95 protein-coding genes, 1 pseudogene and 1 riboswitch (2 of these 97 cut by a window edge) are annotated in these 115343 nt (G+C 69.9%); of the genes and pseudogenes, 59 read left to right on the top strand and 37 right to left on the bottom strand.

The features are described 5' to 3' along the window. Positions 1-43: part of an urease accessory protein UreH domain-containing protein coding region (locus JIG36_RS36860; protein ID WP_203381063.1), annotated on the top strand (this coding region is incomplete at its 5' end). Its footprint begins 555 nt before the window's first position; the window shows 43 of its 598 annotated nt. A 530-nt stretch (positions 44-573) separates the two neighbouring features. Here JIG36_RS36860 and JIG36_RS36855 read toward each other — a convergent pair. Further along, the gene (locus tag JIG36_RS36855) at positions 574-1452 is read right to left on the bottom strand and encodes an alpha/beta fold hydrolase (protein WP_203381062.1); all 879 of its coding nucleotides are present in this window, start codon (positions 1450-1452) and stop codon (positions 574-576) included. A gap of 146 nt (positions 1453-1598) precedes the next feature. On the opposite strand from JIG36_RS36855, the gene JIG36_RS36850 reads away from it, so the two are divergent. Further along, positions 1599-2201, top strand: a complete 603-nt coding sequence (locus JIG36_RS36850) for a TetR/AcrR family transcriptional regulator (RefSeq protein ID WP_203381061.1) — start codon at positions 1599-1601, stop codon at positions 2199-2201. Between the two features lie 296 nt (positions 2202-2497). Here JIG36_RS36850 and JIG36_RS36845 read toward each other — a convergent pair whose 3' ends face one another. Then, positions 2498-3361: a sulfotransferase domain-containing protein gene (locus JIG36_RS36845; protein WP_203381060.1), complete on the bottom strand. Its 864-nt coding sequence runs from the start codon at positions 3359-3361 to the stop codon at positions 2498-2500. A 173-nt stretch (positions 3362-3534) separates the two neighbouring features. After that, complete coding sequence (gene pepN / locus JIG36_RS36840; protein WP_203381059.1) at positions 3535-5946, bottom strand: aminopeptidase N; 2412 nt, start codon at positions 5944-5946, stop codon at positions 3535-3537. A 55-nt stretch (positions 5947-6001) separates the two neighbouring features. Between pepN and JIG36_RS36835 the strand changes: the two genes are divergently transcribed. Next, complete coding sequence (locus tag JIG36_RS36835; protein ID WP_203381058.1) at positions 6002-6598, top strand: hypothetical protein; 597 nt, start codon at positions 6002-6004, stop codon at positions 6596-6598. On the opposite strand, the gene JIG36_RS36830 is transcribed toward JIG36_RS36835, so the two are convergent. Continuing rightward, positions 6543-7874, bottom strand: a complete 1332-nt coding sequence (locus tag JIG36_RS36830) for a radical SAM/SPASM domain-containing protein (protein ID WP_203381057.1) — start codon at positions 7872-7874, stop codon at positions 6543-6545. The two genes, JIG36_RS36835 and JIG36_RS36830, sit on opposite strands and share 56 nt — an antisense overlap. Next, on the bottom strand, positions 7871-8284 hold the full coding sequence (locus tag JIG36_RS36825) for a hypothetical protein (RefSeq protein ID WP_203381056.1): 414 nt from the start codon (positions 8282-8284) through the stop codon (positions 7871-7873). Before JIG36_RS36825 ends, JIG36_RS36830 begins: the two co-directional genes overlap by 4 nt. Before the next feature lie 170 nt (positions 8285-8454). Between JIG36_RS36825 and JIG36_RS36820 the strand changes: the two genes are divergently transcribed. Both JIG36_RS36820 and JIG36_RS36815 read left to right on the top strand, forming a co-directional pair. Beyond that, positions 8455-11271, top strand: coding sequence for an ATP-binding protein (locus JIG36_RS36820; RefSeq protein ID WP_203381055.1), 2817 nt, complete (start codon positions 8455-8457; stop codon positions 11269-11271). Between the two features lie 36 nt (positions 11272-11307). Further along, positions 11308-11997 carry a LuxR C-terminal-related transcriptional regulator gene (locus tag JIG36_RS36815; RefSeq protein ID WP_203381054.1) on the top strand — a complete coding sequence of 230 codons (690 nt, stop codon included), beginning with the start codon at positions 11308-11310 and terminating at the stop codon, positions 11995-11997. Here JIG36_RS36815 and JIG36_RS36810 read toward each other — a convergent pair. Next, positions 11988-13862 (bottom strand): hypothetical protein, encoded by a 1875-nt coding sequence (locus tag JIG36_RS36810; protein ID WP_203381053.1) that lies wholly within the window; start codon positions 13860-13862, stop codon positions 11988-11990. The genes JIG36_RS36815 and JIG36_RS36810 overlap by 10 nt on opposite strands. 618 nt (positions 13863-14480) lie before the next feature. Here JIG36_RS36810 and JIG36_RS36805 point away from each other — a divergent pair. Beyond that, positions 14481-14681 carry a hypothetical protein gene (locus JIG36_RS36805; RefSeq protein ID WP_203381052.1) on the top strand — a complete coding sequence of 67 codons (201 nt, stop codon included), beginning with the start codon at positions 14481-14483 and terminating at the stop codon, positions 14679-14681. 76 nt (positions 14682-14757) lie between these two features. Here the strand turns inward: JIG36_RS36805 and JIG36_RS36800 are convergent, their stop codons facing one another. Next, positions 14758-15228 (bottom strand): hypothetical protein, encoded by a 471-nt coding sequence (locus JIG36_RS36800; RefSeq protein ID WP_203381051.1) that lies wholly within the window; start codon positions 15226-15228, stop codon positions 14758-14760. Between the two features lie 176 nt (positions 15229-15404). Between JIG36_RS36800 and JIG36_RS36795 the strand changes: the two genes are divergently transcribed. The 4 genes from JIG36_RS36795 (at position 15405) to JIG36_RS36780 (ending at position 20284) form a co-directional block, all read left to right on the top strand. Then, on the top strand, positions 15405-16118 hold the full coding sequence (locus JIG36_RS36795; RefSeq protein ID WP_203381050.1) for a FadR/GntR family transcriptional regulator: 714 nt from the start codon (positions 15405-15407) through the stop codon (positions 16116-16118). A 379-nt stretch (positions 16119-16497) separates the two neighbouring features. Beyond that, on the top strand, positions 16498-17325 hold the full coding sequence (locus JIG36_RS36790) for a sterol desaturase family protein (RefSeq protein WP_203381049.1): 828 nt from the start codon (positions 16498-16500) through the stop codon (positions 17323-17325). Beyond that, positions 17322-17948 (top strand): lysoplasmalogenase, encoded by a 627-nt coding sequence (locus JIG36_RS36785; RefSeq protein ID WP_203381048.1) that lies wholly within the window; start codon positions 17322-17324, stop codon positions 17946-17948. The genes JIG36_RS36790 and JIG36_RS36785 overlap by 4 nt, the downstream gene beginning before the upstream one ends. Before the next feature lie 425 nt (positions 17949-18373). After that, positions 18374-20284 carry a cellulase family glycosylhydrolase gene (locus tag JIG36_RS36780; RefSeq protein WP_203381047.1) on the top strand — a complete coding sequence of 637 codons (1911 nt, stop codon included), beginning with the start codon at positions 18374-18376 and terminating at the stop codon, positions 20282-20284. 221 nt (positions 20285-20505) lie between these two features. Here the strand turns inward: JIG36_RS36780 and JIG36_RS36775 are convergent, their stop codons facing one another. Both JIG36_RS36775 and JIG36_RS36770 read right to left on the bottom strand, forming a co-directional pair. After that, the gene (locus JIG36_RS36775) at positions 20506-20889 is read right to left on the bottom strand and encodes a hypothetical protein (RefSeq protein WP_203381046.1); all 384 of its coding nucleotides are present in this window, start codon (positions 20887-20889) and stop codon (positions 20506-20508) included. A gap of 509 nt (positions 20890-21398) precedes the next feature. Further along, a complete protein-coding gene (locus JIG36_RS36770; RefSeq protein ID WP_203381045.1) occupies positions 21399-23219 on the bottom strand; it encodes a sensor histidine kinase in 1821 nt (606 codons plus the stop codon). Between the two features lie 110 nt (positions 23220-23329). Between JIG36_RS36770 and ku the strand changes: the two genes are divergently transcribed. The 3 genes from ku to JIG36_RS36755 all read left to right on the top strand — a co-directional run bounded on the left by ku (position 23330) and on the right by JIG36_RS36755 (position 28854). After that, positions 23330-24175, top strand: coding sequence for a non-homologous end joining protein Ku (gene ku / locus JIG36_RS36765; RefSeq protein WP_203381044.1), 846 nt, complete (start codon positions 23330-23332; stop codon positions 24173-24175). 79 nt (positions 24176-24254) lie between these two features. After that, positions 24255-27425: a variable surface family protein gene (locus JIG36_RS36760; RefSeq protein WP_203381043.1), complete on the top strand. Its 3171-nt coding sequence runs from the start codon at positions 24255-24257 to the stop codon at positions 27423-27425. 172 nt (positions 27426-27597) lie between these two features. Continuing rightward, positions 27598-28854, top strand: a complete 1257-nt coding sequence (locus JIG36_RS36755) for a hypothetical protein (RefSeq protein ID WP_203381042.1) — start codon at positions 27598-27600, stop codon at positions 28852-28854. Between the two features lies 1 nt (position 28855). Here JIG36_RS36755 and JIG36_RS36750 read toward each other — a convergent pair whose 3' ends face one another. Continuing rightward, positions 28856-29632: a hypothetical protein gene (locus JIG36_RS36750; protein ID WP_203381041.1), complete on the bottom strand. Its 777-nt coding sequence runs from the start codon at positions 29630-29632 to the stop codon at positions 28856-28858. A 203-nt stretch (positions 29633-29835) separates the two neighbouring features. Between JIG36_RS36750 and JIG36_RS36745 the strand changes: the two are divergent. Together JIG36_RS36745 and JIG36_RS36740 are read left to right on the top strand one after the other, a co-directional pair. Continuing rightward, positions 29836-32139 (top strand): annotated as a pseudogene (locus tag JIG36_RS36745) (ATP-dependent Clp protease ATP-binding subunit); the annotation flags it as partial. Positions 32140-32275: 136 nt separating this feature from the next. Then, positions 32276-33148: a patatin-like phospholipase family protein gene (locus JIG36_RS36740; protein WP_236048960.1), complete on the top strand. Its 873-nt coding sequence runs from the start codon at positions 32276-32278 to the stop codon at positions 33146-33148. On the opposite strand, the gene JIG36_RS36735 is transcribed toward JIG36_RS36740, so the two are convergent. From JIG36_RS36735 to JIG36_RS36725, 3 genes are read right to left on the bottom strand one after another with little or no spacing between them, the layout of a single operon-like run. After that, positions 33142-33543 carry a hypothetical protein gene (locus tag JIG36_RS36735; RefSeq protein ID WP_203381040.1) on the bottom strand — a complete coding sequence of 134 codons (402 nt, stop codon included), beginning with the start codon at positions 33541-33543 and terminating at the stop codon, positions 33142-33144. The two genes, JIG36_RS36740 and JIG36_RS36735, sit on opposite strands and share 7 nt — an antisense overlap. 17 nt (positions 33544-33560) lie before the next feature. Beyond that, a complete protein-coding gene (locus JIG36_RS36730; protein WP_203381039.1) occupies positions 33561-34184 on the bottom strand; it encodes a hypothetical protein in 624 nt (207 codons plus the stop codon). Then, a complete protein-coding gene (locus JIG36_RS36725) occupies positions 34181-34825 on the bottom strand; it encodes a DUF4352 domain-containing protein (protein ID WP_203381038.1) in 645 nt (214 codons plus the stop codon). Before JIG36_RS36725 ends, JIG36_RS36730 begins: the two co-directional genes overlap by 4 nt. Before the next feature lie 125 nt (positions 34826-34950). On the opposite strand from JIG36_RS36725, the gene JIG36_RS36720 reads away from it, so the two are divergent. From JIG36_RS36720 to JIG36_RS36700, 5 genes are read left to right on the top strand one after another with little or no spacing between them, the layout of a single operon-like run. Next, a complete protein-coding gene (locus tag JIG36_RS36720) occupies positions 34951-36843 on the top strand; it encodes an N-6 DNA methylase (protein ID WP_203381037.1) in 1893 nt (630 codons plus the stop codon). Between the two features lie 14 nt (positions 36844-36857). Next, entirely contained in the window at positions 36858-38819 is a 1962-nt protein-coding gene (locus JIG36_RS36715) for a type I restriction-modification system subunit M (RefSeq protein WP_203381036.1), read from the top strand. After that, the gene (locus JIG36_RS36710) at positions 38816-40114 is read left to right on the top strand and encodes a restriction endonuclease subunit S (protein WP_203381035.1); all 1299 of its coding nucleotides are present in this window, start codon (positions 38816-38818) and stop codon (positions 40112-40114) included. Before JIG36_RS36715 ends, JIG36_RS36710 begins: the two co-directional genes overlap by 4 nt. 1 nt (position 40115) lies before the next feature. Then, the gene (locus JIG36_RS36705) at positions 40116-43151 is read left to right on the top strand and encodes a type I restriction endonuclease subunit R (protein ID WP_203381034.1); all 3036 of its coding nucleotides are present in this window, start codon (positions 40116-40118) and stop codon (positions 43149-43151) included. Between the two features lie 25 nt (positions 43152-43176). Then, the gene (locus tag JIG36_RS36700; protein WP_236048959.1) at positions 43177-44715 is read left to right on the top strand and encodes a serine/threonine-protein kinase; all 1539 of its coding nucleotides are present in this window, start codon (positions 43177-43179) and stop codon (positions 44713-44715) included. Positions 44716-44720: 5 nt separating this feature from the next. Here JIG36_RS36700 and JIG36_RS36695 read toward each other — a convergent pair whose 3' ends face one another. From JIG36_RS36695 to JIG36_RS36680, 4 genes are read right to left on the bottom strand one after another with little or no spacing between them, the layout of a single operon-like run. Next, positions 44721-46022, bottom strand: coding sequence for an AAA domain-containing protein (locus JIG36_RS36695; RefSeq protein ID WP_203381033.1), 1302 nt, complete (start codon positions 46020-46022; stop codon positions 44721-44723). Continuing rightward, positions 46019-47452 carry a hypothetical protein gene (locus JIG36_RS36690; RefSeq protein WP_203381032.1) on the bottom strand — a complete coding sequence of 478 codons (1434 nt, stop codon included), beginning with the start codon at positions 47450-47452 and terminating at the stop codon, positions 46019-46021. Before JIG36_RS36690 ends, JIG36_RS36695 begins: the two co-directional genes overlap by 4 nt. Next, on the bottom strand, positions 47449-48534 hold the full coding sequence (locus JIG36_RS36685; RefSeq protein WP_203381031.1) for a hypothetical protein: 1086 nt from the start codon (positions 48532-48534) through the stop codon (positions 47449-47451). Before JIG36_RS36685 ends, JIG36_RS36690 begins: the two co-directional genes overlap by 4 nt. A 37-nt stretch (positions 48535-48571) precedes the next feature. Continuing rightward, a complete protein-coding gene (locus JIG36_RS36680; protein WP_203381030.1) occupies positions 48572-49366 on the bottom strand; it encodes a hypothetical protein in 795 nt (264 codons plus the stop codon). 101 nt (positions 49367-49467) lie between these two features. On the opposite strand from JIG36_RS36680, the gene JIG36_RS36675 reads away from it, so the two are divergent. From JIG36_RS36675 to JIG36_RS36645, 7 genes are all read left to right on the top strand, one after another. After that, on the top strand, positions 49468-51891 hold the full coding sequence (locus JIG36_RS36675) for an AAA family ATPase (RefSeq protein ID WP_203381029.1): 2424 nt from the start codon (positions 49468-49470) through the stop codon (positions 51889-51891). Then, positions 51888-52268 (top strand): hypothetical protein, encoded by a 381-nt coding sequence (locus JIG36_RS36670; protein WP_307873053.1) that lies wholly within the window; start codon positions 51888-51890, stop codon positions 52266-52268. The genes JIG36_RS36675 and JIG36_RS36670 overlap by 4 nt, the downstream gene beginning before the upstream one ends. A 78-nt stretch (positions 52269-52346) precedes the next feature. Beyond that, a complete protein-coding gene (locus JIG36_RS36665; RefSeq protein WP_203381028.1) occupies positions 52347-53297 on the top strand; it encodes an HIRAN domain-containing protein in 951 nt (316 codons plus the stop codon). Between the two features lie 45 nt (positions 53298-53342). Continuing rightward, positions 53343-55007, top strand: coding sequence for a SulP family inorganic anion transporter (locus JIG36_RS36660; protein WP_203381027.1), 1665 nt, complete (start codon positions 53343-53345; stop codon positions 55005-55007). Continuing rightward, on the top strand, positions 55004-56404 hold the full coding sequence (locus JIG36_RS36655) for an alpha-amylase family glycosyl hydrolase (RefSeq protein ID WP_203381026.1): 1401 nt from the start codon (positions 55004-55006) through the stop codon (positions 56402-56404). The genes JIG36_RS36660 and JIG36_RS36655 overlap by 4 nt, the downstream gene beginning before the upstream one ends. Beyond that, complete coding sequence (locus JIG36_RS36650) at positions 56404-57450, top strand: aminopeptidase P family protein (protein WP_203381079.1); 1047 nt, start codon at positions 56404-56406, stop codon at positions 57448-57450. The genes JIG36_RS36655 and JIG36_RS36650 overlap by 1 nt, the downstream gene beginning before the upstream one ends. Before the next feature lie 84 nt (positions 57451-57534). Further along, a complete protein-coding gene (locus JIG36_RS36645; protein ID WP_203381025.1) occupies positions 57535-58236 on the top strand; it encodes an alpha/beta fold hydrolase in 702 nt (233 codons plus the stop codon). Between the two features lie 112 nt (positions 58237-58348). Here the strand turns inward: JIG36_RS36645 and JIG36_RS36640 are convergent, their stop codons facing one another. Next, positions 58349-58600: a hypothetical protein gene (locus JIG36_RS36640; RefSeq protein WP_236048958.1), complete on the bottom strand. Its 252-nt coding sequence runs from the start codon at positions 58598-58600 to the stop codon at positions 58349-58351. A gap of 66 nt (positions 58601-58666) precedes the next feature. Between JIG36_RS36640 and JIG36_RS36635 the strand changes: the two genes are divergently transcribed. The 4 genes from JIG36_RS36635 (at position 58667) to JIG36_RS36620 (ending at position 63394) form a co-directional block, all read left to right on the top strand. After that, positions 58667-59725: a winged helix DNA-binding domain-containing protein gene (locus JIG36_RS36635; protein WP_203381024.1), complete on the top strand. Its 1059-nt coding sequence runs from the start codon at positions 58667-58669 to the stop codon at positions 59723-59725. A 15-nt stretch (positions 59726-59740) separates the two neighbouring features. Continuing rightward, complete coding sequence (locus tag JIG36_RS36630) at positions 59741-60925, top strand: cytochrome P450 family protein (RefSeq protein WP_203381023.1); 1185 nt, start codon at positions 59741-59743, stop codon at positions 60923-60925. 24 nt (positions 60926-60949) lie between these two features. Continuing rightward, complete coding sequence (locus JIG36_RS36625; protein WP_203381022.1) at positions 60950-61297, top strand: hypothetical protein; 348 nt, start codon at positions 60950-60952, stop codon at positions 61295-61297. Positions 61298-62446: 1149 nt separating this feature from the next. Then, positions 62447-63394, top strand: a complete 948-nt coding sequence (locus JIG36_RS36620; RefSeq protein ID WP_203381021.1) for a glycosyltransferase family 2 protein — start codon at positions 62447-62449, stop codon at positions 63392-63394. 54 nt (positions 63395-63448) lie between these two features. Here JIG36_RS36620 and JIG36_RS53635 read toward each other — a convergent pair whose 3' ends face one another. Then, a complete protein-coding gene (locus JIG36_RS53635; RefSeq protein WP_203381020.1) occupies positions 63449-64516 on the bottom strand; it encodes a helix-turn-helix domain-containing protein in 1068 nt (355 codons plus the stop codon). A 110-nt stretch (positions 64517-64626) separates the two neighbouring features. On the opposite strand from JIG36_RS53635, the gene JIG36_RS36610 reads away from it, so the two are divergent. From JIG36_RS36610 to JIG36_RS36585, 6 genes are all read left to right on the top strand, one after another. Then, complete coding sequence (locus JIG36_RS36610; protein ID WP_203381019.1) at positions 64627-65142, top strand: hypothetical protein; 516 nt, start codon at positions 64627-64629, stop codon at positions 65140-65142. A 164-nt stretch (positions 65143-65306) separates the two neighbouring features. Then, positions 65307-66494, top strand: coding sequence for an esterase-like activity of phytase family protein (locus JIG36_RS36605; protein WP_203381018.1), 1188 nt, complete (start codon positions 65307-65309; stop codon positions 66492-66494). A gap of 1197 nt (positions 66495-67691) precedes the next feature. After that, positions 67692-68252 carry a TetR/AcrR family transcriptional regulator gene (locus tag JIG36_RS36600; protein WP_203381017.1) on the top strand — a complete coding sequence of 187 codons (561 nt, stop codon included), beginning with the start codon at positions 67692-67694 and terminating at the stop codon, positions 68250-68252. A gap of 60 nt (positions 68253-68312) precedes the next feature. Next, positions 68313-68891, top strand: coding sequence for a hypothetical protein (locus JIG36_RS36595; RefSeq protein ID WP_203381016.1), 579 nt, complete (start codon positions 68313-68315; stop codon positions 68889-68891). After that, complete coding sequence (locus tag JIG36_RS36590; RefSeq protein WP_203381015.1) at positions 68888-70225, top strand: acyl-CoA synthetase; 1338 nt, start codon at positions 68888-68890, stop codon at positions 70223-70225. The genes JIG36_RS36595 and JIG36_RS36590 overlap by 4 nt, the downstream gene beginning before the upstream one ends. A gap of 4 nt (positions 70226-70229) precedes the next feature. After that, positions 70230-70946, top strand: a complete 717-nt coding sequence (locus JIG36_RS36585; RefSeq protein ID WP_203381014.1) for a Pr6Pr family membrane protein — start codon at positions 70230-70232, stop codon at positions 70944-70946. Between the two features lie 8 nt (positions 70947-70954). Here the strand turns inward: JIG36_RS36585 and JIG36_RS36580 are convergent, their stop codons facing one another. After that, positions 70955-71440 (bottom strand): C40 family peptidase, encoded by a 486-nt coding sequence (locus tag JIG36_RS36580; RefSeq protein ID WP_236048957.1) that lies wholly within the window; start codon positions 71438-71440, stop codon positions 70955-70957. 17 nt (positions 71441-71457) lie between these two features. After that, positions 71458-71607: riboswitch (cyclic di-AMP (ydaO/yuaA leader) on the bottom strand. Between the two features lie 390 nt (positions 71608-71997). On the opposite strand from JIG36_RS36580, the gene JIG36_RS36575 reads away from it, so the two are divergent. Genes JIG36_RS36575 through JIG36_RS36535 form a run of 9 tightly spaced genes read left to right on the top strand, consistent with a single transcriptional unit; the run spans position 71998 to position 81081 of the window. Then, on the top strand, positions 71998-72873 hold the full coding sequence (locus JIG36_RS36575) for an FAD binding domain-containing protein (RefSeq protein WP_203381012.1): 876 nt from the start codon (positions 71998-72000) through the stop codon (positions 72871-72873). Positions 72874-72877: 4 nt separating this feature from the next. Further along, positions 72878-73357 carry a (2Fe-2S)-binding protein gene (locus JIG36_RS36570; RefSeq protein ID WP_203381011.1) on the top strand — a complete coding sequence of 160 codons (480 nt, stop codon included), beginning with the start codon at positions 72878-72880 and terminating at the stop codon, positions 73355-73357. After that, on the top strand, positions 73354-75747 hold the full coding sequence (locus JIG36_RS36565) for an aerobic carbon-monoxide dehydrogenase large subunit (RefSeq protein WP_203381010.1): 2394 nt from the start codon (positions 73354-73356) through the stop codon (positions 75745-75747). The genes JIG36_RS36570 and JIG36_RS36565 overlap by 4 nt, the downstream gene beginning before the upstream one ends. Positions 75748-75754: 7 nt before the next feature. Further along, the gene (locus JIG36_RS36560; RefSeq protein WP_203381009.1) at positions 75755-76759 is read left to right on the top strand and encodes an XdhC family protein; all 1005 of its coding nucleotides are present in this window, start codon (positions 75755-75757) and stop codon (positions 76757-76759) included. A gap of 3 nt (positions 76760-76762) precedes the next feature. Continuing rightward, entirely contained in the window at positions 76763-77329 is a 567-nt protein-coding gene (locus JIG36_RS36555; RefSeq protein ID WP_203381008.1) for a nucleotidyltransferase family protein, read from the top strand. After that, entirely contained in the window at positions 77326-78231 is a 906-nt protein-coding gene (locus JIG36_RS36550) for an AAA family ATPase (RefSeq protein ID WP_307873052.1), read from the top strand. The genes JIG36_RS36555 and JIG36_RS36550 overlap by 4 nt, the downstream gene beginning before the upstream one ends. Continuing rightward, the gene (locus JIG36_RS52665) at positions 78228-79445 is read left to right on the top strand and encodes an SRPBCC family protein (RefSeq protein WP_236048956.1); all 1218 of its coding nucleotides are present in this window, start codon (positions 78228-78230) and stop codon (positions 79443-79445) included. Before JIG36_RS36550 ends, JIG36_RS52665 begins: the two co-directional genes overlap by 4 nt. After that, on the top strand, positions 79432-80673 hold the full coding sequence (locus JIG36_RS36540) for a vWA domain-containing protein (RefSeq protein WP_236048955.1): 1242 nt from the start codon (positions 79432-79434) through the stop codon (positions 80671-80673). Before JIG36_RS52665 ends, JIG36_RS36540 begins: the two co-directional genes overlap by 14 nt. A gap of 60 nt (positions 80674-80733) precedes the next feature. Continuing rightward, entirely contained in the window at positions 80734-81081 is a 348-nt protein-coding gene (locus tag JIG36_RS36535) for a hypothetical protein (RefSeq protein WP_203381007.1), read from the top strand. Between the two features lie 144 nt (positions 81082-81225). On the opposite strand, the gene JIG36_RS36530 is transcribed toward JIG36_RS36535, so the two are convergent. Further along, positions 81226-82185 carry a LysR family transcriptional regulator gene (locus JIG36_RS36530; protein ID WP_236048954.1) on the bottom strand — a complete coding sequence of 320 codons (960 nt, stop codon included), beginning with the start codon at positions 82183-82185 and terminating at the stop codon, positions 81226-81228. Positions 82186-82513: 328 nt separating this feature from the next. Between JIG36_RS36530 and JIG36_RS36525 the strand changes: the two genes are divergently transcribed. Beyond that, positions 82514-84022, top strand: coding sequence for a hypothetical protein (locus JIG36_RS36525; protein WP_236048953.1), 1509 nt, complete (start codon positions 82514-82516; stop codon positions 84020-84022). A 358-nt stretch (positions 84023-84380) separates the two neighbouring features. Here JIG36_RS36525 and JIG36_RS36520 read toward each other — a convergent pair whose 3' ends face one another. Then, on the bottom strand, positions 84381-84731 hold the full coding sequence (locus tag JIG36_RS36520) for a hypothetical protein (RefSeq protein ID WP_203381005.1): 351 nt from the start codon (positions 84729-84731) through the stop codon (positions 84381-84383). Between the two features lie 439 nt (positions 84732-85170). Beyond that, complete coding sequence (locus JIG36_RS36515) at positions 85171-85917, bottom strand: DUF899 family protein (RefSeq protein ID WP_203381004.1); 747 nt, start codon at positions 85915-85917, stop codon at positions 85171-85173. 135 nt (positions 85918-86052) lie between these two features. Between JIG36_RS36515 and JIG36_RS36510 the strand changes: the two genes are divergently transcribed. Together JIG36_RS36510 and JIG36_RS36505 are read left to right on the top strand one after the other, a co-directional pair. Continuing rightward, positions 86053-86685: a GntR family transcriptional regulator gene (locus JIG36_RS36510; protein WP_203381003.1), complete on the top strand. Its 633-nt coding sequence runs from the start codon at positions 86053-86055 to the stop codon at positions 86683-86685. Further along, positions 86682-87695: a 1-aminocyclopropane-1-carboxylate deaminase gene (locus JIG36_RS36505; RefSeq protein WP_203381002.1), complete on the top strand. Its 1014-nt coding sequence runs from the start codon at positions 86682-86684 to the stop codon at positions 87693-87695. Before JIG36_RS36510 ends, JIG36_RS36505 begins: the two co-directional genes overlap by 4 nt. A gap of 3 nt (positions 87696-87698) precedes the next feature. On the opposite strand, the gene JIG36_RS36500 is transcribed toward JIG36_RS36505, so the two are convergent. Then, positions 87699-91802: an NACHT domain-containing protein gene (locus JIG36_RS36500; RefSeq protein ID WP_203381001.1), complete on the bottom strand. Its 4104-nt coding sequence runs from the start codon at positions 91800-91802 to the stop codon at positions 87699-87701. Between the two features lie 453 nt (positions 91803-92255). Further along, positions 92256-93077, bottom strand: a complete 822-nt coding sequence (locus JIG36_RS36495) for a COG4315 family predicted lipoprotein (RefSeq protein ID WP_203381000.1) — start codon at positions 93075-93077, stop codon at positions 92256-92258. A gap of 237 nt (positions 93078-93314) precedes the next feature. On the opposite strand from JIG36_RS36495, the gene JIG36_RS36490 reads away from it, so the two are divergent. Both JIG36_RS36490 and JIG36_RS36485 read left to right on the top strand, forming a co-directional pair. Next, complete coding sequence (locus tag JIG36_RS36490; protein ID WP_203380999.1) at positions 93315-93851, top strand: sigma-70 family RNA polymerase sigma factor; 537 nt, start codon at positions 93315-93317, stop codon at positions 93849-93851. Continuing rightward, positions 93848-94570 (top strand): anti-sigma factor family protein, encoded by a 723-nt coding sequence (locus JIG36_RS36485; protein ID WP_203380998.1) that lies wholly within the window; start codon positions 93848-93850, stop codon positions 94568-94570. Before JIG36_RS36490 ends, JIG36_RS36485 begins: the two co-directional genes overlap by 4 nt. Here JIG36_RS36485 and JIG36_RS36480 read toward each other — a convergent pair. Continuing rightward, positions 94567-95181, bottom strand: a complete 615-nt coding sequence (locus JIG36_RS36480) for an NADPH-dependent F420 reductase (protein WP_203380997.1) — start codon at positions 95179-95181, stop codon at positions 94567-94569. The genes JIG36_RS36485 and JIG36_RS36480 overlap by 4 nt on opposite strands. A 64-nt stretch (positions 95182-95245) precedes the next feature. Beyond that, positions 95246-96007 carry an SDR family NAD(P)-dependent oxidoreductase gene (locus tag JIG36_RS36475; RefSeq protein ID WP_203380996.1) on the bottom strand — a complete coding sequence of 254 codons (762 nt, stop codon included), beginning with the start codon at positions 96005-96007 and terminating at the stop codon, positions 95246-95248. An 86-nt stretch (positions 96008-96093) separates the two neighbouring features. On the opposite strand from JIG36_RS36475, the gene JIG36_RS36470 reads away from it, so the two are divergent. Together JIG36_RS36470 and JIG36_RS36465 are read left to right on the top strand one after the other, a co-directional pair. Beyond that, positions 96094-96942 (top strand): helix-turn-helix transcriptional regulator, encoded by an 849-nt coding sequence (locus JIG36_RS36470; protein WP_203380995.1) that lies wholly within the window; start codon positions 96094-96096, stop codon positions 96940-96942. Continuing rightward, a complete protein-coding gene (locus JIG36_RS36465; RefSeq protein ID WP_203380994.1) occupies positions 96939-98246 on the top strand; it encodes a serine hydrolase domain-containing protein in 1308 nt (435 codons plus the stop codon). Before JIG36_RS36470 ends, JIG36_RS36465 begins: the two co-directional genes overlap by 4 nt. Here the strand turns inward: JIG36_RS36465 and JIG36_RS36460 are convergent. Continuing rightward, positions 98236-98988 (bottom strand): methyltransferase domain-containing protein, encoded by a 753-nt coding sequence (locus tag JIG36_RS36460; protein ID WP_203380993.1) that lies wholly within the window; start codon positions 98986-98988, stop codon positions 98236-98238. The two genes, JIG36_RS36465 and JIG36_RS36460, sit on opposite strands and share 11 nt — an antisense overlap. A 57-nt stretch (positions 98989-99045) precedes the next feature. Between JIG36_RS36460 and JIG36_RS36455 the strand changes: the two genes are divergently transcribed. Together JIG36_RS36455 and JIG36_RS36450 are read left to right on the top strand one after the other, a co-directional pair. Continuing rightward, entirely contained in the window at positions 99046-99432 is a 387-nt protein-coding gene (locus JIG36_RS36455; RefSeq protein WP_203380992.1) for a MerR family transcriptional regulator, read from the top strand. A 9-nt stretch (positions 99433-99441) separates the two neighbouring features. Then, positions 99442-100737, top strand: a complete 1296-nt coding sequence (locus tag JIG36_RS36450) for a GH1 family beta-glucosidase (protein ID WP_203380991.1) — start codon at positions 99442-99444, stop codon at positions 100735-100737. A gap of 170 nt (positions 100738-100907) precedes the next feature. Here the strand turns inward: JIG36_RS36450 and JIG36_RS36445 are convergent, their stop codons facing one another. Further along, positions 100908-102206, bottom strand: coding sequence for a pectate lyase family protein (locus JIG36_RS36445; RefSeq protein WP_236048951.1), 1299 nt, complete (start codon positions 102204-102206; stop codon positions 100908-100910). 328 nt (positions 102207-102534) lie between these two features. After that, complete coding sequence (locus tag JIG36_RS36440; RefSeq protein WP_203380989.1) at positions 102535-103611, bottom strand: pectinesterase family protein; 1077 nt, start codon at positions 103609-103611, stop codon at positions 102535-102537. Between the two features lie 255 nt (positions 103612-103866). On the opposite strand from JIG36_RS36440, the gene JIG36_RS36435 reads away from it, so the two are divergent. Further along, positions 103867-104484 carry a hypothetical protein gene (locus JIG36_RS36435; RefSeq protein ID WP_203380988.1) on the top strand — a complete coding sequence of 206 codons (618 nt, stop codon included), beginning with the start codon at positions 103867-103869 and terminating at the stop codon, positions 104482-104484. Positions 104485-104796: 312 nt separating this feature from the next. Here JIG36_RS36435 and JIG36_RS36430 read toward each other — a convergent pair whose 3' ends face one another. From JIG36_RS36430 to JIG36_RS36415, 4 genes are read right to left on the bottom strand one after another with little or no spacing between them, the layout of a single operon-like run. Then, on the bottom strand, positions 104797-105540 hold the full coding sequence (locus tag JIG36_RS36430; RefSeq protein ID WP_203380987.1) for a DUF6807 domain-containing protein: 744 nt from the start codon (positions 105538-105540) through the stop codon (positions 104797-104799). Then, positions 105537-106340 (bottom strand): sugar phosphate isomerase/epimerase family protein, encoded by an 804-nt coding sequence (locus tag JIG36_RS36425; RefSeq protein WP_203380986.1) that lies wholly within the window; start codon positions 106338-106340, stop codon positions 105537-105539. The genes JIG36_RS36430 and JIG36_RS36425 overlap by 4 nt, the downstream gene beginning before the upstream one ends. Then, positions 106337-107434, bottom strand: a complete 1098-nt coding sequence (locus JIG36_RS36420) for a DUF993 family protein (protein WP_203380985.1) — start codon at positions 107432-107434, stop codon at positions 106337-106339. The genes JIG36_RS36425 and JIG36_RS36420 overlap by 4 nt, the downstream gene beginning before the upstream one ends. After that, positions 107431-108582 carry a Gfo/Idh/MocA family protein gene (locus JIG36_RS36415; RefSeq protein WP_203380984.1) on the bottom strand — a complete coding sequence of 384 codons (1152 nt, stop codon included), beginning with the start codon at positions 108580-108582 and terminating at the stop codon, positions 107431-107433. The genes JIG36_RS36420 and JIG36_RS36415 overlap by 4 nt, the downstream gene beginning before the upstream one ends. 129 nt (positions 108583-108711) lie before the next feature. On the opposite strand from JIG36_RS36415, the gene JIG36_RS36410 reads away from it, so the two are divergent. Then, entirely contained in the window at positions 108712-109719 is a 1008-nt protein-coding gene (locus tag JIG36_RS36410) for a LacI family DNA-binding transcriptional regulator (RefSeq protein ID WP_203380983.1), read from the top strand. A gap of 62 nt (positions 109720-109781) precedes the next feature. On the opposite strand, the gene JIG36_RS36405 is transcribed toward JIG36_RS36410, so the two are convergent. Next, entirely contained in the window at positions 109782-110096 is a 315-nt protein-coding gene (locus JIG36_RS36405; protein ID WP_203380982.1) for a hypothetical protein, read from the bottom strand. A gap of 408 nt (positions 110097-110504) precedes the next feature. On the opposite strand from JIG36_RS36405, the gene JIG36_RS36400 reads away from it, so the two are divergent. Beyond that, positions 110505-112391, top strand: a complete 1887-nt coding sequence (locus JIG36_RS36400) for a S41 family peptidase (protein WP_203380981.1) — start codon at positions 110505-110507, stop codon at positions 112389-112391. Here JIG36_RS36400 and JIG36_RS36395 read toward each other — a convergent pair. Together JIG36_RS36395 and JIG36_RS36390 are read right to left on the bottom strand one after the other, a co-directional pair. Next, entirely contained in the window at positions 112388-112906 is a 519-nt protein-coding gene (locus tag JIG36_RS36395; RefSeq protein WP_203380980.1) for a hypothetical protein, read from the bottom strand. The two genes, JIG36_RS36400 and JIG36_RS36395, sit on opposite strands and share 4 nt — an antisense overlap. A gap of 51 nt (positions 112907-112957) precedes the next feature. Next, positions 112958-114274, bottom strand: a complete 1317-nt coding sequence (locus tag JIG36_RS36390; protein ID WP_203380979.1) for an nSTAND3 domain-containing NTPase — start codon at positions 114272-114274, stop codon at positions 112958-112960. 222 nt (positions 114275-114496) lie between these two features. Between JIG36_RS36390 and JIG36_RS36385 the strand changes: the two genes are divergently transcribed. Continuing rightward, positions 114497-115343, top strand: the 5' portion of a protein-coding gene (locus JIG36_RS36385) for an MFS transporter (RefSeq protein ID WP_307873054.1). Its footprint extends 476 nt past the window's final position; the window shows 847 of its 1323 coding nt (coding positions 1-847); its start codon is at positions 114497-114499; its stop codon lies beyond the right edge, outside the window.

Genomic DNA, 115343 nt, shown 5'->3' with positions numbered 1-115343 from the left:
CGGCCTCGGCCTGGCCGGACGGGCCCTGGCCGGCATTGCCTGAGCCACCGTTCCCGGATCGCCCCGCGTGCACCTTCCGGCTGCGCGCGGGGGCGAACCACGCGAAGAGGACGCGCGAAGTGGCATGCGAAGGCGGCGTGTGAGAGCGACGCGCGTGGGTGGCGTGCGAAGGCGACGCGTGAGGGTGACGCGCTCGGGTGGCATGCGAAGGCGGCGTGTGAGAGCGACGCGCGTGGGTGGCATGCGAAGGCGACGCGTGAGGGTGACGCGCTCGGGTGGCATGCGAAGGCGACGGGCGAAGGCGATGTTCGAGGGCGGCGTGTGAGGGCGACGTGCGAGGTGGCGGTGCGCATACGCGTGAGGGCGACGTTCGTGGGTGGCGCGACGCGCGAAGGCGACGTTCGAGGGGTGGCGAATGAGGGCGACGCGCGAAGGCGGCGTCGAAGGTGGCGTGCGAAGGCGGCGTGAGGGCGACCCGCGAAGTGGCGTGCGCATACGCGTGAGGGCGACGTTCGGGGGCGATGCGCGTGCGTGGCGGGGAGGCGCAGAGCGGTGGTGGCGGGGCAGGGGGTGTCAGGTTCGGCTGGGAGTGTTGGCGGCGAACGTGACTATGCGCTGGGCCAGCTCTTCGGGGCGCCACAGGACCACGTCGTGGGCGGCTTCGGGGATGATTTCGGCGGTGGCGTGTGGCATGTGGGTGGTTACGGTGGCTGCCACTTCGCGGGCGTTGTAGAGCTGGCTGTGACCGCCTAGCAGGAGCAGCGTGGGAGCCGTGATTCGGTTCAGCTCCTGGTCGGTCAATGGGGTGGGCATGATGTGGCGGCGGCGGAAGCCGAACGTGGCCTTGACCAGGGGCATCGCGTTGTCGTCGCGGAGGGTCACGTTGCGTAGCGGGCGGGCCAGGGCGTGCCGGACCGGGCGGGGGGTGAAGCTGGCCAGGCCGCCGGCGATGATCCAGGCCAGGAACTTCGGGCTGACCTGGCCGAAACCGCCGGGATCGAGCAGGGCGAGGCTGGCTACCGACTGCGGGGCGCGCAGTGCGTGACACAGGGCGATCCAGCCGCCGTACGACGTCGCGACCAGGTGGGCCTGGTCGACGCCCAGCGCCGTCAGGGTTTCGCGCAGCCACTGGGACCACTCGTCGCCGCTTGTGAGGGGTCGGGTCTGGACGGACGGGCCGGGCTCGCCGATGGTGTCGATCGCGATCACGGGGCGGGAGGCGGCGAGGGTGCCGACATATGCGTGCCACATCAGCGCGGGGCCGCCCGAGCCGGGGAGCAGGACGAAGGGGCTTCCGTCGCCGGAGCCGAGCCGGTGGACCCGGGTCGTGCCGAAGCTGGTGTCCACGTCGGACGGGACCGAGGACGACGGCCAGAGCCGGTCGACGAGGTCGTCGTAGACGCTGAGGAAACGGTCGCGGGCCTGATCGTTGCGGAACTCGCCGACGGGCATCTGGGCCTCCGGTGCACGTGCTCTCGGATGCGTACGTGCCGGTCACCGACGCCGCGGGAGAGGTGGCCGAAGGTGACCGACAGGGTGGCCGTGCTTTTCTGATACGACCGTACCACGAAATGTGATACATGCGTATCATCATTGATGTGCCGAAACGGGTGGACCATGAGCAGCGGCGGCGGCAGATCGGTGAGGCGCTGCTGCGGATCGCGAGCACGCGTGGCCTGCAGTCGGCGACCATGCGGGAGGTGGCGGCCGAGGCCGGGGTCTCGCTGCGGCTCGTGCAGTACTACTTCCACACCAAGGAGGCATTGCTGCTGGCCGCCCTCGCCTACCTCGGCGAGCAGCTCACCGAGCGGGTCTCGGCGAGCATCCGCGCGCTCGGTCCGGTGACTCCGCGCACGGTCGTCTACGGCACGCTCACGGCTGTGCTGCCGACGGACGACGAGAGTGTGCGGCTGACGCGGGCGTACACCGGCTTCTACACGCTGGTTTTCAGCGAGCCGGAGATGGGCGAGCGTCACGGTGCCACCTACCCCGACAAGCTGGAGTCGCTGCTGGCCCGGCACATCGCCGCAGCTCAGGACGCGGGCGAAGTCGCGGCCGACGTCGACCCGCCGCTGACCGCGGCCGCGTTGGTCGCGCTGACCAACGGGCTGGGTTCGAGCGTGCTGGGCGGTCAGCGGAACGGCGCAGCGGCGCTCCGTATCCTCGAGGACCAGCTGGGCCGCCTGTTCCGAGCCCCATAGGCAGCGAAGAGAGCGGCCGCCACACGCCGGAAGAGGGTGGTGGCCGCGCGCCGGAAGGGGTCAGCCCGGGACAGGCTGGTGACCGCGCGCCGGAAAGGTCAGCCCGGGACAGGCTGGTGACCGCGCGCCAGAGAAGGCCGGCACAGGAACGGCTGGCGGCAGCGCGCCGGAAAGGGTCGGAACGGGAGGGGCTGGCCGCGCGCAGAGAAAGCCGGCACGGGGAGGGCTCGCGGCCGTGCGCCGGAAGGGCCGGCACGAGAAGACTGGCGGCCGCGCGTCGGAGGAGGTCGGCGGGACTACTTTTGCTGGTAGGACGGGTAGCCCAACCGCTCGACGAGATCTCCCGTGACCTTGTTGAAGGCCTCGTAGATGTCGTCGTCGAAGTGGTTGGCCCAGTCTCCGGGCTGACCCTTGCGGTAGTGGGAGACCGTCGACGTCCCCTTGCGTTCGTTCATCTTCGCGAAGCTGTAGCGCGACAACACCGTCTCGAGGGCGTCCGGCGGCAGATTGATGCCGCAGTGGCTGAGCAGGGCCGCCATCTCGTCGGACTGGTTGTCGCCGGTCAGGTCCTCGTATTTGACCAGCTTGACCTCGGGCGACTGGGGCGCGTCGACCCACGAGCGGATCGCGCCGAAGCGGTTCTTCTTGGCCATGTCGCCGATCAGCCAGAGCATGCCCTCCTTGCGGGGCAGCTCCATCAGCACCTTGCGCTGTTCGAGCACGTCGCCCATGGGGCCGTGGGAGTTGCGCGTGGAGAAGTAGCTGGAGACGACCATGTCGCGCGGGTCGCGCATGACGAAGAAGGCGCGGTATTTCTCCGGCTTCGGCATCTTGTCGAAACGCGCGCGGGGGAAGAACAGCGACAAACCGATGCGGTTCGGCGGCACGACGCGCGGGTGCTTCCAGCCGTAGAAGCGCGGGTCGTACGTCAGCAGGCCGGAGTGTTTGTAGACGAGCGAGTCGCTGAACACCTCTTTGATCCACTGGCTGGCGGTCTTGCGGACCGCGCAGTGGTAGATGTTTTCGACGTCGGCCCGGGTCGCCACCGGCACGGTCATGCGCAGCCGGGCGTTGTACGCCTCGAGCTGCCCCCGGCGCGCGAGGACGCGCACCGGCTCCGGCAGGTGTTGCTTGGCGTACATGACTGCGCTGTTGAACATCGTCGGAGCCCGAGTCCTTTGCGTACGAAATCGCGGGGTCGCCGGCGGAAATGATCTTGACTGGCGTGGCGTCCAGGGACTTTACAACAAAATTGATCAAAATAGTGAGGACGTCGGCTGGGAGCTTCCTGTGATGTGACAACTCTCTAATCAGGCAACGAGCGAGACCCTGGTCAGGCTCGGGCGCGGATCATCCGGCGTAGCAGGTCGGCATACTCGAGCACGCCCTGGCGGACCACCGGCGTGGCGTCGGCGGCGGCTTTGTCGGCCCGGTCGGGGAAGTCGGCCCCGACACCGAAGCGCGGAATCAGCCGGCCAGGATAGACGACCGAGGGCACCAGGCCACTGCGCCCCAGATCGGGTAGAAGGGTCAAATACTTTTCCCCGTACGGGGCCAGGATCGTCTCCTGCCCGGGCCGCCAGAACGCGTTCGCGACGGCGCCGGTCGACCCGATCGGCACCGCCCGGTCGACCGCCAGCACCTGCCAGACCGCCGCTTTCTCACCGGCGTCGGGGCGGGCCGCCCGCACCGCGAGGGCCCGATAGGTGGCGTCGGGGTCGGGGTCACGCGCGAGCAGATCCCGTACGGCGGAATCGGTCTCACCACCCAGCTGAGCCGCGCGGATCAGGGCACGCCAGTGCAGGTCGACGTCGTTGCCGGCCCGCTCGCGCAGCCGGTCGATCGTGTCGAGATCGGGTGCCGACCGGATCATGCCGCGCAGACCCACCTGCTCGCGGCCCGGCTGCCCGGCCAGCCTCGTGCACAGCGCGTGGAAGTCGCCCATCAGGCGGTCGTCGCCGGCCCAGAACTCGGCCGCGTCGCCGGCCAGATGCAGGTAGGGCTCGATCACCGCGTCCGAGGTCTCGCGGTCGAGCACGGAGATCAGGCAGCTCAGCGCCTCGTCCGGGGTCGCGTCGCCGGTGGTCAGCATATCCCAGACCGTCGACACGGCGACACCACGTGACACCGCGGTCGGCAACGCGCCGGCGGAGTTCACCAGCGTCGCGCGGTCGCGGGCCGACGGGCGGACCGTGGCGAACGTCAGATCCTCGTCGTTGACCAGATAGAAGTCGGCCTCCGGGGGCAGGTCGACGGCGGTCGAGGCGCCCTGCACGTCGAGCGGGGCCAGCGCCGTACGTCGCAGGTCGTCGCCGTCGAAAACGTAGGAGCCGACGGCGAGCACCTGGGGTCGCGGCGGGCCGGCCGGACCCCGCCCGGTCAGCGTGCCCGGCTCGAACGTGAACCGGTCGACCCCGGCCGTCTCCAGCCAGCCGGCCCGCCACGTGTCCAGGTCGCGGCCCGACGTCGCGGCCAAGGCGTCGATCAGATCCTGCAAAGTCGTGCTGCCCCACGCGTGGCGGGCGAAGTATGCGCGCATGCCGGTGACGAAGTTCTCCTCACCGACGTACGTCATCAGTTGCCGCAGCACCGCCGCGCCCTTGGGATAGGTGATCGCGTCGAAGATGGAGGAGGCCTGAGCGACGTCGCGCACCGGCTGGCGGATCGGATGCGAGACCGGGCCCTGGTCGACCACGTAGGCCACCAGCTTGCCGGTCGCGAGCAGCTCGACCCAGGCGTCGGTGTGCCGGGTCGCGCCGACCGCCGCCCAGTAGCAGGCGAACTCGGCGAACGCCTCGTTCAGCCACAGGTCGTCCCACCAGCGCATCGTCACCAGGTTGCCGAACCACATGTGCGCCATCTCGTGCAGCAGCACCACGGCCAGCGCCTGCCGCTCGGCCGGGGTCGGCTCGGAACGCCGCAGGAAAGAGTCTTCCCAGGTGACGCAGCCCCAGTTCTCCATCGCGCCGCCGAAGTCGGGCATGAACATCTGGTCGTACTTGTGCTGCGGGAACGGCATGGCGAAGACGTCGCCGTAGAACTTCAGGCCCTGCGCGGTGACCGTGAAGATCTCGTCGGCGTCACGGTCGAGCATCGGGGCCAGCGATCGGCGGCAGAACAGGCCGAGGTCGTAACCGCCGGCCTCGCGGCGCACCTCGTGCAGCGGGCCGGCGTTGACGACACAGTTGTAGGTGGCGAGCACCGGGGTGTCCGGGAAGCTCCACCGGCGTACACCCGCAAGCCTTTCGATCTGGGGAGAACCGGTGTTGGAGGCCACCTTCCACGCCTCGGGCGCGGTCACGACGAACGCGTGCGGCGCCTTGAGGTCGGGCTGGTCGAAACAGGCGAACAGGTAGCGGGCCTCGTCGGGCGCGAACGTCGTCCAGACGTAGACCTCGCCGTCGGCCGGGTCGACCGCCTTGTGCACCCCCGGCCCGTCGGTGGTGTCGGCCTGCACACTCTCGACCCGCAGCACGTTGTGCTCGGCGAGCCGGGGAAGCGGGATGCGGCCGTCGACCGCCGGCGGCAGCGGCTCGCCGTTGAGGGTCGCCGAGATGACCGGCGCCACGCAGTCGGCGAACGTCGCGGCGCCCGGCTCGCGGCAGGTGAAGGTCACCGTCGACACGCAGACCACGGTCGAGCCGGTCGGCAGGTCGGTGAGGTCGATGGCGATGTCGTAGCGGTCGACGTCGACGAGGGCCGCGCGCTCCTCGGCCTCGACCTGGGTCAGGCTCCGTGGACTCATGCGCCCGATCGTAAATCGGTGTTTCACGATGCGCGCCCCGGTTAAACCCGGACGCATGGTTCCACTGATCATCACCACCGGTTTCCTGCTCGGCGTCGCTCTTCTGGCCCTCCTGGCCTGGCTCGCCCGGCGCCAGCACGCTCAGGCCGCCGATTCGGCGCCGGTGGTGAATCTGCCGCTGGAGGACATGGCGGCCGAGGCCGAGGCGGTCGGTTCGGCGGCGCAGCGGGCCCGGGCGGAGGCCGACGACGCGCGGCGGCGGGTGGATTCGGCCGAGCGCGTACGGGACCAGGCCGAGTACCGCTACCGCGAAGCGCAGTACGGCCCGCGCCCCGACGAGGACGAGCCGTGGCGGCTGGTGGAACGGGCGGCCCTGGACGCGTACGGGCGCGGTGATCTCTCGGCCGCCCAGCTGGACGCCATCTGGCAGCAGGTGCCCGGCACCGGCCTGGACGTGCGTGAGGACGCCGTGCAGCACGCCCGCCGCCAGTACGAGACCGCCGCCGCCGAGGCCGTGCGGCTGCGGCAGCAGGCACACGTCGCCGGCGTGGCGGCCGAGGTGCTGGCCGAGGAACAACGCGTCGCGGCCGGTCAGCTCACGATGGCCCGGCAGTCGGCGAGCGGAGGGCTGACGGGCCTCTTCGCCCCGTGACCACCCGGCGGATCTGCTGCTCGGTGCGGAGCCGGAAGGTCGAGCAGCGGGTGTCGGGGGCGGCCGAGGTCATCGCATGGTACGCACAACCGCCCATGCAGACCGGCAGGGCGACGCACGTCCGGCATTCCGGATCGCCGAACGGGTCGTACGTCAGCCATTTCGACAATCGATCACCCGCCTGCGGCCAGTTCCGCAGATTGCCGATCACTTCGGCCGGATCGCCGATCGTCTCCGTGCACTTGTAGATCTCGCCCCGCGACCCGATCACCAGTTCGTTGTCGCGGACCGCCGTGCACGGCGCGCCGGTCGGCTCGGGCAGGCCGGCGGTGACAAAGCCGAGTCGGGCTGCGGCTTCGGTGAATTGCTCCTCGGCCTCCGCGAACCCGGTCCTCGACAGGCAGGCGGTCGCATAGCGGGCGCTCGGCGCGAGCGGGTTGGCCGTCGTCGCGACCACCTGCGCCGCGTAGACGCCGATGCGCCCGGCCAGCCCGGCCGCGGCCAGGATCTCGAGCAGCCGCGGCGCCTCGCCGACGTTGGCGGTGTCCAGGTTGACCCGCACGGTCACGTCGAGGATGCCGGCGACGGCGGTGACGTTGGCGAGCAGTTGCTCGAAGGTGCCGCGGCCACCGGCGAGCGGGCGGCGGCGGTCGTGCACCTCGGGCGGGCCGTCGATGGTGACCTGCGCGGCCTCCACCCGCCGTTCACGCAGGAGCCGGGCGGTCGGCGCGGTCAGCAGATGACCGTTCGTGACGATCTCGGCGGCGTAGGCCACACCGGCCGCCGAGCAGCGCGCGATGAAGTTGTCCGAGAGGCTGAGCAGCGATTTCAGGCCCACCAGGGGCTCGCCGCCATACCAGAGCACGCCCAGGGAGCGTACGGCGGAAAGCTTCTGATCGACGAGGCGCAGCAGACTGGTCTCGACGTCGTCGTCCAGCAGTGACGGATGCTTGGCCTCGAAGCAGTAGGGGCAGTCGAGGTCGCAGCCGAGACTCGGCACGATGGTCAGGTGGAACCGGCCGCGATTGCGCCGCGTCCGCTCGTAGCGCTGCCGCAGCAGGTCGAGTTCGTCGGCGTGGTCGGCCACGATCGCGCGGGCGTCGACCAGGGTGTCGATGAGCGCCGGGTCGATCGTGACGGTGTCGTCGCCCGCGATGAAACGGCGGGTCGGTTCACGCTGCGACAACGGCATCGACACCGTACGGCCGGAGAAGCCGTTGTGGACGTACGTCGTGGGACCGTCGTCGAGCCAGGTGTTGTACCGCGACTCCTTCATTTCTTCTTCTTCGGCTTCAGCGCCAGCTCGAGCCACTCGGCGGCGCCGGGACCCCAGAGCAGGACGACGTCCATGCCGCTGCGGACCAGCCGCCCGGTCACGATGGTGCACGGCCGGCCCCCGGCGGACGAGCCCAGATCATCGGTCATGGCCGCCAGGCCCGCCTCCACCTTGGCCCGTGTCTCCTTGGCGCTCCTGCCCGCAGGTGCCGGCAGGCCCTGGGGCGCCGGCGCATCGTCGTCGATCGGCTTGGTTTGCAGCTCGCTCGCCTTGCGGGCGCCGTCGGTGAACCCGTTGAGATAGGCCACGATGATGTCGACGGCCCAGCCGATCTCGTCGGGGACCGGTTGGGCGTGGGGGCCGCGTACCGCCAGCCGGCCGAAGGGGGACGTGTCCGTGCCATCAGACATGGCGATCACTCCATTGGATCAATAAATGATCTGACATCAATGATCGGAATGGCGGTTCTTCCCTTTTCTGAGCTTCCGCCGAAAAAAGCGGATGTCAATAAGGTGAGCGGCCGATTCCGGTGCCCGTAAACGAGATGCGGCGACGCGGCGGGTCCGCCTAGCATCGCGGCATGGCTGGACGGCCGCGGGTCGTCACCGCAGTCGTGACGCAACCCGCCACGATGGTCGAACGCGTGCGGGAGCTCGCCGCCCTGCGCGCGTGCCTGCACGACGTCCGCGACGGCCAGGCCCGCGTGGTCGTGCTCGAGGGCGCGGCCGGCGTCGGCAAGACCGCCCTCTTGCGCGAAGCCCGCGACCACGCCGAGGCGGAAGGCTTCCGCGTTCTCGGGGCCCGCATGCCCCATCTGGCCGCCACCGCGCCCCACGAGCTGCTGCGCCGGCTGTTCGGCCCCGAAGTGGATCGGCTCGGCGGGCCGCAGGCTCTCACCGGCGCCGCGGCCTTCGCGGCACCCCTGTTCACGCCGGGCGCGACCGCGGGCTCCGGAGTGGACTACGGCTGCCAGTGGCTCCTCGCCGCGATCGCCGATGCCGGCCCGCTGCTGCTCGCGGTCGACGACGTGCACTGGGCCGACGTCGACTCGCTCCGGATCCTGGTCGACGCGCTGGAAGACCTGCGCGGCGCCCCGCTGGGCATCGTGGCCACCTCGCGGCCGATGGCGGCCGACCCGGCCGTCGAGGCGATGCTGGCCCGGCTCGCCACGCTGCCCGGCGCGAGCGTGGTGCGGCCGGGCCCGCTGACCGAGGCCGGCGTCGCCGCCGTGCTGTGCGCCGCGTTCGGCGAGGATCCCCACCCGCACTTCACGCTGGCCTGCGCCCAGGCGAGCGGTGGCAACGTCTTCTATCTGCGTGAGCTGGTGCGCCCGCTGGTGGCGGCGGGCCTGTCCCCGACCGCGGCCGCGGCGGCCGAACTGGCGGCGAGCGGTCCCCACGCGCTGGCGGCCACCGTGCGGTGGCGCCTCGACCAGCTCGGCCCGCTCGCCACCGCGCTGGCCCAGGCCGCCGCCGTGCTCGGCGACGACTCCCCGCTGCGGGTGGTCGCCGCGCTGGCCGAGACCGGCGGCGATCCGGCCGGACGGGCGGCGGCCGCGCTCGAGGCGGCTTCCATCCTGGGCCGGGCCGACCCGGTGGTCTTCCCACACCCGCTCGTGCGGGCGGCGGTCGAACGCACCGTCCCACCCGGACAGCTCGGACGGCTGCACGCCCGGGCTGCGCGGGTCCTGCTCGACGCGGCGGCCTCCACCGCGAAGGTCGCCCGTCACCTGCTGCGGGCGCCGCCCGAGGGTTCGGCCCGCGTGGCCGGTCTGCTCACCGAGGAGGCCCGGCGCAGCCTCGATTCCGGCTCGCCGGAGACCGCGCAGCGGTTGCTGACCCGGGCCCTGGCCGAACCGCCGGCGCCCTCGGCCCGGCCGTCCGTGCTGCTCGCGCTGGCCCAGGCCGACCGGGCGACCGGCGCGCCCGCCCGGGCCCAGGAACACCTGGTCGAGGTGATGGAGACCGGGCCGCGCGACCTCTCGATCACGGCCATGGCCGAGCTCTTCGATCTGCTGTACGAGCTCGACGACCAGACCGGCGTGGACCGGTTGCGCCGCCGGGCCTTCGAGGCGGAGCCTTACGGAATCAGCCCGGCCGAGGTCCGCCTCCGCGCCGAACTGCTGCTGGACGTGGCCGCCGGTCGTGCCGATCAGGCGCCCGAGCGACTGACCCGGATCGACCTGAGCAGCATCGACATCCAGACCGGAGAGCAGCGCTACCTGCTTCTCTGCGTCGCCATCCACCACCGGGCGACCGGAGAGTGCCCGCCCGAGGAGTTCCTGGGGCATCTGCGGCGCGTGGTCCAGGACCTGCCCGAGGGCCGCCCGCTCACCGGCTGGGAGGTGACCGCGGCGCTCGAATCGGCGGCGTTCCTCGCCTCGGCCGAGGCCATGGCCGACGCCGACGAGGTGCTCGAACGGCTGCGTCCCGACGTGGCCCGGCTGCGCCGCGTGTCGCCCGGGCTGCAGGCCGAGTGGTCGCATCGCAGCGTGCTGAACTGGCTGCGGTGCGGGCGGTTCGAGGAGGCCCTGGTGGCGCTCGCCGAGGCCGAGACGTTCGCCGACCGGCACGGGCTGACCCTCTATCAGAGCGTGGCCAACTACGCCCGGGGCTGCATCGCGCTGGAACGCGGCGACTACGCCGGGGCGGCCCGCCACCTCAAGTCGGGGCCGGCCGAGACGGTCTTCGCGACCGCGCTGGGCGAGCTGGTGGCCGGACGCCCGGAACAGGCTCTGCTGCTTCTCGACCCGCCCGAGGGCGACGGCGGGGCCGTCACCGAGCGCGAGATCGAGGACGAGGTTCACCTGCTGGCCAGCCACGCCCACCAGATGCTCGGCCACCGCGATCTCGCGTTGCGCGAGGCGGAGCACGAACTCGCCGTACGACTGCGGCACGGCCCCTCCTTCCGGCTCGCCCTCGCCCTGCGGCGGCGGGCCTCGTTCGCCCCGGCCCGCGAGGCGGTCGAACTGCTCGAACGGGCGATGGGGGAGTGCGCGGGCACCCCGCGGTTGCCGATCCGGGCCCGGGTCCAGGCCAGCTACGGCGCCGCGTTGCGCCGGGCCGGTCGGCTGCGCGAGGCCCGCACCGAACTGGCCTCGGCCCTCGATCTGGCCGAACGGCTCGGGATGAACCGCCTGTCGCGCCGCGTGACGGCCGACATCCGGGCCGCCGGCGGTCGCCCCCGGCGCACCCGGGTCACCGGATGGGCGTCGCTGACCGGCAGCCAGGCCGCGGTGGCCCGGCTCGCGGCCGACGGACACACCAACCGGGAGATCGCCGAAAGCCTCTACGTGACCATCAAGACGGTCGAGACGCACCTCGCCGCGGTCTACCGCAAACTGGCCGTACCCGGCCGCGACCACCTCCGAGCGCAAATCTCAGGGTGGGCACCCTGACGCCCGCGCACCCTCGCAGAAAAGACGATTGCTCCCATGCTTGGTCACGAAACCCCGCTCGGCCTCGCCGCGCCGACGACCATCCGGGTCGTGGTCGCGGACGACGAGCCGCTGATCCGCGCCGGCCTGGCCGCCCTGCTCTCGGCGGACACCGGCATCGACGTGGTGGCCGAGGCCCGTACGGGGTTCGACGCCGTCACCGCCGCCTCCGTGCTGGAGCCGGACGTGCTGGTGCTGGGCCTCCCGTCCGGCGACGAACCGGATGTGATCGCCGACGCGGCCCGGTCCGTGCGGGTCCTCGCCACCACCGCCGACTACTCGGCGCCGCGCGTCTGGGCCGCCCTGCGCGCGGGCGCGGCCGGATTCCTGCTCAAGTCGCGGCCCCCCGAGGTGCTGCAGGCCGCCGTCCGCGCGGTCGCGCTGGCCGGGGTCTGGCTCGACGACGTGTTCGTCACCGACATGCTGGGCGAGATGGCGGGCCGCGCGCCCGACCGCGCCACCTCGTCGGTGCTGATCCGCCGGCTGACCCCGCGTGAGCGGGAGGTGCTGGTGCTGCTGGCCAACGGCCTCGGCAACGAGGAGATCGCCGAGCACCTGTTCCTCAGCGAGGGCACCGTCCGCACGCACATCGGGCACATCCTGATGAAGCTGGAGTGCCGCGACCGGACCCGCGCGGTCGTGACCGCCTATCGCACGGGCCTGGTCGGCGCGCTGCCTCACTGGTGAAGCACCCGCTCGGCCAGTTCCCGGGTCTCCCGGGCCGTGACCTCGTCGAAGTTGAGCATGGCCACCGGGTCGCCGGTGAGACGGCTCAGCAGCCGGCCGGCGCGGGCGTTGTCGGCCCGCCCCGGGGCGAAGCGCTTTCCCCCGTACGTCAGGTAGGCCCGTGAGTAATGGATTCCGAGCGTCCGGGTGAGGGACGCCGCCAGCGGATCGCTCATGCCGAACCGCGACACCCGCTCCTCCTGGATGGCCTGTACGGTGTCGGCCGCGCTGCCGCACGCGTTCCCGCCGCCGAGCGCCTGGAACGCGCCGACGTCCGGTTCCAGCAACTGGACCCCGTGCCGCTCGTCGTCGCGGGTCTTCGGGTATTCGATCCAGACCTTCAGCGGCGCGCCCACCACCACGAGCGGGCTCTCGTCCGGGCTGGGGTCCGGGGAGGACAGGGACAGCACCGGGGTCAACTCGTAGCCGCCTGGTTCGGCCATGGGGAAGCCGCCGGCGCCGAACCAGAGGGAGACGTTGCTCTCCACCATCCGGTTCGTCTCGAGCGTCGTCTGACCCGCCGACTGGTTCAGGCACCGCTGCACCATGGGGACGAAGGACTGCGGCGGCGGCGCGTTTCTCGTTGTCCGCCGCACCGAGATGCCCAGATAGCCGGCCTTGATGTCGAGGGCGCCCGCGGGCAGCACTATCGTCTGGCCGCTCCGGTTGAGCAGGGCGATCTTCAGCTGCACCTGCTGGCCGAAGGCGAAGAACGGGTCGCCCGACTTCGGTACGAGCTTCAACTGCAGCTTGGAATCGGGAAGAGTGGGCGTGAAAGCGGGTTTGCCGCCGGGCGCCAGGCTCCAGTAGTCGAACGAGTGGAACTCCGCGCCCCCGGGAATCACCGAGGAACGGTTGCCGTGCCGCAGGAAGGCAAGTTCGTCCGGGTCGAATTGCTGCTTCGAATCCAGCCAGTACTGCTCCTCCTCCTTGCCGCCGAGGTATTCCCAGGGGTAGTTCATGAAGGAGGTCGATGCGTTGCGACCGATGGCCGGTTCGAATCGGTGGGTCAGATTGAGGGCGTGCCCGACCTCGTGGACCATCGTCCAGAGGATCTGACGCTCGGGCTGGTTGTTCGCGAAGCTCCGCCGGATCTCGTCGACGAAGATCGCGCAACCCTGCCGGGGGTTGTCTCCCCGCAGATCGAACATGACACCGTACAACTCCGGCCGGGTGGGTTCCGAGAGCATCAGCATGTGCACCTGCCACGCCGGCACATCGAGATCCAGCTCGGTGTAGCGGCTCATCGCCAGGTTGAACTGGTCGATGCCGCTGATCACGCCGAGAACGTTGGCCTCGTTCCAGTCCCAGCCGCCGTTGTGCGCGGGGATCAGTGATTTGTCGCCGGCCGGGACGACCTCGACGCCGGCGTACGCCATCCACTTCTTGAAGGTGACGGGAATGCCGCTGCCGTCGACCGGCTTGGGCAGCGCGACACCTTCCTCGATCTCCGTCTCGACGCCCAGCTGCCGGTACGCCTCGCCCTGGCGTTTCAGGGCGGCCTTCACCACTGTGCCGAACGGCAGACCGTTCAGCGGCCCGTCGAGCTTGAACTCGACGGCGACCGCGTCGGCGCCGTCCGGCCTGACCTGCACCGTTCCCCGGGTCACGTCGCCGTTCTGCGCGTCGCACACCACTGCCCACGGCCCGCCCGGCGTCGCCGCGAGGGCGGTGCTGGTGCGGAAGGACGCCAGATAGGCCGGCCCGGCCGCCCTCGACAGGGCGACGTCGCCGCTGATCACGCCGCGGCCGTCGTCGCCGGTCTGGTCGATCCGCAGCTCCACGAGGAACCGGCCGTTCGCGCCGTCGTACCGTCCGTCAATCATGAGAACCTCGATTCTCTGTCCGCGTCCGACTCGATTCTGGTGCGGCCGCGGGCGGTGCGCGTCAGCCTTTTCTCCGGTCCGCGGTGTCGGATCTGGGACGTAGAAAAACGATCATCCCGGCCGATCCGCGTATGCCTTGCGACGTATTCCGAGGGCGCGGCAAGCGCGGATAAACCGATGCCCGGGGCCTTTACCGGAATGACGATGGAATGGTATTTGCCGGCTCTTTCCGAAGGCTGCCATGGCGATCACGACCATCACCCCGGCCCCGCGCGTTCCCGAATCCGACCCCAGTCTCGGCGTCGACGTGCCGGTCACGGGAAACGGCGATCCTCCTCATCGGCTGGTCACCATCGGCGACCCTGTGCCTTTACCCGACCGAGCCGTCCGCCGGACGGAGCCGGACCGTCTTCGACCTTGCCGCCGAGCTCGGTGCGGGCTCGAACAACGTGCTGCCCGCGGTCACCAAGCTGAGGGTGGTGTGGAGCGAGCGGGGCTACGACACCCTGGCCGGCAAGAAGGACTTCACGGTCTGGCGCCCCGAAGACTTCCGCGAGGAACCGGCCCAGGTCGACCAGCGGGTCGACCGACCAGTACAACGCGGACATCACCGAAGTCGTGCGCAAAGCCCGTACGGGGGGTGCGGACTGGTATCTGCTCGAGCTGGCCGGCGTTCTCGACCGGCTGGCCGACCGCCGCTACATCGAGGACCCGACGGCCCGGCCGGACTGGTGGCGGCCATATCCATTGCCGCCCGCGTTGGCCGAGGTCGATCCGCCGATCACGTCGAAGTTCCTGGTCCGCGGACGGCTGCTTTGAGCCGGGTCCGGTTGCTGCTTTGTGCCGGGCCCGGCTTGCGGTGGTGGTGGTGGCCCTGCGGGTTTCGCCGCGTGGATCAGGTGCAGTGGCGCTGGACGGGGGAGAGCCATTCGGTCAGGGTCGGGCCGAGTGTCTTGTCGACGTCCTTCGTGGTCTTGATGGCGCCGAAGAACTGGGCGTCGGTCGACTTGGCGTGCATGCGGTCCGCGGCCTGCTTGCCGTCGGCCTTCAGCTGGGCGTCGGTGCTGGCGGCGGTCGCGTCCTGCACGGCCGTGGCGAAGGCGGCCAGCGACTGCTGGGCGGTGGCGATGGTCTTGCGGTCCGTCACGAACCGGGTCAGTGCCTCGGCGAAGGGGGCCATGTTCTTCCCGTACGCCTGACCCAGCGCCTCGCAGGTCGTCCGGATCGCGGCCGGGGCCGTGGAGGCGGGCGCCGCGGCCGCGCCCGGAGTGCCTACCGCCGGGTTGCCCGAATTGGTGGCGGTGCCGCAGGAGGCGACGGCCCCCAGCAGGCCGGCGGCGAGCAGGACGTGTGCGGTGCGGCGCATGAGCACCCCTAGGTTTCGGGAGTCGGGTGGGTGGGAGCGCTCCCACTGGTCCTGCACGATACGACGCGAAACGAAGCTTGTCGATTGCTGGTTCGCGTTCCACCCTCGCGCTCCGCCGAACATCTACTGGTCCAACCAGTTGACGGGTTGATGTGAGGGCGGGCACACTGCGGGGCATGACGTTCGATCCGATCCCGCGGCACTCCGTCTCCGACCAGGTGTTCGGCCGGCTGCGCGACGCCGTGGTCAGCGGGCGGTATGCGGCCGACGAGCCACTGCCGAGCGAACGCGAGCTCGCCACGCTGTTCGGGGTCAACCGTCACGCCGTACGGGAGGCCCTGCGCCGCCTGCAGCAACTCGGCCTGGTCAAAGTCAGTCAGGGTGGCGCGACCCGGGTGCTCGACTGGCGCTCGACCGCGGGGCTCGACCTGGCGATGGTGCTCGCCGGCGCCGAAGACGTGCTGCCGGTCGCGACCCTGGGACGCGACGTGCTCGAGATGCGGGCGTGCATCGGTGCCGACGCCGCACGGTTGTGCGCGGAACGGTCCGATCCGTCCGCGCGGGCCGCCATCGCCGCGGCCGTCGAGGCGTACGCGCAAGCCGTTCCCGACCTGGAACAGATGGGCGCGGCCGACCGTGCACTGTGGCGCCGCATCGTCGAGGGGTCCGGCAACATCGCGTATCTGCTGGCCTTCAACAGCCTTACCGCGGGGACGCTCGCCATCGGCTCGGTTCCGGCCCCCCGCCGCACGGCCGAACTGCTCGATGTCACCGCCCACCGCCGTCTCTCCGAGCTCATCACCGCGGGCGACGCTCCCGGCGCCGAGTCCGCCGCCCGGTCCCTGCTGGCCGTCCCCGCCGGTCGCGAATCCGAGTCAACGCACTCCTGACCCGCCGCCGATCCACCTCCGGCGCGCCTCCCACGCCACCTTCGGCCCGCCTCCCACCGCACCTTCGGCCCGGCTCTCTACCGCACCTCCGGCCCGGCTCCCTACCGCACCTCCGGCCCGGCTCCCTACCGCACCTTCGGCGCGGCCTCGACGCGTCTTCGACCCCGCTTTCGTTACGACGCCCGACGCTCGTTCGGCTCGCCCCCGACATCACCTTCGGCCCGCCCCCGACATCAGCTTCGGCCCCGTCGTCCACTGGCGGCTCGGCTCTGACCCGCTTGGGCTGGAGCTGCCGGGCCCGGCTGACGCGGCCGGGTCTTGCCGCATCCGCTGTGTGCCGGTGCTTCCGGCGTACCCGAAAGATCGGAGTCCACCGCCGATGATTCCCGCCGTCCTCTATGCGGTTCCCGCGTTTCTGCTGCTCATCGTGATGGAGGTGCTGTCGTTCCGGTTCCTGCCGGACGACGAGGAGCGCGGCTACGAGGCCCGCGACACCGCCACCAGCCTCTCCATGGGCCTGGGTAGTCAGATCATCGGCGTGCCGTGGAAGCTGTTCACCGCCGTCGCGTTCGCCGGGCTCTACGTGATCAGCCCGTTCCGGCTCGACCCGGGCGACTGGTGGGTGTGGGTGCTGCTGTTCTTCGCCGACGACTTCGCCTACTACTGGTTCCACCGGCTCCACCACGAGGTGCGCGTGCTCTGGGCCGGGCACGTCGTGCACCACTCGAGCCAGTTCTTCAATTTGTCGACCGCGCTGCGGCAGAGCTGGACCCCGATGACCGCGCTGCCGTTCTGGCTGGGCCTGGCGCTGCTCGGCATGCCGCCGTGGATGATCTTCCTGCAGCAGTCGATCAGCCTGGCGTACCAGTTCTTCCTGCACACCGAGCGCATCAACAAGCTTCCGCGGCCGGTGGAGTGGTTCTTCAACACGCCGTCGCACCACCGCGTGCACCACGGGTCCAACGATCCGTACCTCGATCGCAACTACGGCGGCATCCTGATCATCTGGGACCGCCTGTTCCGCAGCTTCGAGCCCGAGGGCGAAAAGGTGCGCTATGGCCTGACCAGCAACATCACCACGTTCAACCCGCTGAAAGTCGCCACCCACGAGTACGCGGCGATCTGGGCCGACTTCCGCTCCGCCCCCACGTGGCGCGCCCGGGCCGGCTACGTCTTCGGCCGCCCCGGCTGGAGGCCCGCCGCATGACCCCGGCGCCCCTGCTCTGGTTCGGCGTCGTCGCCGTCGTGGAGCTGATCGCGGTCGCGGCGGACTGGGCGGCCCTCCAGTGGATCGCCAAGCCCCTGCTGGCGCCGCTGCTGATCGCGTATCTCGTCCAGCGCGGCGCGGCTTCCCGGGCCGTGGTCGTAGCGCTGGTCTTCGCCACGGCCGGCGACATCGCGCTGCTGGTCCCCGGCCGGCCCGCGTTCCTGATCGGCATGGTCTTCTTCCTGGGTACGCAGATCAGCCTGATCGTCGCCTTCGCGCGGCGGCCGGTGGCCGGGGCGGCGTTCGCCGTTTACGGGTTGCTCTGGCTGGGGGTGAACGCCCTGCTCTGGGGCCAGTTGGGTGCCCTGCGTATCCCGGTGCTTTTTTACAGCCTCGCCCTGACCGTGATGGCGGCCACCGCGGCCGGAGTCTCCCGGACGGTGGCCGTCGGGGGCGCGTTCTTCCTCGTCTCCGACCTGCTGATCGGCGTCGGCGCGGCCGGGACGCGGGCGCCCGCTCACGACATCCTGGTCATGAGCACCTACTGCGCGGCGCTGGCCCTGATCGCGACGGGGTGGTCGCGCCTCCGAGCCCGTACGGGCGTGTTGTCCGCCCGGCCGTGAGTCGATGAGCCGTTGGCGGTGACGTGCCCTGACAGTCAGACGGGCGCTGACAGTCAGGGCGGGCGCTGTCGGGCGGTCGGGCGCGGTCAGGCGGGCGCGGTCGTGCAGGCGCCGTCGGGCGGTCGGGCGTGGTCGGGCGAGCGCTGTCGGGCGGTCGGGCGTGCTCGGGCGGGCGCTGTCGGGCGGTCGGGCGTGCTCGGGCGGGCCCTGCCGGGCAGTCGCGCGTCGGGCGGTGGGGCGGTCGGGTGGTCGGGTGGTCGGGCAAGGAGTTTCGAAAAGGTTGTTCCGTTTGTCGAACACATTAAATACTGTCGATGGGAGCGCTCCCACCCGTCACCCCGATCCCCGTCCTCGATCCGGGAGTACATGTGTTTCTGAAGAGAGCAACCAAGGCCGTAGCCGTCGCAATCGGCCTTACGCTGGCCATGCCCGGCGTAGCCGCGTCGGCCGCGAGCACCACCGAGAAGGCCGCCATCGTGCAGCAGCAGGCAGCAGCCGCCCCGGGCTCGGACTGGCTGCACGTCCAGGGCAATCAGATCGTTGACGCCGCGGGCAACCCGGTCTGGCTCACCGGCGTCAACTGGTTCGGGTTCAACGCGTCCGAACGCGTCTTCCACGGGCTCTGGTCGGCCAACATCACCCAGGTCACCAAGTCGATGGCCGACCGCGGCATCAACATCGTGCGGGTGCCGATCTCGACGCAGCTGCTGCTCGAGTGGAAGAACGGCCAGGCCACCGCGCCCAACGTCAACACCTACGCCAACCCGGAACTCGAGGGTAAGAACAGTCTGCAGATCTTCGAGTTTTGGCTGGGCCTCTGCGAGACGTACGGAATCAAGGTCCTTCTCGACGTGCACTCGGCCGAGGCCGACAACTCGGGGCACGTCCACCCGGTCTGGTACAAGGGCTCGATCACGCCGGAGCTGTACTACCAGGCCTGGGAGTGGGCGGCGACGCGCTGGAAGAACAACGACACGGTGGTCGCGTTCGACCTCAAGAACGAGCCCCACGGCACGCCCAACGACACCACCCGCGCCAAGTGGGACAACTCGACCGACGTCGACAACTGGAAGTACACGGCCGAGACCGCGGCCAAGCGCATCCTCGCGATCAACCCCGAGGTGCTGATCCTGGTCGAGGGTCAGGAGGTCTACCCGCGCGAGGGCAAGACCTGGAGCTCCCCGAACACCAACCCCGACCTGTCGCCGAACTACTACTACAACTGGTGGGGCGGCAACCTGCGCGGCGTCAAGGACTACCCGATCAACCTGGGCACGAACCAGGACCAGCTCGTCTACTCCCCGCACGACTACGGGCCGCTGGTCTACAACCAGCCGTGGTTCGACAAGCCGTTCGACAAGACCACGCTGACCAATGACGTGTGGCGCCCGAACTGGCTCTACCTGCACGAGAACGGCACCGCGCCGCTGCTGATCGGCGAGTGGGGCGGCCGGCTCGGACAGGACGCGCGCCAGGACAAGTGGATGACCGCGCTGCGTGACCTCATCGTCGAGCACAAGCTGCACCAGACGTTCTGGGTGCTCAACCCGAACTCGGGCGACACCGGCGGCCTGCTGCTCGACGACTGGAAGACGTGGGACGAGCAGAAGTACGCGCTGCTCAAGCCGGCCCTGTGGCAGTACGGCGGCAAGTTCGTCAGCCTCGACCACCAGGTGCCGCTGGGTGGCACCGGCAGCACGACCGGCATCAGCCTCGGCCAGCGTTACAGCAGCGGCGGGGGAACGGGCGACACCACCGCGCCGACCACGCCCGGCCAGCCCGCGGCGAGCGACATTTCCGGTACGGGGGTGACCCTGACCTGGGCCGCCTCGACCGACAACGTGGGCGTGACCTCGTACGACGTCCTCCGCGGAAGCGCAGTCATCGCCACCGTGTCCGGAACGACGTACGCGGTGACCGGCCTGACCCCGTCCACGGCCTACTCGTTCACTGTCCGAGCCCGTGATGCGGCCGGCAACGTCTCCGCCGCGTCGGCCGCCCGTTCGGTGACGACGACCGCGGGCGGAGGCGGCGGCACCAGCCAGGGCTGTGAGGCCGTCTACAAGACGACCAGTTCATGGACCGGCGGTTTCCAGGGCGAGGTCACCGTACGCAACACCGGCACCTCCGCCGGCACGCGCTGGACCGTTTCCTGGACGTACCCCAGCGGCACCACGGTCGCGTCGCTGTGGAACGGCGTGCTCACAACCCCGGCCGTAACGGTCCGCAACGCCGACCACAACGGCGCCCTGGCCGCCGGCGCAAGCACCACGTTCGGCTTCATCGGCAGCGGCCCGGCCACCACGCCGGCCCCCATCACCTGCACCTTGAGCTGACTACGGGACCCGGTCAGCTACGTCGTGAGCTGACCGGGTTCCCTCAGCACAACTAACTGCGACGCCGACGACCTGCACGTCAAGCCGATTCATCGGCCGCAGCCTCGTGCCGACCGTCCAGCTCGCCGTAGCACAATCCGACCGCTCGCGGGGCGCTATCCACAGCCGCGCACTTGTCCACAGGAGCCCGCTCTCACCACCCCGAAGATCGGCCCACCTCACTAAAATGGGGCTGGGCGGGGGTCCCCCGGTAGGGCGGGCCCTGTTTTGATCACGATCATGACCACGGCCACGACGACCGCGATCACGTGTGCCACGGCCACGACGACCGCGATCACGTGTGCCACGGCCACGAGGGCCACGGCAACCAGGGCCACGGCCACGACGACGGCCATGACCACGACCCGGACGACGGCTTCGACGACGACCGCGATCACGACAATGGCCCCGACCGCGATCACGACGACGGCCACAGCCCCGACCGCGATCACGACGACGGCCACAGCCCCGGCCGCGATCACGACGACAGCCACGGCCACAGCCACAGCCACGGCCACGGCCACGGTCGCGATCACGACGACGGCCGGCGGGGCGGCGGCAGCCACGAACTCTCGGCAGCCTAGCCCGGGGAGCCGTTCGATCACGGTCCAGGATCGTCGGGCTGGTACGTGCACGGACGCGTGCCTGAACCACGCGGCCGCGGCGCACGCCGGTGCCATCACGGCGGACTCACCATGCCTGATCACGGCCATGACGGTCCTGGGGTTGGGCGCCACCACTTACTCACGTCGCCGTGGTGGGGTTCGCGTTCTGGACGCGCAGCGGCCAGCGAAGCCCGCCGCGGTCCCCGCGGGAGCGACGGTCCGTCACCCACCGCCCGGCTGGGACATCCGGCTCTTGACCTTGGGTTCTGGGATTCGAGCGTGGCCGGCGGCTATTCACGAACCCGCAGCGAACGCCGGCTCTTGACCTTGGGTTTCCGGGATTTCGAGCGTGGCCGGCGGCTGTCCATCAACCCGCTACGAATGCGGCTCTGGAATCTCGAACGGGCGCGGGATATCCAGGAATCCGCAACGAACGCCAGCTCTTGATCTGATCCTTGAACCTGGCCCGGCTATGACATCTGCTTCTGGGCGGGCGGGGCGTGGGACACCGGGATGCGCGAATCCTCGGGCACGGTGAACCAGAAGACGCTTCCCCCCTCGGGGTTGGAGTCGACGCCGACCCGGCCGTGGTGACGCTCGACGATGCGGTGCACGATGGCGAGCCCGAGGCCGGTTCCGGGGAAGTTCTCGCTGCCGCCGACGCGACGGAAAGCGTCGAACACCGCGGACCGGTCGTTCTCGGGGATGCCGATGCCGTTGTCGCTCACCTCGCAGCGCCAGCGGCCCTCGGCTATCGGGTGGCAACCGATCCGGACGTGGGGTTCGCGTTCGGCGGGCGTGTATTTGATCGCGTTGCCGATCAGGTTGTCGAGCACCTGCCGCAGCAGGGTCGGGTCGCCGTAGACCGTGGGCAGGTCGCCCACCACCACCTCGGCCGGGCGGTCGGCGGCGCGTTCGCGGGCGATCTCCTCGGCCAGGCGGTGCAGGTCGACCGGCACGTTGGCCATGGGCCGGTTCTCGGCGGTGGCGTAGTCGAGCAGGTCGTCGATGAGCACCCGCATGTGGTCGGCGCCCTTGCGCAGCCGGGCCAGGAAGTCGCGTTGCATGGGGTCGAGCCGGTCGAACGCCTCCTCCTGCAGGAAGTCGGCGTAGCCCATGATCCGGGCGAGCGGGCTGCGCAGGTCGTGCGCGACAACACCGGCGAACCCGACCAGTTCGGTCTCCCGCTGCCGCAGCCGGTGTTCGACCTCCTCGCGGCGGGCGATGTCGGTGCGCAGGGCGGCCGTGGCCTCGTCGACCCGGCGCAGGGCCCGGTTGCGCGACGTCACGATGGTGCCGGTGAGCGCGACCAGCAGGGCCGTGAGCACGAGTCCGACCGCCCCGGCCACCTTGTCGAGGCCCTGGTCGGTGCCGGTGAGCAGCCGCTTGGTGGCTTCGACGCGCAGGGTCCAGGAGCGCTGGGCGACGGGGAGCGGCTCGTCGCGGGCGCCGATGCTGGTGTCCAGCGGCACGCCGGGCGCCCAGGTGGCCATCGGCAGCGGGTCGCCGGACGCGTCGTCGAGCAGCGTGACCGCCACCCGGTCGCCGGCCGAACCGGCCACCACCTCGCTCAGGAAGTCGCCGCCCCGCACGCCGAGCATCAGCCAGCCCCGGAACCGCCCGTTGTCGGCGGCGCCGGGCGAGGTCGCATAGACCGGGGCGACGAAGACGAACGACAGCTGGCGGCGTTCGAGCGGCAGGTCGGAGTCTTTGAGCAGCCGGTACGTGCGGCTGACGGCGACCCGGTGCCCCTGCTCGGCGATGTCCATGGCCTCGACCGCCTGGGCCGAGGTCGACATGTCGGTCCCGATGGACGAGCCCATGTCGTCCATCGACTTGCTGAGCACGGCGAAACGATGGGCCGAGGCGCCGTTCGGGCGCAGCGTCAGGCCGGTGGCCCCGAGTTTGCGCCAGCGTTCCTGCAGGGTGGCCACGTCGCCGTCGGCGGCGGGGACGACGAACGAGAGGCCGGTGCCGCCCGGGAACCGCCGCCGGTCGACCGCCGCCGTGATCGCGGTGAACTCGGCCGCCTCCAGCTCCGACTGCGCCCCGACGGCCGCGGCCAGGTCGAGCAGCGAGGCCGAGTAGCGGCTGACCTCGGCCGAGATCGCCTGCGAGATGATCGTGCTGCGCTGGCCGAGGGATCGGGCCAGCCGGTCCCGTTCGGCGTTGTGCAGGGCCAGGGCCGCCATGCCGGTGCCGGCCAGCCCCACTACGGCGACCAGCACGAGCACCACCACCGACCGGCGTAGCCCGGCGGGCCGGGCGGACGGGTCGGCGCTGGGGGTCACATTTGCGAAAATACGCCCGTTGCGCGGGCCTTCGTGCCGGTTCCCAGCGTTGATCAGCTAGTTCTCAGACCATTACGTTTTCCGGCGGGCGCCGAGGGTAACTCCGCGTCATGGCGCGACCTCTCTGGACCGGTGCGATCACTTTCGGCCTGGTGTCGGTTCCCGTGGCGATGTACTCGGCCACGCACGACCACGAGGTGAGCTTCCACCAGTTCGAGAAGGGCACCGAGGACCGCATCCGGTATCGGCGGGTGAACGAGCGTACGGGCAAAGAAGTCGACTTCGACGACATCGTCAAGGGCGCCGACGGCGTGATGCTCGACCAGGAGGAACTCGACTCGGTGGCGCCCGGCCGCTCCCGGAGCCTCGACATCCACCGGTTCGTCGAGCTGGCCGAGATCGACCCGCTCTACTACCAGAAGACGTACTGGCTGGGCCCGGGCAGTGATGAGACGGCCAAGGTGTACGGGCTGTTGCGCGACGCGATGGCCGACAGCGGGCGGGCGGCGATCGGCACGCTGGTCATGCGGGGCAAGGAATACCTCACGGCCATCCGCGCCGACGGCAAGCTGCTGGTGCTGCAGACCATGTACTTCGCCGACGAGGTGCGTGACCCGGCCGAGCAGATCGACTCGCTGCCGCAGCGCAACAAAGCCAAGCCGGCCGAGATGCACATGGCCCAGCAGCTGATCGACTCGATGTCGGGGCCGTGGAAGCCGGCCGACTACCGCGACACCTACACCGACCGGGTCAAGAAACTCATCAAGGCCAAGTCGAAGGGCAAGAAGGTGAAGGCGGCCGAGCCGGCGCCCGACCCGACCGCGGCTTCGGACCTGTTCGAGATCCTGCGCAAGAGCGTGGAGGCGGCCTCCAAGAGCCGGGCGACGAGCAAGCCGAAGAAGACCGCGAAGCCGGCGAAGGCCACGAAGCCGAAGAAGAGCAGAAAGGCCGCTTGACCAGGCGTCGGGTGCTCGCGAACGGCCGCGTACGACCGGAGACGTCGTCACGAAGATGATGTTGTGCGACGATGCGCATGTGGTCGACGCGTCCGCCGCTCACACCTGCGCCGTCTGCGCCGGTGAATGGTGCGACGCCTGCGGGCCGGAGCGCGAGCCCGAGCTGGACACCGACGCCGAGCTGGCCTGGCGTCTCGGCGACGGTGCCATCCTGCTGGTCGGCGCCCGGCACGCCGTCCACGTGACGACCGCCGGCGACCGCCGCACGCTCGTTCCCGACGAGCAGGTTCAAGATCCTTCCCACGTACGCCGGAGGGCCGTGGCCGCCGCCCTCGGTCTGACGCCGTCGGCCGGTCTGGTGCTGACCGCTGCCGTGCCCGGCGTGGCCGCGCTGACCGGGGACGCGTTGTGGGCCGACGTCGAGCAGTCGGCGTGGTGGTCGACGCGACCCGCCACGGACGGAACGGTCGATCCGGCCGCGGCCGCGTTGCTGCCCGGACTGGCCGGCGAACCGGTCGACGGCGAGGAGTCGCTGGCCGAGCTGATCGCCGAACTCCGCCACCGCGAAACGGCCCCGATCCCGCCGGCCGTCGCCGCCGTTCCGTTCGCCGTCGTCCGGCGGGTCGACGTCGAATCGGGCCGCTTCCACTACCGGGAGCTCTGGCACGAGGGCGACGACGATCCGATGCTCGCCGACGAGTCGACCGGCGCGTTGGTGCCGAGCCGTCACACGCCGGTGCCGGGCGGACGGGCGATCGCGGTCGCGCAGGCCGGGCCGGTCGCGGTCGAGGTCGACGGGCTGCACCGCTCCTTCGTGTGCCGGCTGACGGCTCATTCCCGTACGGAAACCGTGTTTGTCCCCGGTCTGCCCGGCGCCACCCTGCGGGCCGAGGACCAGCTCGCCCACCTGGTGAGGGACAACGGCCTCGTCGTCGTGCGGAATCCGTGGCACGCGAGCGACAACGGGCTGGACTTCAGCACGCCCGCGCCCGGCACCGAGGTCACCCGCCGCAGCACCGCCCGGCCGCCCGCGTTGCTGGCCGACGCCTCGGGTGAGCCGATGGTGTCTCTGCTCTCCGACGAGCCGCTGCCGGAACGGCTCGCGGATGTCTCCGTGGTCCTCGACGACGAGCCGCTGCGCTCGGCGCTGACCGCCCTCGACCGCAAACTCGAACCGTTCGTGATCGGGGAAAGCCTCGAGGTCGAGGAGGTCTGGACGTCGCCGCACGCCACCGCGTCCCGGACCTACCTGGTCTTCCCGGGGGCGCCGCTGGGTGACCCCGGCGGGCCGCTGCCGGTGCTGCTCGCCGACGGTTCCCAGGCCCACCGCGACGTGTCGGTGGACAGCCTCGGGCACCTGTTCGACGTGCGCCGGGCCACCGGTTGCCCCGGCTGCGGCAACATCTACGGCCCCTGCTGCGGCGACGTGGCCAAGCTCTTCCGCTGTACGGCCTGTCGCCGCCCCGCCTGCGGAACCTGTCTGGAAGGCGCCGAGGTCGCCGAGACCCGGTGCGCCCGGTGCGGCGACACTTCCTGCCGGGCCTGCTCGCGCGAGCTGGCGGTCGAGACCTGCCGGATGTGCGAGCGCGACATGTGCCGCTCCTGCCGCGACGACTCGATCTGCCGCACCTGCCAGGCTCTGGCCCCCGCCACGGCCGACGGCCTGCCCCCGGAACTGGCCGCGAACGGGCTCACTGTGGTCGCGGCCGAGGACAAGGGCGGCCGGATCGTCCGGCTGACCGGAACCCACCGGCGCGAGCTCGTCGTGCTGAACGGCCCCGAGATCGTACGGTGGAAGACCGCAACCGAAGACGACCTGCTCCCGTTGCGGATCGCGGCTGCCCGCGCGGCCGGCACGGGTGATGTGGACGTGCACGCCCTGCCCGAGCAGCACTGCCCACCGGCGCCCCGCGACTGGCTGGCGCTCGACCGCGAGTCCGGAACAGAGCTGCACTGGGCGGTCATGGCCGGCGACACCCGGCGGGCCGGCACGTTCGACCCGCCACCGGTGACCGACGGCGCTTCCCCCGACCCGTCATTGCGCGACGAGCTGACCGCGCTGGTGGGCGCCCCGACGCGCGTGCCGTCAAGAGCGGTCTTGGACGCCGTCGAGGTGACGCCCTCCCCGTCGACCGCGCGGGTGGTGGCCTGCCGGATGCGCACTGACGACCTGCTCGCGGTGGACGGCCGGGGCCTCGTACGCCGCAAAGCCACCGGCCCCGCCGTGTCCGAGACAGTCGCCGAGTGGCAGCCTTCCGGTGAGCCGGTGGCCTGGGCCGAGGCCGGTTGGAGCCCGCAGCCGTCGGTTGTCGCCCACGCCCAGCTCGAGGACTGGGAGGCGGCCCTCGTACGGGTCGGTGGTCACGCCCTGCTCGGCGTCCTCGCCCCCGGACAGCACCAACCCGTCTGGCACACCATCACCGACGACCCGGCCGAGTTGGACCGCGGCCTGGTCGGCGCCACCGTGGTCGGGCCGCACACCACCGTACGGGTCACCGCGCTCACCCGCGCCGACCAGCTCACCGGCCTCACCCTCGCCGGCGCCACTCTTCTCGGCCGCAGTTTGTGGTACCGCGGCGTCGTGGTGCCGCCCCAGCCCGACGAGGTCGCACCCGACCTCGCGCGCTCGACGGTCGCTCCCACCGGGGTTCCCGCCGCCCCGACATCCCAGGCCGACCTGCCCGCCGCCCTGATCGACCACCTGTCCCGCCGGCTCCCGCCCATCACTCCTTCCTGCCTGGCGATCGGCTTGGACGTCGAGGAGGTCTGGTCCTTGCCCGACGGCTCCCAGATGCAGGTGGCGTACGAGGTACCCGCGGGCCAGACGCAGGGCCGGGTCCCCGACGCCGTGACCGGCATACCGTTGGCCGAGCCGCAGGCGTGCCGAAGCCACCACCTGGTAGCCGCCGTACGCCCGTGCGCCACGTGCCTGACCTCCACATGCGGCGCCTGCACCGACGGCGTCACTCCGTGCCGCTTGTGCGCCGGCCTGGTATGCCGCCGCTGCGTGGCCACCGAGGACGGCCGCTGCCCCGCATGCGCAGCCCTGACCAAGGTCGGCGCGCTGTCCCGCTCCCGTTACGGAGCAGCCCGAGGCGACGCGGTCTGGCACGGCACAGCCCCCAACACCGAGGTGACGGTCCGCCGCCTCCACAACGAGTGGACCCTGGAGAGAACAGACCACCAGGGCACGGTGACGCTGCCTTTGACCGAGCCGTTCCTGACCCACATCCAGACCTTGCTGCCCTGACCGCGGCGACGCTGATCGCTGTTCTGGCGACGGTCCGGCCGTGGCAGGGGTGGTTCACGGTTCTCTTTGCGGCGGTGGCGGTAGAAGTTGCCCTGTTCGCTGTGAGCCAAGCGGTGGCCCCTAAGGTGTGACGTCGCGTTTCGGTGGTGATGGGGTGGCCTAGGCTCGCCGGGTGCCTGTGTCACGGAAGCGCAAGTCGAAGAAGACCGCCAACCAGCACCAGCTCCTCGCGAAGAAAGCGCGCGAAGCCAGAGCCGAGCGTGACGCCCTCGCGGAGGCGCAGCGGAGCCGGGTCCGCCGGGCCGCGCTGGCCGGTCCCTCGGCGGCCGAGCTGGTCGCGGGGCTGACGATGTATGCGGCCGACCACCAGGGCCCCGAGCTGGAGGACGAGTTGTGCGCCCGGCTCGGGCCGCTGCTGCACGAGTGGGGTCAGCGCGAGTACCCGCAGTACGTGGGTCCGGACGACTTCGCCGTGGCGCTTGTGCGGGCGGCCCGCGCCGGGGTTGAGCAGGTTCTTGCGGACGGTGCGGATCCGGCGGCGGCCTGGCGTGCGCTGGATGCGGCGCTCGACATTCTGCCCGGCGTGCAGCTGGCCGAGGTCGACGAACTGCTTCCGCAGCTGCGCGAGCTTCCCGGTGGGGCCGAACCGCCGGCCCAGCCGGAGGCGACCGCCCTGGCCGGTGAGGTGCAGTGGGCGCGGGATGTCTATGGCAGCCGGTTCGCGGTGACCGCCCCGTTCGCGGCGCCGGGCAACCCGCCTCGGTCCTATCTGTGGGACATCGACGCCTGCACTCTGAGTCCCATCACCGTACGCAGCGGCTATTTCGACTCGCCGGAGGAAGCGCTGGCCGCCTGGCGGGCCGACGTCGGCGAACTGGCCGCGGGCGACGCCCGATGGTCCGAAGTCGACGACGCCTCGCTGCTGGAGGAGATCCTGCCCCGGGCGGATTCCCTGCCGGTGCTGGGTGGCGAGACGGCCGACCAGCTCGCCGAGTACTACCGCTGCCGCCTGCTCGCCGAGGAACTGCTCGACGCGTCCCCGGCCTCCGGTCGCCGCCCCGAAAGCATCGAGCCGTCGGTCTTCGCGCAGTGGTATCGCGAGTCCGCGAGCGGGCCGGTGCCGGAGGACCTCGACGAGCTGGCCGACGCGCTGGCGGAATCCTGGGGCTGCGCGGTCCCCGCCCTCGACCACTGCTGCTCACCCCATCGGGTGGCATGCTTCGCGCTCATTGCCGAGCTCGAGTTCGGTGCCGAGTACGGGCGGCGGGTGCTCGCCCTGCTCCCGAGCTGGGTCACGTGGCTCGCCGGACGTACGGGCCTCTCCGCGGAGCTGACCGCCCGCGCCCTGGCCTACGCCTCCGGCGAGCCGCACCCGGACCTGGGATCCGACGCCCGCCACCTGGACTATCAGGCGATCGTGGCCGAATAGGTCAGACTCCGAGCGGTTCCCGGCCGGTCGGCACCAGCTGCGTGGGGGCGTCGCCGCCGCGGCGGGTCTCGTAGGCGCTGGGCGGGCCCGACCGGGGCCAGCGCACGCCGACCACCGTGGCCGAGCCGAGGCGGGCGCCGGGGGCGTGACCCTGGTACGGCTCGACCAGTAACGCGTCCAGGGTCTGTCTCGTGCCGGGCAGCGAACCTCGTAGGCTCACCGTCCGTAGTTCCCGGTTCAGGGTGATCGCTACGTCGCGTACGCGGCGGTCGGCGCCGGACTCACCGGCGGTCAGGGCCGACTCGATGCGGGTCCACAGGCGCCACGGGTCTTCGTCGAGCAGCAGCCGGGCCGCACGGTCGAGGGCCCCGCACGTGATGTCGACGGCGGCCTCCTCGCCCAGTTCGGCCACCCATTGCAATTCCTCGGTCTCGGGGCGCAGCGACGGGGATTCGTGCAGCAGCGTCGCATAGAGCATGGCCAGAATCGTCGACCGGTGGGGGCCGTCGTAGAGGACGCCGACGGTGGTCAGCAAACGGGGAAAACGCGCGGAAATGTGGGCGGCCCGGCCCAGAGGCAGCTCTACCGCCTCGTGGGTGTCGCGCACCCGGGCGTGGAACGGGCGCTGTTCGCGCTGGGCGAACACCAGGGCCCGATGTTCATTGGCGAGCAGCCGCGCGGCGACCGAATAGGCCACTCCCAGCTGGGCGGCGAGCGTGCGGATGGCGCGGCGGCGGGCGCGGTCGGGGACGGGGTGGCGTCGTTGTGTTCCGGTCATCGCTGTCCTCCCTTCGCGCCATCGTAGGACGGCCGTTGTATGTTGAGGGGGCAGCAGCGCCTGCACGAGCGTAGCGAGGCCACCCACGCGGGCCACGCGTTCACGCCAAGAGGCCAGGACTCAGCGCAATCCACCCGATCGCGACGACGCACGCGTCTATCCGGGTGGGGTGCGTGGGGCCTCACCGCGAGGACGTGAGTGTCGTGTTCGAACGGTTCACCGATCGTGCCCGCCGGGTCGTTGTGCTGGCTCAGGAAGAAGCCCGCACGCTCAACCACAACTACATCGGCACGGAACACCTTCTGCTCGGCCTCATCCGTGAGGGTGACGGCATCGCCGGTCAGGCCCTGCACAGCGCCGGAGTGACGCTCGACGGGGTTCGCGCGCAACTCGAGGAAAGGGCCGAAACCTCGCCCGCCGGGCACATCCCGTTCACACCCCGCGCCAAGAAGGTGCTCGAACTGGCGTTGCGGGAAGCGCTGCAGCTCGGCCACAACTACATCGGCACCGAACACATCCTTCTGGGGTTGATGCGCGAGGGCGAAGGAACCGCCATGCGCGTTCTCCAAGCCGACCCTTCCGCCGTACGGCACATCGTGCTCACCATGCTGCGAGGCGAACCGGAATCGGAGCCGGGAAAGGCCCCCGAGCCCGTCCACTCCACGCTTCTCGACCAGTTCGGCGAGAACCTGACGCAGCGGGCCCGCGACGGGAAACTCGACCCGGTCATCGGCCGCGAACGCGAGATCGAACGCGTCATGGTGATCCTGTCGTGCCGCATGAAGAACAACCCGATCCTGCTCGGCGAACCCGGAGTCGGTAAGACGTCGGTCGTCGACGGCCTCTGCCACCGGATCGTGAGCGGCCGGGCGCCGGAATCGCTGGCCTCGAAACAGGTCTACACGCTCGACATGAGCCTGCTGGTGGCCGGTTCACGCTACCGCGGCGACTTCGAGGAACGGCTCAAGAAGGTCGTCAAGGAGTGCCGCACCCGCGGCGACATCATCCTGTTCATCGACGAGATTCACACGCTGGTCGGGGCCGGCGCGGCCGAGGGCGCGATCGACGCGGCCAGCATTCTCAAACCGATGTTGGCCCGGGGCGAACTGCAGACGATCGGCGCCACGACCACGGCCGAATACCGCAAGTACTTCGAGAAGGATGCGGCGCTGGCCCGGCGCTTCCAGTCGGTGGAGATCGGCGAACCCACGTACGCGCAAGCCATTGAGATTTTGAAAGGACTGCGCGACCGGTACGAGGCGCATCACCGCGTCACCTACACCGATGCCGCCCTGACCGCGGCGGTGACCCTGGCCGACCGTTACGTCGCCGACCGCTTCCTGCCCGACAAGGCGATCGACCTCATCGACGAATCGGGCGCCCGGGCCCGGATGCGGCAGCTGAACGAGCCGGAGCACAATGCCGCGCTGACCCGGTTACGGCGCGAGAAGGAAGCGGCGATCGACGCCCAGGATTTCGAACGGGCGGCGCGGATCCGGGACGACGAGAAACGGGCCAAGGCCGAGAACCGGGTCGAGGTCGACCACGAACAGATCGCCGAGGTGCTGGCGAACTGGACCGGGATCCCGGTCTACAAGATGACCGAGGAGGAGACGACCCGGCTGCTGGGCATGGAGGACGAACTGCACCGCCAGATCGTCGGCCAGGACGAGGCGGTGGCCGCGGTGTCGCGCGCGATACGGCGTACGCGGGCCGGGTTGAAAGATCCTCGGCGGCCCTCGGGATCGTTCATCTTCGCCGGGCCGTCCGGGGTGGGAAAGACGTCTTTGGCGCGGGCGCTGGCCGAATTCCTGTTCGGCTCGGAAGATGCGCTCCTGCAACTGGACATGTCGGAATTCCACGACCACTCGACGGTTTCCCGGCTGGTCGGCGCCCCGCCCGGATACGTCGGCTTCGACGAGGGCGGCCAGCTGACCGAGAAGGTGCGCCGCAAGCCGTTCTCGGTGGTGCTGTTCGACGAGATCGAGAAGGCGCATCCGGACGTGTTCAACACGCTGCTGCAGATTCTCGAGGACGGCCGGCTGACCGACGGCCAGGGCCGGGTCGTCGACTTCAAGAACACGGTCATCATCATGACGACCAATTTGGGAACACGGTCGTTCTCCGGTGTCCCGCTCGGTTTCAACTCGGCCGCGGAGGCTCCCGGACGGCAGGCGCGGGAGGCGCTGAAACAGCATTTCCGGCCCGAGTTCCTCAACCGCATCGACGACACGATCGTGTTTCCGCCGCTGGGCCAGGAGGAGGTGCTGCGGATCGTCGACGTGATGATGGCGCGGATCGAGAAGCAACTGCGCAACAAGGACATCGGGCTGGAACTCACCGATGGCGCCCGCGCCTATCTGGCCCGTAAGGGATTCGACCCGGCCATGGGCGCGCGCCCCTTGCGACGCACCATTCAGCGCGAGATCGAGGACGCCCTGGCCGAGAAGATCCTCTTCAACGAACTGCGACCGGGGCAACACGTAGTAGTCGACGCTGATGACGATGGGTTGGTGTTCGCCGAACGGATGCCGGTGTGACCACTCGCCCGGTGTGACTCTTCGCCCGGTGTGACTCTTCGCCCGGTGTGACCGGGGCCGCTGACGGGGCCGGGCCGCCACCCGGCTCCGTTAGCATCGGGGCATGTCACAGCGGGTCGCGCTGGCGCTGGGGTCGGGAGGCGCCCGGGGTTACGCGCACATCGGCGTGATCCAGGTGCTCGAGGAACGCGGGTTCGAGGTCTGCGCGGTGGCCGGCTCGTCGATGGGCGCGCTGGTCGGCGGCGTCATGGCCGCGGGCCGCCTGAAGGCGTTCACCGACTGGGCGGTCGCCCTCAAACGGCAGGACGTGCTGCGCCTGATCGACCCCAAGTGGTCGGCCGCCGGCGCCATGGCCGCCGACCGCCTGATCAACCACCTCAACGACTTCCTGACCGACGTCGAGATCGAGAACCTGCCGATCCCGTACACGGCGGTCGCGACCGACCTGACCGCCCGCCGCGAGGTCTGGTTCCAGAAGGGCCAGCTCCGCTCGGCGATCCGCGCGTCCATCGCGATCCCCGGCGTGATCACTCCAGTCGTGGTCAACGGCCGCCTGCTGGCCGACGGCGGCCTGCTCAACCCCGTCCCGATCGAGCCGACCGCCGCTTCCGGCGCCGACCTGACGGTCGCGGTGTCGTTGCAGGCGCCGCGGCCGGCGCAGGAGCCCGCCAGCCCCGTACGCGCGGCCGCGGCCCCCTCGTGGGCACGACTGCGGCAAGTGTTCAGCAGCAGAAGCGCCCAGGCCACGCCGGCCTCACCCCTCCCCGACGACCTCAGAATCGGAGACGTGCTCGGCCTCTCCCTCGACGCGATGCAAGATTTGATCGCCCGTTACCGGATGGCCGGCCTGCCACCCGACATCCACATCACGGTCCCGGTGAGCGCGAGCGGCATCATGGACTTCCACAAGGCCGCCGACCTGATAGCCATCGGCCGCGACCTGGCCGCCAAGGCCCTGGACGACGCGGGTTACTGAAGCCGCTTGCGCGCGATCTCGAGGCAGGCCTGAAGAGTTTCCAGCGGTACGCGCATGGCCAGTGCCATGAGCTTTTCCGGGTCCTCGATGCCGCGGGCCGCGAGATCGTCACGAATGTCGAGAAGTCCCCGGTGATACGCGTTCCCACCGCTCGGCAGCGAGGCGAACTGGTCCTCGGTGTACCGCATGACCATGACCTGCCGCGCACCCACCGCCAACGTGCCGGCGAACTCGTTCGACATGTCGCCGAGGTGCCGGGCCGCCCGCCGCAGCGTGTCCCGGGTGACTTTCGGAGCCTCGATCACGAGTCGCTGCGGCCCTTCGTCGCTACGGGTCCATTCGGCAAATACGCGCAGTCCGGGTTCGTGCCGTTCGAGTTGGGTGGTGTCGCTCATTGTTCCCCGTTTCGTCTTCACAGGACCTGGATGGAGGCCACGTAGAACTGTGGTGCCGTGGTGCTGCCACCGATCTGCGTGTCATAGCTGTATGAGCCGGCGACGGTCACCTTGGCCACAAACTGGTCGTCCTCCACGAGGTCAGCCAGCAGAGCGGCATCCCCCAGAAAGAGGCTGTTCGTGTCGTAGTCGTACTCGTCCCGGTGCCGCACCCCGTCGGCATCGGCGCGGAAACCGTCCGGGCCGGTAGCCGCGTCGAACTGCGTCACGACGCCGTAGACCACGTACGTCTTGCCGATGTAGTCGTCCGGAGTCTTCGCGATCTTCTTCCACTCCCGGGCGCTCAGCCGCTTGAAAGTGATCGGTTTCGGCTTCGGCGCTTTTGTTGTCGGCGCTGCCGTGGCGGCCGCCTTCGTGGTGGGCGGGGGAGTGGTCGGCGTGGTTGTCGCAGGTGTCGTCGGCGTCGAACTCGGTTCCGCGAACGACGCGCTCGGTTCCGCGGCGGCCGTTGAGTCGGGAGATGCGATGACCGCGCCGACCGCTACCCCGCCTAGACAGAGCACCAGCCCGCCGACGACACCACCGAGAACGTACGGGAGCCTGATGCGCTTCTTCGCCGGCGCCGGGAAGGGGTAGCTCATTTGAGGGCCACCTTCACACCGCCGGAGAAGAGCGAGTCATGCAGTTCGACGGTGGTCAGCTTGGTGCCCTTCGGAACATCGAAGACAAGCTTTCCCCGTACGGTGTTGCCCGGGTTGACGTCCTCGAAGAAGACCTGCTGGTCCCCGTTGGCATAGATCGCGGCCCCGGAATCCACGGAGTATTCGGTGCCCTGCGCGTCAAAGGCCTTCTGCACCGAGTCGATGAGCGTCTGCGCCTCTTTCCCGATGTTCTTGACCTGAACGCTCACGAGGCAGAACTGGCCCTGGGCCTTCTCCCCGAAGTACTGATTGCCGACCTTGGCGACCCCGCACTTCACGCCGGTGACCGTGAACTGAAAGTCCCCGTCCTTGGCCGGCACGCCGATTCCAGGAGTCTTGGGCGCAGTCTTCTTCGGCGCGGTCGTCCCGGCAGCTTTCGGCGCAACGCTCGTCTCGGCCGCGGCGATCGTCTCGTTCGGAGATTCCGTTCCACCACCGCTGGCCGCGCTGATGGCCCCGATACCACACAGGAGTAGCACAAAGACTCCGGCGCCGCCGGCGATCCAGGGCCACTTGCGGCGCTTGGCCGGGGCAGGCGCAGGCGGATAGAAGGCGGGCTGCGGCGGCTGCGGATAAGTCATGGGAGCACTCCACAAAGCGAAGGGTCGTGTACACGGGAACGGCATCCCGCAACGACGTCTATGAGAGCACCGCTTGTGAACGCTGTCAACAAGCGGATTTCTTGAAGGATGTGTACACTGCTGGCGTGACAGGAAAAGCGAGAGTCACCGCGGCCGACATCGCCCGCTTCGCCGGGGTCGGCCGGGCCGCGGTGAGCAACTGGCGCAAGCGCTACGAGTCGTTCCCCGCACCCGTGGGTGGCACTGCCGCGAGCCCGCAGTTCGATCTCGTCGAGGTCGACCGATGGCTGGCGGAGAACGGCAAGGCGCTCGCCATACCCGACGAGCAGCGTTTCTGGCGCGACCATCTCGAGTCCGTCTCCGATCCGGCCGAGGCCATCACGATGGTTGCCGAGCACCTGAGCGGTGCCCGGCCGTTGTCCGACGCCGCCCGACGCGACGAACTCGACCAGTTGGTCTCGCGGACCGACCGGGGCGGCGCCCGGGAGACCCTGCGTCAGCTCTGGCTTCTCTTTGCCGATACCCCCGCACGCCGCGCGGCTGGCACACCCGACCTGCTGGCGTCGCTGATGGTCGATCTCGCTGGCGTACGGGGAGGCGTTGTCCTCGACCCGGCTTGCGGCAATGGCCAGTTGCTCCGGATGGCCGCGACGGCGGGTGCCAACCGCGTCTACGGCCAGGACGTCGACGACTTGACGGTCCGGCTGGCCGCGGCGTGGCTCGCTCTGGGCGACGTCGTCGGCGAGGTCCGGGGAGGCGATTCCCTTCGCGCCGACGCCTTTCCTGGACTGACGGTCGATGCGGTTCTCGGACACCTGCCTTTCGGGCAGACGAACTGGTGGCAGGACGAACTCAGTTATGACGCGCGGTGGGAGTTCGGCGTACCGCCGCGCACCGAGCCTGAACTGGCGTGGGTGCAGCACGCCTTCTCCCACCTCGCTCCCAGCGGCACGGCTGTCCTGCTGATGCCGCCCTCGGCGGCCGCGCGCCGTGCGGGCCGGCGTATTCGTGCGGAGATGCTGCGTCGGGGGGCGCTCAGGGCAGTGGTCGCGCTGCCGCAGGGCGTCTCCACGCCGCAGGCCGGTGCCCTGCACCTGTGGATCCTGCAGCGCAATACGGACGCACCCCGTCCGACTGTGCTGCTCGTCGACGGGCGTGCGCTCACCACCGCTGACCCGCTGGACGTGCCGGAGGCCTTCGACCAGATCAGGACGGCCATCGCGCGTTTCCTCGACGCGGGTGAATCGTCCGACCCCACTTTCGCGTATGTGGTCCCGGCCATCGACGTGCTCGACGACGAGGTCGACCTGTCCCCGTCGCGGCGCGCTCCGATCGGGAGCGAGCAGGGAAACCTCGTCCGGGAGATCCAGGCCGTACACCGCGTCCTACGTGCGCAGACAAAGGGCCTCGACAAACGTGTCCCCGAACTGATGGCCGCTGCAGAAGGACCGTCGCTGCCAACGTTGTCGGTGGCCGAGCTGGCTCGTGCCGGCGCGCTGGAGATCCTTGGCCCTATCCGTGGGGTCGATGGAGACCTGATCGATGCACCTGTTCTCACGGCCGAGGATGTCCTGCGCGGCCGCGCGCCCTCCGGCGCCGACGAGCGGCTCAACCAGCGCATTGTTCTGGAGGAGGGCGATGTCGTCGTTCCTCTGGTGGCCCGGCATCTGGCCACCAGGGTCATCACCGAGCCGGGCCGGACGCTGGCCGGGCGCAACCTGTACGTCCTGCGCCCGAACCCGGAGGTGCTGAACGCATGGTTCCTCGCCGGCTATGTCGGTACGGCCTCGAACGAGCGCAACATGAGCAGCCTTTCCGGGACCCTGCGCCTCGACCTCAAGAGAGTGCAGATACCAAGGATCCCGATCGCGGAGCAACGCCGACACGGCGAAGCGTTTGCGCAACTCCACCAGTTGAACCAAATGGCCAGGCAGGTCACGGACCTTTCGGCGGAGCTGACTCGGCTGACCGTCGAGGGCCTGGCATTTGGCAAGCTTCGTCCCACTGAGAAGAACTGAGGAAGGACCCACAGGTGAGCACCGATCACCAGAAACTGGCGAACTTCATCTGGTCGGTCGCCGACCTTCTGCGCGGCGATTACAAGCAGTCCGAGTACGGGCGGGTCATCCTGCCGCTGACCGTGCTGCGGCGCCTCGACTGGGTCCTCGAGCCGACCAAGGACGAGGTGCTGGCCCGGAACGAGTCGCTGACCGCGGCCGGCGTCAAGAATGTGGATCCGGTGCTCCGCAAGGTGGCCGGGCTGGGCTTCTACAACATCAGCCCGCTCAACTTCCGGGCCCTGACGGCCGATCAAGATCATGTGGCCACAAACCTGCGGTCCTACATCGGTGGCTTCTCACCCGGTGCAGTCGACGTGCTCGAGAAGTACGGCTTCGACGCGCAGATCACCCGGCTGGACGAGGCCGGACTGCTCTATCAGGTGGTCAGCAAATTCGTCGAGATCGACCTGCGGCCGGAGACGGTCAGCAACCACCAGATGGGCTACCTCTTCGAAGAACTCGTCCGGAAGTTCTCCGAAATCAGCAACGAGACCGCCGGTGAACACTTCACGCCGCGCGAGGTCATCAAGCTGATGGTCAACCTGCTGCTGGCGCCTGACGAGGAAGACCTGGTCACTCCCGGCATCGTGCGCAAGATCTACGACCCGGCGTGCGGGACCGGCGGCATGCTGAGTGAGGCCCAGGACCACATCGAGGCCCACAACTCACACGCGACGGTCGAGGTCTACGGCCAGGAACTCAACGGTGAGACGTACGCGATCTGCCGCTCCGACATGATGATGAAGGGCGGCGACCCGAATAAGATCGTCTTCGGCAACTCGTTCAGCCAGGACGGCCACGAGGCCGAGAAGTTCGACTACATGCTGGCCAACCCGCCGTTCGGCGTGGAGTGGAAAAAGGTCGAGAAGTTCATCAAGGACGAAGCCGCCCGCGGCCATGCCGGCCGTTTCGGGTTCGGCCTACCTCGCATCAACGACGGCTCGTTGCTCTTCCTTCAGCACATGATCTCCAAAATGAAGCGTCCCGAAGACGGCGGCAGTCGCCTAGCCATCGTCTTCAACGGCTCGCCGCTCTTCACCGGTGCCGCCGGCTCCGGCGAGTCGGAGATCCGCCGCTGGATTCTGGACAGAGACCTGCTCGAAGGCATCGTGGCTCTGCCTGACCAGCTCTTCTACAACACGGGCATCTCCACCTACTTCTGGATTCTCAGCAACCGCAAGTCGCCCGCCCGCGAGAAGAAGGTCGTACTGCTCGACGGCCGCGACTACTGGGTCAAGATGCGCAAGAGTCTGGGCGACAAGCGCAAGATGCTCAACGACGACCACATTGCCACACTGACGAAGGCATATGTGGATGCGCTGGCCATCGCGGACGACCCGTCCCACGAGCAGCACAGCAAGGTGAAGCTCTTCCGGACCACCGACTTCGGCTACCAGCGAATCACCGTCGAGCGTCCGCTGCGGCTGCGCTTCGAGATCACCGAGGAGACGCTCGCCCTGCTCGCCGAGGCCAAGCCCGTTCTTCGGTACGCCGAGAGCGAGGCCCTGCTGACCACGGCGAAGTCCCTGATGGGTACGACAGCGAGCACTCGCTCGGAGTTCGCGATGAGTTTGGCCGCGCTGGGCAAACTGCCCGCCCCCGTGGAGAAGGCCGTCTGGGACGCGTTTTCGATCAGCGACCCGGAGGGCGAGGTCCAGACCGACCGTAAGGGCCACCCGCTCCCGGACGCCGACCTGCGCGACAACGAGAACGTCCCCCTCAACGAGGACATGCACGACTACGTCAAGCGCGAAGTCCTCCCACACGTCCCCGACGCCTGGATCGACGAGCCGAAGACGAAGATCGGCTACGAGATCCCCTTCACTCGCTACTTCTACGTCTACCAGCCACCACGCCCGCTGTCCGAAATCGACGCCGAGATCAAGGCTCTCGAAGCCCAGATCCAGGACCTGCTCGGCGAGGTGACGAAATGAGTCAGGTTGCACCATGGCTGGTCGACTCCCGTTGGCCAACTGTCCCCATCAGGTATCTCGCCAAGCTCGGAACGGGCCACACACCCAGTCGCCAGCATCCTGAGTATTGGCAGGACTGTGACATTCCGTGGATGACTCTGGCTGATGTATGGCAGTTGCGGGATGGCACGGTCGACTATGTGCAACAGACTAACGACATGATCAGCAAAGTCGGCTTGGCTAACTCGGCGGCTGTGCTTCATCCGGAGGGAACGGTGATCCTCTCCCGGACCGCTTCCGTAGGGTTCTCGGGGATCATGGGACGCGATATGGCGACCAGCCAAGACTTCGCGACTTGGACGTGTGGGCCTAGGCTTCATCCGAAGTACCTGCTCTATGTCTTGCGAGCCATGGCGCCGGACTTGAGGAGGATTGCAGCGGGTTCAACCCACAAGACGATCTACATGCCAGATATCGAAGAGTTGCGGAGCCCTGTTCCGCGGATGGAGGAGCAGCGGCGCATTGCTGACTTCCTCGAGGCTGAGACTTGCAGGCTCACACACCTCACGGAGATGCGGCGCGCGCAGGTGTCACTTCTGCGTCAACGTGAGTTCGCGGCCATTTCGGAGACACTAACCGGCGCGGCGACTGCGGGGTCGCGGCGTTCGACTGGTTGGCGATGGCTCCCTGATGTACCTTCCGACTGGCTCATCGGGCCCGTGCACGCCTACTTCGACGTGATGCTTGGAAAGATGCTCAATCCTGAGCGGGCTTCCGGTCGTCATCCACGGCCCTATCTGCGGAATGCAAACGTGCACTGGTACCGAATTGGTACTGATGATCTCGCAGAGATGAGTTTCGAGCCTAGCGAACGCGGCCGCTTTCGGATCGAGCCGGGCGACCTTCTCGTCTGTGAGGGCGGCGCAGGAGTAGCTGAGTCTGCTGTCTGGGATGGGCGAGTTGCGGAGTGTTATTACCAAAAATCTCTGCACCGAGTGCGCGCCCGCCAGAACGTTCCTGTCGAATGGCTGATGTATTGGCTTAGGCTGGCGAAGGAAGTTGGCTTGTTCGCCTCGGAAGGAAATGTGGCGACAATCCCACACCTCACCGGGGAGCAACTGCGGGCATGCAGGATCCCAATCCCGCCGGACGGCCTACGGCGAGTCGCGGAACTGGGCCTCGAGATTGCAGAAATCAACCGGTTGGTAGGCGCTATTAATTCGGCTGAAACGCTTATGGCTGAGCGGCGACAGGCGTTGATTACGGCGGCGGTTACCGGGCAGATTGATGTGACTACGGCGCGGGGAGTGGATTGATGTGAAGGTGCACGGGGAGGGTGCGTTCGAGGCGGCGATCGAGCAGACGCCGCTCGATCAGGGGTGGCTGCGCGGGATTCCGGGGAACTACGACCGACAGTTGGGGCTCGACACTTCAGAGCTGTTCGCGTTCATCGGGGCAACTCAGAATGACGCTTGGCTGAAGCTGGTCGCCTACCACGGGAACGACGTTGCCGAGACGCAGCGGCACTTCAAGGAGTATCTGGCGAAGCAGATCGACGAGCGGGGGCCGCTTGATGTGCTTCGACGTGGGATCAAGGACAAGGGGATCCAGTTCCGGCTGGCGTACTTCAAGCCGGCTCACTCGATCACCGACGACGCGCTGAACCTCTACCGGGCCAACCGGCTTTCCGTCACCCGGCAACTGCACTTCTCTGCGCACGATGAGAAGAGCCTCGACCTTGCCCTCTTCGTGAACGGCATCCCGCTGGCCACCGCTGAGCTCAAGAACCCGCTGACCAACCAGACCGTCGAGGACGCCAAGAAGCAGTACCGCGAGAAGCGCGACCCGAAGGAACTGCTGTTCTCCCGCCGTACCCTCGTGCACTTTGCCGTTGATCCTGACCTGGTTTTTGTGACCACGAAGCTGGCGGGGGAGAAGACCCGGTTCCTGCCGTTCAACACGGGGTCGGAGGGGCCCGGCGTGTCCGGCGGCGCGGGCAACCCGCCGGCCGAGGGCTACCGGTCCGCCTACCTGTGGGAGCAGATCTGGCATCCGGACACCTGGATGGACCTGATGCGGCGGTTCCTGCACACCGAGAAGGCGTCGCAGGCGCTGATCTTCCCGCGCTACCACCAGTGGCATGCGGTCACCGCGCTGACCAGCCACGCGGCGGCGCACGGCTCGGGTGACAACTACCTGGTCATGCACTCGGCCGGCTCCGGCAAGTCGAACACCATCGCCTGGCTGGCGCATCGGCTCTCCAGCCTGCACACCACGCAGGCGATCCCGGAGAAGAGCATCAAGGCGAACGAGCCGGTGTTCGACAAGGTCATCATCATCACCGACCGGGTCGTGCTGGATCGGCAGCTGCAGGACACCGTGTTCCAGTTCGAGCATGTGCCGGGCGTGGTGCAGCGCATCGACAAGGACTCCAACCAGCTCGCCGCGGCGCTGCAAGGGGAGACCGCCAAGGTCATCATCAGCACGATGCAGAAGTTCGGCTTCATCCTCGAGAAGGTCGACGGCCTGCGGGGCAAGCGGTTCGCGGTCATCGTCGACGAGGCGCACTCATCCCAGTCCGGTGACAACGCCGCCTCGCTCAAGAAAGTGTTGCTGCGTAAGGGAAGCGACGACATCGACGAGGACGGCGACCTGCTGACCGCCTCGGCGTTGGCGCGCGGCCGGCACGAGACGCTTTCGTACTTTGCCTTCACCGCCACGCCGAAGCCGAAGACCCTCGAACTGTTCGGCACGCGTGGGGCCGACGGGAACATGCACCCGTTCCACACGTACTCGATGCGGCAGGCGATCGAGGAGGGCTTCATCCTCGACGTGCTCCGGCAGTACGTGACCTACAAGTCGTACTGGAAGCTGGCCAACCAGAACCCGGACGACCCCGAGGTCGATCCGAAGAAGGCGGCGTCGCAGCTGGCCCGCTTCGCCGTGCTGCACCCGACGATGATGGCGCAGAAGGCCGAAATCATCGTCGAGCATTTCAAGAAACACACGGCGCGGCGGATGGGCGGCCGGGCCAAGGCGATGGTGGTCACGGGGTCGCGTGAAGCCGCAGCGAAGCTCTACACGGCCATCAACAAGTACATCGAGACCAACGGCTACCGCGGCCTTGGAACTCTGGTGGCCTTCTCCGGCGAGCTGAACCTCGACGGCATCGACGTCACCGAGGCCCGGATCAACGGGTTCGGCGAGAGCGAACTGCCGGAGAGGTTCGCTTACACGGCCGCCGACGACAAGCATGCCGGCACGCCCAAGGCCAAGCAGCCCGTCGAGTTCAAGATTCTCGTGGTGGCGGAGAAGTACCAGACCGGTTTCGACCAGCCGCTGCTTACCACGATGTACGTCGACAAGCCGCTCAAGGGCGTCGCTGCGGTGCAGACGCTGTCACGGCTCAACCGCACGCACCCGCTCAAGGCGCAAGGCGACGTGTTCGTGCTCGACTTCGTCAACGAGGCCGCCGACATCACCGAGCAGTTCAAGCCCTACTTCGAGACCGCCGCGACGGTTCCGACCGATCCGAATCTGCTCTACACGGCCGAGAACGCGGTGATGTCGTACGCGCTGCTCGTTGACTCGGAGATGCAGGCGTACGTGGAAGCTCTACTCGCCGCCGAAGGCAAGGCGAAGACCGACGCCGCCCTGCAGAAGGCTCACGCCGCGCTCTACCGCTTTACCGACCCGGCCCGGGACCGCTACATCGCTCTCGCCGCCGACGATCCGGAGGCGGCCGACACCTTCCGGGCCGCGCTGCGCGACTACACCCGGATGTACGCGTTCCTGAGTCAGGTGGTGCCCTACCACGACGAGGGCCTGGAGCGTCTGTACCTCTACGGGCGGGCCCTGCTCAACCGGCTTCCGCGGCGGCAGGACCCGTCGGTCGACATCGGCGAGGTTCAGCTCACGCACCTGCGGGTCAGTAAGACCGGGGAATCGGACGCGTCGCTGGAGGCGGAGGGCGAGCAGATGCTGCCCGGTTTCACCGGCGGTGGTGCCGGCCCGCAGAACGACCCGGACAAGGTTGCGCTCTCGGAGCTGATCGAGGACCTCAACGACCGGTTCGGGCTCGGGCTCGGCGACGCCGACAAGGTCTGGTACGAGCAGCAGATCGTCGCGATGAGCGAAGACCCGACGATGGAGGCCGCGGCCCTCGTCAACGACGAGGACAACTTCGGTGTCGTCTTCGACCGGCGGATCGAGTCGGTCATCTTGAACCGCCATGACGACAACGGCAAACTGATGCAGCGCTATCTGGACGATGACTTGTTGCGTCAGCGCATGAACCAGCTGGGCCGGAGTCAGGCGTACAAGCTGATCCGTCGCAAGCACGGCCTGACCTGACGTCGTCACTAGGTGCGGGGGAGAGTTGCTTCAGGCGGGAACGCGCATCGCCGACCGGTACGAGCTGACACAGCCGATCGGCAGCGGCGGCATGGGACACGTGTGGGCCGGCTACGACGAGCGGCTCGACCGCCCGGTCGCGGTCAAATTCCTCAAGCCGGGCCTGGCCAACGACGCCGACCGGCAGGCGATCGCCGACCGCTTCCGGCGCGAGGCCCGCATCACGGCCCGGCTCGACCACCCCGGGGTCCCCACCGTCCACGATGCCGGGGTGGTCGGCGAAGACCTGTTCATCGTGATGCAGCTCGTCCCCGGCACGCTTTTCAGCTATCTGATCGACGAGACCGGCCCGATGCCGGTGCCCTGGGTCGCGGCCATCGGAGCGCAGATCTGCTCGGTGCTGGCCGCCGCCCACGCCGCCTCGCTGGTGCACCGCGACCTCAAGCCCAGCAACCTGATCCTCGGCCCGAACGGCTTGGTCAAGGTGCTGGATTTCGGTGTCGCCGCCGTCCTCGATGCCGACCTGCCCCGCCTCACCGTTACCGGCGAGACGATCGGCACTCCCACATACATGGCGCCGGAGCAGGCCCTCGGCACGTCCTCGGTCGGCCCGCGCGTCGATCTCTACGCTCTCGGATGCGTCCTCTACGAACTGCTCACAGGCAATCCTCCTTACGTGGCGGACAACCCTCTCGGCATGCTGCACCAGCATCTCGAGGCGTCCATCCCGCGTGTGGCAGACACCCGCGACGACGTCCCACAGGACCTGAGCGACCTGATCGCCACCCTGCTCGCAAAGGATCCACAAGACCGCCCGGAATCCGCGGCGAGCGTCTACTCGCAGCTCCTGCGATGGGCTGGTGACGATGTGCCGGCCGGCCGGAAGACCTCGCTGGGCGGTGCCGACCCGACATCGCCGTATCGGTTCCCCTTCGGCCCACTGCCTCGCGACACAGCTGCTCCTCCACGCCCGCAGAATGCTGCCTCCGACCCGTCGAGTATTCCGAGCCTCGACGAACTGGAGGATGTTCGCGCTCAGGCGTTGGCGCTCGCTGACGATGAGCGGTTCGGCCAGGCCGCGGACGCTCTGGCGACCATGTTGCGTTACGTCGCACCGATATACGGACAGCGCTCGCCTGAGATTCTGGAAGCTCGTCTTGACTACGCTGGCATGCTCATGCTGGCCGGCGACTACCGCACCGCTCTCCCGACCTTTGAACAGCTCGTAGCTGACTTGTCTGCCCGCTACGGCACCGGCCACGAGCTCGTCCGTGAATGCCGCCACCAGATCGCGACCTGTCAGGCCGAGCTGGGCGAGGCGACCGAAGCACTTCGTGGGCTCAGATCCCTGGCCGCGGCCGAACCAGGACCGGCCAGCTACCCGCTGCGTCACCAAGTCGCCCTGATCGAGGGCGGGCTTGGCAACTTTTCCGAGGCGTTGGAAGCGCTCGACGAGTTGCTCGGTGACATGCGGGCAAACCCCGGACCTGATCCCTCCGAAATCGAGGATGTCGCGGCGCTCCGCCAGCATCTCTCCAGAATCGCCGTGGCGGGTGGCCGTTAAGGTCCTCAGGCCGGGACGCGGTGCTGTTCCAAATGGGTCATGACTGTCTGGTTGGCGGCCCACCCGTCCGGGAACTTGACCGGCTCGTGCAGGTGGACCGGCTCGACCGAGGGGTGCGCGTCGAGCAGTTCGTGGATGCCGGCGCGGCCCACGACCACGCACGCCTGGCGGTGGCGGGAAGTCAGGACGCACAAGCGGCCCGCCTCCAGGTGGAACGCGGTGGCGTCGCGGCGGCCTGAGAGCGGGTGCAGGACCACCGTCACGTCGTATTCGCGGCCCTGCAAGCGGTTGGCTGTGTCGACCGTGATGCCGGGGGCGTCCGCGAGGGCCGCTTGCAGGGCGGCCACCTGGTCGCGGTGGGCGGCTCCGACCGCGATGCGGTCCGCGGTCACCGGCTCGACCTTGTCGCCGGAGCGGGCCATCGTGCCGCGGTGCAGGAAGCGCCGGGCCACGTCGGCCACCGCCTCGACGGCCTCGCCGTCGGTGCGCATCGTGTGGCGGGCCGGGAGTTCCAGGTAGCCCCACCCACTGGACGCCGCGGTGGCCAGTACCCGGTCTACCGGCGTACGGCCGAAGCCGGTTGTGGTGTAGGTCAGCTCGCGTTCGCCGGGGCCGGTGCCGGTGCGGAAGCCGGTGAACGGATAGAAGGCGGGCGCGATGACCGGCTGGGCGGTGGACGGCAGACGCCAGGAAACCGGCAGGCGGTGCACGGGCAGGCCGGGGTTGTTGCGCAGCAGGCCGGCCACCGCGCTCTGCATCGGGTCCCAGGTGAGGCCGCGCCAGCGGTCGTTCTCGACGACCGAGAACGGGTCGAGCTGGCCGGGGTCGCCGACGAACAGTGCGCGTTCGAAGCGGGGCGCGACGGCGAGCAGGGCGTCCGAGCGCATCTGGTACGCCTCGTCGACGATCGCCCACTCCCACGAGTGGTCCTTCACGTACGCCCATTTGGCCGCGGTCGCGATGGTGACCGCGCATCCGGTGAGCGCCGCCACGGCGGTGTCGCAGGCGACGTTGGCCAGCCGGGCCAGGCGCTCCGAGCGGACGTAGCTGCCGCCGCTCAACCGGCCGATCAGCGCACCGGGCAGGCGTCCGGCCAGGTTGACGGTGAGGTCGTCGACCTGCTCGTTGGTCTGGGCGACGATCATCAGGCGCTGACCGTCCTCGACCAGCTCGGCCGCGGCCCGCACGACCAGGGTCGACTTGCCGGCGCCGGGTGGCGAGTCCACGACGACGCCGCGGTGCTGCCCGGACCGGAAGTCGTCGAGAATGGCCAGCGTGGCCTGCTCAGAAAGAAAAGCAGGGGTCATTCCCACACCTCACGCGCGTCGTCGTCGGAGGCCACGTACGGCTGGGGTGGCCCGCCGTGCGTCCACGGAGTGTCTTCGGCGGTGGGCAGCTTCGGCGACTGCATGCCCTCGGGGAAGACGCTGGTGTAGGTGATCTCCTCACCGACCGCGGGGGTGGGCGCGACGGTCATGCCCTTCTCGATCTGCAGGGTCACCCGGTCGCCGTCGATCTCGAGGATCTTCGCGACCTGTTTGCGGCGGCCCGGCGACACCACGTCGGTGCCCACGGTCAGCCGCAGCGGGTCGTCGCTGCGCACCACCAGCAGCGGCCGCAGGACGCGGCGGCCCTTGTCGCCGGGCACCTTGCGGTCGGGTTCGGACTCGACGACCGTGCCGGCGAACGCCTCGCCGGTGACCCGGTAGTTCGCCATCACCAGCGGGTCGTCGAGGGCCAGGGTCGCGTCGAACGCGGTCTGTTCGCGTTCCAGCCGCTGCAGCCGCCGGGCCGCCGCCACGGCCTGGTCGCGCCGCGGTTGCGGGTAGCCGCCGCTGTTGACGTACATGTAGTAGCTGGTGAACTCGTTGCGGTCCTCGGTCCAGCGGGCGTCGACGCTGTCACCGGCCGGCAGCGCGCGCAGCAGGTCGATGGCCTGCCACATGAGACGCCAGGTCGGTTCGAGCTGCGTACGCAGGTCGCGGTCGAGCAGCGCGCGGGCCCGCTCATGCCGGCCCTCGTCCCATTGGCGCAGGGCCGGGGCGAGGATCTCGTTGTCGAACGTGGGGTCGGTGCTCGGGCCGGCCGGCGGCCACACGGTCGGGTCTTCAGCCTCGCGGGCGGCGTCGGGTCCCGAGGTGATCCAGCCCAGCGTGGCGGCGAGGTTCGTGTCTTCCAGCGAGCTCTGCCCGGTCGCCCAGTGCAGGTTGAGCGCGCTGGTCATCGGCAGCAGCGCCGACGATCCCGGATGTTCGGCCCGCTCGGCCAGGAAGCTCAGCCACCGCCCCAGCAGCGGCACGTCGGGCGAGACCGCGTATTCGCCGGTTGTGCGCCGGAACCGGGTCGAGCGCCCGAAAAGACGCACGAAACCCACGCCACCGGGGTTCGGCACCAGCAGCTGCGGCGCGTCCAGATAGCGGGGGTCCTGGTTTTTCCCGTACGTCTCGATGCCCTGTCGCGTGCGATCCTCCACGTAGCGCAGCACCACCGCCGCGAGTTCGTCGGCGAACGCGAACCGCAGGTCCCGGTTGCGCGGCTGCGGAACGATCAGCAGCGCCGGGTCGTCGCGACGGGTGCCCACCATCGCGGCCAGCGGCGCGTTCGCCTCGCCGGCCATCGTCAGCGGGATGAGCACCAGCGGCTCGCCGGCGATGTGCACATGCCGGCGGGTGGCGATCGGGAAGGCGCGGCCGCCGTCCACGGCCAGGGCGCGGGCGTACGAGGAGATCGCGCTCATGCCGGGGCCACCGAACCGTAGATGCGGGCCGTGTTCCGCAGCATCGCCGCGGCGTCGTTCTCCTCGACTGAGGGCACGGCCCGGCCGGCCGCCAGTTCGAGGGCCCGCGCCACGGTCTCGACGCCCCCCAGTTCCTCGCGGACCGTCGCACCCAGCGCCGACGTGCACCCGGCCGCCTCGTGCCGGCACAGGTACGCCATCTCGCAGCTGTTCAGGCATGACGGCTCGTACCGGGCCTCCATCGTGGCCAGCGTGGTCAGCAGCTCCTCGCGGGTGTGGGTGGCGAGGTCGAGGCTGACACCCGGGGGCAGCAGCTCGACCAGCGACTCGATGCGCGCCAGCCGGGTCAGCTGGTGGTCGAGGATGATGAGCTGCTTGCGTACGTCGATCTTGACGGCGGTCGGCTGGTTGGAGAAGTCCTTGGGGCAGACCAGCACCACGTCGTGCGAGACCCGGTCGTCGCCGAGCAGGCGGCGCAGCGCGAGCACGTAGACCGCGGACTGGCGCGCGGCCGCGGCGACCTTGCTGCCGTCGGCCTGGTCGTCGATGATCGCGAACGACTTGATCTCGACGACGTGCAGGACGCCGTCGTGGTGGAAGGCGACCAGGTCGGGCTCGAGATAGACGTTGTTGCCGCCGACGTCGAGCCGCAGCAGCGGGTGGTCGAGGAACGTCAGCGGCTCGCGCCCCTCGACGGCCGCCTGCAGCGCCTGCCGGGCCCGGATGTGGCGCAGTTCCTGGCTTTCGTTGCCGCCGACGGTTTCGAGATCCTTGCTGCCGACCTCTTCGATGTCGAGGCCGAGGGTTTCCCGCAGCATGCGCACCAGTTGGGCGTATCCGTTGGCCTTGACCTGGGCCTCGAAGGAGTTGCCGCGGGTGATGGCGAACTGGGACTGGCCGAACTTGGCCGGGAAACCGACCTGGGCGGCGAGGGCGTTCTTGTCGATGCCGGCCGCGTCGAGCACGGCCCGGCGGGCGCAGCCGGGGTTGCCGGTGAGCGCGGCGACCGTGCGCGCGTTGTGGCGCTTGGCGGGGGCGTTGCCGCGCAACTGGCTTAATCGGGCCTGGGTGGCAGGTTCCATCGGGCGTTCCTTCGCGGCGAAACGGTGGTGACAGGGGTCAGGTGCCGGTGGCGGCGGCCACGCCGCCCAGCCGGGTGCCGAACAGCTGCTGTGCGGGACTGAGCTGTTCGACCGCACGCTTCGCGGCCGCTTCGCGGTGCGACCGGTCGTCGTCGATGTGGATGGCGAGCTCGGCCCGGGCCGCGTCGGCGACCTCGGCCGGGCTCATGGAACTGGCGCTGGTGGCCGCGCCCGGGATGGTCGCGGCGAACCGCCACAGCAGCCGCCGGGTGTTCGGGCCGGTCTCGGCGAGCCGGTCGAGATGGTCGGCCAGGTTGATGGCGGCGGTCAGGAAGTCGACCCGCTGGCTCAGCGGGCCGATGACGCGGGTTGCCATCGGCCAGGTCGAGACCGCGATCAGGCCCCGCGCGGGCGCGAGCAGGTCGGCGGTCAGCGCGGCGCACAGATAGTACGGCCGGGAGTAGGGCGCGGACTGGAACGAGCGCTCCTCGTCACGTCGCAGGCTGGTGAGCTTGGTCGGGGTCAGCTCGCCGGTGGAGAACGCGTCGTGGACCGCGACCACCAGTTTCGGGGCGGCCGGGGCGCCGAGCAGGGTCAGCGCCTGGTGCACCTGTTCCCGTACGGGAAGAAGCGGCCCGGTCGCCGGCCGTGGCGCGGGAACCCGGGGCGCCGTCTCCAGCTCGTCGTCCAGCAGAGCGTCCCACTCGCGCTGAGCCTCCCGCAGCTCCCGGCGCAGGCCGGCGACGCGCTCGCGGTCGCCGGCGGTCAGCGCCTGCCGCACCTGGGTGCGCAGAGATTCGATCCGCCGATCGAGGGCCTCGACTTGTTCCATGGCGATACCGTACAGTCTTCCAGCAAGTTCCAGCAATCCCCAGTCTTCGCACGCGGCCACCCCCCAGGCTGCCCACCGTAACGTCGGCATAGGAGCAGACGGTGAGCACGGAACACGCACTTCTGGAGCATCTTTTCGACCGGTTGGCCGACCAGCACACCCCCGACCGGGTCGCCGAGACCGTTCTCGGCGCCTTCGCCGGGGAGGAGCAGCTGCGCGCCGTGCTCGACGGCGCGCCCGCTGACCTGCCCGAACGTGAGGACACCACGGCCGAGCAGCGGCACGTCTATCTCGAGCGCATCACCGTGGCCGGGTTCCGGGGCATCGGACCGGCGGCCATGCTGCACCTGCCGGCGCGACCCGGCCTGACCCTCGTCATCGGCCGCAACGGCTCCGGCAAGTCCAGCTTCGCCGAGGCGGTCGAGCTGGCGCTGACCGGCGACAGCAAGCGCTGGGCCGACCACAACCGGATCTTCCGGGAGGGGTGGCGCAACCTGCACCATCCCTCACCGGCGGCGATCGAGGTCACCGCCCGCTTCGACGGCGATCCCGATCCCGTACGGCTCAAGCGCCGCTGGCGTGACGAGGACACCGAGCCCGGCCAGGCCGTGGCCGAGGTGCGCCACGGCAACCGGCAGTACGCCGACGTCGACGAGCTCGGCTGGCGCCAGCCGCTCGAGGCCTACCGTCCGCTGCTGTCGGCCAACGATCTCGGCCGGCTCATCTCGTCGCGGCCCAGCGACCTGTTCGACGCCCTGGCCCCACTGCTCGCGATCGAACCGGTCACCGAGGCCGAGGCCCGGCTCAAGCGGATCAAGCGCGAGCTCGACGCCCACGTCAAGGCCGTCTCGGACCGGCGCAAGGCGCTGCGGCCGATCCTGGGCGGCATCGACGACGACCGGGCCCGCAAAGCCGCCCGGCTGTTCGCCTCGACCCGGCCCGACCTCGAGGCCCTCGACGCGCTGCTGGCCGACACCGACGACGCCGATCCGCAGGTTGCCGCGTACCGGCGCATCGCCGACCTGGCCGCGATGCCGTCGCCGGCCGAGATCACCGCGGTCGCCGACGGCCTGATCGAGGCGGCCCGGCTCGCGCGGGAGACCCCGGCCGGTGGTGCGGCCGAGACGCTGATCCGGCTGCTCGAAACGGCCACCGAGCACTACGACCGGCACGGCGGCGGCGCCTGCCCGCTCTGCCTCTCGGGTGAGCTCGACGCGGACTGGCGCGCCCGGGCGGCCGAACACCTCGAACGGGTCCACGACGACGCCCAGGCCCGGCGCGAGGCGGCGCAGGCTCTGACGGCGGCCCGCCGGGCGGTGTCGTCGCTGCGGATCGACCGGCCCGTGCTGCCCGACGGCTTCCCGGCCGCGGTGGGCGAACAGCTGCGGGTGGCACGCGAGGCGTGGGACGCGGTCACCTCCGACGCCGACCCCGACGCCCTCGCGGGACACCTCATCAGCACCTACCCGGCGCTGTCGGGCGCGCTCACCGCCGTACGGGAAACCGCTCTGGCTTTTCTGCAGTCGCGGCATGACCAGTGGCGTGCGTCCGCCGCGGAACTCCAGCAGTGGCTGGCCCAGGCGCGCGAGGCCCGTGTGCACGAGGAGCCGCTGACCCGGGTCAAGGAGGCGATCGACTGGTACCGGCCGGTCATCGAGAACCTGCGGGCCGAGCAGCTCGCGCCGTTCGCCGAGCAGTCCCAGCGGATCTGGCAGGAGCTGCGGCAGGAGAGCAACGTCGAACTGGCCGGCATGAAACTCGACGGCTCCAGCACCCGGCGCCGGGTCGCCTTCCCGGCCACGGTCGACGGCACCGCCACCTCGGCCATGTCGGTGATGAGCCAGGGCGAGATGCAGGCGCTCGGGCTCGCCGTCTTCCTCCCGCGGGCCGGCGCCGAAGCCAGCCCGTTCCGGTTCCTCGTCATCGACGACCCGGTGCAGAGCATGGACCCGGCCAAGGTCGACGGCCTGGCCCGCGTGCTCGCCTCGCTGTCGGGCACCCGGCAGGTGGTCGTCTTCACCCACGACGACCGGCTGGCCGAGGCCGTGCGGCGGCTCGAGATCGACGCCACCATCTGGGAGGTCACGCGTCGCGAGAACTCCACCGTGGACATCCGCAAGAACACCGATCCGGTCGACCGCTACCTCTCCGACGCGAAGGCGCTCGCCAAGACCGACGACATGCCGATCGAGGTCCGTACGCCCGTGGTCCTCACCTGCTGCCGCTCGGCGCTCGAAGCCCGCTGCCACCAGATCGTGCGGGCCCGCCGCATCGGCCGCGGCGAGAAGCACCGCGACGTCGACACCGCGCTGGCCGGCGCCCGCACCACCATGCAGGTCGCCGCGCTGGCCCTGTTCGACGACGCCGACGCCGGCGGCAAGGTCTTCGCCCGCCTCAACAGCGCCCACGGGCCCTGGGCGGCCGACGCCGTGCGCGCCTGCAAGGAAGGCGCCCACGGCCACTACCGCTCCGACCCCTCCGAACTCGTGGCCGACATCAGCCGACTCGTAGCGAGGCTCAAGTGATCACCGCCGAGAACTATCTGCTCAACGCCGGCTCCCTCATGACCAAAAGCGCCACCGGTACGCGCGGACTCTGGCCCCGGGCCAGCGCGTGGCTCCTGCGGCTGGCCCTGGAAGCGGCGATCGACCGCTACTGGCTGCGGGTGGCGCCGGCCGTGGCCGACTGCCGCAGCCGCCGCGCCCAGCTCGTCCTGCTGCGTGACCACCTCGGTCCCGACACGGCCAGCCGGATCGCCTATCTGTGGTGGGCGCTGTCGCGAGCCGGCCACCACCGCGGCTACGAACTCGCCCCCAGCGCCGTCGAGCTGCGCCACCTGCACTCCGAGGTGGCCGGCATGGTCGGCGCCCTCACCGCGGAGGACATTGATGTCACCCGTTGAGTATTCTCGGATGATCGGCGTGCCGGTGCCGTCCGAAGGCCTCACGCCGGATCCCTCCGCAAGCCCTACGGTCTGCTGATGGCCATCGCCTTTGAGCTGTGGGGCCAGCGCGGCTATCCACACGCGGACATCGTCGGGGAATCGCACTACTACGCGGCGATCCGAGCCGTCCTCGGCCGGAACGTGAACGAGGACGGCACCGAGGTGTTCGAAACGGCCGTCCTGACGCCCGAACCGGGCAATCGCTACGACCGGAACGCGGTCGGGGTGTGGATCCGCGGAAACCAGGTCGGCTACCTGCCACGCGAGGAAGCGGCCCGGTACGCGCCGACCCTCACCCGCCTGACCGAGCGCGGCTGGGAGCCGCAGGTGAACGCGCGGGTGTGGGGCGCCGACTGGGACGGCTTCCGCGGCTCGGTCCGCCTCGACCTGGCCGAGCCGCACCTGATCGTGCCGGCCAACCTGCCGCCCGCCGACCAGCACCGGGAACTGCCGTACGGCAACGCCATCCAGGTCACCGGCGAAGAGAAACACCTCGCCGACCTGACGCCCTATCTGCGGCCCGAGGGGGAGTGCTGGGTCCACGCCACCCTGCACGAGATCACCGAGCAGACCGCCCGTACGACGAAGGCCCTGGTCGAGGTCCGCCTCGACGGCGCCCGGGTCGGCCAGCTGAGCCCGAAAATGAGCGGCGACCTGCTGCCCGCCATCCACCACCTGGCCGAACAGGGCGTGACGACGCTCGTGCGGGCCATCGTCAAGGGCAACCGCATCAAGGCCGAGGTGGTCCTCTACTGCGCCCGCGCCCACGAGCTTCCCGAAAGCTGGCTGGGCGCCCGCGCCGAGGTCGTGGTGGTCCCGAGCGCCCACAGCCCGATCCCGCCCCCACCGACCGGCGTCCGTTTCACGGTCCCGCCGGAGTGGCCGTCCCCACCGGACGGCTGGACACCCCCACCCGGCTGGCAACCCGACCCGGCGTGGAAACCGGCCCCCGACGGCTGGCAGTGGTGGGTGCCGGTCTGGGCCTGACGATCTCGCCTTTTAAGGTGGCCTCACGGCGGGTGAGGGGGCTGGATGGGCGTCACGGAGTGGGTTCCGGGGATCGGGGCGGCTCGGGGATATCGGGCCCCGTGGTTTCCGAAAGACCTGATGGCGGGGATTGTGCTCACCACCCTGCTCGTGCCGCAGGGGATGGCCTATGCCGAGCTGGCCGGGCTACCGCCGATCACTGGGCTCTATACCTCGATCCTCTGCCTTCTTGCCTACGCCGTTTTCGGGCCCTCCCGTGTGCTTGTTCTGGGGCCCGACTCGGCGCTCGGGCCGATGATTGCGGCCGTTGTCGTGCCCATGGTGGTTTCCGGTGGGGACCCGGCCCAAGCCGTCGCCATGGCCTCCGTTCTGGCCCTGTTGGTGGGGCTGTTCATGACTGTGGCGGCCGTCGCCAAGCTGGGGTTTGTCGCCGATCTGCTGTCTCATCCGACTCAGCTCGGCTATGTGAACGGGCTGGCCGTCACCATCTTTTTCGGGCAGCTGCCCAAACTGTTCGGGTTCTCCGTCGAAGGGGACGGGCTCTTCGCCGACATCTCGGGGTTCGTCACCGGCCTTGGCGAGACTGTTCCGGCGGCCGTTGCCATCGGGGGTGGTGGGCTTCTCGTCATTCTGCTGCTGCAGAGGCTGCTGCCCAAAGTGCCGGCCATTCTCGTCGCCGTGGTGGGGGCCATCGGGGCGGTCACCGTTCTCGACCTCGACGTTGACGTGGTCGGGCCGCTTCCCCGGGGGTTTCCGCCGTTCACCATTCCTACCGTCTCCTGGGACGAGCTCGGCATCCTCGCCGCGGCGGCGGTCGGCATCACGCTGGTTTCGGTCACCGACACCATCTCCACGGCCACGACCTTCGCCGCCCGTACGGGACAGGAAGTGCGCGGCAATCAGGAGATGGCGGGAATCGGGGCGGCCAACCTCGCCGCGGGGCTGTTTCAAGGGTTTCCGGTCAGCACGAGCGGATCCCGTACGGCGGTGGCCTTCGCGGCGGGGGCCAAGTCTCAAGTCACGGGGCTGGTGGGGGCCGTCGCCATTACGCTCATGCTCGTTCTGGTGCCGGGGCTGCTCAAGGACATGCCGCAACCGATGCTGGCGGCCGTGGTCATCGCGGCCAGTATCGGGCTGGCCGACATCAAAGGCATGGTCCGGCTCTATCGGCAGCGTCGCATCGAGTTCGCGCTGGCCGTGGCCGCCTTTGTCGGGGTCGCCGTGGTGGGCGTGCTGCCGGGCATCGCGGTGGCGGTCGGGCTGTCGGTTCTCAACGTCTTCCGGCGGGCCTGGTGGCCTTATCGAGCGGTGCTCGGAAAACCGGCCGACGTCGACGGCTACCACGATCTGCGGCAATATCCGGACGCGGCCGAGATCCCCGCGCTCGCCATTTTCCGGTTCGACGCACCGCTCATCTTCGCCAATGCCCGGACCTTCCGGGAGGAGATCCGCCACCTGGCCATCACCGGACCCCGGTGGATTCTCGTGGCGGCCGAGCCGATCACCGACGTCGACACCACGGCCGCCGACATGCTGGAAGAACTCGACCAGGAACTCAACGCGAAGGGGATCTCGCTCGTGTTCGCCGAGATGAAGAACCCGGTGAAGAGGAAAATCGACCGGTACGGGCTGACCGGCACCATCGACCCCGCGCATTTCTACCCGACGCTGGATGATGCAGTAGCAGCCTTCCGAAGGAGCAACGCATGACGGCGGTCTACGAGCTCGACACCTGGCCCTGGCTGACCGGCCTGAGCCGCCGCTACGGGCGGACGGTGACGCTCGGCGACGTGCCCGGCGAGGTGTGGGACGAGCTGCGCGGCCTCGACGCGGTCTGGCTCATGGGCGTCTGGGAACGCAGCCCGGCCGGCCTGGCCATCGCGAGCGCGAACGAAGGCTTGCAGCGGGAATTCCGGAATGCGCTGCCCGATTTGTCGGAGAAAGACGACATCGTGGGCTCGCCCTATTGCGTACGGCGTTATGAAGTCGACGAGCGCCTCGGCGGACAAAGTGGCCTCCGGACGGCGCGCGAAGAACTGCGGAACCGCGGCCTGAAGCTGATCCTCGACTACGTCCCCAACCACGTGGCCCCTGATCACCCGGCCATCACCGAATATCCGGACTGGTTCATCAACGGCACTCCGGACGACCTGAAGTCGGATCCCACCGGTTGGTTCGAAGCGGGTGACCGCGTCATCGCCCACGGCCGCGACCCGTATTTCCCGCCGTGGCCCGACGTGGCCCAGCTCAACGCCTTCCACCCCGGCCTGCGCAAGGCCACCGTCGAGACGCTCAAATCCATCGCCGAGCAATGTGACGGTGTCCGCGTCGACATGGCCATGCTGTTCTTCAACGACATTTTCGTCCGTACGTGGGGCGACCGCGCGGGCCCCAAGCCGGCGCAGGAATTCTGGCCCGAGGTCATCAAGGCCCTCCCCGACGGTTTCCTGCTGATCGCCGAGGCCTATTGGGACACCGAATGGACGCTGCAGCAGCAGGGCTTCCACTACTGCTACGACAAGCGCCTCTACGACCGCCTGGCCCACGAGAGCGCCGACGCCGTGCGCGCCCATCTGCGGGCCGATCGGGGCTATCAGGACAGGCTGATCCGGTTCACCGAGAACCACGACGAGCCCCGCGCCGCCACCGCGTTCGGGCCCCGGAACCGGGCCGCCGCGGTCGCCGTCGCCACTCTGCCCGGCGCCACCCTCTGGCACGACGGCCAGTTCGAGGGGCGCCGGGTGAAACTGCCTGTCTTCCTGGGCCGCTATCCCGACGAACAGCCCGACAACGAGCTGAAAGCCTTCTGCGAAAAGCTTTCCCGGTTGAAGGTGAACACGGGGGAGTGGCAGCTGCTCGACACCCACGACGTGCTCGCGTGGACGTGGCAGAACGACGGGAAACGCCACCTCGTCGTCGTCAATTACGCGGACGGTCCGGCGCGGACCCGCGTACGGGCGCCCTGGTGGTCGGACGAGAAACCGCAATGGCGTCTGACCGACCTGCTCGACGGCCGCGTTTTCGACCGGGACGGCAGGGAACTGGCCGACGCCGGGCTCTTCGTCGACCTGCCCGCGTGGGGATTCCACGTCCTGGAGGTGGAGTAGTGCGCATCGAGAAGGCCCTGAGAAGCGCGGCGGAGGCCGGGCTCGACGGCCTGCTTCTCACACCCGGCCCCGACCTCACCTATTTCACCGGTCTGCGCCCGCCGATCACCGAACGGCTCACTCTGCTCGTTCTGCGGAACGGCCACGACCCGTTCCTCATTGTTCCGGCGCTCGAGGAACCGCACGGTCTCGACCTGGAAGTGCGGACCTGGCCCGACGGCGAAGACCCCTATGACGTGTCGTTGACGGGGCGGTTCGCCATCTCGGACTCGGCCTGGGCCCTGCACGTCCTCAATCTGCAACGGAAATGCCCGGAGCTGAGTCTGGTCGGCATGACCGAGGTGTTGCCCATGCTGCGGGCGGTCAAGGACGCCGAGGAAATCGAACTGCTCGCCGAGGCGGGCGCGGCCGCCGACCGAGCCTTCGAAGACATCAGGACCGTCCGTTTCTCCGGTCGCACCGAACGGGAAGTGGCGGTCATTCTGGCCGGGATGCTGCGGGAGTACGGTCACGAACAGGTCGACTTCACCATCGTCGGTTCCGGTCCCAACGGCGCGAATCCGCACCACGAGATCGGCGACCGCGTCATCGAGACCGGCGACATGGTGGTGCTCGATTTCGGCGGACTCAAGAACGGTTACGGCTCCGACACCACCCGCACGGTTCACGTCGGACCGCCGACGAGCGAGGAACAGGAAGTCCACGACGTCGTGCGCCTCGCGCAGCAGGCCGCTTTCGAAGCCGTACGGCCGGGGGTGGAATGTCAGGAGATCGACCGGGTGGCCCGCCGGGTCATCGAGGACGCGGGATATGGCGAGTTCTTCATTCACCGCACCGGTCACGGCATCGGGCTGGAAACCCATGAACCCCCTTATCTCGTACGGGGTGAGACGCGGCCTCTGGTGCCCGGCATGTGCTTCTCGATCGAGCCGGGGATCTATCTGCCGGGCCGCTTCGGCGTGCGCATCGAGGACATCGTCACCGTGACCCCCGACGGAGGGAGGAGGTTCAACAACACGGACCGGTACTTAAGTTCCGTGTTGTGACCCTCCGATCGATCCTTTCCGGATCCGGGCGCCGAGGAGCAAGCTTGCGGGGCATCTGAACCGCGAGACCTTGGGGGAGTTGCCATGAAACCGACGATCGTCCTCGTGCACGGCGCGTTCGCCGAGTCGGCCAGCTGGAACGGCGTGATCGAGCTGCTCCGGGCGGAGGGCTATCCGGCGATCGCCGTGGCCAATCCGCTGCGTGGCGTCAAGTACGACTCCGACTACCTGCGCGCGACCCTGGCCTCGGTCGAGGGCGACGTGGTGCTGGTCGGGCACTCATATGGCGGAATGCTGATCACCAACGCGGCCACCGGCAACCCGGCCGTGAAGGCGTTGGTCTACGTCGGAGCGTTTGCGCCCGACCAGGGGGAGAGCGCGGGCGACCTGGCCGGCAAGTTCCCGGGCAGCTCGCTCGGTGAGACCCTCCGGCCGGTCAAGCTGCCCGACGGCAGCACCGACCTCTACATCCAGCAGGAGCTCTACCACCACCAGTTCGCCGCCGACTCGTCCGCCGAGGCCGCCGCGGTCCTGGCCGTCACCCAGCGCCCGATCACCGAGGCCGCCCTTGGTGAGGCGTCCCCGGGTGAGCCGGCGTGGAAGTCGATCCCGTCCTGGTTCCTGTTCGGCAGCGACGATCTGAACATCCCGGTCGCCGCGCTGCGGTTCATGGCCGAGCGGGCCGGCTCACGGCGCACGGTCGAGCTGGCCGGCGGCTCCCACACGGTGGCGATCCCCGAGGCGGCCAAGCTGGTCGAGCTGATCGGCGAGGCGTCAGGCGCCTGAACGGCGCCCGCCGGCGGGCCGTGCGAGCGGCGCCCACCGGCGAGCGGCGCCCACCGGCGAGCGGCGCCCACCGGCGAGCGGCGCCCACCGGCGAGCCGGCCGCCCTCCGTCGTCAGACGCCTGAGCGGCGCTTGTCCTCCTCGACGTCGTCCGCGCCGACCGGCACCCCGTCGGAGTCGCGGGTGACGTCGACGGCGAGTTGCTCGTCGCGGGCGCCGGAGTGGACGGCGTCCTCCTCGGCGTCCGAGGCGCCGACGATCGGGCCGCCCGGATAGACGCCGCCCTCCTCGCGCACCTTCCGGCCGAAGTCCTCGGTGATCGTGGCGACGAACGGTATCGCCTGCGGTCCCGACATGCTGGTCATGACTGACTCCCCCCGTTGAGAAGAGGTGAATACCCGGCCCGGATCGTTCTGAACTACCGTCGGCGCATGACGGTGCTGGACAACCGCGCTCTCAACCGGGCGTTGCTCGCCCGGCAGATGCTCGACCGGCGGCACGACCGGACGGCCTTCGACGCCATCGCGCACCTGTGCGGGTTGCAGGCCCAGGAGCCGCACGAGCCGTACGTCGGTCTGTGGAGCCGTCTCGACGGTTTCCGGCCGGCCGAGCTGGTCGAGCTGCTCGAGACGCGCCGGGTGGTGCGCACGTTGCTGATGCGGCGCACGATCCACCTGGTGACCGCCGAGGACTGCCTCGCGCTGCGCGGGCTGCACCAGCCGATGCTCGAGGCGCGTGTGCGGGCCGTCTATCGTCGCGAGCTCGAAGGGGTCGACCTGCGGGAGCTGGCCGCCGCCGGGCTGCCGGTCTTCACCCGCGCGCCCAGCATCCTGGCCGAAGCCGGGCGGGCCGTGGGGGAGCGGTGGCCCGAGGTGGCGCCGCGCGTTCTGGGCGACATGCTCAGCTCGCTCGTGCCGCTGGTGCAGGTGCCCCCGCGTGGCGTGTGGGGGCAGAAGGCGCCGGCCCGCAACACCACGATCGGGGCGTGGCTCGGGAAAGAGCCCGAACCCGCCGGTACGGCCGACGAGCTCGTCCTGCGGTATCTGCGCGCGTTCGGGCCGGCGGCGTCGGCCGACATCCGCGCGTGGTCGGGGCTGAGCGGCCTCCGCGAGTCGATCAAGCGGCTCCGGCCTCAGTTGCGCACCTTCCGCGACGTACGGGGGAGGGAACTTCTTGACGTTCTCGACGCGCCGCTCCCGGCACCCGAGCAGAACGTCGAACCCCGCTTCCTGCCCGCGTTCGACAACGTCGTGCTCGGCTTCGACGACCGCAGCCGCGTCATCGACGACGCCTATCGCGGGCTCAGCGTCGAGGGCGCGCGTTTTGTCCTGGTTGACGGGCGTGTCGCCGGCATGTGGAAGGTCGCCGGCCCGGATCTGCAGGTCAGGCTGTTCGCGCCGGAGGGCGCCGAGGCCGTGGAAGAAGAGGGCGAGCGCCTGCGAACCTGGCACGGGCTCGAAGGGCGTACGGTGATGGATATCCGCCGATAACGGGGAGGCGCGTGGATGCCGGACAATCTCGCTGATCCCGCTTTCCATGCCAACCCCCATCCCGCGTACGCATCGTGGCGGCGCGAAGGCCCGACCCGGAAAGTGCGACTGGCCAGCGGGCTCGAGGCGTGGCTGATCACCCGGTACGACGAGGCGCGGCAGGCCCTGACCGACCCGCGGTTCTCCAAGAACGGCGGCGACGACAACCACCCGTCCAGCGCCATCGACCGCGCCCTGTCCCGCCACATGCTCGCCGTCGACCCGCCCGATCACACCCGCCTGCGCCGCCTGGTGTCGGCCGCCTTCACCGCCCGCCGCATCGAGGCCATGCGTCCCCGCATCGAGGCGATCACCGCCGAGCTGCTCGACGCGTTCCCCAGCGGCGGTGCCCCGTTCGACCTGATCGACGCGTTCGCGTTCCCGCTGCCCATCCAGGTCATCTGCGAACTGCTCGGCATCCCGGCCGACGACCGCGACGCCTTCCGGGCCTGGTCCAACATCATCGTCGGCGGCGTGGCCTACCGCGACCAGTTCCCCGGCGCCGCGGCCGCGATGGTCGGCTACATCCAGGGCCTGCTCGCCGCCCGCCGCGCCGAGCCCGGCGACGACCTGCTCTCCGGCCTGATCCAGGTGCGTGACAGCGGCGACAGCCTCACCGAGGACGAACTCGTCTCGATGGTGTTCCTGCTGCTGATCGCCGGCCACGAGACCACGGTCAACCTGATCGGCAACGGCGTCTATCTGCTGCTCTCCCGCCGGGAACGCTGGGAGCGACTGTGCGCCGAGCCGGCCCTGATCCCGGCCGCGATCGAGGAGTTCCTGCGGTACGAATCCCCGGTCGAGACCGCCACCTTCCGCATCACCAGCGAGCCCGTCACGATCGGCGACCGGACCATCCCGGCCCACGCCCCCGTGCTGATCGGCCTGCTCTCGGCCAACCACGACGAGGCGCGCTTCCCCGACGCGGCCGAGGTCGTGCTCGACCGCCCGCAGAACCCGCACCTGGCCTTCGGGCACGGCATCCACTACTGCCTGGGCGCGCCGCTGGCCCGGCTCGAGGCGCAGATCGCGTTCACCGGTCTCACGTCGCGTTACCCGGGTCTGGCGCTGGCCGCCGCCGAGTCCGATCTGGCGTGGCGGCCCGGGTTGCTGCTGCGCGGCCTGTTCACGCTGCCCGTGACCCCGGGTCAGCCGGCCTGACCGGGATTTGGCAAGCTTCCGGGCGTGGAAGCACTCCGGCTGATCCTGCTGTTCGTTCACCTGATCGGTTTCGCGCTGCTGCTCGGCGGGGCGGTCGCTCAGTTCGTGTCGGGCAAGTTCCGCATCAACCCGGCCGTCCTCTGGGGCTCGATCATCCAGCTCGTGTCGGGCATCGGCCTGGCGGCCCCGTTGCGCGGCGGCGGCGACGCCGAACCCGACCCGATCAAGCTCGGCGTGAAGCTCGTGCTGGCCGTCCTGATCTTCATCATGGTGTTCATCCCGCGTAGGCGTGAGGCTGTGAACAAGGGCCACTTCATCGGCATCATCACGCTGACCTTGGTCAACGCTGCGGTCGCCGTCTTCTGGCGCTGACCCTCGCGTCCGGGCGGCGCTCTGCCGATCGTTCGTGTTCGGGCGGCGCCCTCCCGATCGCTCGCGTTCGAGCGGCGTTCTCCCGATCGCTCGTGTCTGAGCGGCGTTCTCCTGGTTGTTTGCGGCGCTGTCCCGATCGCTCGTGTCTGAGCGGCGTTCTCCTGGTTGTTTGCGGCGCTGTCCCGATCGCTCGTGTCTGAGCGGCGTTCTCCTGGTTGTTTGCGGCGCTGTCCCGATCGCTCGCGTCCGAGCGGCGCTCTCCCGATCGTTTATGGCGTTCCCCCGGTCGCTCGCGGCGTTCTCCCGGTTGTCTGCGGCGCTCTTCCGCTCGCTTGCGGACACGACGGCGCACGGCCGGTCGCTGGATGACGCGGCGGCTTCGACCCGGGCTTGCGCTTGTTCGTCGGCCAAGACCGCAGATCCCGTACGCCACGTCGGGTCCCGAGGAGCACCACGGCCGAACTCCGCCTTCGGCGGCTGCCGCACGCGGCCTGAGCGGAACAACGGGCCGTAGCGCGGGCGCCGGGACGTTACCCGGTGGTCCGGCTCCTAACTCTCAGTGGCGACCACCTGTGACCCAGCGTGTGATCCACGCGTGGCCGCGCACCGGCTTCGGGTCGTCCCGGAACCGGAGTGGGAATGGTTTTCCGGCACGTGATCCGCGCAACAGCGAATCGTAAGTCGTTCGTATTGCTAAATGGTTTTGCGCGGCCGTCCCGGCTCGGGCCGTCATCGGGTGAACGGGTGATCACCGGCAAGCCGAAAGAATGGCAGATCCCTGCTGGATCCGCTTTCAGCGCTTGGCCGGCCGTCAGTCCGGACCGGTCCCCGGCCGGGCCTGTGACCACCGATGACATGTGGTTTCCGGTGCAACTGCCGCCATCGGCGCTGATGCGTCCAAAAGCGGCATCTCCCGACTTGCCCTAATCGTTTGCGTGGCCGAAACAATAGCGTCCGGAACTGTAAATGGGGGTCGGCCAACCTCTTATGCAATTCATAGATTCCCTGTGTATGGTCTCGCCCGCGGGTTGATCAACTAGCCCGTGAACGCCCTGAACAACCGAAGGTGGCCCGTGCCACCAGGCATGACGTCGCGGCCTCACCCCGTACGTGATGCTCGGCCCTTCACACCCCCTGGAGCGGCTCGTCATGACCGAGAGCATCGACGTCAGCGTCGTCATCCCCACGCACAGCGAACGCCGCTGGGCCTCCCTGCAACGCACCGTCGCCTCGGCCCAGCAGCAGAAGCTGACCCCGGCCGAGATCATCGTGGTTGTCGATCACAACCCCGAGCTGTTCAAGCGGTGCCAGGACGAGTTCCCGGGCGTGACCGTGCTCGAGAACACCTCGGTGCGGGGCGCCTCCGGCAACCGCAACACCGGCGCATTCCACTCCCGGTCCGAGCTGATCGCGTTCCTCGACGACGACACCGTCGCCCACCCCACCTGGCTCGGCCACCTGGCCCGCCCGTTCGACAACCCGGCCGTGGTCGGCGCCGGCGGCAGCATCGTCCCGGCCTGGGAGCGGACCCGCCCGAGCTGGATGCCCGACGAACTTCTGTGGACCGTTGGTGTCTCGTACGCCGGCATGCCCACCTCGGTCGCCGAGATCCGCAACGTGTGGTCGGCCAGCATGATGGTCCGCCGCGAGGCCTTCCTCCAGGTCGGCGGCTTCCGGGTCGGCTTCGGCAAGCTGGGCGACCAGAACCGCCCCGAGGACACCGAGCTCTGCCTGCGCATCAGCGCCGAAACCGGCGGCCACTGGATGTACGTCCCCGACTCGGTCATCGAGCACGACGTCCCCCTGGACCGTTCCACGTTCCGCTTCTTCCTGCGCCGCTGCTACGCCGAGGGCCGCGGCAAGGTCCAGATGGCCGGCCTGCTGCCCAAGGACCAGAAGCTGGGCGCCGAACAGAACTACATCCGCCGCACCCTCCCGCGCGCGGTGGCCAGCAACCTGAAGGCCGCCACCCTGGGCCGGGGCGGCTACCACGCCCTGCGCGCGGCCACCGTAATTGCCGCCGTGGCCGCGGCCGGAGTCGGCGGAGGCGTCGAGACTCTGGCCGCCCTGAGCGAATCGGAGTCCGCCACCCGCTGAACCGGGGCCGCCATTCGCTGAGGCCCGGGGCCCGTCACACGCTGAGGCCCGGGGTCAGGAGCAGCGGGGGAGGTCGAGGCCGCCACGGAAGCGTGGGGCCAGGTAGACCTCGGAGACGAAGCCGGCCCGGCCGTCGGCGGTCCGGGCCCGGTACCAGATCGTCGAGCGCGCGCTGTGCGGGTTGGCCGTGCCCTCGGCGACGTTGTAGTTGTGCATGACCGAGCCCTCGGCCCGGCATTCGACCGTCAGGGCCGCGCCGCTCCACATCTCGGTGCCGGCCAGCTTGCAGCCGTTGGCCGCGCAGCGGGGCACCGGCCGGGCCGACAGATAGGCCGGGGTCTCGTCCTCGACCAGGCCGTCCGCTCCGACCGCGACCATGTTCTGCACGATCACGGGCACCGGCCCGGACGTTGCCGGCGGGTCTTCCCGGGCGAGCAACACCGCCACCAGCGTCGCCGCCGACGCGAGGACCGCGGTCGCCGCCACGGCCAGGATCAGCCGTCGACGCGTGGTGCGCCGCGGTGGTTGCGACCCCAGCGGCGGCTGTCGGCCCGTCGTCCGTGGGTTCAGCTGTTCAGTGGCCGGGGCTTGTGGGCTCGACTGTTGAGGCTCCGGCGGTGTCGCGGACGAGAGCGGTGATTCCGCTTGCCCGGGGCCTGGTTGCTCGGAGCCGGGCTGTCCTGGACCGGGTTGTGGCGCGAGCTGCCCGGGACCTGGTTGCTCGGAGCCGGGCTGTCCTGGACCGGGTTGTGGCGCGAGCTGCCCGGGACCCGGTTGCTCGGAGCCGGGCTGCGCTGGACCGGGTTGTGGCGCGAGCGGCGGGACCTTGAACGTCCGTACGCGGGAAAGCTCCTCCCGCGCCCGCAACAGGGCATCGAGCTGGGCGGCATCGGCCCCGAAGAGCTCGGCCAGCCGTTCGAGCGCCACGCGGGGAGGCACGGTACGGCCGTTCAGGTAGTTGCGGATCGTGTTGGGGACTCCGCCGCCGGTGCGGTTCGCGATCTCGCGCAGCGACAGCGGGTCGTCGAGCTGGTTGACGCGCGCGTGCCGCTGACGCAGCCATTCGAGCGCGGCGCCGAATTCCTCCCGGCTGTGGATGCCCGACGTGAACGGTGACTCCATGCGCACCCCTGTGCAGGACCGTGCAACAGCGTTCAATCTGCCTGGCCGCACAGGCTACGACCCGGCCACTGTGGAGCGCCAGATCGCACCCACGAACGAAGGACTCCCAGGTGACCACGACCAGCAGCCGAAGCAACGGCACGGTGCTCGCGGCGATCATCACGGCCGTCGCGGCGTTTCTCGGGGCCGTCATCAGCCAGCCCTTCTTCCACAACTGGATCAGGCCGTGGACCTGCACCGAGGACTTCAGCTTCGACGCGCCGGCCAACGGGCAGAGCGTCAACGGCGCCGTCGGGGTCGTGGTCACCGGCAAGAGTTGCGACCCGGACGACGACGACCGGTTCGGGTGGCTGTTCGAGTACGACAACGAGGATCAGACCTACTACTCGGTCAGCGACATTCCGCTCGACGGCGCCGAGTGGGCGGTCATGGACGGTCCGATCGGTGATCCCGGCGACGAGCGGAAGACGTACCGGCTGGTGATCGTCGAGGGCGGGAAGGACTGTAACCAGGCCCTCCTTCTGGCCGTTGCCAAACAGGGGTGGACCAGCTTCAAGGCGACGGCGGTGCCGGCCGGGTGTGAGATCGGACCGGGCCGAGGGATCGTCGTCAGCCGCGCCAAGTAGCGGACGAGCGGGCTGCGGTTGGGTGCGGGGTTGCCGCGCTCTGCCGGACATCGACACCAGCGGCCCGTACAAGGCGGCCTCACCCCCGTACGTTCATCTGTCTTGGCCTTGCGGTCTTGTATTCAGGGGCGCCGATTCACCGTGGGTGCCTAGCGTGCGGGCTCATGCGAAAGATCGTCCGCAATCTTCTGGCCGGGGCCGGTGTGCTCGCGGTGGTGCTGCCGCTCGGGGGCACCGCGTCCTACGCCGGCGGCCACAAGGTCACCACGCCCACGCTGACCGGGTGGGCCTCGCTGCCCGCCGGCACCTTCGTCCCGGGCAGCGAGCCCTCCGGCGCGCTCGTCACCGGCAATCTGAACGGGTTCACGGCGCCCTTCGCCGACCAGCCGGTCCAGGGTTTCTCGGGGATCGTCGACAACGGGGACGGCACCTTCGACGTGCTGTCCGACAACGGGTACGGCAACCAGGCCAACTCCGGGGACTTCCTGTTGCGGGTGCAGAAGCTCGCTCCGGTTTTCCGTACGGGGGAAGTCGACGTGCTCGGTGGCATCACGCTGACCGATCCGGACGGCAAGGTGTCGTGGAAGCTGACCCGCGAGGACCGTGTGCTGACCGGCGCCGACTTCGACCCCGAGTCGATCGTGCGGGTGGCTGACGGATCGTACTGGATCGGGGAGGAGTTCGGGCCGTACCTGCTGCACTTCGACCGGGCCGGTCGCCTGCTCGACGCCCCGGTGCCACTGGAGGGTGTGGTCGCGCCCGAGACCGCGGCGCGCACCGGTGTCACGGCCACCGCGCGCAGCAGCAAGGGGTTCGAGGGGCTGGCCCAGTCGGCTGACGGCCGCTACCTGTACGCGCTGCTCGAGGGCACGGTGACCGGTGACCCGGCCGGGTCGCTGCGGCTGAACGAGTTCGACCTGCGTCGCGGTGCCTACACCGGGAAGCGGTGGAGCTACCAGCTGGACAACCCGGACTTCGCCATCGGGGACGCGATCTCGGTCTCGGCCGGGCGTTTCCTGATCATCGAGCGGGACAACGGGCAGGGCGCCACCGCGGTGACCAAGAAGATCTATCTGGCCACGGCGCGCGGCGATCGTCTGGAGAAGACGCTCGTGGTCGACCTCATGAACGTCGCCAACCCGCGCAAGCTGGGCGGCTTCGGGACCACCTTCACGTTCCCGTTCCAGACCATCGAGGACGTCGTCATCCTCGACGACCGTACGATCGCGGTGCTGAACGACAACAACTTCCCGTTCTCGACCGGCCGCTCCGCCACCGCGGCCGACAACAATGAGTGGATCACGATGGCGCTGCCGAGGTCGCTGAACGTCGACCGGCGGCTGCTCAAGTAGCGTCTCCCGCTCAGCGGCCCGCCGCGCTCGGTCCTGCCGGGTGGGGCGGGCCGTTCTGCGTAGCGCCGCGCCCGGGTTGTGCTGGGTGCGGCGTGCCGTTCTGCGTTGCGCCGCGCTCGGTCCTGCCGGATGCGGCGGGCCGATCTGCGTTGCGCCGCGCTCGATCTTGCCGGGTACGGCGGTATTCGTTGTGGCGCTGCACCCGGTTGTGCTGGGTGCGGCGGGCCGTTGTGTGGGGTCCGGCGAGCGTGCCTGTCGTGCGGAGGGCGCTGCCGCCGACGCGTGCGCCGTCCGTTGCGAGGCGCGGGCATTCCTGACGACCTAGCCTCCTAGGATGCCCAAAAGGGATGTGGATCGAGTTGAGCCCCGAAAGAGATGTTCGAGCTGGGCGCCCAAAAGGGATGTGGGTTGAGCTGGGCGCCGAGAAGAGATGTTCGAGCTGGGCGCCGAAGGGGCGTTGGTTGAGCTGGGCGCCGAGAAGAGATGTTCGAGCTGGGCGCCGAAGGGGCGTTGGTTGAGCTGGACGCCGGAGAGGGGTGCTGGTTGAGCTCGACGCCGAAAGGGGGTGCTGGTTGAGCTGGGCGCCGAAGAGGGGTGTCGGTTGAGCTCGACGCCGAACAAGGGATGTGGGTTGAGCTGGATGCCGGCAAGGGGTGTCGGTTGAGCTGGATGCCGGCATGAGGGGTGGATCTCGCCGCCGCGAGGGCGGATGTGTTCCGGGAAGAGGCGGTGTGCGTCCAGGCGGGGCGGGTTTGCGTCCAGAGATCGGTGCTTCAGGCCAGTGGGGTTGGTGGGCGTCCGGGCGGGTTGGGGGCACGGGTCGGGGAGGGCGATTGCGCGTCCAGGACGGTGGGTGCACGTTCACGGCAGCGGGAGGTGCCTCGGGTGCGCGCGGCGGGCGGCTGTGGGGTCGGGGCGAGCGGTCGATGGGCGGAGCCAGCCGGCGCGGGAAAGTGGCTCGAAGCGGAGTGGTTGATCGATTTCGACGGTGCGGCAACACGCCCGAAAAAAATTTCTGACCAACTTGTGAGCGTTTCGCGGGGGGTGGTTCGTGATCGTTCCGCAGGTAGTGGAAACGGTGTCTCCTCTCGCGGCCCGATTGTCTAAAGTGGAGTGATAACTCCGTTACAAAGGGGACGCTAGGCTGATGATCGGTCAGTCGGCTGTCAATGCGACATAAGGGACGGGGGCGGAATCATGACCGCGCGGGCGCCGCGTGCTGATGCTTTACGGAATCGGTCACGGGTCTTGGCCGCGGCCGAGCAGGTGTTCGTGGCGCGAGGCACGTCGGTCTCGACCGAGGAGGTCGCCCGCTCGGCCGGAGTGGGGATCGGGACGGTCTTCCGGCACTTTCCGACCAAGGCGGCGCTCATCGAGGCCGTGTTCCGCGAGCGGCTGCGGCGCTTCGGTGAGGAGGCCGATCAGCTGGTCGCCTCCGACGACCCGGCGGCGGCGATCTGGACGTTCCTCAGCCGGGTGGCCGAGGTGGCGGCCGGCAAGCAGGCCTGGGCCGACGCGTTCACCTCGGCCAACCTGCACGACGTGCTCACCCCGGCCCGCGAGCAGCTGCCCCGCGTCCTGGGTGCGCTGCTGGCCCGGGCCCAGCAGGTGGGGGCCATCCGCGCCGACGTCACCGTTCCCGAGCTGATCGCCCTGATGCTCGCCGTCGCCCGGGTTCCCGACGAGACGCCCGAGGGAACGGCCCTGCGGGCGCGGGTGCTGGCCATCGTCTTCGACGGCCTGCGTCCCCGGCCCTGATCCGAGCGAAGGCACGGCTGGCGCCGTGGCCCTGATCCGGGCGAGGGCTAGGCTGGCGCCGTGGCCTTGCTGGACGTTGCCTGGGTTGATCAGCACTACGACCGGGAGAATGCCGGCCTCGGCCGCAGCCGGTTCGCCGAGCATGTCTGGGTGCACGCCAAGGAGTTCGACGACTGCTGGGGTGACATCTCGCCGGTCGGGTTCGCCTGTGTGGCCTGGCGGCTGGCCACCGCCCCGCATCTCGATCCCGGCTTCGTGCGGCTGCACCGACGGGTGGTGCGTGCCGAACTCGTCCGCAACAGCTGGGACGGGTCGCTGACCGCCGCCGTCGACCTGGTCGCGCCGTGGCCGGCCGCGCTGACGACCTCGCGCAGCTGGACCCAGGACCGGGGCTGGCGGGACTGGCCCGAGACGTTCGGCCAGTTCCTGGCGCCGTCGCAGCAGGAACTCAGTCGCATCCCGCACGTCCGGTCGACCCTCGCCGTCCAGGCGCCCCTGCCGTTCGCCGGTCTGCCCGCGATCCCCGACAGTCCCGGGCCCGAGCTGCCCGACCTGGCCGAACGTGCGGTGACCGTGCTGGCCCGCGAGCTCAACGACCTGCTGGCGCCGATGGTGACCGAATTGGAGAACGGCCGATGACGACGAGGCTTCTGGGGGCGCTGCACGAGGCCGGGGACCTGGCTGACGCCGTACGGGACCCGGAAGGCTCTTTGTCATCCCACGAGTTGCTCGGCCGGGCCGCCGGGCTGGCGCGCGAGATCGCCGGCCGTCGCATGATCGCCGTGGAGGCGCGGCCGACGCGGGAAACCGTCGTGGCCGTCACGGGCGCTCTGCTCGCGGGGGTTCCGGTGGTGCCGATCCCGCCCGACGCCGGTGAGCTCGAGCGGGCCCACATCCTGCGCGACTCCGGGGCCGAGTTGATCACCGTCGGGAATCCGGCCGTCAGCGATGACATCCCGGCCGAACCCGACCCGGCCACCCCGGCTTTGGTGCTCTACACCAGTGGGACGACCGGCCCGCCGAAAGGTGTGGTGCTCTCCCGGGCCGCGCTGGCCGCCGATCTCGACGCGCTGGCGACGGTCTGGCAGTGGACGGCCGACGACACCCTGGTGCACGGGCTTCCGCTCTTCCACGTGCACGGCCTGGTCCTGGGTGTCCTGGGTCCGCTGCGCATCGGCTCCCGGCTCGTGCACACCGGCAAACCCACCCCGCAGGCGTACGCGGCCGCGCCCGGCACCCTCTATTTCGGTGTGCCCACGGTCTGGTCGCGGGTGTGCGCCGCCCCCTCCGAGGCCCGCGCCCTGAGCAAGGCCCGCCTGCTGGTCTCGGGAAGCGCGCCCCTGCCGGTGTCGGTGTTCGAGCAACTGAAGACGCTGACCGGTCAGGCCCCCGTCGAGCGGTACGGCATGACGGAAACCCTGATCACGGTGAGCACCCACGCCGACGGGGAACGCAGGGCGGGTCACGTCGGGCGTCCCGTGCCCGGGGTCGAGACGCGGCTGGTCGGTGACGGCGGGGAGGCGCTGCCGCCGGGCGGCGAGATCGGCCACCTGCAGGTTCGCGGGGCCACCCTGTTCGACGGCTACCTGCGTCAGGGGCGGCCGCTGACCGCGGACGGCTGGTACCAGACCGGCGACGTCGCCACGATCGGCGTGGACGGGTGGCACCGGATCGTCGGCCGGGCGTCGACCGACCTGATCAAGACCGGGGGCTACCGGGTCGGCGCGGGCGAGGTCGAGGACGCGTTGCTGCAACATCCCGCGGTGCGGGAGGCGGCCGTGGTGGGCACCCCGCACCCTGATCTCGGGGAGCAGATCACCGCGTACGTGGTGGCCGAAGGCGCGACCGAGCGGGAGCTGATCGACTTCGTGGCCGGCGGGCTGTCCGTGCACAAGCGGCCCCGGGCCGTGCACCTGGTCGAGAGCCTGCCCCGCAACGCCATGGGCAAGGTCCAGAAGGCCGCACTACGGTAGGCGGATGTCGACGAGGGTCTGGTTCACACCGCAGTTCTGGCTGCGCGCGGTCATCGTCGTCGCGGGAGCGTCCGGGCTGCTGCTGGGCGATCACCGCATCGTCTATTACACGAGCCAGAGCAACCTGATCACGCTGGGCTATTTCGGTGGCGTGCTCTATTGGATGGTGCGCCGGGGCACCACGGCGCCGGCCGCGCCCCGGCTGCGTGGCGCGGTCACGCTGTGGATCGTCATCACCGGGCTGATCTCGCACTTCATGCTGCAGAACGGCGAGAACCCGCTGCCCGGCCTGGTGGTCGACAGTGCCGCCGAGCAGGTGACGAACTGGTCGGCGTTCCTGGTGCACTACGTGGTGCCGGTGCTGGTGCTGGCCGACTGGGTGGCGTTCGGGCCGCGCCGGGTGTCGCCGTGGCGTGACCTGTGGTTGTGGATCCTGTTCCCGCTGGGCTACGGCGTCTCCTCGGTGGCCCGCGCGGTGCTGTTCCCGGCCGTCTCCGACCGCTACCCGTATTTTTTCCTCGACCCGACCGAACACGGGTACGGGTGGGTCGGTGGCCAGTTCGTGCGGCTCGCCGTGATCTTCGGGTTCCTCGGGGCCGTGCTGCTGGGCATCGACCGCCTCGCCGCGCGCCTGACCAGCCGCCCGCCGGCCCCCGCCCCGCCCGCTCCGCACGCGGCCGAGGCGGACGGGGTCGCGTCTCCTCAGAAGACGACGGCCTGAGGTCTGGCTCAGGCCGGGATGCGGCCGAAGCGGACCTGCTTCCAGTTCCAGATCTGGGCCAGCTTGACCCGGTCGCCGGGCTTGGGGGCGTGCCACACGCGGCCCGCCCCGGCGTAGACGGCCACGTGGTAGGCGTGGCTGCCGGACACCCAGAACACGAGGTCACCCGGACGGACCACGGAACCCGGGATCTTGCGGGCAGCGGCGTACTGGGCCTGGGCCGTACGGGGAAGGTTGACCTTGACCTTGGAATAGACGAACCCGGTGAGCCCGGAGCAGTCGAACGCGGTGGGCCCGCGGGAGCCGTACTTGTAGGGCTTGCCGCGCTGGGCCCGGGCGGCCGCGACGATCTGGTTGCCGCGGGCGGTCAGGGCGGCTGCGGCGGCGGCCGACGGGGAGACGGCGGGTGCGGCCGAGGCCGGCATCGGGGCGACGAGCAGAGTGGTGGCGATGACCGCCGCCGCGGCCAGTAGCAGCAGGCGGCGCAGCGTCATGGGGAAAGACAAGACGATCCTCGGTCCTTCAACCGCCTGCGAGGTTAGCTGTCGGATTAGGCCTTGAAGGCGGCCCGTCGCTTGCGCGACCTCACCCCGAGCCGGCTCGTCGGCCGGCAACCTGGTTCCCCCGCTCCCGCCCACTGAAGTTCCGTCGATGACAGGTCGGGCCGCCCCTGGTGGGCGGGGTTCGGCGACCCCGGGGCGACCGGATGCGTCACCCGCTGCCGGGGACGCGAAATGACGATCGGCCGGACCCGGCGATTCGCCACTATTTCTCAGCGGCCTCAAAAAACTCGACTGCCACAAATCGGGCCCGCGGCGTCATGTCGCAACGGACATCGGGGGCCAACGCCGGGGATGCGGCGTGATTTCCGGCGTGCGAGCTGGTGAGTCTCGTCACCGAATTCGGTTCGCGGCCCGGGCCGCCCGGGCGGAAAGCGCTCCCGAGCCGCACCCCGTCCGGCTACGCGGAGCAACTTAAGGCATCACTTAGGTAGCTGTTGACATTGGACCGGAGCCGCGAAAGATTGCGACGCAATCGATGGAGGTGCGGCGTGCAGGTACCGGCTCCGTTCGAATACGAACGCGCCACCAGTGTGGATCAGGCCATCGGCCTGCTGGAACGTCTGGGCAACTCAGCGCGGTTGGTGGCGGGCGGGCACAGCCTGCTGCCGATGATGAAGCTGCGGCTGGCGAACTTCGAATATCTGATCGACATCAACCCTCTGCACGCCGAGCTGGGCTACATCCGGTTCGAGGCGGACGAGGTACGCATCGGGGCCATGACCCGGCACCGGGAACTGCTCGAGTCCGACGAGCTGGCCGCCGCGTTCCCGATCTTCCGGGACGCCGAGCGGGTGATCGCCGACCCCGTGGTGCGTAACCGGGGCACGCTCGGCGGTTCGCTGTGCCAGGCCGACCCGTCCGAAGACCTGTCCGCGGTGTGCACGACTCTCGACGCGAGCTGCGTGATCCGGGGTCCGGGCGGCGCCGAGCGGGTCGTCGGGATGGAGGAGTTCCACGTCGGGCCGTACGAGACCGCGGTCGGTGACGGCGAGATGCTGATCGAGGTGCGGCTGCCCGTCCGGAAACAGGGCGGCAGCGCGTACGAGAAGGTCGAGCGCCGCGCCGGGGACTGGGCCGTGGTGTCGGCCGGCGCCGCGGTGTGGCTGGCCCCCGACGGCACGATCGCCGACGCCCGCGTGGGCCTGGCCGCCGTCGGCCCCAACACCACGGGCATTCCGGAGATCTCGGCCGCGCTGTGGGGCAACACGCCCGCCGAGGAGCTGTACGAGCAGGCCGGTGCGATCGCCGCGCGCAGCTGTGACCCGGCCACCGACCAGCGGGGCAGCGAGGACTACAAGCGCCACCTCGCGGACGAGCTCACCCGGCGCACGTTGCGTAAGGCCGTCGAACGGGCGAGGAGCTGAGTCCATGCAGGTCACGATGATCGTCAACGACGTCGAGGTCACCCGGGAGATCGAGGGCCGGCTGCTGCTCGTGCACTTCCTGCGCGACACGCTGAGCCTGACCGGCACGCACTGGGGTTGCGACACCAGCAACTGCGGCACGTGTGTGGTGTGGCTGGACGGCGAGCCCGTCAAATCGTGCACGGTGCTCGCCGCGATGGCTGACGGGCACGAGGTCCGTACGGTGGAAGGCCTGGCCAAGGGTGGGGAACTCGACCCGATCCAGGAAGGCTTCATGCAGTGTCACGGCCTGCAGTGCGGCTTCTGCACGCCGGGCATGATGATGACCTGCCGGGCCCTGCTCGACAAGAACCCCGACCCGACCGACGCCGAGATCCGGGAGGCCATCTCCGGCCAGATCTGCCGGTGCACGGGCTATTCCACGATCGTCCGCTCGGTGCGGTGGGCGTCCGTACACGAGGCGGCAGCGGCGGTGAACCAGTGACCACAGTGCAGGAACCGAAGACCGACACCTTCGACGACAACGACCAGAAGCCGGTCGGCTACGGCCGCATGCTCCGCAAGGAGGACCCGCGCCTGATCCGCGGGCGGGGCCGGTTCACCGACGACGTGCAGCTGCCCGGCATGCTGCACCTGGCCATCCTGCGTTCCCCGTTCGCCCACGCGAAGATCGTCAGCGTCGACACCAGCGCCGCCGAGGCCGCCCCGGGCGTCAAGGCGGTGGTCACCGGCGAGACCCTGGCCGGGCTGGGCCTGGCCTGGATGCCGACGCTCTCCAACGACGTGCAGGCCGTGCTCGCCACCGACAAGGTGCGTTTCCAGGGCCAGGAGGTCGCGTTCGTCGTCGCCGAGGACCGCTACGCCGCCCGCGACGCCCTCGAACTGATCGACGTCGAGTACGACGTGCTCGACCCGGTCATCGATGTGCGGCAGGCCCTCGCCCCCGACGCGCCGCTGATCCGCGACGACCTCGAAGGCAAGACCAACAACCACTGCTTCGACTGGGAGACCGGCGACGCCGACGAGACCGAGGCCGTGTTCGCCCGGGCCGACGTGGTCGTCCAGCAGGACATCGTCTATCCGCGTGTGCACCCGGCGCCGATGGAGACCTGCGGCGCGGTCGCCGACTTCGACGCGGTCGAGGGCCGGCTCAAGCTGTGGTCGACGACCCAGGCCCCGCACGCGCACCGCACCCTCTATGCGATCGTGGCCGGCCTGCCCGAACACAAGATCCAGGTGATCGCGCCGGACATCGGTGGCGGCTTCGGCAACAAGGTCCCGATCTATCCCGGCTACGTGTGCGCGATCGTCGGTTCCATCGTCACCGGCAAACCGGTGAAGTGGATGGAGGACCGGTCGGAGAACCTGATCAGCACCGGGTTCGCGCGCGACTACATCATGCGCGGCGAGATCGCGGCCACCCGCGACGGCAAGATCCTGGCCATCCGTACGAACGTGCTGGCCGACCACGGCGCGTTCAACGGCACGGCGGCACCGGTGAAATACCCGGCCGGCTTCTTCGGCGTCTTCACCGGCAGCTACGACCTCGAAGCGGCGTACTGCAAGATGACCGCGGTCTACACCAACAAGGCGCCGGGCGGGGTCGCGTACGCGTGCAGTTTCCGCATCACCGAGGCGGTCTACCTGGTCGAGCGCATCGTCGACTGCCTCGCCGCCGAACTCGAGATGGACCCGGCCGAACTGCGCCTGAAAAACTTCATCCAGCCCGACCAGTTCCCGTACACGACCAAGACCGGCTGGGTGTACGACTCGGGCAACTACGAGCCCACGATGCGCCAGGCCATGGACATCGCCGGGTACGCCGAACTGCGCCGGGAGCAGGCCGAGAAACGGGCCCGGGGCGAGCTGATGGGCATCGGCATCTCGTTCTTCACCGAGGCGGTCGGCGCCGGCCCGCGCAAGAACATGGACATCCTCGGCCTCGGCATGGCCGACGGCTGCGAGCTGCGGGTGCACCCCACCGGCAAGGCGGTCGTGCGGCTCTCGGTCAAGACGCAGGGCCAGGGCCACGAGACGACCTTCGCGCAGATCGTGGCCGAGGAGATCGGTATCCCGCCCGCGGACATCGAGGTCGTGCACGGGGACACCGACCAGACACCGTTCGGCCTCGGGACGTACGGGAGCCGCTCGACACCGGTCTCGGGAGCCGCGGCCGCCCTGGTCGCGCGCAAGGTCCGCGACAAGGCCCAGCTGATCGCCTCGGCCATGCTCGAGGTGACCGTGGCCGACCTGGACTGGGTCAAGGGCTCGTTCCAGGTCAAGGGCGACCCGTCCAAGAGCGTCACCATCCAGCAGATCGCGATGCGGGCCCACGGCGCCGGTGACCTGCCCGACGGCGTGGAGGGCGGGCTCGAGGCGCAGATCTGCTACAACCCGTCGAACCTCACCTACCCGCACGGGGCGTACATCTGCGTCGTCGACGTCGACCCCGGCACCGCGCAGGTCAAGGTGCGCCGCTTCATCGCGGTCGACGACTGCGGCACCCGGATCAACCCGATGATCATCGAGGGGCAGGTGCACGGCGGGCTCACCGACGGCGTCGGCATGGCCCTGATGGAGATGATCTCGTTCGACGAGGACGGCAACTGCCTCGGCGCCTCCCTGATGGACTACCTGATCCCGACGTCGCTCGAGGTGCCCGACTGGGAGACCGGCTACACGGTCACCCCGTCGCCGCACCACCCGATCGGCGCCAAGGGTGTGGGGGAGTCGGCCACCGTGGGTTCGCCGCCGGCCATCGTCAACGCCGTGGTCGACGCGCTCCAGCCGTTCGGCGTGCGGCACGCCGACATGCCCCTGACCCCCTCGCGGGTGTGGGACGCCATGCGGGGCCGTGCGACCCCGCCGATCTGAGGTAACCATGACTGTTGTGGAACGAGCTCGCGAGCTCACCGTTGCCCGGCGGCCGTTCGTCCACGCCACCGTGGTGCGCGCCCAGGAACCGACCTCGGCGCGCCCCGGGGACGATGCCGTGATCCTCGACGACGGGTCCATCGAGGGCTTCGTGGGCGGGGTGTGCGCCGAATCGTCCGTACGGGCGGCCGCGCTGGACACGCTTTCGTCGGGCAACACGCTGCTGCTGCGGGTGCTGCCCGACGACGCGGCGGGATTCCCCGAGACGCCCGGGGCGATGGTCGTGGTCAACCCGTGCCACTCCGGCGGGGCGATCGAGATCTTCCTGCGCCCGGTGCTGCCGCGGCCCCTGGTCGGCGTCGTGGGCACCACGCCGATCGCGCGGGCCGTCGCCGAGCTGGCCGGGTTCCTCGACTTCGAGACGGCCCCGGCAAAAAGTTACGCCGGGGCGGCGGCCGTGGTCGTGGCCGGGCTCGGACGGGACGAGGAGGAGGCGATCCGGGCCGCGCTGGATGCCGGGGTGGGGTACATCGCGTTGGTGGCCAGCCACACTCGGGGCGCGGTGGTGCTCGACGGGATGGGCCTGACCGCCGAGGAGCGGGCCCGGGTGCGGCCGCATGCGGGGCTGGACATCGGAGCCCGTACGCCCAAGGAGATCGCCCTGTCCATCCTGGCCGAAGTCGTGCGTGAGCTGCGCACCGACGGCTCGACGTTATCCACAGTGCCGGGTTATCCACAGCCCCCCAACACGATCAAGCCCCCCACCGCGATAATGGGCAGTGGGGGAGCCCCCGTGGAGGGCGGGCCCCTTGGGAGAGTTGATCTTGGGGTTGGTGATCTTGGCGGCCCCGTCGCGGTCTCGCTCTCGGCCTCGCCTCCGCGCCGGGCGATCGACCCCGTCTGCGGCATGACCGTCTTCATCGACGACGACACCCCGCACGCCGTCGTCGACGGCCAGGACCACTGGTTCTGCCGCCCCGGCTGCCGCGACACCTTCGTGGCGGCGGCCTGACCGATGGGTGTCACGGGCCTGGTGCTGGCGGCGGGCGGATCGCTGCGGCTCGGCGAGGCGAAACAGCTTCTGCCGTACCGCGGCCGCACCCTGCTCGACGCCACCCTCGACGTGGCCCGCGCCTGCGGCTTCGACCAGCTCCTGGTGACGCTGGGCGGGTCGGCCGGCGAGATCCACCGACGCGTCGACCTGTCCGGGTGCACGGTCGTCCAGAACCCCGGCTACTCGTCCGGCTGCGGTTCCTCGATCAGCACGGCGATGGCGTCCGTACGGGAATCCGCCCTGATCCTGCTTCTCGGCGACCAGCCCGGGATCTCGGCCGCCACCGTGCGGTCGCTGCTGCCGGCGCCGACGCCGATGGCGGTGTGCCGCTACGACAACGGCCTCGGGCACCCGTTCCTCTTCCGCGAGCCGACGTTTCCCGAGCTGTCGGCCCTGCACGGCGACAAGGCGGTCTGGAAAGTGCTGCACGAGGGACCGTACGAGGTCACCGAGGTGAGGGTGGACGGGCCGGTGCCGATCGACGTGGACACGCGGGACGACTACGACCGTCTGCTGGCCGACTCGTGAACGACCCGCACGAGGTCAGCGCCCGCCTGGACGCCGTGGACTACCTGATCGACGACGGCCTCGCGATGGCGATGTTCCTGGCCGTCCGGCTCGGCAAACCGCTGCTGCTCGAGGGCGAACCCGGAGTCGGCAAGACCGCGGCCGCCAAGGCGCTGTCGCTCGCGCTGGACACGCCGCTGATCCGGTTGCAGTGCTACGAGGGGCTGACCGCCGGGGAGGCGCTCTACGAGTGGAACTACCAGCGGCAGCTGCTGGCGATCCGGCTCGCCGAGGCCCGCCACGAGAAGCTGGCCGACGCCGACCTGTTCACGGCCGAGTTCCTGCAGGAGAGACCCATTCTTCGCGCCGTACGGCATTCCGGCCGCACCCCGCCCGTGCTGCTGATCGACGAGATCGACCGGGCCGACGACGAGTTCGAGGCGCTGCTGTTCGAGTTCCTGGGCGAGGCCGCGGTCACCGTCCCCGAACTGGGCACCTTCACCGCGCTGCGGCCGCCGGTCGTCGTGCTCACCTCGAACCGCAGCCGCGACCTGCACGACGCGCTGCGCCGGCGCTGCCTCTACCACTGGATCGAGTTCCCGGCGCCGGCGCGGGCGGCCGAGATCGTACGCCGGTCGGTGCCGGGCGCGGCCGAGCCGTTGATCCGCAGCGCCACCGAGTTCGTGGGGCGGGTGCGTGGGCTCGAACTCGACAAGGCGCCCGGCCTGGCCGAGACCATCGACTGGGTGTCGGCGCTGTCCGCCCTCGGCGTCGCCGACCTCACCGACGCCGCCGTCGTCAGCACGCTCGGCACGATCGCGAAGACCCCCGACGACCTGGCCGCGGTCGTCGCCGACGCCCGGACCGCGGTCGTCGCCGACGCCGCGGTGGTCGCCGACGCCGCCCGGGAGGAGACAACATGAAGATCACCAACGAGTTCACGGTGCACACCCCGATCGACCGTGCCTGGCAGGTGCTGACCGATCTCGAGGGCATCGCCCCGTGCCTGCCCGGCGCGCAGCTCACCGGGGTGGACGGCGACGTCTACAAGGGCAAGGTGAAGGTCAAGGTCGGGCCGGTCATCTCCGACTTCGCCGGGACCGCCCAGTTCACCGAGAAGGACGACTCGGCCTACCGCGCGGTCATCGACGCCAAGGGGCGGGACGCGCGCGCCGGGGGCAACGCCTCGGCGCTGGTGACGGCCGCTTTGAAACCGGACGGCGACAGTACGCTGGTCAGCGTCGACACCGACCTGAAGATCAGCGGGAAGCTGGCCCAGTTCGGCAGCGGCATGATCAAGGAGATCTCGAACAAGCTGCTGACCCAGTTCGTCGCCAACCTGGAGGCGAAGCTGGCCACCGACGACGCCGCACCGGCACCCGCGCTCGCGCCTGCCGCTGAGACCGCGCCGACTGCTCCCACCGCGTCCGCCGCGCCCGCACCCGCGTCTGCTGGGCCCGCACCCGCGCCCGGGTCCGCCGCGCCCGCACCCGCGTCTGCCGCACCTGCACCCGGGTCCGCCGCGCCCGGGTCCGCCGCACCCGGGTCCGCCGCGCCCGGGTCCGCCGCGCCCGGGTCCGCCGCGCCTGGGTCCGCCGCGCCCGGGTCCGCCGCGCCCGGGTCCGCCTCGCCCGGGTCCGCCGCGCCCGCGTCTGCCGCATCCGAGTCCGCCGCGCCGGCCGTTGTGGCCGCCACCCCGAGTTCCGAGGCGCCCAGCCCCGAAAAGCTCACGGCCAACCTGATTCCCGCCGAACCGGGCGCGGCCGAACCCGCCACCCCCGCCGTGGGCGGCAGCGAACCACTCGCGGCGTCCACGACCGACAACACCGCCGACGCCGTCGCCACCCCGCCGGCCACCACGACCCCGCCCGCGCCGACCACCACCCCCGCGGCCGCCGCCAACGCCGCCTCGACCTCCACGGCCGCGGCCAACGACAGCAGCCCTTCCTCGGCGTTCCCGGTCAACAACTCGGCGGCCCCCTCGTCCGTACCGGCGAAACCGCTCGCCACCGAGGAACCGGAACCCCTCGACCTGCTCGCCGTGGCCGGCAGTTCCATCTACAAGCGCGCCATCCCGGTCGCCATCGGCGCGGTCGTGGTCGTCGGCGTGATCGTGTGGTTCGTTGCCCGAGGCTGACCGCGCGGCGTCCCGGAAACCCGGCCCGGGCACGCCCCCGCCGGCCCAGCCGGTGCTGTTACGCGGCACCGACCGGGCCGGTGTCGCCGTGGCCCTCACCGACCGTCTGCGGCGCGCGGGCGTGCCGACGGGGCTGACCGAGACCGGCGACTTCGTCCACGCCCTCGAGGTGAGCCCGCCGCTGACCCTCGACACGCTCTATTGGACGGCCCGCGTTTCCCTCGTACGCCGTCAGACCGACCTCGCCGCGTTCGACAAGGTGTTCACCGCCGTGTTCGCGGACGCCCCGCCGCTGCCGTTCATCCGCGAGGCCGTCGCCCCCGCCGCCCGCCGCGACGACGACGTCCAGGTCCCGGTGCCGGCCGACACCGAGGAGGTCGCCGACGGCGGTGGCCTGCCCTGGGCGACCCTGCCCCCGGTCGTGGACGCCGAGGATTCCTCCGACACCGGCCTGCTGGCGCCCGACCGTCGCCCGAGCGCGCTGGCCGCCCTGGCCGAGCTCCCGTTCGAAGACCTCGACGCCACCCGGACCGCGCTGCTCGGCGAGGAGTTGCGCGCCATCCTCACCCGCTGGCCGACGCGCCGCAGCCGCCGGCACACCACCGATCCGTCCGGCCGCCGGATCGCGTTGCGGGCGACCATCACCCGGGCTCGCCGCACGGCCTGGGAGCCGGCCACCCTCGTACGGGAAAGCCCCCTGCGACGCCCCCGCCGAGCCGTGCTGCTCTGTGACGTCAGCGAATCGATGCGCGCCCAGGCCGCCGCCTACCTCCACCTGATGCGCGCGTTCGCCCTGGTCGCCGACGCCGAGGTGTTCGCGTTCGCCACCACCCTGACCCGCCTGACCCCGGCCCTGCGCCACACGTCGGCCGCCGACGCCGTGGCCCGCGCGAGCGACCTGGTGACTGACCGTTTCGGCGGCACGAAGATCGCCACCAACATCGCCGCCCTGCTCGCCTCCCACCACGGCAACACGGTGCGCGGCGCCCTGGTGATCGTCGCCTCCGACGGCTGGGACAGCGACCCGCCCGACGAGATGGCCGCCGCCATGGCCCGTCTGCGCCGACGCGCCCACCGGATTCTCTGGCTCAACCCGCGGGCCGGCGCCCCCGGCTTCACCCCACGTGTGGCCGGCATGTCCGCCGCTCTGCCGTTCTGCGACCGTCTGCTGCCCGCGGCCACGTTCCACGACCTGACCGCGGCCGCCCAGCTCCTGCAGACGTTGTGACCGGCATGGCAGACTCACGGATCCCAGCGCCTGTTCACGCCCGGATACGAGAGGCCCGGCATGGTCGAGGAAGCGCGGCTGCAGCTCATCGAGATCACGCATCTCGCCTACGGGACGATGACCTGCCTGGTCCGGTGCCTGGATGTCGCCGTCCACGTCGGCGACGCGGTGTGGCTGACCGCGTCGGCCGTGGACGGGCCCGTCGTCGACGGGCTGACTGTGGCCACCATCTGGAGCTACCGGGACCTACCCGTCGTCGACCACGGCATGACCGCCCGGGTCACCGTCACCGGCGCGTTCCACGCCCGAGAGGTCAAGGCGATCCGGGCCGCGGCGGCCGGGGTGCCCGCCGACCAGCTGTATCGGCTGGGCCTGAATCTGGTCGCGCATCGACCGCCCGCCACTTGAAAGCCGGTCGATCGCCCGCCAACCGAAGACCGGTCGACCGCCCGCCAACTGAAAGCCGGTCGCGCGTCGGCCAACTGAAAGCCGGTCGCGTGTCCGCCAACTGAAAGCTGGTCGCTCGTCGCGCTTCCGAAGACTGGAAGCCGGTCAGCTCCAGAGCGTGACGTGCACGGACGGGCGGAAGTGGCCGACCTTGGCGCCGGAACCGCGCATCATGGCCTGGATCGCGCGCGGCGTCGAGGCGAAACGGCAGAGCTCGGCCGCCGCCGACGGGCCGCCCTGATCGGCCAAGGTGATCGCGTGCCAGCCGGCCTCGAGCACCGCGTGGGGGCCGGGCAACTGCACCAGCAGACCGTTGCGGACGTCGGGGGCGACGGCGAACGACAGCGCCGGAGTCAGGCCGCGGCCGCGTTTGGCCTCTTCGAGGGCGGCAGCGTTGCTCTGGTAGATCTGCTGGTTGGCCTCGGGGACGCCCAGCCGGCGCATCAGGTCGGGCACCGCGCCCACCTTGGCGGCGGCCGACGGGCCGAGCAACCAGGTCTGGTCGCGCAGCTGGGCCGCCGAGGGGCGCAGGTGGACGATCGGGTGGTCAGGCCCGGCGACGACCACCACGCGGTAGTTCATCACCGGCCGCGACGTGAACGGCGCGTCGAGCACGGCCGGGTGCGGGCCGATCGCGATGTCGATCGTGCGGGTCTGCAGCAACGTCTCGAACGCGCCCGGGTCGCGGACGCTCAGTTCCAGGTCGAGGTCGTCGGCGCGGCCCGCGAACAGTTCGATGAGGCCGGGCGCGGCGTGTTCGGCGAACAGGCTGGACGCGCCGACCCGCAGCAGGCGGCGGCCGCGACCGGCGGCGCTCACTTCGAGGACGGTGATGTCCTGCAGGCCGAGCAGTTCGGTGGCGCGGCTGGCCAGGCGCAGCCCGCCGGGGGTGAAGGCCAGGCCCGCGGCCGTGCGGGAGAACAACTGATCGCCCAGCTCACGGCGCAACTGGCCGATGTGCAACGACACCGCCGCCTCGGAGACCGACAGGTGGGCGGCGGCCGACTTGACCGAGCCGAGCCGTACGACGGCCGAATAGGCGCGCAGCTGTGTCGGAGTCATCATCGCCGCTCACCAGCCCTCAGCGCTCATGACGAGCAATCTATCTCGCCAACCTGGGCCCGAGCTGCCCATCCACAGTGGATGATCGACGAGTGACGAACCGGAAGATCGGTCGTTAGTACCCACGGGGCTCCGATAAGCCCAGACATGTCTGACTTGCCGGAATGTGCTCATGAAGGAAACCCGCTTATCCGTCCGTTCCCTCCGCAAAACCTGTCCCGATGGTCAAGCCGGACACCGTCGTCGACCGGCATGCGAGGCCTTCATGCTCCACCCGCGCCCCTTCCACACCCCTCGGACGCATCCTGCATTCTCCGGGGTGGCCGCCGCTGTGGCTGCCCTCGCCGTCGTCGCCGTTCCGGCCGAGGCGCAGGGACGCACGGGCGCGACCGGCGAGTGCGAGGGAGCCCGCTTCACCGCCACCGCCCGGGCCGACCTCGCCAAGGTCAGCGTCCTGGACGCCGGCCTGCTGCGCCCCGGCCTGCCCGCCCTGGCCGACGTGCGGCTGGCCTCGGCCCAGGGCAGCGCCGACAGCGCCGGGCGCCCGCACCGCACGGTCGCCACCGGCCGCTACGCCGACGCCAGGCTGCTCGGCCTGCGCGTCCCCGGCGTCCCGATAGCGGGCACAGTCGCCGAGAGCCGCGCCCCGGGAGAACACGGCGGCCGCGCCGGGAAGGATGAGAGTCGCGCCCCGGGGGAGCGCGGCGGCCGCGCCGGGAAGGACGAGAGTCGCGCCCCGGGGGAGCGCGGCGACCGCGCCGGGGACGACGAGAGCCGCGCGGCGGGGGCGGATGAGAGTGTCGCGGCCGGGGCGAACCGGTCGGTGACGGGACTGGGTAAACGCGACGACAAGAGCCTGGTCAGCGTCAACGCCGGCGGGCTGGCGACGATCCAGCTCGGAAGGACGACCGCGGACGCGCGCTGGGACGACGCGTACCTCTGCGGCGAAACCGGACCGCTCACCCGCAGCGCCACCATGCTGGCCGGCGCGCAGTTCCTCGGCGGGGGTGGCGCCACCCCGGCCATCCGCGCCATGCGCCCGTCCGGAACCGGGCAGCCGACCAGCCTGCTCAAACTCGGGCCCACCGGATCGACGCAGAGCGCCACCGACCTCGTACGGAGGAAGGGTCGTCTCGCCGTGAGCGCCGCGGCCGGGGTCGCCCTGTCGGATCTGACGCTGTTCGGCGGCACCCCGCAGGAGGTGTCGATCAAAGTGATCACGCAGCCGACGCTGACCGTCACGGCGACCGGTGACCGTCGGTACAGCGAGGTCGACTACCGGCCCGCCGTGCTCCGGGTGACCGCCGCCGGCAAACCGGTCGCCACCCTGGACACCCGGGACACCAGCGTCGGCCTCGACCTGTTCGGCGGTCTCACCGGTTCGTCGCTGCTCTCGGCCAAGGTCTCGCTGGGCGGTCCGCGTCAGACGATCACCGATTCCGCCGTACGGGCGGAGGCCGCGGCCCTGCGCGTCGAGGTGACCCTCGGTGGCACCCACCTGCTCGACGTCGCTCTCGGTCACCTTTCGGCGGAGGCGTCGGCCCCGCCGCTGCTGACCGTCGCCACCCGCCCGAGGACCACCTACACCGTCCGTCCCCCGGCCGGGACGCCCGCGGAGGAGCCCGCCGACGAGGAGCCGGTGGAGCCCGCGTCGAGCCCCAGCGCCACGCCCGCAGCCACCCCGCCGCCGGCCGTCAACACCGCCGCCGAGCCCGACAAAGAGAGCGGCGCTCTGGCCCTGACCGGCGCCAACATCGCCGCCGCGGCCGGCGGAGGCCTCCTGCTACTCATCCTCGGCGTCGCCGCAGTCGTCCTGACCCGCCGTCGCCGGCGCAGCTAGAACCTGAACCATCGTCGCCGGCGCAACTGACAACCTGAACCATCGTCGCCGGCGCAACTGACAACCTGACCCGTCGTCGGCGGCGCTACCGAAAGCCTGGCCTGGGGAGGATGCGGCGGCACCATCGCGGTGCCGCCGCATTCGTGTGCGCGGGAACCGGCGCCGACCTCCTGCAGATCCTCGCCTCGCAGGCGTTCGGCTCGAAGTCACCGCACGCCGCCGACCAGCTCGCCCTGTACGCGGCTCTCGCTCACAGCTACACCGGCCTCACACCACTGCAGATCAACCAGTTCTTCAACGACAGCTCATACGGTCGCCGCCGCCGACGTGGAGAGCACGATCTCACCCCGCGCCGACGTCACGATCGTTCGCGACAAGGCCCGCGGTATCCCGCACCACGCAGGCCGGGGACGTGATCGAAGACGGCGATCAGCCAGCCTTCCGCTTCTGTGCTCCAGCGCAGCCTCGGGACCAGGTCCCGGGGGAGGTGCCGGTTGAGCCGAATCTCGTTGCGCAGGAAGCCGGCCCGGTCGGTGTCGACCCGAACGCCTTTGCAGAAGACCCGACCGACGTCGAGAACAGTGAGCGTCGCGGCGAAGTCGGCATTCGACCCGGCGCCCGGATCGTGGACGTGCTCGATGGAGCCTTCGTGAGCGGTGATCAGATTACGGAGCGCCGCGGGGAGCTGTGCCCATTGCTGCCGGGCCATGGTGCTCTCCGTCCACACGGCGGTGCCGGCGACCAGCGTACGGTCCCCGGCACCATCGTGGGCGTATCAGCGGGGGCTGTCGGTGCACCCGGCGTGGCATTGGGTGCGCTTGCTCCTGTCGGCCGCCGCCGGCCAAAAGGTCCGCGTCGAGCTGTTCCCCGCGCCCCGCAGGTTCCCCGACGCCGGCACCACTCGATCGAACTCCACCGCTTGCTGCTGGATAGGGGGTCCCCGCATAGAGACCCGCCCTCCCTGGGGGCCACCGCCACCAGCATTATGGCCGTTTTCGCCGATCGTCACGCCCCCGACGACGCCGCGCTGTGGACAACCGAGAACTGTGGACAGCGCCGCTTGTGGGGCTGTGGGCATCGGCGTCTACTGATGGCAGTCGCGGCTCATGACGCACGGCAACTGCCCGGTCTGACCGCGCCGTGACTGGTCAGTGATGATGGCCAGTGCGGCCGAGGGTCTCCGGTGGCGTCGCCCCGGGGCGTGTCCACTGCGGCACGGGCCGGGTGGTCGGGCCCCAGCCGGGGTTCCCGTCGGTGTCGGTGCGCCAATACCAGCAGGGGTTCCGCCCCTCGGGCCAGCCGGCCGGGTTTTCCTGCCAGGCTTCACCCCGCCCGTACGGGGTCATGTCGAGCAGCGCGAAGGTGCCGTTCGTGGGTTCCGTGCCTCGGCCCGTGGTCGTGTAGGTGAGGAAGGCCCGCTCGCCGTCGCGCAGGTAACAGGCGAAGCTGCCCATCTCGTTCCCGACCGGCGCCGGGGCGTCGCGCACGGAGTACCAGGGCTGGTCGTAGCCCATGAACCCGGTGAAGGCGGCCACCTCGTCCCACCGCCCGGTGGTCACGATCGCCAGCGAGACGCCGCGGGTGTTGAGGTAGGTCTGGTCCCGCAGGTGCCAGGCGGCGTAGGTGCACCCCTCGCACTGCCCCTGGTGCGGTGCTCCGTCGTACCACATGTGCTTGTAGATGATGAGTTCGTCGCGCCCCTGGAAGAGGTCGAGGAACGGGACCGGGCCGTCGGCGCCCACGACCGGGACCTTCGGGTCGAACTCCACCATCGGCAACCGGCGCCGGGCCGCGGCCAGGGCGTCGCCGGCCCGGGTGTGCGCCTTCTCGCGTGTCAGCAGCTCGTCGCGGGCGGCCTGCCAGGTGGCCAGGTCGACAACGGGCGGGACGGTCATTCGAGTCCTCCTCTGAAACGGCGATATCGCCTGTAGGACCCGGGAAGCGGACGGAACTCATCGGGCGCTCGCTTTTTTGTGAGCTGACATCTAACATTTCAGTTGCCGGAGTGCCGGGTGAGAGGACCACAAGCTGTGGAACGGGTGGAGCGGCGGCTGCTGCGGGAGACGGCGTACGAGTCGATTCGTGATGCCGTCGTGCGCGGTGACCTGGCGCCGGGAGCCGTGGTGAACAGCGCCGACCTGGCCGACCGGCTCGGGCTGTCGCGGGCCCCGGTGCGTGACGCTCTGGCCCGGCTCGCCGGTGAAGGGCTCGTCGAGATGAAGCCGCAGAGCTACACCCGGGTCACCGAGGTGCTGGCGCGTGAGGTCAGCGACGCCGCCGCCGTCGTACGGGCGATGCACGAGCTCGCCGCGAGCACCACCGTCGGCCGGCTCACCCCGGGTGATGTCGAGGCGATGCGGGAGGCCAACCGGCGCTTCGAGGCCGCGACCCGCACCGGTGACATCGACGCGGCCATGGCGGCCGACGACGAGCTGCACGGAGTTCTCGTACGGGCCAGCGGCAACCGGGCCCTGGCCGCCACCATCGAGCGTTACACCCCGCTGATCCGCCGGCTCGAGCGCCTGCAGTTCGCGCGCAGCCAGGCCCGCCGTTCGGTCGAGCGGCACGACGACCTGATCGCCGCCTGCGCCGCCGGCGATGTCCCGCACGCCACCCACCTCACGTCGCTGATCTGGCGCTCGTTGGAAGAGAGAACCGCATGATCAACTTTGAGCGCTACCCGCTGCTCTTCGGCCCCTCCCCGGTGCACCGCCTCGACCGGCTCACCGCCCACCTCGGCGGCGCCGCCGTCTGGGCCAAGCGGGAGGACTGCAACAGCGGAATTGCGTACGGGGGAAACAAGACGCGCAAGCTGGAGTATCTGGTCGCCGACGCGCTCGCGCAGGGGTGCGACACCCTGGTCTCGATCGGCGGCGTGCAGTCGAACCACACCCGTCAGGTCGCCGCCGTCGCCGCGCGGGCCGGTCTCAAGTGCGTGCTCGTGCAGGAGAGCTGGGTCGAGTGGCCCGACTCCGTCTACGACAAGGTCGGCAACATCCTGATCAGCCGGCTCGCCGGGGCCGAGGTGCGGCTCGTACGGTCCGAGTTCGGCATCGGCTTCAAGGAGAGCTGGGAGCAGGCCCTGCGCGACATCGAGGCTTCGGGCGGCAAGCCGTACGCGATCCCGGCCGGCGCCTCCGACCACAAGCTCGGGGGTCTGGGCTTCGCCAATTGGGCGTACGAGGTAGCGCAGCAGGAAGAGGAGTTGGGCGTCTTCTTCGACACCGTGATCGTCTGCTCGGTCACCGGCAGCACCCAGGCCGGCATGATCGCCGGTTTCGCCGCCCTGAAGGACGCCGGCGGCCGCCCCCGCCGCGTGCTCGGCATCGACGCGTCGGCCAAGCCCGCCGAGACCCGTGAGCAGGTGGCCCGGATCGCCCGCAACACGGCCGCCCTGATCGGCCTGGGCCGCGACCTGACCGAGGACGAGATCCTGCTCGACGAGCGCTACCACGCGGGCGTCTACGGCATCCCCGACGAGACCACACTCGAGGCGATGCGGGTCGCCGCCCGTACGGAGGGAATGGTCACCGACCCGGTCTACGAGGGCAAGTCGATGGCCGCGCTCATCGACCTCGTTTCCCGCGGCGAGATCGCCAAGGACTCGACCGTGCTCTACGCCCACCTCGGCGGCCAGCCGGCCCTGAACGGTTACAGCGCCCTGTTCTCCTAGGAATCAGTACACCTTGCTGCGGCAGATCTCCCGGTAGGGAACGTCCGGGACGATCTGCTGCCAGCGCTCCTTCGACAGCGGCTTCTGGCCTACGAGCGTGCAAGCAACGGCCCACGCATCCGGCCGCAAGATGGCTGGCGCGGGTTGCAGCAGCCTCACCGTGACTAGGAGATCTTTCCAAGCGCCGTCGCTCCGATCGCCGTGCTCGAACAGGCCCCAAGCCCCGTTGTCAGCGAGCTGCAGACCGGAGACGTACTCCCTGCGCACCTTCTCGTGGGGAGGCGCTGTGCTCTGTGGTAGATCGAAGAGGGACATCGACCCGGCGTCGTCGATCTCCATGGCGTAGGGGCCGGCGAAGTAGGGGCCGCCGTGGTTCACCGGGGACAGCCTGACATGCTTCGGGTTGTTTCCGAGGTGCCACAGATCGAGGGGTGTGGGGCTCAGCGCGTTCCGGCGCATCACTATCCACGACCCGCCGGCGTCGATGTCATAACCCTTGATCGGAAACGGCGCGCTGGCTGACAACGGCAGTCCGGCCAGGTCGCCGATGCGACGGGGAACTCCGCCGATGTCCCACAACTCGGTGGACGGGGTGGCCGCATCGGCGACGACGAACGCCCAGCGGTCGGTCAGGCCGATGTAGACCACTTTGCCACCTCGTCCGACCGGGTAGATCTTCGGTGCCGGACCCGACAGATCGACCAGGCTGGACGTTCCGTCGTTTAACCGGGCCGTGACAATGCGTCTGTTCCGGTCGACCGTCAGGTCGGCGATTCCGTCGAGCATCGCCTGTTTGACAGGCCGGCCGGCGCTTATCCGCCAGCGGTCCACCTTTCCTGACGAGTGCAGCACAGCCAGGGAGGCGTCCGGCAGCCCCCGCAGATCCGTCACGTCGTCGCCCAGGAAGACGTCTTTCGCCGCGGTGCTCCGGTGGTGCAACATCGCCGATCCCGAGGCATCCAGGAGCACGAACCAGTGCTCGCCCAGGGGTAGGTCGAAGGTGTTCGGACGGTCGATTACCCGGCCGGTGTCCAGGACACGAACGGCGCCCCTCCCGCCAGACGAGAAAGAGAGGACTCCCCGGGTTTTGGTCTGCCGCAGAACGTTCGACGGTCCGATCTCCACCGGTTCCCACGTCGCTGTCGTCAACGGCTGCGTCAGGAGGACGCCGTCGGCACGTTCGTAGACCAGCCATCCCGGCGCCGTGTAAGCCGACAACCAGCGCACGACGCCGATCCTGACCAGGGCCGAGTCCGGACGGCGAAGGTCGAAGACGTAGGTGTCGCCGCCGTTACTGTACGAGCACCAGCGTTCGCCCAGGCAAGCCACGTTGACGGAGCCGGCGGGGATCGGCCGGCTCCAGAAGGTGTCGTCGTCGTATCCCAGCAGGGTCTGCGTGCCGTCCCCATGGCTGATCTTGATCGAGCCCACGTTCAGGAGCTCCGGTTGACCCGGCTTGCCCACCATCTCCCGCGGACTGGGCCGGTCAGCCGACAGATCCCACGCGCGCACCGGCTCGTCCGGTCCGGAGGTCAGCGCCCAGTGCCCGGTCCGCACGATCGGGCCGGATCGGAACCGAACGGGATCGACACCTGACGCCCCCATCGTTTCCACGGCCGCGCCGAGCTCGTGGGCGGCACCCCGGTCCGAGTCGATCTCGCGCGCGGCGATGCGCAGGCGCAGGGCATCCATCGCTGCTTCGGTGTCGAGCTCGTCGGCACGGGCGTCGAGTAGCGCCGCCCGCTGGTCGCGCAGCCTTGAGAAGTAGAGCGTGAACTCGTCGCGGACCACCGGGACCGTCAGCGTGCCGACGGCTAGCGGCAACACGGCACAGGCGGCCACGGTGCCGACCCGGGACCGTCGACGGTCCGTGAGCGCGCTCCGCGCCTGTTGCCTGGGGTTCGCGTACTCGCGTGCCACACGTCGGGGTGCCACCCGGCGCCGCAGGTCCGGCCGACCCGCAAGGTGCCGCTGCACGTGGAGATGGCGGAATTCGTAGTCCGGGCCGACCTGCCGCAGGACCCCACGCTCGTGCGCGTTTTCGAGGAAACTCAGTATCCGCCACGGCAGCAGCCCCCACAGGGCGAGCCAGATCCGAGCTACCGTGTACGACGTCCACGGCGAACCCGCCCCGAGCAGCACCGACCCGAACACGGCGAGCCCACCGAACAGGGCCGGACCGATCGCGGGCCCGCCCCCGTACCCCGCGAACTGAATCAGGGCCGGCTCGACGGTGGCGACCAGCGCGATGCCCGACCCGACCGACACCCCGGCCGCGACTGCGATCACGAAGCAGGTCAACCGGTCGGACCGCAGCACCGATCGTGGCGACACCGGATCCTGGCCGTCGAGCGGCGTGGCCAGCCACCGTCCGACGCCGATCGGCAGTCCGATCCCGACGGTGATCGCGATGGCTGTGATGAGGGCCAGCCAGCCCCCGCCGAACAGCAGTGATCCGGCGATGCTCTCGCCCGAATTCAGCGAGTTGATGCCGGCGACCACCCCCACCAGCAGGCCCACCGGCAGCGCGAAGGTGAGCCCGGTCGCGATGCCGGACAGCAGTTGGGCCGGCAGACGCCGCAGATTCCACGACGGCCGGGTCGGCAGCGCGGACCGCCAGGTGCTCAGGACCGTGTTGATGAGGCTGAACGCGCCGGCCAGCGCCGCCACGAAAACCGCGCTCGTGAGAGCCTCGACCGGATCCTGATAGGCGCCGCTGCCGGCCCGCGAGGCGACCTCGGTGACCAAGGTGGCGAGCACGACCGCCGCCAACGCATCCCGCGCCGTGGTCGCTGCGATGCTGCCGGCGCGCCGCAACCGACCGGTCCTCGGCAGCGCCCGCCGGGCCCGGCTGCGGCCGGCCCCCAGACCCGAGACGATGCCTGCGCCCAAGCCGAGGGCCAGCCCCAGCACCGCGTTGTCGGCCGGGAAAGGGGTGATCAAGGTGCAGCTGATCAACCCGACCAGCCCGATGACGGCCGTCACTGTTCCGACGATCACCGACGAGGGCACCGCCCGGGGCAGATCCCACCACGTCAGCGTCGGGCTGAACAGACGATGTCTCAGGTGACGAGCCAGGGTCGTCAACCATCGCTCCGGTTTTCCGGCCTCGTCCCGGCCTCCGTACGCGGTGATCAGGAACTGATCGAGCAGATGTTCCTCGACCTCGGCCCGGGACGAGAACCGGGCGAGTTCGGCCGGATGGTTGGCGGCGGGCTCGTAGACCGCCCGCGCCAAGGAGATCATCAGCGGTGTCGACAGCGCCTTGGCTAGTGGGCCATCCGGCTCGGCCCGCATGGCCCGGGTGACCTTGTGCCAGCGCTTATTGCCAGCCTGCTCGGCCTCGACCAGGAACTCGATCGCATCGTCCACCGTGACCGGGCTGATCGTGACCTCGGCCGCCATCGGGAGCCGCCCGGCCTCAGCTACCAGCTCCTCGTACGCGAGCGCCCGGCAGGTGACTACCGTGCTCAGCCCTTGAGGAAGCGCGATGCCGCCCAGGTGCCGTGCTGCCGGCACCCGCAACCGCTCGTGCATCTCGTCCAAGCCGTCCAGCACCAGCAGCACCCGGTTGCTGTCGACCAGCGCCCGGGCCGCGTCCTCGCCGTACCTCTCCGCGTCGGCGAGCTCGGGGTTTGTGTCACTGATCCACTGGGCCGCCCAGGTGCGCAGATCCTCCTGGTCGGGCCGCCACTGGGCGAGCGGCAGCAGCACGGGTACCGGGTCTTCCGGGTTCGGCGTGTCGAGGGCTGCGACCGTGAACAGCAGCGCCAGCGTGCTCTTACCCGAGCCAGGGTCGCCTAGGATCAGGAGCTGCCGGTTGGCCAGCTCGCGGAACTGGCGCACCATTCCGGCCGCAGGCACCGGGTCATTCGGCTCCAGCAGCTGCCCGTCCGTGATCGCCGGAGAGCGTTCGCCGGCCGGTCGTCCGGTGCGGACCCAACGCAGGCGGAGCGGCCTCGGGTGCTCCAGCCGGCGGGTGACGATCTCCTGCTCCCACTGCGTACGGACCCGGCTGCGCAGCAACTCCGCCGCGGCGGTGAGGTGGGCCTCCGGCGTATGGGAAGAGGGTTTAGCAGTAACCCCGAAATAGACTGACACCACCACCGACAGGAGGCTGAGGAAGGCGGAGCCTACGCTGGCCAGTGAGTCTGCTGCGTCGCGCACATTGGTGCGGCCGAACCCGAGGGCGAGCAGGAGTGAGGCGATGGCCACCAACGCGGCGACGATCGAGATCGTCCACTTGGCACGGCTGCTGAGTCGTCGGAGGTCAGGCCGTCGGGGGATGGGCACGACACATGATGACCTACGGGCTACCGGATCGTCACGGCCCGTGTGCATGATTCCGGCTCGTGCTTCCGGGTGCCCGATTCCGGACACCCAACCTACGTAAGGCCGCGCACCCGAGCCAGGCAGGGGCCGTGCACCCGCGAGAGCAAGGCCGGGCATCACGCGCGAGAGGCATGGTTGCGCCCGGCGGTTGTCACAACCGCCGGACACAGCCGCGCCCGGCGGTTTTGGCAACCGCCGGGCGCGCCCCCGATGGAAAGAGAAGTCTGGTTACTTGCCGGTTCCGCTGGAGGAGAGCGGGCCCGGCGCCGCCTTGGTCTTGCCGCCGTCCGGCTTGATCGCGAACCACTTGCCGTTCAGGCCCTGGCCGTTGATGTCGCCCGGCTTGGCGTCGGCGACGAAGTAGTAGACCGGCCAGCCGTTGATCGTGACCTGGCAGTGCCCGTCGGCCCGCTCGACATAGCCGATGATCTTGGGGTCGATGCCGTCCGGGAAGATCTTGCCGGGGGACTTGATGAGCAGCGGCGGCCAAGCGGTCGCGCAGTCGCCGTTGCAGGTCGACTTCGGCGGCTTGTTCGTGTCGTTGTCGAAGCGGTACAGCGTGCGCCCGGCGCCGTCGGCCACGTACGTGCCGATCTGGGCGTTGTCGGTGGCGTTGAGCTCGACCGTCTTGCTGCCGCTGGTGCGCGACTTGGGCGGGGTGATGTCCGCCTGCGACGGTCCACTGAAGATCTTGACCCACTTCTGCGTCTTCGCGACGGTCGGCGAGGCCGCGGGCGCCGGAGCCGCCTGTTCCTGCTCAGCGGCGGAGTCAGAAGCGGCGTCAGAGGCTGCGTCAGAGTTGGAGTCGGAGGCAGCCGGGTCGGGCTCGGCGGTGGCGGGCAGTTCCTCGGTGGCGGACGGGTTCTCGTCGATGCCGGCCAGATCGGGCAGCTCGCCCGGGCCCTCGGGGTTCAACGGGGCCTGCGACTGCTGCACGGCCACCGGAACGGTCGCCTCATCCCCGGTCGACGGCCGGCTTCCGCAGGCCGCCACACTCGCCAGACCGGCCAGCATGGCCGCGACGTAGATCGTCCTGCTCCGCTTCCTCATGGCCGTCTCCCGTCTGAGTTACTTTCGAGGCCTGCCTCCCACACGTCGGTGCTCCCGGGCCGGTTCACCGGGATGTGCCACATTCGAAAAATCTTGATCCGGGCAGGCCAATACCGACGTACTCCGAGTAGCCGCGGCACAGTACTTTCATCGATGTCGTTTCTCGCAGCGCCGCGAACCAGCGCGCGGGATGGACATACGAGGCGGGTACGCAGAGTGCCGCGGGGAGAGAGACGGATGCCGTCGAGCAGACAGAGACCGCACCGGGAGGTGGCCGATGAAGCGCTGGTCAGATCGTTGTTCCAAGAACACGGACGGGCCATGCTGGCGTACGCCACGCAGCTGACCCGCGATCGCGCCGCCGCCGAAGACGTGGTCCAGGAGGCGCTGGTGCGCGCCTGGCGTCACCCCGAGAGCCTGAACAACGGCAAGGGCTCCGTACGGGGATGGTTGCTCACCGTGTGCCGCAACATCGTGCTGGATCAGATCCGCGCCCGGAACCGGCGTCCGCCCGAGGTCGCCGAGAGCCCGCCCGACGCCGCGGTGGAACAGGACCACTCCGACCGCGTGGTCACGTCGATGGTCGTGGTCGACGCGCTCAGCCGCCTCTCCACGGAACACCGTGAAGTGCTCGAACAGGTCTATCTCAAAGGCAACACCGTCGCCGAGGCCGCGGAGGCGCTCGGCATCCCGCCCGGGACGGTCAAATCCCGATCCTTCTACGCGTTGCGGGCCTTGCGCGAGGCCGGCACGGAACGGTTGGCAGCATCATGAGTACGCCGGACAGCGCGAACAACACGGCGAACGAGCACGTCGACATGGCCGGCTACCTGCTGGAGATGCTCTCCACCGACGAGAAGGCCCAGGCCGACGCCCACCTGGCCGGCTGCGCCGAGTGCCGGGCCGAACGTGACTCGCTGCGCCAGTGGTCCGATCAACTGGGCGAGGTGCCCGAGGAGATGCTTCTCGACGGCCCGCCCGACGACGCCGACCTGCTGCTGCAGCGCACGCTGCGCCAGGTGCGGCGCGAGTCGTCCGGCCGCCGCTACAAGCGGATGGCCACCGTCACCGGCATCGCCGCGGCCGTCGCCGCGATCGCGGTCGCGGGCGGCGTGCTGGTCGGCCGGGGCACGGCTCCCTCGGAACAGCAGCTGGCTCAGCCGCCGGCGACCTCGTCGGTGCCCGCCGGCGCGCGGGTCGGCTCGGCGACCGACGCGTCGACCGGGGCCCGCATGGAGGTGGCGATGACCCCCGCCGCCGGGTGGGTCCGGGTGACGGCCACCGTCGGCGGCATCCCGGCCGGGGAGAAGTGTGTGCTCGAGGTGGTCGGCCGCGACGGCTCCACGGCGGTCGCCGGCAGCTGGCTGGTGTCCCCGGCCGGCGAGGCGGACGGGACGACGCTCAACGGCAGCGCCCTGATCGACCCCGAGCAGGTCCAGTCGGTCCGGGTCGTGAACACGAGCGGAAAGCAGTTCGTCGCGGTCGACGTCTAGCGCAGGGTCGTCAGGGCCTCGGCCAGGGCGTCCTGCGCGTGGAAGACGTCGACCTCGTTCTGCTGCAGCGGGCCGCCGGGCTCGGTGAGGCGGGCCGTCTGGGCGCCGCCCGCGTAGAACGGCGCGAACCCCATGTCGCGGATCAGCGCCGAGGCGGCCAGGCGGGCGTCCCGGTGATCGCTGCACACGAACTCGGCCAGCAGCGGATCGTGCCCGCGGCGGCGGTCCAGCACCGAGGTCGGCAGCGTGTTGAGCGCCTTCGCCCAGTGTGCCGTGGGCGCCATCGACACGAGCTGCTCGAACCCGCTCGTATCACCGGCCGCCGCCCCCGTGGGGTTGGTGGCGTCGATGATGATTTTGCCGTCGAGCGTGGTCCCGGCCAGCTCGATCGCCTGGTAGGCGGTCTCCCAGGTGGGTGCGAACAGCACCACGTCGGCGAACGTGACCGTCTCGGCGATCGGCAGCGCCGTGCCGTGGCCGAAGAGATGGTCGACCACGTCGCCGAGCCGCTCCGGATGCCGCGACGTCACCGCCACGTCGTGCCCGCTCTCCGCGCACCACTCGGCCAGCGTCGCACCGTGCTGACCTGCCCCGATCACGCCGACATGCATGCCCTCAGGGTGCCCGCTGCGACCCTCGTCCGAGTGGTGAATCGGTAATTTCGCCGCGCGAAGGTCAGGCGCGCGCACCACCGTCGACGCGCAGCACCGTGCCGGTCACGTAGGAGGCGCGGTCGCTCAGCAACCACGCGGCGGCCTCGGCGATCTCGGCGGGGTCGGCCTGCCGGGCCAGCGGGGTGGCCGCGACCAGACGGTCCACCAGGCCCGGCGACTCGGCTTCCCAGGCTTCGATCATTTCCGTACGGGTGTTGCCCGGAGCGATCGCGTTCACCCGGATGCCCTCGGGGCCGTACGTGATGGCCGCCGACTCGGTGAGGCTGTTCACCGCGCGCTTCATCGCCCCGTACGCGGGCAGGGCCGGGTTTCCCATCAGGCTGCCGACGCTGGAGTTGTTGACGATCGCGCCGCGCCCCGACGTGGCCCGGATCGCGGCGACCTGGGCGACCATGGCCAGCCACACCCCGCGCAGGTTGACCTCGTAGAGCCGGTCGAAGTCGTGCTGGGAAACGGCGTCGAGCGGGCCCGGCGCCGCGTTTGTCGCCCCGTTGTTGAACGCCACGTCGAGCCGCCCGAACAACGTCACCGCCCGGTCGACGGCCGCCCGCACGCTGTCCGGGTCGGCGAGGTCGCACACGACGTGATCGGCCGTGCCGCCGGCCACCCGGATCTCGTCCACCACGTTCTTCAGCTGGTCCTCGGTGCGCGCCGCCAGCAGCACCGAAGCACCCTCGCGGGCGAAGAGACGGGCCGCCGCGGCCCCGATGCCGCGCCCAGCCCCGCTGACGAACGCGACCTTGTTCTCGAGCAGAGATGTCATGCCCCGACCCTGCTCCGGGCCGCCCGCGACAGCCAGGCACAGACAGGTCCTGGCTGGGGCGCCGGGCGGGAGGGACCATGGACCGCGTGGACCGAGCAGAACTGGCCGCCTTCCTGCGGTCGCGGCGCGAACGGATCACCCCGGCCGACGTCGGCCTGCCCGCGGGAGCCCGCCGCCGCACCCCGGGCCTGCGCCGCGAAGAGGTGGCCCAGCTGGCGTTCATCTCCCCGGAGTACTACGCGCGGCTGGAGCAGTCCCGGGCCCCGCGCCCGTCGGCCGAGGTGCTGAGCGGTCTCGCGCGGGCGCTGCGCCTCTCCGACGCCGAGCGGGCCCACCTGCACCACCTGGCCGGTGCGCCACCCGCCCCGCGGGGGCCGTCCCGCGAGGTCCGCCCGAGCATCCTCGACCTGATCCAGCGCCTGCCCCAGGCCGCGGCCACGGTGATCTCCGCCGGCTTCGACATCCTGGCCTGGAACGATCTCGCCGCGGCCCTGCTCGAAGACTTCTCCGCGGTGCCGCCGCGCGAGCGCAACCTCGTACGGCGTGCGTTCCTCGGCCCGCATCGGGACGGCCAGATCCTGTACGGGGTGTCCGACCTCGACGACTTCGCGCTGCACTCCGCCCAGCGGCTGCGCGCGACCGCCGCCCGCTACCCCGACGACCCCGCCGTGGCGTCGCTCGTCCGCGACCTGCTGGCCGGCAGCCCCCGCTTCCGCGAGCTGTGGGAGTCCCACGACGTCACCGACGAGCCCACGCTCCGCAAGACGTTCCAGCATCCGACGGTCGGCCCGATCACGGTGAACTGCGACGTTCTCGACATCGCCGACCGCGACCAGCGCGTGGTCATCTACACGGCCGTCCCCGGCTCACCCTCCGAGGAGGCGCTGCGTCTGCTGTCGGTGATCGGCACCCAGCGTATGGTCGGGAGTCGATGAACACTGTGGACGACCTCCTCGCGCAAGCGGCCGCGCGGCACGGGGTTCCGGGGGCGGCGGTCGCGGTGGCTCGTGGTGACGAGCTCGTCGAAGCGGCCACCGGAGTGGTCAACCGGGAGACCGGGGTCGCGGCCACCCCCGGGACGGTCTTCCAGATCGGTTCGGTCACCAAGGTGTGGACCGCCGCGCTGGTGCTGCAACTGGTCGAGGACGGGCTGGTCGACCTGGACGACCCGGTCCGCCGGCACCTGCCCGGCTTCGCGCTGCCCGACCCGGCCGCGACCGACGCCGTGACCGTCCGCCACCTGCTGCTGCACACCGGCGGGTTCTTCGGCGACCTGTTCGAGGACACCGGCCGCGGCGACGACGCCCTCGACCGCTACCTGGACTTCGTGGCCGGCCACGCCGAGCAGTTCGCGCCGCCCGGCGAGATCTACTCCTACTCCAACGCCGGCTACAGCGTGCTCGGCGCCCTGGTCGCCCGTCTGCGCGGCGGCACCTGGGAATCGGTGCTGCGCGAACGCCTGATCGACCCGCTCGGCGCCCGCCACATGGCCGCGCTGCCCGAAGAGGCGGTGCTGTTCCGTGTCGCCGCCGGCCACCTGCCCTCCGGCGAGGTGGCCCGGCCCTGGGCGATGGCCCGCTCGCAGAGCCCGGCCGGCGCGTCCCTCTGCGCGGCGCCGCGCGACCTCGTCCGGTTCGGCCGGGCGTTCCTCACCGGCGACGTGCTCTCGAAGGAGACGGTCGAGCGGATGACCACACCCTGCCTCACTCTTCCCGGCGTCCCCAAGCGCGGCCACGGCCGGCGTGGGCTCGGGCCCGAGGTCTACGACTGGTCGGGCACGACGGCCTTCGGCCACAACGGCGGCACGTTCGGCCAGGGGGCGCTGTGGCGCGTGGTGCCTTCGCACTCGCTGGTGGTCGCGATCAGCGCCAACGGTGGGGCCCTGTCGCCGTTCCTCGACGAGGTGCTGGACGGGGTCGTCGACCTCACGGTGCCGGGCCGGCCGACCCCGCCGAGCGGTCCCTTCCGGCCCGGTCCGGCCGAGTTCGCCGGGCGCTACGAGTTCCCCCTCGCCGCGTACGAGGTCTCGGTCGCCCCGGACGGCCTGGAGATCACCGCCGTTCCCCGCGGGGTGGTGGCCGAGATGGGGGAGCAGCCGTCGACCCGGCGTTTTGTGGCCCTGAGCGGCACCACCTTCGTGGCCGTCGAGCCCGAGGAGGGCGTGCACGAGACGCTGACGTTCCTCGAGGGCGGCCGATACCTCTACGGTGGCCGCATCGCCCGGCGGATCAGTTCGTAGCGGCGGCCAGGAACATCGGGACGGCCACCATCAGGCGGTCGGTGTCGGCGCGGGCTGACTGGTCGGCCAGCCACGCGCCGGCCTCCGTGTCGGTGATGGCGCCGAGCCGCCGGGCCGCCTCGGCATGGTTGGTCAGCAGCCCGAGCGCGGTGGCGTCGGTGAGGACCAGGGTGTGCACGACCAGCTCGGCCTCGTGGAAACCCGCTTCCAGCAACAGATTGCGGTAGGCGCGAGCGACCCTCGGCTGCGGGATCGTGCCGGCGCGGGCGTGCACGATCCGGCGTGTCAGTTCGGGGTGCGCGGAGTCGACGACGATCGTGTCCCAGTCCTGCCCCACCAGCACGATCCGCCCGCCGGGAGCCAGCACCCGCCGGGCCTCGGCCAGCGCGACCGCCGGATCGGGCAGCATGTGGAAGACCTTGTCCGCGCGATAGCCGTGCACCGACCCGTCGGCCAGAGGCAGGGCGTTGACATCGGCTTCCCGTACGTCGATTCCGGGGAACCGGGCCCGCGCCGCGTCCAGCATCGCCGGGTCGAGGTCCACACCGATCGCGCCCGGGCCCAGCTCGGCCACGGCCCGTCCGGTTCCGCAGCCCACGTCGAGCAGCACCGCCCCGGGCCCGCGCCGCAGGGCCGCGTACGTGTGCTGTCGCAAAGCCACCGCCTCGGGGGCCGACTCCGCGGCGTCGAGCGTGCGGATCAGGGTCTCGGAATCCGTGAAAGCGCTGTGCGTCTCGGGCATGCGGCCGAGTGTGCGGCTTAAGGTCGACCTGAAGTCAAGGCCCGGTGAGGAGGGCGGATGGACCAGACGATCGGGGAGCTGGCCGAACGGTTCGGCCTGGCCACGCACGTGCTGCGGCACTGGGAGGAGGAAGGGCTGCTGTCTCCGGTGCGCGACGGCAACGGGCGCCGCGTCTACGGCGAGGCCGACACGGCCCGGGTGGCCGAGATCCTGCTCTGCAAGGAGGCCGGCTTCAGCCTGGACCAGCTGCGCGACCTGTTCGCCGCGCCCGGGCGTGCGCGCCGCGACGAGCTGCTGCGGGAACAGCTGGGCCGGGTGCGCGAACGGATCGTCCGGCTCCAGGATGCGCAGGCCCTGCTGGAACACGGGTTGCGGTGCCGGCACGAGAACTATCGGGAGTGCCCGCGATTCCGGGAGATGGTGCTCTCCCGTACGGGCGCATAGGGTCGGATCATGTTGCCGCGCTTCCCTGACGGGTTCCTGTTCGGTTGCTCCACGGCCTCCTACCAGATCGAGGGGGCGGTGCACGAGGACGGCCGCGGGCCCTCGATCTGGGACACGTTCTCGCACACGCCCGGCAAGACGCTCGACGGCGACACCGGCGACGTGGCCTGCGACCACTTCCACCGCTATCCGGCCGACATCGACCTGCTCGGCGATCTCGGCGTGGGCGCCTACCGGTTCTCGATCGCGTGGCCGCGCGTGCAGCCCACCGGCGTCGGCGAGCCGAACAAGGCGGGGCTCGACTTCTATGACCGCCTGGTCGACGCGCTGCTCGAGAAGGGCCTGGTCCCGCTGCCGACGCTGTTCCACTGGGACCTCCCGCAGGCGCTCGAGGACCAGGGCGGCTGGCTGTCGCGTGACACCTCGTCGCGGCTCGCCGACTATGCCGGGCATGTGGCGGAGCGTCTGGGTGACCGCGTACGGCGGTGGATCACGCTGAACGAGCCCGTCGTGCACATGGCGCAGGGGTACGCGTACGGCACTCACGCCCCCGGACACACGCTGATGCTCGAGGCGCTGCCGGTCGCGCACCACCAGCTGCTGGGTCACGGCCTGGCCGTTCAGGCGCTGCGAGCCGCGGGCGCCACCGAAGTCATGATCACCAACAACTGCACTCCCGTACGGGCGGCCGACGAGTCACCGGCGGCGGCGATCTACGACGCGTTCCACAATCGACTGTTCAACGACCCCGTACTGCTGGGAACTTATCCCGATTTTCTCGCCGAGGCCCTGGCGCCGGTCGTGCTGCCGGGTGACCTCGACATCATCCGTACGCCGCTCGACGCCCTCGGCATCAACTACTACAACCCGACGCTGATCGGGGCGCCCACGGGTGAGTCGCCGCTGCCGTTCGAGATGCTGCCGATCGAGGGCGTGCCCACCACGGCGTTCGGCTGGCCCGTGGTGCCGGAGGGGCTCACCGAGCTGCTGACCGGGCTGCGCGACACGTACGGCGAGGCGCTGCCGCCGATCTACATCACCGAGAACGGCTGCTCGACCGCGCCCGACGTCGACGACCAGTTCCGCATCGACTACCTCGACTCGCACCTGCGGGCGGTGCACGACGCCATCACGGCCGGGGTCGACGTGCGCGGCTATTTCGTCTGGTCGCTGCTCGACAACTTCGAGTGGGCCGAGGGCTATTCACAACGGTTCGGCCTGGTGCACGTCGACTTCGATTCCCAGGCCCGTACGCCCCGGGCCTCGTACCGCTGGTTGCAGGAGGAGCTGCGTTCCGGCCGTTGAATAGCGTTACGCCTTTTTGGCGGCCGTGCGGCGCCGCGTTACGCCTTTTGACGGGCGCGCGGCGCCGCGTTATGTCTTTTGACGGCCGTGCGGCGCCGCGTTATGTCTTTTGACGGCCGTGCGGCGCCGCGTTATGTCTTTTATGGCTGCGTGGCGCCGCATTGCGCGCTTCAGAGAATGCGCCGGATTCCGACGCCGGCGTTGACCACGGCCGGGACCGTCGCGGTGGGGTCGAGCCGGGTGCGCAGGGTGGGTGTCCAGCCGGCATCCGGGGTCAGGTCGGGGTCGTACGCGGCGTTGTAGGCGGCCACCAGGTCGACCGGCCGGCCCGGGCGGTGGGAGTCCTGCACCAGCGTGCCCTTGGCGGTGATCCGGGTGCCTTTCCAGTACGCGATCACGTCTGACGGCGGCACGTCGGCGCTCAACCGGAAATGGTTGTTCTCGGCGTAGATGCTCGACTCGACACCCACACCCAGCGAGTAGACGTATTCGTCGCCCGTGGCCAGGTAACTGTTGTTGAACACGTCGACCTGACCGAACCGTACGCGGGGAGCTCTCTGACCGACGTTGCCGAAACGGTTGTGGTGCACGGTGACCCGCAACTTGCCGACGTCGACCCCGGGCGTGTCGGTCGAGCCGATCAGCATCGTCTTGTCGTGGTCGTAGTAGTCGTTCCACGACACCGTGACCAGGTCGGAGCCGCGGATGATGTCGGTCGCGCCGTCGTGCACCTGATAGGGCCGGTCGAAGTACAGGGGCTGGTCCCGGTCGTGGTTGTTGCCGTCGCTGAACGTGTTGTGGTCGATCCACACGTTGGTCGCGCCGCTCAGCGACACCAGGTCGTACAGGGAATTCCAGTTGCCCGCGGCGCCGTCGGTCGGGTCCCAGGCCGGGAAACAGTCGGCGGCGTCGGTGACCTCCAGATTGCGGACGATCACGTTGCTGACGTTGGTGAGCACCAGACTGCCGTGCTCGAGCCGGCCCCCGTTGACGCCGAGGATCGTCGTGTTGCTGCCGACGTTGATCCGGATGTGGTCGGACTGCCGCTTGGCCGACCGCACCCGGGCTTCCTCGAGCGGTCCGGTCGGCTTGGTGGCCCGCCCCCAGACGGCCGGGTCATAGGCGGCCAGGAAAGCCTCGAGCGAGTAGTCCGGATCGGCGAAGTCGTCACAGCCCAGCGTGTTGCCGGCGTCGTCCTTCCGCAGGTCGATGCGGCCGCTGACGAGCACGATCTTCGGGGTGGCGTTCTGGCCGTTGGTCAGCGGGTCGCCGCCCAGCGCCTCGATCAGCTCGGCCCGGGTGCGCACCACGGCCACGTCGGCGGCGGCCGCTCCACCCGTGGTGCCCGCGCCCGCGGCTGCCCAGCCGTCGTTGGCGGCGATGCCCTCGCGCGCGACCCGCAACGCGGCGTTGCTCGGGTTTGGCGACGCGGCGCCGGCCGGGATCGGGGCAGCAAGGGTGAGAAGCATGGCGGCAGCGAGAGCTAGGCGCATCACGGTCCTTTCCAGCGGCCGGTGGCAGCCGCTCTGACATGCGGGAAAGCGCTTGCCGCCACGGTCACACGCCGGCCGACCGTCGTCAATGGATCGAACAACGCAGGAAATTTGCAGTCCCGCCCCGCCGCGCCGCCGCCCCGCCCCGCCGCGCCGCCCCGCCGCGCCGCCCCGCCCCGCCCCGCCGCCCCGCCGCGCCGCACCCGCCGCGCCGCCCCGCCGCCCCGCCGCGCCGCCCCGCCCTGCTTTGCTCTGCATGCTGTGCCGCTCGGGTGCCCCCGTGCCGCTGCCGTCGTCGGATCTCTCAGAGGTGCCGGTCGGGGGCCCAGCCGTCGGCGCCGCGCAGGAAGGCTGGGACCGTCTGCGTAGCGGCCTCGGCCGGCGTCAGCTGGGGCCGGTCCGGGTCCGGGGAGGGCGCAGCGCCCGGCCCGAAGTTCCGGTACTCGGCGAACCGTGCGTCCGGCCAGGGCCACGTACCGAAATCGCTCCATGCCGTCGCCCCGATGTGGGCCTCGATGCGCGAGTCGCGAATGATCGTCTGCCCGATCGCGTTCGGGTCCTGACTCGGGTGCCACGGCCGCCCCAGAAAGACCGTGGCCGCCGCCGCGTCCGACGTGAACGCGCACCGGGCGAACAGAAACCCGTGCGGGTTGCCGATGTCGGTGCTGGGCGCGGTGACGTACCCGTTGGGAATCGAACCCCGGTCGAGCGAGTGCACCCGGCACCGCTCGAAGACGGCCGTGGCCCGCCCGAAGATGAAGTCGACGTCCCCTTCGACGTAGCAGTCCCGAAAATACGCCCGAGCCACCGTCGTCGCCGCGCTGCTGTTGGCATAGAGCGTGTCCTGGTTGCCGAGGAACCGTACGCGCGTGAAGGCCACCCGGTCGCCCCGCGTCAGCACGGCCACCGCCTGCCGGTTCGTGATCTCCGGGTGCGCGGCCTCGTCGAACAGGTTGGCGAACGTGAGATTGTGCGCCCGGAACCCGGCCCCGTCGATCGTCACCGAGGCGCTGCCGGTCGTCCCCCAGGTGCCCCCGGCCGGGTTCGGCGTGCCGTTGGCACGGTCATCGGCGATCACCACGTCGCCCATCCGCCGTCCGAGCCCGACCATCGTGACGCCCGGCCGATCCGAGGGAACGACAACCCTTCCCATGTACGTCCCCGGCCGCACCGCGATGACCGTGTCACCACCGACGGCCGCGTCGACCGCTTCCTGAATCCCGGCGAAGTCCCCACTGCCGTCCGCCGCCACCACGATCCGCCTTTCGTGCCCGCCCAGCGGAAGCCCCGGCGAGGCCGACGCGGAGGCGGCCCGCCCACCGACCAGCGAGGCGGCCGTGAGGGCCCCCGTGGACAGCCCGAGGAAGGTTCGTCTACGCATGCCACACCGCTCCAGATCGAATAAAACCCCTGAGGTAAGCCCTTTCCTGTCGCACCGTAGGCCGCCCGATCGACACAAATCAATAGCCGCGCCCATTCCTGCAAACACTCAGCCGGGAAGCCCAGCTAGAGCCCCAAGATCTGCAAACAGCCCGCCGATGATCGCTCGGTGTACCTTCACTCGGCAGCGTCGGCAGCGTCGGCAGCGTCGGCAGCGTCGGCAGCGTCGGCAGCGTCGGCCGTTTCGGGAGGACGAATGCACGATCTCGTCGGTGCACTCAACGAGGCGCTGGGCCGCCGTCTGCCCGCAGCGTTTCGTCCGGGCAGTGCGGGGGTGGCCTACCTGACCCTCGCGGACCGCTCGGTGAGCGTCCTTGACCTCGACGGCACCTACTCACTGTCGTTCGGCTGGAGGGGCCGGCAGCAAGCCCACGGATCGGTCTCCGACCCCGCCGCGATCGCCGATGCGGCACGCCGATGGGTCGAGGGCGCCGGCCTGGAAAGCCTGGCCGCCGCCCATCCGTTCGTGAAGTATTCGGGCCTGCAACTCGCCTACGAGCGGGGGAACGCCCTCGACTACCAGTGGGCCGCGCTGCTCGAGGCGGTCGACGGGGACTATTCGAGCTTCCGCGAGCTGGCCGTCCTGGCCTCGCAAAACGAGGTGCTGCGGCGGCTCTTCCCGCAGTGGGGCCACCGTTTGGCGCTGTTCCCCGACGAGTTCAGCGACAGAATCCTGGTCGCCGTGTTCGCCCACCGCCCGGGTTGGTACGTGGTCTACGCCCCTGGCGACGATCCCAGCGTCGAGTTCGAGGGCGCCGCGGACCGGATGGTCGACTACCTGGTCACCCGGTTCCGCGATCAGACCGGAAGTTGACGGGGCCGGCTCAGGAAACGGCGTCGGCCAGTTCGTCGAGTTCGTGGCCGATGGCCTCGCGGAGGGTGCGGACTTACTCGCCGAATTGGTTCGAGGTTGTGGAGAACGGCTATGACGAACGCAAGGACGAGTCCTTCGATGAGTTAATCAACGAGAGCGCCTTGGTTCTGGATGCCTATCGGCGGAAGGCGGCTGTAGAACCTTCCGACTTCGGGCTTTGTTGGCTCGACCCCGCGTTTGGCCGGTTTGTGGACCACCTCCGCAGTCCGGCAATGCGTGACGGACCGCGCCGGCTGCGGCCGAGCGGATCGTTCAGAGGTCGCGGATCAGCACGGTGAGGTCGCGGGTCAGGGTTTCGCCGGCGGGGATGATCAAGGGTTTCTCCCAGGCCAGGGCCGCGCACACGCCGATGTAGTCGTCGGTTCGGATGAACCAGCGGTCGTCGTCGGCCAGGCCTCGGAAGGTCAGCGCATACCGGTCGTCGACGGTCAGGGTAACGGCCGAAGCTGTGCTGCCGTGAGGCTGGTCGGCGACGGCTCGGCCGCCGGGGCAACGCCAGAAGAAGCCGCCATAACCCGCGCCGCCCGTACGGCCGTTCGTGGCTGGGCTGCCCAAGGACACCTCGCGGGTCGGGGGCGCCGTCAACGCGTACCGGAAAGAAAGCTCCCACCCGCCCAAAGCCGGCGCCGCCGCGATACGGCGATGTTCGGTGAGCTGGGTTCGCGAATCGCCGTCGCGCCAGAGCAGCGTCTCGGTCAAACCGCCGGGGTCGGGCTGCCAGGAATCGTGGCGGATGCTGCCGTGATCGTCCAGCCACGTGTAACCCTCGTCGCGGACATAGGTGCGGCCGCCCCAGAAGTTCCAGCCGTTCACGTCGGCCAGCGTCACCGACGCGCCCAGGTGCCAGGGGTGGTCGAAGCACAACTCGTCGGTCACGACCGTGCCGCCCAAAGTTCGCACGGGATGCAGGTACGGGCGAGGCGCCAGCCGGATGTCGAGGGGCGGATCGACGACGTAGGTGGCGACCTCGACATCGCCGACGCGGAGGAAGCTCACGCGACGGCCGCCTCGTAGCCGGCGATCGCCTCGGCCAGCACCGCGGGGCCGGGGCGCGACCACACGTCCTCGTGGAAGACCTCCACCTCGACGTAGCCGTCATAACCGGTTTCCCGTACGGCCTGAGCGAAGCGGCGCATGTCGATCGCGCCGGTGCCGGGCAGGCCGCGGCCCAGCAGCACCCCGGACGGCAAAGGGGTGATCCAGTCGGCCAGCTGGAAGGCGGCGATCCGGTTCTCCTGACCGGCCAGCGCGATACCGTCCCAGACCGTGTCGTCCCACCACAGGTGATAGGTGTCGATCACCACCCCGACCGCGTCGGCGGGATAGGGCGAGGCCAGTTGCAGGGCCTGGTCGAGGGTGGACACCACGCAGCGGTCGGAGGCGAACATGGGATGCAGCGGTTCGATCGCCAGCCGTACGCCCGCGGCCTGCGCGTCGGGCACCAGCGCGCCGATCGCCTCGCCCACGTGGCGGCGGGCGCCGTCGATGTCGCGCGAACCGTCCGGCAGCCCTCCGCTGACCAGCACGAGGGTGTCGGTGCCCAGATCGTGGGCCTGCTCGATGGCGCGCCGGTTCTCGTCGTACCAGCCGGCGTCGTGGAAGAAGCCGCCGCGGCACAGGGAGGACACCGTCAACCCGGAATCCCGTACGAGGGAAGCCGCTTTTTCCGTGCCGTAGTCCGTGACCTCCTCACGCCACAGGCCCACGGCCTCGACGCCGGCGGCCACGCAACCGGCCACCAGCTCGTCGAGCGGCCAGCGCTTGGTGGTGGCCTGGTTGAGCGAGAAACTCTTCATCGGCTCAACCCCACCGTTGTCAGCCACGCGTCGGCGCGGCGCTCGGCCAGCTCGGCGTCGGGCAGCAAACCGGCCTCGTCGGCCAGCTCCATCAGCCTGAGTAGATGCCGCGGCGAGCGCCCGGACTGGGCCCCGTTGACCATCGTGAAGTGGTCCTGATGGCCGGCGAGCCAGTTCAGGAACACGATGCCCGTCTTGTAGTGGTAGGTCGGCGCCGCGAACAAGTGCCTGGCCAGCGGCAGCGTCGGATCCAAGGCTTTCCCGTACGCCGTGAGGTCGCCCTGGTCGAGCGCCCGCAGTGCCGCCGCGGCGGGGGGAGCGATGACCGCGAGCACCCCGAGCAGCGCCTCCGAGTGCCCGTGCTCGTCACCGGCGATGAGCGCCGGATAGTTGAAGTCGTCGCCGGTGTACATCCGTACGCCCTCGGGCAGCCGACGCCGCATCTCGATCTCGTAGTCGGCGTCGAGCAGCGACAACTTGATGCCGGCCACCCGGTCCCGGTGCTCGGTGATGATGTCGAGCACGGCGTCGCGGTTCCCCCAGTAGCCGGCCAGCGCGGGGTCGAACGCCTCACCCAGCCAGTGCAGCAGCACAGGTTTGTCCGACTGGGACAACAGTTCGCCGTACACGCGCTTGTAATCGTCGGCATCCCGCGCGGCTGCGGCCAGGTGGCGGCTGCACATCAGCACGGGAGTCGCACCGGCGTCCCGTACGTCGTGAAGCTGTTCCAGATAGGCCTTCGTGATCTCGTCGATGGTCGCGGGCCCCGGGGGCAGCTGGTCGGTGGCGACACCGGCCACGATCGCGCCGCCGACCGCACGGGCCTCGGCGGCGCTGCGGCGGATCAGTTCGCGGGTGGCCGGGTAGTCCAGCCCCGCGCCACGCTGCGCGGTGTCCATCGCCTCGGCCACCCCGAAGCCGTACGACCACAGGTGGTGCCGGAACCGCAGGGTGGTGTCCCAGTCGAGCGCGGCCGGGGCGCCGGGGATGTTCTCGGCCTGCGGGTCAGCCGTGACGGGCGCGGCGGCGTACGCGATCCGGCTCGTGAAGGGTCTGCCCGGCACGAACTCACTCCCGCGGCCGCTGAACCTCATCGGCCCAGCTCCGGGATCTCCAGGCGACGGCCCTCGCGCGACGACTGCAACCCGAGCTCGGCCACCTGTACGCCGCGCGCCCCGGCCCACAGGTCGCCGGTGTAGGGACCGTCCTCGGCCACGTACCGGAGGAACTGCTCCCACTGGGCCCGGAAGCCGTTGACGAAGACCTCGTTGTCGGGCACCTGCTGCCACTGGTCGCGGAAGCGTTGCGCGGTCGGCACGTCGGGGTCCCAGACCGGCTTCGGTGTGGCGGCCCGCGGCTGGATGCGGCAGTGGTGCAGGCCCGCGACCGCGCTGCCGTGCGTGCCGTCGACCTGGAACTCGACCAGTTCGTCGCGGTTCACCCGGACGGCCCAGGAACTGTTGATCTGCGCCATGATGCCGCCGTCGAGCTCGAACAGCCCATAGACGGCGTCGTCGGCGGTGGCCGCGTACGGGTCGCCGGTCTCGTCCCAGCGGCGGTCGATGTGCGTGACCGAGCGCGCGGTCACCGCCCGCACGGGACCGAAGATCTGCTCCAGTACGTAGTGCCAGTGCGGAAACATGTCGAGCGTGATGCCACCGCCGTCGGCCGCCCGGTAGTTCCACGACGGGCGTTGCGCGGCCTGCCAGTCACCTTCGAAAACCCAATAACCGAATTCCCCGCGTACGGAGAGAATCCGCCCGAAGAATCCGCCGCGCACCAGCCGGAGCAATTTCTGCAGGCCCGGCAGGAAGAGTTTGTCCTGCACCACGCCGTGCTTGATGCCGGCCGCGTCCGCCTCCTTGGCCAGGTCGACGGCTTCGGTCAGGCTCTCGGCGACCGGCTTCTCGGTGTAGATGTGCTTGCCGGCCTCGATCGCGGTGCGCAGCGCCTTCACCCGGGCCGACGTGACCTGGGCGTCGAAGTAGATCTGCACGTCCGGGCGGGCCAGGGCGCCGTCGAGGTCGGTGGTCCAGTCGGTGAGGCCGTGCTGCTCGGCCAGCGTGCGCAGCTTGGTCTCGCTGCGGCCGACCAGCACGGGTTCGGGCCACAGGACGGTGCCGTTGCTCAGCGGCAGGCCGCCGTCCTCGCGGATCGCGAGAATCGAGCGGATCAGGTGCTGGCGCAGGCCCATCCGGCCGGTGACGCCGTTCATGACAATGCCGAGGGGGGTTCGGTCCATGCTCTGCTGCCTCCGCGGTCGGCGGTATTTGCCTTAGGTAAGCGCTTTCCTGCTACCGTACGGGGCGTGGTGCCGAGCGGGCAAGACCGGCGGCGGTATCCTCAGGCGTTCTGAGAACCGGAGGTGGTCGTGGCGACGTTGGCCGATGTGGCCCGCCGCGCCGGGGTGTCGACGGCGACCGCGTCACGCATCATCAACGGCAGCCCGAAGCCGGTGACCGACGAGCTGCGCGCCCGCGTGCTGGCCGCCGTGGCCGAACTGCGCTACGTGCCCAACGCGCACGCCCAGATGCTGGCCCGGAACAACCGCAACGCGGTCGGCGTCCTGGTCCACGACGTCTCGGACCCCTACTTCGCCGAGATCACCCGGGGCCTGCAACGCGTAGCCACGGCGAGCGGTCGCCTGACCATCATCTGCAACACGTTCCGCGAGCCCGCACGCGAACTCGAATACATCGACCTGCTCCACGCCCACCAGGTGGCCGCGATCGTGGTGGCCGGCTCGGGCTACCTGTCCTCGGACGCGGAACAGGAACTCGACGAGCGCATGACAGCGTTCGAGGCCACCGGCGGCCGGATCGCGGTGATCGGCCGCCACCACCACGCCTCCGACGCCGTGCTGCCGGCCAATGAGGAGGGCGGCTTCCTGGCCGGTTCGCATTTGTTCGAGCTGGGCCACACCTCGGTGGGCGTGATCGCCGGCCCCGCCGCCCTGACGACGACGGCCGACCGCCTGGCGGGCTTGCAAAGGGCCGCTTCCTCGTACGGTCGCACCCTGCACGTGGTCCACTCCGACTTCACCCGCGACGGCGGCGAAACGGCAACGGCCGCGCTGCTGGCCTCCGACCCGTCGGTGACCGCTATCGCCGCCCTCAACGACTCGATGGCCGTGGGCGCTCTGGCCGCCATGCGCACAGCAGGCCGTTTCCTGAGCGTGATCGGCTTCGACGACATGCCGATAGCCCGCGACGTCACACCTTCGCTGACCTCGATCCGCTTGCCGCTGACCGAGTTGGGCGAGCGGGCCATGGAGCTGGCCTTGAACCCGCCTCCACCCGACACGGCCCCCCGCGTGGAGATCGTGTCAGCCGAGCTGATCCGCCGCGAAAGCACCTGGCCGGTCTCCCAGCCCCGCTGAGATTCGGCTCGCATGCATGCCCGGGACGACAGTCAAAGGCTGAACAAGCACCCTGGAGCACATCAGTCAGCACGGCGGTTCCGATAGCGGACCCACATCATCTCGATCCAGGGATTCGCCCCGGCCGGCGGCTCAGACACAACCGGCGGCGACGGGGCCGACTCGATCAGATGCAGGAGAGTCCACGCCAGACCGAATGAAGCGTCTTCACCGAAGGATCCGAGCAGGAGCCGGGCTTCCTCGTCGGTGACCGGCTTCTCGATCGCATGAAGCGCACGCTCCATCTCCTCGAAGGCCTCGTCACCCTCTTCCGAGTCATCGAGCTCCGAGGTCAGCGGCCCCAGCCGGACAAAGTCGCGAACCTCATCCCTGATCACGGCGACTGCCTTTCCGCGCACAGCCGGCTCTCCTGGTGTCATCGGCTTCGACGACCTGTCGATCAGCTACGACGTGGCCAGGAATGTCTGATTTCAGGGGCAAGTCTCAACGCATCAGCATGGAGGGCGGCATGCCTTCTCCCGCTCGGCGACGCGAAATTCACGCTTTGGAGCATTTGGATCGACCGTCGACGCACGCCTCAAACGGTTCGTGGTCATCGTGAAAAGATCCCGCCACATCGCCCTCACAAAATCGGGCATCTCCGGAGCGTCGGCAAATGTGAGTGACGTCGCCCACGGCGTTCTGGGGTTCTCCGGAGAGCGGTGTGCGTCCTTGATCGGACAGTGGCGTGTGTGCCCGGCGGATCTACGCTGAGGGCCGTCACGCCGTGGTGGAGGGGGACGCACATGACCCAGGCGGTCACGCTGACCGACTTTCTCGGCGCGACCGAAGTCGGGCGTCTGACCCGCGAGCAGCGCAAACTGATCGTCGAGCAGGCGCTGCTCGTGCTGGAGCAGAACTACGCGCTGCTGCCGTTCAAGATGGCCCGCTACGGCATCAACCCGTTGCAGCGCCTGCGGTTGCTCGCCCAGCGCCTCGACCGCGGCAGCGCGGAGCTCGAGTTCCGGATGCACGCCGAGCTCGTGGACATCTTCAACTCGCTGCGTGACCTGCACACCCGCTATTCGTTGCCGCAGCCGTTCGGGGGCGCCGCGGTGTTCCTTCCGTTCCTGCTCAAGGAGTTCACCGAGGACGGCCGCCGGCGTTACCTGGTGAGCCGCCGGCAGGCCGACGCACCCGAGCTCGACCGGGACGGGTTCGTCTTCGGCGTCGAGGTGACCTATTGGAACGGTGTGCCGATCGCCCGCGCCGTCGAACGGTTCGGCGAACGGCTGCCGGGCGCCAACCCGGACGCCCGCCACGCCCGCGCGCTGCAGATGTTCACCGTACGGTCGCTGGCCTTCGCGGCGCCGCCCGACGAGGACTGGATCACGATCGGGTTCCTCGACGAGCGGAACCAGCCGCGCGAGACCCGCATGGTGTGGAGTGCGACGCCGATCGCGGCCAGCGCCGACACCGCCGCCGACACGGCCGGCACCCCGATCGGCGTCGACGTCGAAGGTGCCCAGCTGGCCCGGCTGCGGGCCGAACTGTTCGCCCCGGCCGCCCTCGCCGCCGAAGAGACCGGGCAGCCCGCCCTGGCCGGCCCCGACAGCGTGCCGGTGTCGCCCGAGCTGGCCACCGTCTTCGAGGCGCGGCGCGTCACCGTAGGCGGCCGGACGGTCGGGCACCTGCGGATCCGGACCTTCCTGCCTCCGCCGGGCGGCATCGTCGCGTTCGTTCAGGAGTTCGCCCGGCTGCTCGAGGCCCTGCCCCCGGAGGGTCTGGTGCTCGACGTGCGCGGCAACGGCGGCGGCGCGGTCATGGCCTCCGAGCTGTGCCTGCAGGCGCTCACCGCCCGGCCGGTCGAGCCGGAGCCGGCCCAGTTCGCGGCCACCGCGCTCAACCTGCGCCTGTGCCGGGCCGTCGACGATCTGCAGCCCTGGGTGCCTTCGATGGACCAGGCGCTCGACTCGGGTGCCCCCTACTCGGCGGGCATCCCCTTCACCCAACCGGAGTATTTCCGGGCGGTGCCCCAGTCGTACTTCGGCCCGATCGTGCTGCTCACCGACGCCCGTTGCTATTCGGCCACCGACATCTTCGCCGCCGGCTTCCAGGACAACGGCATCGGACAGGTGCTCGGCACCGACGGCAACACCGGCGCCGGCGGCGGCAACATCTGGCAGCTCGGCGACCTGATCGGGGCGCTCGACGCCCAGCCCAGCACGCCCTACAAGCCGCTGCCCCTGGGCGCCGGCTTGTCCCTGGTGATCCGGCGCGTGCTGCGGGTCGGCCCGAACGCGGGCACGCCGCTGGAGGACTACGGCGTCGTGCCGGACGAACTGCATGTCACCACCCGCCGCGACATCCTGGCCGACGACGCCGACCTGATGGCGGCCGCCGTGGCGCTGCTCGAAAAGGCGCCGGCCCGCCGGTTCGACGTGTCGCTCTCGGAGGCGGCGGGCGAGCTCAAGGCGGTCTTCGACGTGCTCGGCGTGACCCGGGCCGACATCGAGGTCGACGGCCGTCCCCGATGCAGCGCCGACCTCGACGGCAAACCGGTCGTGGTGACCGGTTGCGCCGGCGCTCGCGAGGTCCGCGTACGCGGTTTCGACCGCACCGACCTGGTCGCGTTGCGCACGTTCGTTCGTAGAGGCGACACCTTGCGCCTCCTGCGAACGCTGGAGGACTAAGCCTCGCCGAGCCGTCGCATCAATGCGGCAACAGCGTCGACATCGGAATCCGCGGGTCGTGATCGCGGCTGCTGAGTCGGCGGATGGTCATCGCGATCCTTCATGCGCCCGACGATCTCTTCCGCAAGCGAGGTGTCCACGTGCGGCGCGAAACCCTTGTCCAAATAGTCGAGCAGATCTTCCAGCTCGTCCACGACGCTCGCCGAGATCTCGTGCTCGGGGAGGTCGGTCAGCTCCTCGAGCCTTTCCGAGATCAGTCCGGCGATCGAGTGAAACGGCTCGGCGTCGGCGATGAAGCTGTGCAGACTCTCGACCATGTCGTACAAGTCGATCGCGTACGACAGACTCCCTTGGCCGACGGCATCGTCGATCGCCTCGACGAGACGACCTCCAACCCTCTGCCGGAAGGCAACCGCGAACTCGCCCGGCACCATGTCATGCGACAGAAGCACATTGGCCAGCCAAATCAGCGGTGGGCTGATCTCGTGCAGGGAAAGCTCACTGCTCTCTGACATGAGGTCCTCGACGAGCCGAGGGGAGTTCAGGAGCTCGGCCGCTGATAGCAGTCAGTCCAGGTAGGCGCCCTCGTCCTCGTGCTGACCAACAAATCCGTACGTCGTTTCCTGGTGGGCACTGACGATCGCGCTTTCGATGCGCCCGCGATTGTTCCGCAGGAAACTGAGAACGTCCTCTCCTCCGGTGGCGGCCGCGATCTCCATCAGGCGGTACGTCTGCTGCGAGTTCTCGACGATGTCCAGGATGGCCGAGAAGTCCGCTCGGCCGACACTGAGATGATGACGGAAGTAGTCCTCCACGGACGGGTTGTGGAAGCTGACGGACTCTCGTTCGATGCGGATCAGTGATCCGTCGAGTAGTCCCACAGCTTGACGGTAGAGGCGGCGGTCGGATCCTCGCCCCATGCTTCGTCGGTACTCCGACCAGGACCGGGCCAGCTCGTCGACGGACGCTCCGTCGTCGAGAAACAGAACCTCCAGCAGATGCACGGCTTCGTCGGGCAGTTCGTGCTCAACAATGCGCTCCCAGATGTGCAGCGGATCTTCCAGGTTCGCTCGCATGAGAGCGGCTACGTCCCGATCATGCGTGTCGGCGAGGCGCAATGTTTCCTGAATCAGCCGGGGGTTGAACTTCCGGTGCGTAACGATCGGCCGCCAAACCGTGGGATCGGCGAACCGGGCCTTCTCCTGCAGCGCGATCGCGCTGCGCGACACGTAGTTGTAGACGATCTGCCCGCGCACACCCATGTCGAGATCGGTCAGTTCCACGGCGCTGGTCGCGACCGTCACATCCCGGCCGTCGAGCTGGTCGGACCGCAGGCGAGCCTGGTTCAGGATGTGCTCGCGTGTGGTCATGACGAACGCCTTACCGGGTGTCTCCCGGATGCGGCGGATGAGCGAGACCAGCCGGCGGTCCTCGTTGCGGTTCGGCTGGTCCAGCATGGTCCGGCCGAGGAAGTCGTCGTAGAGAAACATCTGCGGTTCGTCATCACGCCACAGATCATGAATCTCGTCCACGTCCCTTGTGATCTCGTGGACCTGGTAGTCCTGACCCATGAGCCAGTACGCGAGCATCATGGCGACCGTGGTCTTGCCGACGCGGGGCGCGCCCGTGATCACACAGACGTGCTGAGTGCCGAGCATTTCGCGGGCGCGTTCGAATCCGTCGTGCGGTACGAAGGTGTCGGCGATGCGCATCAACTCGTCCCGAAGCCACGACGATCGCAGGTGAGCGGCCTTGTTGAGAACGGTCTGTAGCACCGCCGTGCTGCTCAGCCAGAGCCGAAAGTGCCGTTCGACGAGCCCGGGCCGGTCTCTCAGCGCTCCGATCAGATCGTGCCGGCCGTAGACGTCAGCCGGGGTCTTCACGAAAGGCGCGAAGTCGCTGACGACGTTTGTCTTGTTCGACGGCGTGAGACCGACGGAGGCCGCGAGAAGGTAGCGGTCGGGCCTCTGCCTTGGAGGGAAGGCTACGGCGAGCTGTCAGACGACGAGCAGACGCTGGCGTTGGCGTGGGGAACGGGGTTGCGGCGCTTGTGTTGATCATGGTGCGATGCGGCTATGGGGGATTTACGGGGATCTTTGCGTTCTGTGCTGCCGCCCGCCGGGTTGCCTCGGCGGCTGGCCACCCAGTCGGCCGTGCTGGGGATCGGTGGGGGCACGTTTCTCACCGGCAGCGTCGTCTTCTTCACGCTGTACGTCGGGTTGTCGCCGATCCAGGTGGGCATCGGGTTCAGTGTTGCGGGGCTGGTCGGGCTCGTCGGCTCGTTGCCTCTGGGGCATCTGGCCGACCGGATCGGTGGGCGCCGGGCCTGGGTGCTCGGTGCGCTGGGTGGGGCGGCCACCTTCGCGCTCTACCCGTTCACGTCGGGGTTCTGGACGTTCATTCTGCTGATCACGCTTGAGGCGGCGGCGGACACGCTCGCCAACTCGGGGCGCATCGTCTATACGGCGGCGGCCCTGCGGCGTGAGGACCGCGTACGCACGATGGCGTTCACCCGGGCGTACCTGAATGTGGGCTTCACGGTCGGCTCGGGGCTCGGCGCCGCGGCACTTGCTCTCGACTCGCGGGCGGGGCTGCTCGTGCTGGTGCTGGCCAACGCGGTGGGCCTCGTCCTCAACGCAATCTTCGTGTCCCGCATGCCCGCGACACCGGCAACCGAACCACAAGCAGAGAGCAACACGCCGTACGCGGGGAGCACCGCACCAAAAGCAGAGAGCACCACGCCAACGGAGAGCACCACGCCGTACGCGGAGAAGGCGAAGAAACCCAGCCCCTGGGGCGTCCTACGCGATCACCCCTACACCGCGCTCGCCTCGCTGTTCGGGGTGCTCTGGCTGAACGCGACGCTCTTCGGCGAGGTGGTGCCGCTCTGGGCGATCACCATGACCGACGCGCCGAGACCGCTGCTCGGCGTGCTCTTCGCGATCAACACGG

It is taken from the genome of Paractinoplanes ovalisporus, from assembly GCF_016834655.1.
GTDB classification, from domain to species: Bacteria; Actinomycetota; Actinomycetes; order Mycobacteriales; family Micromonosporaceae; genus Actinoplanes; species Actinoplanes ovalisporus.
Note: the sequence above shows the minus strand (reverse complement) of the source record. Positions and strands in the feature narration are given on the sequence as shown.

What these genes read in the sequence shown, in the direction of transcription:
- JIG36_RS36750 (WP_203381041.1), bottom strand. Translation starts at nt 29,632, where the DNA reads ATGACCGGAACACAACGACGCCACCCCGTCCCCGACCGCGCCCGCCGC.
- JIG36_RS36420 (WP_203380985.1), bottom strand. Translation starts at nt 107,434, where the DNA reads ATGAGGTTCAGCGGCCGCGGGAGTGAGTTCGTGCCGGGCAGACCCTTC.
- ku (WP_203381044.1), top strand. Translation starts at nt 23,330, where the DNA reads ATGGCGCGACCTCTCTGGACCGGTGCGATCACTTTCGGCCTGGTGTCG.
- pepN (WP_203381059.1), bottom strand. Translation starts at nt 5,946, where the DNA reads ATGAGTCCACGGAGCCTGACCCAGGTCGAGGCCGAGGAGCGCGCGGCC.
- JIG36_RS36520 (WP_203381005.1), bottom strand. Translation starts at nt 84,731, where the DNA reads ATGGCCCGGCAGCAATGGGCACAGCTCCCCGCGGCGCTCCGTAATCTG.
- JIG36_RS36790 (WP_203381049.1), top strand. Translation starts at nt 16,498, where the DNA reads ATGATTCCCGCCGTCCTCTATGCGGTTCCCGCGTTTCTGCTGCTCATC.
- JIG36_RS36645 (WP_203381025.1), top strand. Translation starts at nt 57,535, where the DNA reads ATGAAACCGACGATCGTCCTCGTGCACGGCGCGTTCGCCGAGTCGGCC.
- JIG36_RS36695 (WP_203381033.1), bottom strand. Translation starts at nt 46,022, where the DNA reads ATGACCCCTGCTTTTCTTTCTGAGCAGGCCACGCTGGCCATTCTCGAC.
- JIG36_RS53635 (WP_203381020.1), bottom strand. Translation starts at nt 64,516, where the DNA reads ATGGAGTCACCGTTCACGTCGGGCATCCACAGCCGGGAGGAATTCGGC.
- JIG36_RS36730 (WP_203381039.1), bottom strand. Translation starts at nt 34,184, where the DNA reads ATGAGCTACCCCTTCCCGGCGCCGGCGAAGAAGCGCATCAGGCTCCCG.
- JIG36_RS36475 (WP_203380996.1), bottom strand. Translation starts at nt 96,007, where the DNA reads ATGACATCTCTGCTCGAGAACAAGGTCGCGTTCGTCAGCGGGGCTGGG.
- JIG36_RS36415 (WP_203380984.1), bottom strand. Translation starts at nt 108,582, where the DNA reads ATGGACCGAACCCCCCTCGGCATTGTCATGAACGGCGTCACCGGCCGG.
- JIG36_RS36820 (WP_203381055.1), top strand. Translation starts at nt 8,455, where the DNA reads ATGGCTGGACGGCCGCGGGTCGTCACCGCAGTCGTGACGCAACCCGCC.
- JIG36_RS36665 (WP_203381028.1), top strand. Translation starts at nt 52,347, where the DNA reads ATGGCCATCGCCTTTGAGCTGTGGGGCCAGCGCGGCTATCCACACGCG.
- JIG36_RS36395 (WP_203380980.1), bottom strand. Translation starts at nt 112,906, where the DNA reads ATGTCAGAGAGCAGTGAGCTTTCCCTGCACGAGATCAGCCCACCGCTG.
- JIG36_RS36580 (WP_236048957.1), bottom strand. Translation starts at nt 71,440, where the DNA reads ATGACGCTGCGCCGCCTGCTGCTACTGGCCGCGGCGGCGGTCATCGCC.
- JIG36_RS36685 (WP_203381031.1), bottom strand. Translation starts at nt 48,534, where the DNA reads ATGGAACCTGCCACCCAGGCCCGATTAAGCCAGTTGCGCGGCAACGCC.
- JIG36_RS36585 (WP_203381014.1), top strand. Translation starts at nt 70,230, where the DNA reads ATGTCGACGAGGGTCTGGTTCACACCGCAGTTCTGGCTGCGCGCGGTC.
- JIG36_RS36495 (WP_203381000.1), bottom strand. Translation starts at nt 93,077, where the DNA reads ATGAGGAAGCGGAGCAGGACGATCTACGTCGCGGCCATGCTGGCCGGT.
- JIG36_RS36445 (WP_236048951.1), bottom strand. Translation starts at nt 102,206, where the DNA reads ATGCTTCTCACCCTTGCTGCCCCGATCCCGGCCGGCGCCGCGTCGCCA.
- JIG36_RS36490 (WP_203380999.1), top strand. Translation starts at nt 93,315, where the DNA reads ATGCCGTCGAGCAGACAGAGACCGCACCGGGAGGTGGCCGATGAAGCG.
- JIG36_RS36590 (WP_203381015.1), top strand. Translation starts at nt 68,888, where the DNA reads ATGACGACGAGGCTTCTGGGGGCGCTGCACGAGGCCGGGGACCTGGCT.
- JIG36_RS36800 (WP_203381051.1), bottom strand. Translation starts at nt 15,228, where the DNA reads ATGCGCCGCACCGCACACGTCCTGCTCGCCGCCGGCCTGCTGGGGGCC.
- JIG36_RS36795 (WP_203381050.1), top strand. Translation starts at nt 15,405, where the DNA reads ATGACGTTCGATCCGATCCCGCGGCACTCCGTCTCCGACCAGGTGTTC.
- JIG36_RS36830 (WP_203381057.1), bottom strand. Translation starts at nt 7,874, where the DNA reads ATGAAGGAGTCGCGGTACAACACCTGGCTCGACGACGGTCCCACGACG.
- JIG36_RS36680 (WP_203381030.1), bottom strand. Translation starts at nt 49,366, where the DNA reads ATGGAACAAGTCGAGGCCCTCGATCGGCGGATCGAATCTCTGCGCACC.
- JIG36_RS36635 (WP_203381024.1), top strand. Translation starts at nt 58,667, where the DNA reads ATGACGGTGCTGGACAACCGCGCTCTCAACCGGGCGTTGCTCGCCCGG.
- JIG36_RS36570 (WP_203381011.1), top strand. Translation starts at nt 72,878, where the DNA reads ATGCAGGTCACGATGATCGTCAACGACGTCGAGGTCACCCGGGAGATC.
- JIG36_RS36605 (WP_203381018.1), top strand. Translation starts at nt 65,307, where the DNA reads ATGCGAAAGATCGTCCGCAATCTTCTGGCCGGGGCCGGTGTGCTCGCG.
- JIG36_RS36530 (WP_236048954.1), bottom strand. Translation starts at nt 82,185, where the DNA reads ATGATGACTCCGACACAGCTGCGCGCCTATTCGGCCGTCGTACGGCTC.
- JIG36_RS36690 (WP_203381032.1), bottom strand. Translation starts at nt 47,452, where the DNA reads ATGAGCGCGATCTCCTCGTACGCCCGCGCCCTGGCCGTGGACGGCGGC.
- JIG36_RS36485 (WP_203380998.1), top strand. Translation starts at nt 93,848, where the DNA reads ATGAGTACGCCGGACAGCGCGAACAACACGGCGAACGAGCACGTCGAC.
- JIG36_RS36425 (WP_203380986.1), bottom strand. Translation starts at nt 106,340, where the DNA reads ATGAAGAGTTTCTCGCTCAACCAGGCCACCACCAAGCGCTGGCCGCTC.
- JIG36_RS36600 (WP_203381017.1), top strand. Translation starts at nt 67,692, where the DNA reads ATGACCGCGCGGGCGCCGCGTGCTGATGCTTTACGGAATCGGTCACGG.
- JIG36_RS36455 (WP_203380992.1), top strand. Translation starts at nt 99,046, where the DNA reads ATGGACCAGACGATCGGGGAGCTGGCCGAACGGTTCGGCCTGGCCACG.
- JIG36_RS36515 (WP_203381004.1), bottom strand. Translation starts at nt 85,917, where the DNA reads ATGACCGTCCCGCCCGTTGTCGACCTGGCCACCTGGCAGGCCGCCCGC.
- JIG36_RS36660 (WP_203381027.1), top strand. Translation starts at nt 53,343, where the DNA reads ATGGGCGTCACGGAGTGGGTTCCGGGGATCGGGGCGGCTCGGGGATAT.
- JIG36_RS36440 (WP_203380989.1), bottom strand. Translation starts at nt 103,611, where the DNA reads ATGCGTAGACGAACCTTCCTCGGGCTGTCCACGGGGGCCCTCACGGCC.
- JIG36_RS36780 (WP_203381047.1), top strand. Translation starts at nt 18,374, where the DNA reads ATGCCCGGCGTAGCCGCGTCGGCCGCGAGCACCACCGAGAAGGCCGCC.
- JIG36_RS36505 (WP_203381002.1), top strand. Translation starts at nt 86,682, where the DNA reads ATGATCAACTTTGAGCGCTACCCGCTGCTCTTCGGCCCCTCCCCGGTG.
- JIG36_RS36435 (WP_203380988.1), top strand. Translation starts at nt 103,867, where the DNA reads ATGCACGATCTCGTCGGTGCACTCAACGAGGCGCTGGGCCGCCGTCTG.
- JIG36_RS36640 (WP_236048958.1), bottom strand. Translation starts at nt 58,600, where the DNA reads ATGACCAGCATGTCGGGACCGCAGGCGATACCGTTCGTCGCCACGATC.
- JIG36_RS36835 (WP_203381058.1), top strand. Translation starts at nt 6,002, where the DNA reads ATGGTTCCACTGATCATCACCACCGGTTTCCTGCTCGGCGTCGCTCTT.
- JIG36_RS36480 (WP_203380997.1), bottom strand. Translation starts at nt 95,181, where the DNA reads ATGCATGTCGGCGTGATCGGGGCAGGTCAGCACGGTGCGACGCTGGCC.
- JIG36_RS52665 (WP_236048956.1), top strand. Translation starts at nt 78,228, where the DNA reads ATGAAGATCACCAACGAGTTCACGGTGCACACCCCGATCGACCGTGCC.
- JIG36_RS36740 (WP_236048960.1), top strand. Translation starts at nt 32,276, where the DNA reads ATGTCACAGCGGGTCGCGCTGGCGCTGGGGTCGGGAGGCGCCCGGGGT.
- JIG36_RS36710 (WP_203381035.1), top strand. Translation starts at nt 38,816, where the DNA reads ATGAGTCAGGTTGCACCATGGCTGGTCGACTCCCGTTGGCCAACTGTC.
- JIG36_RS36450 (WP_203380991.1), top strand. Translation starts at nt 99,442, where the DNA reads ATGTTGCCGCGCTTCCCTGACGGGTTCCTGTTCGGTTGCTCCACGGCC.
- JIG36_RS36620 (WP_203381021.1), top strand. Translation starts at nt 62,447, where the DNA reads ATGACCGAGAGCATCGACGTCAGCGTCGTCATCCCCACGCACAGCGAA.
- JIG36_RS36855 (WP_203381062.1), bottom strand. Translation starts at nt 1,452, where the DNA reads ATGCCCGTCGGCGAGTTCCGCAACGATCAGGCCCGCGACCGTTTCCTC.
- JIG36_RS36735 (WP_203381040.1), bottom strand. Translation starts at nt 33,543, where the DNA reads ATGAGCGACACCACCCAACTCGAACGGCACGAACCCGGACTGCGCGTA.
- JIG36_RS36460 (WP_203380993.1), bottom strand. Translation starts at nt 98,988, where the DNA reads ATGCCCGAGACGCACAGCGCTTTCACGGATTCCGAGACCCTGATCCGC.
- JIG36_RS36465 (WP_203380994.1), top strand. Translation starts at nt 96,939, where the DNA reads ATGAACACTGTGGACGACCTCCTCGCGCAAGCGGCCGCGCGGCACGGG.
- JIG36_RS36535 (WP_203381007.1), top strand. Translation starts at nt 80,734, where the DNA reads ATGGTCGAGGAAGCGCGGCTGCAGCTCATCGAGATCACGCATCTCGCC.
- JIG36_RS36655 (WP_203381026.1), top strand. Translation starts at nt 55,004, where the DNA reads ATGACGGCGGTCTACGAGCTCGACACCTGGCCCTGGCTGACCGGCCTG.
- JIG36_RS36810 (WP_203381053.1), bottom strand. Translation starts at nt 13,862, where the DNA reads ATGATTGACGGACGGTACGACGGCGCGAACGGCCGGTTCCTCGTGGAG.
- JIG36_RS36825 (WP_203381056.1), bottom strand. Translation starts at nt 8,284, where the DNA reads ATGTCTGATGGCACGGACACGTCCCCCTTCGGCCGGCTGGCGGTACGC.
- JIG36_RS36845 (WP_203381060.1), bottom strand. Translation starts at nt 3,361, where the DNA reads ATGTTCAACAGCGCAGTCATGTACGCCAAGCAACACCTGCCGGAGCCG.
- JIG36_RS36560 (WP_203381009.1), top strand. Translation starts at nt 75,755, where the DNA reads ATGACTGTTGTGGAACGAGCTCGCGAGCTCACCGTTGCCCGGCGGCCG.
- JIG36_RS36725 (WP_203381038.1), bottom strand. Translation starts at nt 34,825, where the DNA reads ATGACTTATCCGCAGCCGCCGCAGCCCGCCTTCTATCCGCCTGCGCCT.
- JIG36_RS36815 (WP_203381054.1), top strand. Translation starts at nt 11,308, where the DNA reads ATGCTTGGTCACGAAACCCCGCTCGGCCTCGCCGCGCCGACGACCATC.
- JIG36_RS36555 (WP_203381008.1), top strand. Translation starts at nt 76,763, where the DNA reads ATGGGTGTCACGGGCCTGGTGCTGGCGGCGGGCGGATCGCTGCGGCTC.
- JIG36_RS36785 (WP_203381048.1), top strand. Translation starts at nt 17,322, where the DNA reads ATGACCCCGGCGCCCCTGCTCTGGTTCGGCGTCGTCGCCGTCGTGGAG.
- JIG36_RS36630 (WP_203381023.1), top strand. Translation starts at nt 59,741, where the DNA reads ATGCCGGACAATCTCGCTGATCCCGCTTTCCATGCCAACCCCCATCCC.
- JIG36_RS36400 (WP_203380981.1), top strand. Translation starts at nt 110,505, where the DNA reads ATGACCCAGGCGGTCACGCTGACCGACTTTCTCGGCGCGACCGAAGTC.